Raw genomic sequence first — 110,666 nt, 5'->3', positions numbered from 1 at the left:
CGCTCTACTTCACGCCGCTCTTCGACTTCCTCATGGGGAGCAGGGCCGGGCACATCGGCATGATGGTGCACTTCCTGGCCGTCGGTCTGATCTTCTTCTGGCCGATCATGGGCGTGGACCCGGGCCCGCACCGCCCCGGATACGTGATGCGGATGCTGGAGCTCTTCGCCGGCATGCCGTTCCACGCCTTCTTCGGCATCGCCGTGATGATGGCGAGCGAGCCGATGATCAAGACGTACGCGAACCCGCCGGCCTCCCTCGGCATCGACCCGCTGCTCGACCAGCAGTGGGGCGGCGGCATCGCCTGGGCCTTCAGCGAGATCCCGTCGGTACTGGTGCTGATCGCGCTGGTCTACCAGTGGTACCACTCCGAGCAGCGGGCGGCGAAGCGCGCGGACCGGGCCGCGGACCGCGACGGCGACCAGGAGCTGGAGGCGTACAACTCCTATCTCGCCTCGCTCCAAGCGCGTGGCCAGTAGCGGAGGAGCACCTTCGCGCGCGACCATGGGGCATGACCGGATCCGTTAAGGCGATGGCCGTCATGACCTTCGCCGCTCTGGTGGCCGTCGCCACGTACTCCGTGGCCCTCGGCAGCAACGGCTGGCTGTGGTTCGCCTGGGTGGTCCTCGGCCTGCTGACCGCCGGCATGGCGGCGTCCAGCAAGACGTGAACCGACGCACCCGCACCACCTGCCCCTGGTCCTCAGCCTGGTCCTGAGCCTGTCGCAGGCCGGGCTGCCGGCCGCCGTGATCCTGTGCCGGCCGGTCGGATTCTGGTTCGCCATGCCCATCTGGCACCGTGTGCGGCACACTGACCTGACGCCCAGGTGAAGGGAAAATGCCCCGGTGTTCTACCACTTGCTCAAGCACGTGCTGCTCGGTCCGCTGCTGCGGCTGCTGTTCCGCCCGCGCATCGAGGGACTGGAGAACATCCCGCCGGAAGGGGCCGCGATCATCGCGGGCAACCATCTGTCCTTCTCCGACCACTTCCTGATGCCTGCCATCCTCAAACGCCGGATCACGTTCCTCGCGAAGGCGGAGTACTTCACCGGTCCCGGGGTGAAGGGGCGGCTGACCGCGTTCTTCTTCCGCAGTGCCGGGCAGATCCCGGTGGACCGGTCGGGCAAGGACGCCGGACAGGCCGCGCTGCGCGAGGGGCTCGGAGTACTGGCCAAGGGTGAGCTGCTGGGCATCTACCCCGAGGGCACGCGCTCCCACGACGGGCGGCTGTACAAGGGCAAGGTGGGCGTGGCCGCGATGGCGCTCGGGGCCGGGGTGCCCGTCGTACCGTGCGCGATGGTCGGCACCTTCGAGATCCAGCCGCCCGGGCAGAGGATCCCGAACATCCGGCGGGTGACGATCCGCTTCGGCAAGCCGCTGGACTTCTCGCGGTACGCCGGGCTGGAGGGCGAGCGGGCCGTGCTGCGGGCCGTCACCGACGAGATCATGTACGCCGTCCTCGAGCTGTCCGGCCAGGAGTACGTCGACCGGTACGCCGCCGAGGTCAAGGCGGAGGAGGAGGAAGCGCGGAAGAAGGCCCGGCGCAAGACGCGCTGAGCCTTCTCCCGTGCTGTGCTGTGCCGTGCTGTGCTGTGCCGTGCCGTGCCGTGTTCTGCCGGCCGTGCTCAGTACTGCTTCATGCCACCGCAGGCCTTAGCGGACGGCGGGCAGTTCCTCGAGCGCCGGCAGGGCGGACGCCGGGGCCGTGGCGAGCGACTTCGCAGTGGCCGGGGCCGGGGCGACCGGAGTGGCGTGCGGACCGCACTTCACGTCCGCGGCGTCGACCTTGCCCTCGAGCAGGTAGGCGTCCACCCGGGTGTTGATGCAGGGGTTCACCAGGCTGGTGACACCGTGCGAGCCGGCGTTCTGCTCGGTGATCAGGCGCGAGCCGGCGAGGCGGCGGTGCAGCTCGACGCCACCCTCGTACGGCGTGGCCGCGTCACGCTCGGACTGGACGATCAGGACCGGGGCCAGGCCGTGCTTGGCACCGACCTCGATCGGCTTGCTCTGCTTGGACTTCCAGGTCGCGCAGGGCAGGTTCATCCACGCGTTGGACCAGGTCAGGAACGGGTACTTCTCGTGCAGCTTGCTGTTGTCCTTGTCCCACTTGGCCCAGCTGGTCGGCCACTTGGCGTCGGCGCACTCGACCGCGGTGTACACCGCGTTGCCGTTCTCCGAGGCGATGTTGCCCTTGATGTCGGACATGTCCGGGGAGATCGCCTCGATCAGCGGCTTCTCGTCACCGGCCACGTACGCGCTGAACGCCTGGGCGACGGGCACCCAGGAGGAGTCGTAGTACGGGGCGCCCTGGAAGAAGCCGATGAGCTCGGCCGGGCCGACGACCCCGCCGAGCGGGTTGGCCTTGGCCTTGGCGCGCAGCTCCTGCCACTTGGCCTCGACCTTGGCGCGGGTGTCGCCGATGTGGAAGACGTTGTCGTTCTTGGCGACCCAGTCCTGCCAGTCGTTCCAGCGCATCTGGAAGGCGACGTCCTGCTCGAGGTTCGCCTCGTACCAGATGTTCTCCTGCGCCGGGTTGACGACGCTGTCGACGATCATGCGGCGCACGTGGGTCGGGAACAGGGTCGCGTAGACGCCGCCGATGTAGGTGCCGTAGGAGACGCCGATGAAGTTCAGCTTCTTCTCGCCGAGGGCGGCACGGATGACGTCCAGGTCACGCGCGATGTTCGGCGTGGTCATGTACGGCAGCATGTCGCCGCTGCGCTCCTTGCAGCCGTCCGCGTACTCCGCGGCGAGCTTGCGCTGGGCGTTCTTGTCGGCCTTGCTGTCCGGGACCGGGTCGGCCTTGGGAGCCTTCACGAACTCCTGCGGGTCGATGCAGGAGATGGGCGCCGAGTGGCCGACACCGCGGGGGTCGAAGCCCACGAAGTCGTAGGCCTTGGAGGTGTTCACCCAGAGGGGCGACTTGGTGGTGACCCGGCGCGGGAAGCGCATGCCGGAACCGCCGGGGCCGCCCGGGTTGTAGAGGAGCGCGCCCTGGCGCTCCTGCTTGGTGCCGGTGCTGACGGCGCGGTCGACCGCGAGGTCGATCGTCTTGCCGAACGGCTTCGAGTAGTCGAGCGGGACCTTGACCCAGCCACACTGGATCGGGGCCTCGAAGCCCCAGTCGGCGGGGCAGTCCTTCCACTCGACACCGGTGGCTGCGGCGCGGGCCGCGGCGAGCTGGACGCCCAGCCCTTCCGGAAGCGGGGTGTTCTGGGTGGACGAAGCCGCGGCGGCCGGCGGGGCCAGCAGCAGGCCCGCGGCCAGCGCTCCGGTGATCAAAGTGGCAGCGCTCCCCAGCGCTGCAGTGCGTATCACGTGGTTGTTCCCCCTGCGTCAGGCCCGGCCGGAGGAGGCCGGGTTGGTCGGGTGCAGTCGGTCTCTGCAGGTGGATCCTTTCGTCTGACCTACACCTGACAACAGACCAAGGTCGCGTTCTTTGCCAACCCGATAACCGGAAAGGCGTGTACCGCTGAGCGGTGTCGCATTCGTCCCAGGTTTGCTCGGCAGTTACCAGCCGTACGTGCGCCACGCCGCGTCGAGTACCTCGCGCAGCCGCAGCCCGTCCGGCGCCAGAGCCGTCACGAGGACGGCGGGACCGGCCAGCGGAGTGACGGCCGCGAACTCCCCGAGCACCGCGGCGGCCGGCGGCGACACGGCGAATGCCGGGTCCACGACCAGGAGCTGACCGAGCGCCCGATGCCCCGCCAGCCCCGCCGGCCCGTCCCAGCCCCCGGGCGCCCCCGGACCGCAGGCCAGCTCCTGGTCCAGCAACGGGGTCCCGCCCCGGGTCACGGCGAGCCTGCTGCGCAGCAGCCCCGGCTCCTCCCCCGTCCGGCCCAGCACCTGCTCCTCGCGCAGCAGCAGCCGGGCCGTGGGGGCGAGTTCGGCCCGGGTGTGCACCCGCAGGTCGCTGCCGCGTACGGAGACCAGCGGCTCCGGCAGCCACCGTACGGCCGCGTCCTCGGCCAGGGTCAGCCGTACGTCGTACCGCGCGGGCTCGCCACCGCGTCCGGGCAGTGCCAGGGTGGCCGCCGCCGAGGCCAGGGCGAGCCGGGCCCCGGGGCCGACGGCGGCCTCCACCGTGAGGTGGTCCCCGCCGAGCGGGGCGCTCATCGCGCCGACCAGCATCACGCCGGCCTCGGCGGCCGTGCCCCTGGTGCGGCGCAGCGCGAGCGGTCCCTCACCGGCCAGCAGCGGCAGGGCGGTACCGCCGCGGCCGTCGGCGACGGCGGAGATCCGGGCGGTGGCCCGTACACCGGCCGGAGCAAGGGCGGGCACAGGAGCAGTGGGCGCAGCGGAAGCAGGCGGGGCAGGGGCCGGGACCGGCGGGGCGGCGGGAGGCGCGGGGGCCGCCGTAGGGCTCACCGCGCGGCCCAGGCGGTGATCCGCTCGCGCACCCATGCGGCCACCGGCGCCACGCCGTCCTCCGCGCGCAGCGACTGGAAGGCGACGGGGAGTTCGCCGCGCTGCTCGGCGGCGTCGCGGGCCATCCGGTCCAGGTCGGAGCCCACGTAGGGGGCGAGGTCGGTCTTGTTGACGACGAGCAGGTCGGCGGTGGTGACGCCGGGGCCGCCCTTGCGCGGGATGTCGTCGCCGCCCGCCACGTCGATGACGAAGATCTGGGCGTCGACGAGGCCGCGGGAGAAGGTGGCGGTGAGGTTGTCGCCGCCGGACTCGACGAGGATCAGGTCGAGCGGGCCGACCGTCTCCTCGAGCTCCTCGACCGCCTCCAGATTGGCGGAGATGTCGTCGCGGATGGCGGTGTGCGGGCAGGCACCGGTCTCCACCGCGCTGATCCTCTCGGGCGGCAGGACGGCCTCGCGGAGCAGGAACTCGGCGTCCTCCCGGGTGTAGATGTCGTTGGTGACGACGGCCATGGAAAGCTCGGTGCGCAGGGCGCGGCAGAGGGCGGCGACGGTGGCCGTCTTGCCGGAGCCGACGGGTCCGCCGAGGCCGATCCGCAGGGCGCGGCGCGAGCCGTCCGCCCGTACCGGCTCGGCGCTGTGGGTGTGACGCTGGGGGTAGGTCACGCCGTGGTCGAGGTGCATGGGGGTCTCCGGAGTCAATCGTGGCGGCGGTCGGGAAGCGGTGAGGAGGCGGTCACGAGGCGAAGAGCCGTACCGGCCAGGCCGCATGGCTCTCCGCCGCGATGTCCAGCAGCGGCGAGGAGGCCGCGGGCAGCGCGTCCGGGCCCTCCGACCGGGACCGGTGCGCGGCCTGCGCGGCCCGGGCGGCGACGGCGTCGAGCTCGGGGGCGAGGCGGGCCAGGACCCCGCTCGCCTCGAACGGGTCCAGGCCGAGCAGCCGCACGGTCGCGGTCGCCGGTCCGCTCACGCTCTCGTACGCCGCCACGTGCGCGGCTTGCAGCGGCCCGAGCCCGGCCGCCCGGGCGGTGAGCCCGAGCACCACCGGCTGGTGCGCCCCGCGCGGGAAGGCCGCGGCGAGCGCGTCGAGTTCGGCCGCCGGCCAGGTGGCCCGGGCCGCCCGCAGCAGCTGCCGGCCCAGCCGCCGCGCCGCGGTGCGCAGCGCGGGCGACGGCGTGCGGGCGTCGGCGGCCGTGTCGAGGACCGCCGGGTCGAGCCCGAGGGCTGCGGCGGCCGCGAGTGCGGCGGCGACGAGTCCGGCCGTGTGCAGCCGGCCGCGGCAGAACTCCTCGAGGGTGGCGGCGTCGTGGATCCGGCCGGCCTTGCAGGCGGCTTCGGCCCCGCCCGAGTGGGCGTGCCCGCCGGCGGGGAAGCGGCCGTCGGCGAGCACGAGCAGTGCGGCGAGGCTCATCGGGCTGCGCCCGTCGCAAGAGGCCCCATGTCAGAACAGGAAGTAGCGCTGGGCCATGGGCAGTTCCGCCGCGGGCGCGGGCTCCACGGCCTCCCCGTCGATGGTGACCGTGAAGGTGTCGGCGTCGACCTCGACCCTCGGCATGGCGTCGTTGTTGCGCATGTCCGCCTTGCTCACCTTGCGGGTGCTCTCTATGGCCACGAACTGCTTGCCGAGTCCGAGCCGTTCGGGCAGCGCGTCGTCGAGCGCGGCCTGCGCGGTGAAGTTGACCGAGTTCAGCCCGGGGGCCCGGCCGTGGCCGCCGAACATCGGGCGGGGCAGCACCGGCTGCGGGGTGGGGATGGAGGCGTTCGCATCGCCCATCTGGGCGTACGCGATCTGGCCACCCTTGATGACCACTTCGGGCTTGACCCCGAAGAAGGCCGGAGTCCACAGCACCAGGTCGGCGAGCTTGCCGGTCTCCACCGAGCCGATCTCTCGCGCGAGGCCCTGGGCCACGGCGGGGTTGATCGTGTACTTCGCGACGTACCGGCGGGCGCGGTGGTTGTCGGCGGGTCCGTCGCCGGGCAGGAAGCCGCGCCGCTTCTTCATCACGTGGGCGGTCTGCCAGGTGCGCAGCACGACCTCGCCGACGCGGCCCATGGCCTGGGCGTCGGAGGAGATGATGGAGATGGCGCCGAGGTCGTGCAGGACGTCCTCGGCGGCGATGGTCGAGGGCCTGATCCGGGACTCGGCGAACGCGAGGTCCTCGGGGACGGCCGGGTTCAGGTGGTGGCAGACCATCAGCATGTCGAGGTGTTCGTCGATGGTGTTGACGGTGTGCGGCCGGGTCGGGTTGGTGGAGCTGGGCAGGATGTTCGGCTCGGAGACCACGGTGATGATGTCGGGTGCGTGCCCGCCGCCCGCGCCCTCGGTGTGGTACGAGTGGATGGTCCGCCCGGCGATGGCGGCGAGGGTGTCGCCGACGAATCCGGCTTCGTTGAGGGTGTCGGTGTGGATGGCGACCTGGGCGCCGGTCTCCTCGCAGACGCTCAGGCAGGCGTCGATGACGGCGGGGGTGGTTCCCCAGTCCTCGTGGAGCTTGAACCCGAGGGCTCCGCCGCGCAGCTGGGAGTGCATGGCCTCGCGGGACATCGTGTTGCCCTTGCCCAGCAGGCCGATGTTGACGGGGTAGGACTCCAGTGCCGCGAACATCCGGGCGAGGTGCCAGGGGCCGGGGGTGACGGTGGTGGCCTTGGTGCCCTCGGCGGGTCCGGTGCCGCCGCCGACGAGGGTGGTGATGCCGGAGGCCAGGGCCTCGTCGACGACGGTCGGGGAGATGAAGTGCACGTGCGCGTCGATGGCGCCCGCGGTGACGATCTTCCCGTTGCCCGCGATGATCTCGGTCTCGGGGCCGATCACGAGTGCGGGATCCACCCCGTCCATCGTGTCGGGGTTGCCGGCCTTGCCGATGCCGCAGATGCGGCCGTCGCGGATGCCGATGTCGGCCTTGACGATGCCCCAGTGGTCGAGGACGACGACTCCGGTGATCACGGTGTCGGGGGCGCCCTCGGCGCGGGTGGTCCGGGCCTGGCCCATGGACTCGCGGATCACCTTGCCGCCGCCGAACACGGCCTCGTCGCCGGAGCGTCCGGGGCCGCCGCTGAGATCCTGCTCGATCTCGACGAAGAGGTCGGTGTCCGCGAGCCGGATCCGGTCGCCGGCGGTCGGTCCGAAGAGGTCGGCGTACGCCCTGCGGTCGAGCTCAGCCATCGAGCGGCCCTCCGGTCTCGCCGCGCAGGCCCGGTACGGTCCGCAGCCCGCCCAGCGGTACGAGTTCCACGGCGACCGGGATGCCCGGCTCGAAGCGCACGGCGGTGCCGGCGGCGATGTTGAGCCGCAGGCCGCGGGCGGCCCGACGGTCGAAGTCGAGACCGGGGTTGGCCTCGGCGAAGTGGTAGTGGGAGCCGACCTGGACGGGCCGGTCGGCGGCGTTGAGCACGGTGAGGCGGGTGACGGGACGGCCCTCGTTGAGGCGCACCGGGCCGTCCCCGTGGACGATTTCGCCGGGGATCATGCGGGTACGCCCCTTCAGACGATCGGGTCGTGGACGGTGACGAGCTTGGTTCCGTCCGGGAAGGTCGCCTCGACCTGGACGTCGTGGATCATCTCGGGGATCCCCTCCATCACCTCGGCGCGGCCGAGCACGGTGCGGCCGGAGGCCATGAGCTCGGCCACGGTCCGCCCGTCGCGGGCCCCTTCGAGGATGTGCGACGTGATCAGGGCGACCGCTTCGGGGTGGTTGAGGAGGACCCCGCGCGCTCTGCGCCTCTCGGCCACGTCGGCGGCCACGTGGATGAGCAGTCGTTCCTGCTCGTGCGGTGTCAGTTGCACTCGTAACTCACCAAGCTTCCAGGACAAGATCGACATCGAGCCGGGCCGACCCTAGCGACCTTCAACACTTCGTTGACCTGCGCATATCCGAGCCAAGCATGTCTTGCCCAACGCAGAGAAAGGCTTTCCGTCCCGAGCACCGCCGTTTTACCCGCGGATGGGTGATCATTGACGGAACACCGTGGCCCGCCACGCTAGGCGCCGCGCTTTTCCGCCGCGTTAACCCACGTTTCGGGCAGGCACCCGGTTCAACTCCCGGGCCGCCCCCATCCGGTTCCGTATACGGACCGGACCGACGGTCCCACGGCCACCGCCGCAGGACCCGCCGCAGAGGAGATGCATGTTCGTCAACCCGGTCCGCCACATCACCTTCGACTCGCTCGAGCCCTACAAGACCGCCGAGTTCTGGTCCGCCGTGACCGGCTTCCCGATCCACCCGGACGACGTGGAGGGCGACGACGAGATCCTGCTGGACCCGGCGCAGCCCGGGGTCCCGGGTCTGCTCTTCATCCGTGTACCGGACGCCAAATCCGTCAAGAACCGGGTCCACCTGGACATCCAGCCGCCCACCGGCACCCGGGACGAGACCGTCGAGCGGCTCATCGGGCTCGGGGCGAAGCTGGTCGACGACCGGCGCCGGGAGGACGGCTCCGGCTGGGCCGTGCTCGCCGACCCGGAGGGCAACGAACTGTGCATCGAGCGCAGCGCCGCGGAGCGCGGGCAGGGCTGAGCTCGGCTCAACAGCCGGTGACGCTCTTCGCGGGAGCCCCGACGGGCCAGGGCAGGGCGATCCAGACGGTCTTGCCGCCGTCCTCGGTGGGGCTGACGGAGAGCCGGCCGCCGGCTTCGGCGGTGAGCCAGCGGATGATCACCATCCCCCGGCCGTTGTCCTGCTGGACGGCGGCCGGGAGGCGCTTGGGCCAGCGCGGGTGGCTGTCGGTCACCCCGACGCGGAGCCACTCCCCGCGCTCGAGGCGGATGTCGACGGTGAAGGTGGGTGACTGGCCGAAGGTGTGCTGCACGGCGTTGGTGGCGAGCTCCGAGACGATCAGCCGGACACTGTCTGCGGTGTCGGCCTCGTCGGGCAGTCCCCATTCGCCGAGCACCTCCGCGACGTAGCGGCGGGCGGTGGCGACCGAGGCGGGATCGCTCGGCAGAGTGACGGATGCTTCCTGGTGGTCTGCCATGGCGACGGTCCCTTTCCCACCGGGGCGAAACCCCGGATCTGTGCTGGACGCCAGAGTGCCACCCATCGTCCGGCCGGTGCTGCCGTTCCCCCAAGATCTGCATATATCTGTCGCTCAATGCAGTGAACTCTGCTACGGAAGAGCTTATTTGGACGGCAGACTGGTGCGAGCTGTGCCGGTGGAAGGAGGCGGGTATGCAGCACGGTCCCGCGGTGCGTCGGCGCAAGCTCGGCGAGGAACTGCGCGCGCTGCGCGACCGGACCGGACTCACCAGTGGTGAGGCGGCCCGGATCGCGGGGTGGCACCAGTCGAAAATCAGCCGCATCGAAACAGGGCGCAGTGGCGTGAAACCGGAGGACATCCGCCGCCTCCTCGATGTCTACGCAGAGGTCGTCAGCCCCGAGCAGCGGGCGCTGCTGGAGGCCCTGTCGGCCTCGGCGGCGGGCCCCGGGCCGGGCGGGGACACCGGGCGCGGCCGCCAGTGGTGGCACGACTACCGGGGGCTGCTGCCGCAGGAGTACCGGGATTTCATCAGCCTGGAGGCGAGCGCCCGCTCGGCCCGTACGGTCGAGCTCTCCGTGGTGCCCGGCCTGCTGCAGACCCCGGAGTACGCGCGGGCGGTGACCCGGGCCGCGCTCGGCGGGCTGCCGGAACCCAAGGTCGACGCGCTGGTCGACGTACGGCTGGCCCGGCAGTCGGTGCTGCGGGCCGATCCCCCGCTGGAGCTGAGCGCCGTACTGGACGAGGCGGTGCTGCGGCGGCAGATCGGCGGCCCCGGGGTGATGGCGGCGCAATTGCGGCATCTGGCGCAGGTGGCCCGACTGCCCCAAGTGCGGTTGCAGGTACTTCCGTTCAGTGTGGGGGGTCATCTCGGCCTGACCGGACCGTTCGTTATTTTCTCATTTCCGAACATCGCCGATCTGGATGTGGTGGTCCTCGACCATTTGACGAGTAGCCTCTATCTGGAGCGGAAGGAAGACCTCGAGGCGTACAGCGCCGCATTCCGCACCATCCAGGCGCACGCCCTCCCGCCCCAGGACTCGTCGGATCTCATCAGCTCACTCGCTGACGACGCGTAAGGAGGCACCCCCGTGTCCGCAACCCCCCTCTCCACCAGCGGACTTCTGATCAGCGCGCGGTGGCGGCGGAGCAGCCGCAGCACCGGAATGAACAACTGCGTGGAAACGGCCGTCCTCAGTGGCAGCGGCCTGCTGGCCGTCCGCGACTCCAAGCGGACGGACGGCCCGGCCGTGCTCTTCACCGGGCCGGCCTGGGACGGCTTCCTCGCATCCGTACGGGCGGACGTGCTCGCATGACGCCCTAGCGGTCCGTGGCTCCGGCCGGGGCGGTCCCCAGGATCGTCTCGACGGCACGGTCGATCTCGTCCCCCGTGAGATCGGCCCGTGCGGTCAGCCGCAGCCGGGAGATGCCGTCCGGCACCGACGGCGGACGGAAGCATCCCACGGACAGACCTGCCTCGCGGCAGTCGGCGGCCCAGCGCAGTGCCGCCGAAGCCGACGGGGCCCGTACCGACACCACGGCCGCGTCCGGCCGGGCCGCGGTCAGGCCGGACGCGGTGAGCCGCCCGTACAGCCGGTCGGCCACCTCGCGGGCCCGGCCGGCGCGCTCCGGTTCCCGCTGGAGCAGGCGCAGGCTCGCCAGCGCCGCACCCGCGGCGGCCGGTGCCAGCCCGGTGTCGAAGATGAAGGTCCGCGCCGTGTTGACGAGGTGCCGGATCACCTTGGCCGGGCCGAGCACCGCTCCGCCCTGGCTGCCCAGGGACTTCGAGAGCGTGAGGGTGGCGACCACTCCCGGCGCGCCCGCGAGTCCGGCCGCGTGCAGGGCTCCGCGGCCGCCCACCCCCAGTACGCCGAGCCCGTGGGCGTCGTCCACGACCAGGGCCGCGCCCTCCTCCCGGCAGGCGGCCGCGTACGCCGCGAGCGGGGCAGCGTCCCCGTCCACGGAGAACACCGAGTCGCTGACCAGCAGCGCCCTGCCCTCGTGCGTGGCGAGCGTCTTGCGCGCGGCCTCCGGGTCGGAGTGCGAGATGACCTCGGTCCCGGCGCGGGAGAGCCGGCAGCCGTCGACGATCGAGGCGTGGTTGCCGGCGTCGGACACGACCAGGGTGCCCCGGTCGCTGAGCGCGGTGACGGCCGCCAGATTGGCGGCGTACCCGGAGGACAGGACGAGCGCGGCCTCGAACCCGCAGAAGGCCGCGAGTTCCCGCTCGAGCTCCGCATGGAGCTCGGTCGTACCGGTCACCAGGCGTGATCCCGTGGCCCCGGCGCCCCACCGCTCGGCCGCCTCGCGCGCGCCGCGCACGGTCTCGGGGTGCCGGGACAGGCCGAGGTAGTCGTTGCTCGCGAGGTCCAGCAGCGGCGAGGAGGCCGGGCGGGGGCGCAGCGTCCGGACCAGCCCGGCCTTCTCACGCGCCCGCTCCGCGTCGTCGATCCAGGCGAACACGTCATCGGGCTCGGGGCTCTGCTGGGGCATCGGCGGGTCCTCGTGTTTTGTCGGCTGTCCACAGGCGTGCCTGACCCTAACGGCCGTCACCCGAGTGCCAGGTGTGGCGATACACACACTCCGTTCCGGCCATGTTGTGCGATCTCTCCTTGGCCGGGAGTGGTCGTGTGGTCCAGGATCGGCGTCATGGACCTGCTGAACACCCTGGTGGACAAGGGGCTGCGGCGCGAGCTGCCGACCCGCGAAGAGGCACTCGCCGTACTGGCGACCTCTGACGACGAACTGCTCGACGTGGTGGCCGCGGCCGGCAAGGTGCGCCGCCAGTGGTTCGGGCGTCGGGTCAAGCTGAACTACCTGGTCAACCTGAAGTCCGGGCTCTGCCCGGAGGACTGCTCCTACTGTTCCCAGCGGCTGGGATCGAAGGCGGAGATCCTCAAGTACACGTGGCTGAAGCCGGAGGAGGCCTCCCAGGCCGCCGCGGCCGGTGTGGCGGGCGGCGCGAAGCGCGTCTGCCTGGTGGCGAGCGGGCGCGGTCCGACGGACCGCGACGTGGAGCGGGTCGGCAAGACGATCGAGGCGATCAAGGAGCAGAACGAGGGCGTCGAGGTGTGCGCATGCCTCGGCCTGCTCTCGGACGGCCAGGCCGAGCGCCTGAAGGACGCGGGCGCCGACGCCTACAACCACAACCTCAACACCTCCGAGGCCACGTACGGTCAGATCACCAAGACCCACACCTACGCGGACCGGGTCGACACGGTACAGAAGGCGCACGCGGCGGGCCTGTCCGCCTGCTCCGGTCTCATCGCGGGCATGGGCGAGAGCGACGAGGACCTGGTCGACGTCGTCTTCTCGCTGCGCGGGCTGGACCCGGACTCGGTGCCGGTCAACTTCCTGATCCCGTTCGAGGGCACCCCGCTGGCCAAGGAGTGGAACCTCACCCCGCAGCGCTGCCTCCGGATCCTCGCGATGGTGCGGTTCGTCTGCCCCGACATCGAGGTCCGGCTCGCGGGCGGGCGCGAGGTGCACCTGCGCACCATGCAGCCGCTGGCGCTCCAGCTGGTGAACTCGATCTTCCTCGGCGACTACCTCACCAGTGAGGGCCAGGCCGGCCAGGCCGACCTCGACATGATCGCGGACGCCGGCTTCGAGGTGGAGGGCGCCGGTACGACGACCCTCCCGGCGCACCGTGCGGACGCGATGGCCGCGGCCGCCGCGTCCCACGGACCGTGCGGCTCCTCGGCGGCCGAGGCGGGCTGCGGCTCGGCGTGCGGCGGCTGCTCGGGCCACGAGCCCGAGGCCGTCCCGGCACAGGCGGCGGCCCAGGCGCCGGCTCAGGCGCCGGCTCAGGCTTCGGCGGGCGAGGTCCGCCCGGGCCTGGTGGCGGTCCGCCGCCGGGGCGCGGGAACGGACCTCGCGCCCAATGCCTGACCAGCACCACGCGATGCCGGCCGCGGAACTGCTCGCGCTGGACCGGCAGCACGTCTGGCACCCGTACGGCCCCATGCCCGGGCGGCAGGAGCCGCTGGTCGTCTCCTCCGCCTCGGGCGTCCGGCTGCGGCTGGCCGAGCCCTCCCAGGGACAGGACGAGCTGGTCGACGGCATGTCCTCCTGGTGGTCGGCGATCCACGGCTACAACCACCCGGTACTGAACGAGGCCGTGACCGACCAGCTCGGCCGCATGTCCCACGTGATGTTCGGCGGGCTCACCCACGAGCCCGCCGTCCGGCTGGCCGCCCGGCTGGTGGAGATCACCCCGCCCGGCCTGGAGCACGTCTTCCTCGCCGACTCGGGCTCGGTCTCGGTCGAGGTCGCGGTGAAGATGTGCCTCCAGTACTGGCGTTCCATCGGCCGGCCCGGCAAGACCAGGCTGCTGACCTGGCGCGGCGGGTACCACGGGGACACATGGACGCCGATGGCGGTCTGCGACCCCGAGGGCGGTATGCACGAGCTCTGGTCGGGGATCCTCCCGCGCCAGGTCTTCGCCGACGTGCCGCCGAGCGGCTTCGACGCGCCCGTGGACCCCGCGTACGTCGACCACCTGCGCTCCCTGCTGTCCGCGCACGCGGACGAGCTGGCCGCGGTGATCGTGGAACCGGTGGTCCAGGGCGCGGGCGGCATGCGCTTCCACAACCCGGGCTACCTGCGGGTGCTGCGCGAACTGTGCGACGAGTACGACGTCCTGCTCATCCTGGACGAGATCGCGACGGGCTTCGGCCGCACCGGCGCCCTGTTCGCGGCGGACCACGCGGGGATGACCCCGGACGTGATGTGCCTGGGCAAGTCCCTGACCGGCGGCTACCTCACGCTGGCGGCCACGCTGTGCACGGAGCGGGTGGCGGACGGGATCTCCCAGGGCGCCGTACCGGTCCTCGCGCACGGGCCGACGTTCATGGGCAACCCGCTCGCCACGGCCGTGGCGCTGGCTTCGATCGACCTGCTGCTCGGCCAGGACTGGCAGCGTGAGGTCAAGCGCATCGAGGCGGGTCTCGTGGCGGGCCTGGCCCCGGCGCAGGACCTGCCCGGCGTCCGGGACGTACGCGTCCTGGGCGCGATCGGCGTGGTCCAGCTGACCCACGAGGTCGACGTGGCCGCGGCGACCCGGGCGGCGGTCCGCGAAGGCGTGTGGGTGCGCCCGTTCAGGGACCTGATCTACGTGATGCCGCCGTTCGTCACGGGCGACGGCGACGTGGCCCGCATCTGCCGCGCGGTGTGCGCGGCGGCGGCGGAGGGCTGACATGACGGTACTCATGGTCTCGGGCACGGGCACGGAGATCGGCAAGACGGTGGTCACGTCGGCGATCGCGGCGGCCGCCGTGGCGGCGGGCCGCTCGGTGGCGGTCCTCAAGCCCGCGCAGACCGGCGTGGACGCGACCGAGCCGGGCGACGCGGCGGAAGCCGTCCGCCTGGCCGGCCCCACGGTCACGGCGGTGGAACTGGCCCGCTACCCGGAGCCGTTGGCCCCCGACACGGCGGCCCGCCGCGCGGGCCTGCCCACGGTCTCGCCGAGCGCCGTCGCGGAGGCGGCGAACCGGCTCGCCCGCTCCCACGACCTGGTCCTGGTGGAGGGTGCGGGCGGCCTCCTGGTCCGCTTCGACGAGGCGGGCCACACGCTGGCCGATGCGGCCCGCCTCCTCGGCGCCCCGGTGCTGGTGGTCGCCCCGGCGGCCCTCGGCACCCTCAACTCCACGACCCTGACGGCCGAGGCCCTCCGGGCACGGGAGCTGGAGGCCCTGGGCGTGGTCATCGGCAGCTGGCCGGCCGAGCCGGACCTGGCCTGCCGCTGCAACCTGGCGGACCTCCCGTCGTCCTCCGGGCTCCCGCTGCTGGGCGCCGTCCCGGAGGCTTCGGGGTCCCTGTCCCCGGAGTCCTTCCGTACGGCGGCCCCCACCTGGCTGTCCCCCGCCCTCGCGGGCACCTGGTCCCCGGAGTCGTTCCTGACGGCCTGGCAGCCCTGATCCCGGACCCGGACCTCATCGGCCCGGCGGCGCCACCCGGCCCGCCGGGCCGTTCCGGCAGCGGCGCGTTCAGTGGCCGCCGCGGGGCTCGTTGCAGCCGCCCTCCATGTAGACCCCGTGAGCCTTCACGCTCATCGGCGGGGTCAAATGGCCCGTCACACACGGCCCGCTCTCCGGAATCGACAGGACGAACGAGAGGTTGCCCGTGCTCGATGCGTACACGCTTCCGGTCTCCGGCTCGTAGCCCATCCCGGTCAGGAGCCCGCTGAGCTCCTCCTTCGACTTCGGTCCGCCCTTCCCGTCCTCGCCGCCCAGCGCCTTCTTGATCCGCGCGGCGTGCGCGTCGCCCCGGCACTTGGTCGCAGGCGTGAGCGTGGCCTCGTTCTTGTACGCGTGGTTCTCCGCGTACTTGCCCGCTGCGGGGTCCGTGGGGAGTTCACCGGGCGTGGCCGACCCGGTCGGGGCCGCACGCTCCTCGCCCTCGCACAACTGCGCCACCTCGGGGAAGAGCTTGTCGTGGCGGGCCACCGCGGCTGCCGCCTCGGCGGCGTAGTCCGGGGTCCGGCCGGGCGACAGCACCGGGGACGGGTCCGCTGCCGCGCCGCTCCCGGACACCGTGGTGCCGCAGGCGGTCAGCGCGAGCAGTCCTGCAGCGAGCAGCACGGCGCCGGCGGGGCTGGTACGGGATGTCACTGGGTCTCCACTTTTCCCTGGGCGGGCCCCGGCGGGCGGGGCGGATCCCCCGATTGTCCCCACCGCAGGTCCCGGGCTCCTGAGTACGCGTACTCAATCGACACGCGGACGGCCGTCCCCGACGAGCGCCCCGGCGGGGCCGCGGGAGGCGGTCCCGCCCGCCGGCGCCGGTTTTGCGGGCCGCCGGGACGGGGAACAGCCCGGAAGGGCAACCGCACCCGCCCCCTCCCCGCCCCGGAGACCCGCCATGGCCACACCGCACCAAGACCCGGACTCCGTCAGCCACCCCCTCTTCGCCCGGTTCTACGCCCGGTTCAGCACCACCGCCGATGCCCGCGGAGGCATCGCCGCCCTCCGCAGCGAACTCCTGCACGGGGTGTCCGGCCGGGTCATCGAGATCGGCGCCGGCAACGGCCTCAACTTCGCCCACTACCCGCGCGCCGTCTCCGAGGTCGTCGCCGTCGAACCGGAACGGAGACTGCGCCGGCTCGCGGCCGACGCCGCCCTGCGCGCCGAGGTACCCGTCGACGTCGTACCGGGTGTCGCCGAGGCCCTCCCGGTCAAGAGCGAGGCCTTCGACGCCGCCGTCGCCTCCCTCGTGCTGTGCACCGTGCGGGACCTGCCCCGCTCGCTCGCGGAGCTCCACCGGGTGCTGCGCCCCGACGCCGAGCTCCGCTTCTTCGAGCACGGCCGGGCGCCCACCCGCGGCATGGCCGCCGCCCAGCGCACGCTGGACCGGACCGTGTGGCCCCACCTCTTCGGCGGGTGCCACACCTCCCGGGACCCAGCCGCCGCGATCGAGGCGGCCGGCTTCCGGGTCGTCTCGTACCGCAGTTTCCGGCTGCCCGAGCGCGGACCGGCCCTCCCCACCTCGTACTGCGTGATCGGTTCCGCCCGCCGCGGTCCCGCATAGGGGGTGTCCGGCGCCCGGCGGGCCGGGCCCGGCCCGCCGGGCCTCAGCCGCCCAGCGGCTTGACCCAGCGTGTCCAGGTGTCCTGGCGGTGGTACCCGGCCGCGTCCCACGCCCCGTGCGCCTGCTCGTTGCGGTCCAGCACCATGGCGTCCGCACGCCGTCCGCCGAGCGCCTCGAAGCGCTCCTCCGCGGCGGCCAGCAGCGCCGATGCGATGCCCTGGCGGCGGTGTGCCGGGTGAACCGCGAGCCGGTAGAGGTGGCAGCGCCAGCCGTCGAAGCCGGCGATCACGGTGCCCACCAGTTCGCCTTCGCGCCGGGCGAGCAGCAGGGCGTGCGGATCGCGGGCGTGGAGCTGCTCGACCCCGGCGAGGTCGTCGCTGATACTCGTTCCCTCGGCAGCGGTCTTCCAGAAGTCGAGCGCGGCGGTGAGATCGGCGGCCGACGCGGGACCGATGTGAAGATCGCTCATGTCCGGATCCCATCATCCGGGTGCATTCCCCCAAACGAATGATCCGATCTCTTTGCCCGTCCTTTACCCTTGTGGAGCAAGCCGACCGACTCGATCGAAAGGTGTGAGCGTCCGCCCATGGGCGAGCCCCCCAGTACCCGACATCGCGCGATACCCCTCCTCCTGACTGATCATGGAACGGAGGTGACCGACCGATGACCGAAGTGCTCCTGCTCCTCGTGGCGCTGCTGCTCTGCCTTGCCTGCGGAGTCTTCGTCGCGGCCGAGTTCTCGCTGACCACCGTCGAGCGCAGCGAGCTCGACCAAGCCGTCGAGCGCGGTGAGCGCGGGGCCGAGAGCGCCCTGGCGGCCGTGCGCAGCCTGACGTTCCAGCTCTCCGGCGCCCAGCTCGGCATCACCGTGACCGGCCTGGTCATCGGCATGATCTCCAAGCCGTCGATCGCCGCCCTGCTCCAGGGCCCCTTCGAGGCCATGGGGCTGTCGGCCGGCGCCGCTTCCTCCACCGCCCTGATCCTGGGCACGGTGGTGTCGACCGTCGTCCTGATGGTCGTCGGCGAGCTGGTGCCCAAGAACTGGGCGATCTCGTCCCCGCTGGCCATCGCCAAACGGGTGGCCACCATGCAACGGGTCTTCAGCCGCGCCTTCCGGCCGTTCATCAGCCATCTGAACAGCACGGCGAACCACATGGTCCGCCGGTTCGGCATGGAGCCGGCCGAGGAGCTGGCCTCCGCGCGCACCCCGCAGGAGCTGGTGGCGCTGGCCCGGCACTCCGCCAAGGCGGGCGCGCTGGAGAAGGACACCGCCGAGCTGTTCGTACGGACCCTGAACCTGGCCGACCTGACCGCGGAGAACGTCATGACCCCGCGCGTCCAGGTCACCGCCCTCGACGTGCACACCACCGCCGAGGACGTGGCGAACGCGACGCTGGCGACCGGTCTGTCGCGCTTCCCGGTCTACCGGGGCAGCCTCGACACCGTCGTCGGCACCGTCCATATCAAGGACGTGCTCGCGCTGCACGCCGAGGAACGGCGCCGCCGGCCCGTCTCCCAGCTGCTGCGCCAACCGCTGCTGGTGCCGGAGTCGCTGACCGTGGACCGACTGCTGGACCTGCTGTCCGGCCGCCAGACGATGGCCGTGGTGATCGACGAGTACGGCGGCACCGCCGGCGTGGTCACCCTGGAGGACATCGTCGAGGAGGTCGTCGGCGAGGTGCGCGACGAGCACGACCCGCACGAGACCGCGGACTTGGCCCCGGCCGGTACGGACGCCTCCGGGCGCCGCCTCTACTCCGCCGACGGCGCCGCGCGCACCGACCAGCTGGAGCGGATCGGACTGCGCGTGCCGGACGGCCCGTACGAGACGCTGGCCGGGCTGATAGCGACCGAGCTGGGCCGGATCCCGGCCGTCGGCGACAGCATGGAGCTGGGCGGCTGGCGGATCGACGTGGTGGACGCCAGCGGGCGGCGGGCGGCGCGGGTGCTGCTGCACGCGCCCGTCGAGCCGTCGCAGGACATGGGTGGGGAGGAAGCCCGATGACGGTGCTCCAACTGCTGATCGGCCTGGCGACCCTGGTCGTCAACGCCTTCTTCGTCGGCGCCGAGTTCGCGCTGATCTCGGTGCGGCGCAGCCAGATCGAGCCGTACGCCGAGCAGGGCGACCGGCGGGCCCGCGCCGTGCTGTGGGGCCTGGAGCACCTGTCGGCGCTGATGGCGGCGGCGCAGCTCGGCATCACGCTGTGCACCCTGGTCCTCGGTGTGGTGGCCGAGCCTGCCATCGCCCACCTGCTGACCCCGCTGTTCGACCTGTTCGGGGTGCCGTCCGGGCTGACACACGCGATCTCGTTCGTGGTGGCCCTGGCGCTGGCGACGTACCTGCACATGCTCTTCGGCGAGATGCTGCCGAAGAACGTGGCCCTGTCCGAGCCGGTGCGCACCGCGCTGCTGCTCGGCCCGCCGCTGGTGACCCTGGCCCGGGCGCTGAAGCCGGTGATCTTCGCGATCAACGCCTTCGCCAACCTCCTGCTGCGGCTGCTGCGGGTGGAGGTGAAGGACGAGGTCGCGGCGACCTTCACGGACGACGAGCTGGCCCGGATCGTGAAGGACTCCAGCAACGCCGGGCTGATCGACGACCGGGCGAGCGAGCGGCTGCACGACGCCCTGGAGCTGGGCCGGCGGCCGGTCACCGATGTGGTGCTGCCGCTGGACGGGGTCGTGGTGGCCCGCGAGGGCATCACGCCGGCGGAACTGGAGCGGCTGTCGGCCGAGTCCGGGTACTCCCGCTTCCCGGTGATCGGCGCCCAGGCCAGGATCCTCGGATACCTGCACGTCAAGGACGCCCTGGACGCGGACGGACCGGAGCGGGACCAGCCGTTCCCGGTGTCCGTGCTGCGCCCGATCGCCCAGGTGCGGGCCGAGACGCCGCTGGACGACGTGCTGACCGCGATGCGGCGCAGCCGGACGCACCTGGCGGCGGTCATGGGTTCGGGCGGGGCGATGACGGGCCTGGTCACGATGGAGGACGTGCTGCGCGAGCTGTTCGGCAGGCCGGCCTCCGCCTGACGCGGCTGCTACCGCGCGGTACCCCGGCCCTGCGGGGCCGAACTACCGCGCGGTAGCATCGCTCCGCCATGGAGATGAATGCGCCTTACACCAGTTTCGTCGCGGTCGGCGACTCCTTCACCGAGGGCATGTCCGACCTGCTGCCCAACGGCTCCTACCGCGGCTGGGCCGATCTGCTGGCCGCCCGCCTCGCGGCGCGCGAGCCCGGCTTCCGGTACGCGAACCTCGCGGTCCGCGGGAAGCTGATCGGGCAGATCGCCGAGGATCAGGCCCCGGTCGCGGCGGCGATGCGCGCCGATGTGGTGACCCTGGTGGGAGGCCTGAACGACGCCCTGCGTCCGAAGGTCGACATGGGCCGGGTGCGCGGGCACCTGGAGGAGGCCGTGGGGTTGCTGGCCCCCACGTGCCGGACGCTGGTGCTGATGCGCTCCCCGGGGCGCAACGGGCCGGTGATGGACCGCTTCCGGCCGCGCATGGAGGAGCTCTTCGGCATCATCGAGGAGCTGGCCGCCCGGAACGGGGCCTTGGTGGTGGACCTGTACGGGGCCGGTGTGCTGGCCGACCCCCGCATGTGGGACGTGGACCGGCTGCACCTGACGGCCGAAGGCCACCGCCGGGTGGCGGAGGCGGTCTGGCAGACGCTGGGACTGCCGCCCGAGCAGGACTGGCGCGCCGAGCTCGCGCCCGCGGTGCCCCCGGGCTGGGCCGTACGCCGCTCCCAGGACCTGAGCTTCGCGCGGCAGCACCTGCTGCCCTGGGTCGGCCGCCGGCTGACGGGCCGCTCCTCGGGGGACGGCCGCCCGGCCAAGCGCCCGGAGCTGCTGCCGTACGAGGCCACCGCGGGCGAGCGGCTCTCGTAGCAAGGCACAATCCGGGGCGGGGTCGCCACCTGCGTAAACGCACAGCTGCGGCCCAAGTAGAATCCCTACACGTGACAGCCAAGCCCCGCATCCCCAATGTCCTGGCCGGCCGCTACGCCTCCGCGGAGCTCGCCGTCCTGTGGTCCCCCGAGTACAAGGTGACGCTGGAGCGGCGGCTGTGGCTCGCCGTGCTCCGTGCCCAGAAGGACCTCGGCATCGACGTCCCGGACGCCGCCCTCGCCGACTACGAGCGCGTCCTGGAGACGGTCGACCTCGCCTCCATCGCCGAGCGCGAGAAGGTCACCCGGCACGACGTGAAGGCCCGCATCGAGGAGTTCAACGCCCTCGCCGGCCACGAGCACGTCCACAAGGGCATGACCTCCCGCGACCTCACCGAGAACGTCGAGCAGCTGCAGATCCGGCTCTCGCTGGAGCTGGCCCGCGACCGCACGGTCGCCGTCCTCGCCCGCCTCGGCAAGCTGGCCGGCGAGCACGCCGAGCTGGTCATGGCCGGACGCTCCCACAACGTCGCCGCGCAGGCGACGACCCTGGGCAAGCGCTTCGCCACCGCGGCCGACGAGCTGCTGGTCGCCTACGACCGCCTGGAGGACCTGCTCGGCCGCTACCCGCTGCGCGGGATCAAGGGCCCGGTCGGCACCGCCCAGGACATGCTCGACCTGCTCGGCGGCGACGCCGCCAAGCTGGCCGACCTGGAGCAGCGGATCGCCACCCACCTCGGCTTCGCCCAGGCCTTCACCTCGGTCGGCCAGGTATACCCGCGCTCGCTCGACTACGACGTGGTCACCGCCCTGGTGCAGCTGGCCGCCGCCCCCTCGTCGATCGCGAAGACGATCCGCCTGATGGCCGGCCACGAGCTGGTCACCGAGGGCTTCAAGCCCGGCCAGGTCGGCTCCTCCGCGATGCCGCACAAGATGAACACCCGCTCCTGCGAGCGCGTCAACGGCCTGATGGTCATCCTGCGCGGCTACGCCTCGATGACCGGTGAGCTGGCCGGCGACCAGTGGAACGAGGGCGACGTCTCCTGCTCCGTGGTCCGCCGGGTGGCGCTGCCCGACGCGTTCTTCGCCTTCGACGGCCTGCTGGAGACCTTCCTGACGGTCCTCGACGAGTTCGGCGCCTTCCCGGCGGTCGTGGCCCGCGAGCTGGACCGCTACCTGCCGTTCCTCGCGACCACCAAGGTCCTGATGGGCGCGGTGAGGGCGGGTGTCGGCCGCGAGGCCGCCCACGAGGTCATCAAGGAGCACGCGGTGGCCTCCGCGCTCGCCATGCGCGAGCAGGGCGCCGAGCGCAACGAGCTGCTGGACAAGCTGGCCGCCGACGAGCGGATGCCGCTGGACCGGGCCCAGCTCGACGCCCTGATGGCCGACAAGCTGTCCTTCACGGGTGCCGCCGGTGACCAGGTCGCCGCGGTGGTCTCCCGTATCGAGGCGATCGCCAAGCAGCACCCGGAGGCCGCCGGGTACACGCCGGGGTCGATCCTCTGACCCCCGAAGAGCTGAGCGCCGCCCGTGACCGCGTCATCCCGGACGTGGTCGCGGGCGGTCTGCGCGTGCTGTTCTGCGGGATCAACCCGGGTCTCCTCTCCGCCGCGACGGGCCATCACTTCGCCCGCCCCGGCAACCGTTTCTGGCCCGTCCTGCACCTGTCCGGCTTCACCCCGCGCCGCTTCGCTCCAGCGGAGCAGGAGGAGCTGCTGACCCACCGGCTCGGCATCACCAACGTCGCCGCCCGCGCCACGGCCCGGGCCGACGAGCTGAGCGCCGAGGAGTTCCGCGAGGGCGGCCGCATCCTGACCGCCAAGGTGGAACAGCTGCGCCCGCAGTGGCTCGCGGTCGTCGGGGTCACGGCCTACCGCACGGCCTTCGGCGAGCGAAAAGCCCAGATCGGCCCCCAGGACCGGACCATCGGCTCCACCCGCATCTGGGCGCTCCCCAACCCCAGCGGCCTCAACGCCCACTGGACGGCAGAGTCCATGGCCCAGGAGTACGCCCGCCTCCGCGTGGCCGCCGAGGCAACCCCCTAGGGCGGGTCGATCACGGTCACCGCGGCCATGAGCTGCGGTGAGTGGTCGGCCCCCCAGCGGGCCTCGTAGACGGCGACCCAGCGGTCCCCTGCCCGCCACAGGTGCAGGTGCTCGCTCGTGTCGCCGATCTCCTGCCACGGCTGCTCCACCTCCCCGGACTCCGCCCGCAGCTTCAGGCTGTCGAGCGTGAACCGGTCGGGCTTCCCCCACCGCTCCTCCAGCCGCTGGGTCAGGGCCTCGTACTCGGCGGACACCTGGTCCTCGTGCGCCAGGCGGTCGGCCGCGTCCTCGTCCCCGTACCACCGGCTCCCGCCCAGCTCGGCGAGGTGATAGCCGGGCCCGCTGGTGCCCACTTCGGACCTGCCCCGGGCTTCGGGGAAGTCACGCGTCCGGAGCCGGTCGATCGTGTCGAGATGCTCTGCCGTGGTCATGCCGTCAGTATCCCGGGACCCACTGACAACTGGCTCGGCGTCACGCATCCCGCCGGTGGACCGCCGTCCAGCCGCCGGCCACCGCGGCCAGCGCCCACAGCGCCAGCACTCCGAGGCCGCTCCACGGACCCAGCCGACCGGCGGAGTCCAGGTGCATGACGAGCTGCCCCGCCTGGTCCGGCAGGAACTCGGCCGCACCACCGGCGGCCTGGCCGATGATGAACGGAGCCATGACGACGAAGGGTATGAGCACACTCAGCACGACCGCCGCACTGCGCAGCACCGCCGTCAGCCCGGCCGCGAACAGGGCCATGAGCATCAGGTACACACCGCTGCCGAACACGGCGCGGAGGGTGCCCGGATCCCCCAGCGAGAGCGCGTACCGACCCATCGGCACCCGGCCCAGGACGAAGGTGAGAAGGCCGGTGACCTGGCCGACCACGAAGGCGAGTACGCCCACCACGGCGATCTTCGACAGGTAGAAGCGGGTACGGTTCGGCACCGCGGTCAGCGAGGTGCGCAGGGCGCCGTTGTGGAACTCGGCGGACAGCGCGCTCGCCCCGAAGGCGAAGGCCGCTATCTGGCCGAAGTTGACGCCGTAGAAGGCCCCGATGAGCGGATCGTCCCCCATGCCGCCGGCTTCGGCCTGGCCTGTCGCCGCGGCCGCCAGCACCTGGATCCCCACGGTCGCGGCGAAGACGGCGATCAGCGCCCCGAAGGTGCCGCGGAGGGACCGTATCTTGATCCATTCCGAGCGCAGGACGGGGACGGTGGGCAGAGCGGTGCTCATGGCGAAGCCTCCTGAATCAGGTGAAGTCAGTGGGTGGCGGCGAACTGGGCGTGGTCGGCGGTGAGGTCGAGGTAGGCCTGCTCCAGCGAGGCACGTTCGTCGGAGAGTTCCAGCACGGGGATGCCCTCGCGCGCTGCCATGCCGCCGAGCTGCTCGGCGCGTATGCCATCCACGGTCCAGCGCCCGTCGTCGGCTCTCGCCATCTCGAAGCCGTCCCGGGCCAGGGCCGCCCGTAGCCGGTCCGGGTCGGAGGTACGCAGGCGCACCTTCGGGGTGCTGCGGGCTTCGATGAACTCCTCCATGGAGGAGTCGGCCAGCAGCCTGCCCTGACCGAGCACGACCAGGTGGTCGGCGAGCGCCGCGGTCTCGGACATCAGATGGCTGGAGACGAGCACCGTGCGGCCTTCGGCCGCGAGGCTCCGCATCAGCTCGCGGATCCAGATGATGCCTTCGGGGTCGAGGCCGTTGGTCGGCTCGTCCAGCAGCAGCACTGCGGGATCGCCCAGCAGCGCGGCGGCGATGCCGAGGCGTTGGCGCATGCCGAGCGAGAAGGTCTTGATCCGCCGCCCGGCCGCCGACGCGATGCCTGCCTGCTCCAGCACCTCTTCGACCCGGCCCACCGGGATGCGGTCGGCGGCGGCGAGGATGCGGAGGTGGTCCCTGGCGGTGCGCCCGCCGTGGGCCGCCTGTGCGTCCAGGAGCGCGCCGACCCGGTGGAGCGGGTCGGGGAAGTCGGTGAACCGCGCGCCGCCGATGGTGGCCGTCCCCGAGGTGATCCGGTCCAGGCCCAGCAGCAGGCGCATCGTGGTGGACTTCCCGGCTCCGTTGGGGCCGAGGAATCCGGTGACCCGCCCGGGCAGTACGTCGAAGGTGAGGTGGTCCACGGCCCGGGTGCGGCCGTATTCCTTGGTCAGTTCTCGGATCTCGATGCTGTTCATGGCTCAAGACTCGCCGTCCGACCCACCCCCTTCCCTCCCCCGTGCGAGGGTGCCGTCTCCCCCACGTGGGGGAGACGCGGCCGAGCCGCGCACTGCCACGATGGAGGCATGTACCGACTGCTCCGTGCACCGCTCCAACCGGTGACCTACTCACGCTGGTTGCATCTGTGCGTGCCCATGCTGCTGCTGGCCCTGTGGATGTTCATAAAGCCGGCGTGGCCGTGGATGCCGTTGGTCATCGTCATACCGTTCGGCCTGGTGCCGTGGGTGCGCCTCGCGGAGGGGCTGCAGGCCCAGTTTCTGCTCACGCCGCACGACCGCGGCACCCCCGACAGCGGCATCAGTGCCGCGCCGTCGGCGCGGTGGGGCGACCGGTGGCGGACGCTGCTGTGGCTCGAGGCACGCCTCGTCATCGCGCTCGCCGCCATGGCCGCGACCGTATTGCTCCCGGCGACGACGGTCGAACTGATCACGACGGCGCTCGGACACCCGCTCAACTCGGACCTCATGATCCCCTTCGCCCTGCCGCGTTGGGCCGCTGCGCTCCTCGTTCCGGTGCCGCTGGTCCTTCTCATCGTCATAGTGGTGCTGCTGGGCGAGCTGGTCACCTCCGTCGCGCACCGGCTGCTGGGGCCTTCCGCCGCCGAGCGGCTCACCGCCCTGGAGGCCCGCACCGAGCAGCTGTTGGAGCGGACCCGCATCGCGCGGGAGCTGCACGATTCGATCGGACACGCCCTGACGGTTGCCGTGTTGCAGGCGGGCGCGGCCCGGGCCGCCGGCGACCCGGAGTTCACCGACCGGGCTCTGGGCGCGATCGAGGAGACGGGCCGGGTCGCTCTGGAGGACCTGGAACGGGTCCTGCTGGTCCTGAGAGAGTCGCCGCAGCCCGCCTCGCAGCGGCCGACGCTGGCTGAGGCCGACCGGCTGCTGGAGTCGGCCCGTGCCTCGGGGGCGGAGGTGGACGCGCAACTGACGGGACGGCTCGAGCAGTTGCCGGGCCCGGTCACCCGGGAGGGTTACCGGATCCTGCAGGAGGCGCTCACGAACGTGCTGCGGCACTGCGGTCCGGTGCCTGTGCGGGTCCGGGTGGAAATGGCCGTCGGCAGGCTGGACATGGAGGTGACGAACCCGCTGCCGGAGGGACCCGCCTTCGTCCCGGGCAGGGGGAGCGGGCTGCGCGGGATGCGGGAGCGGGCCGCACTGCTCGGCGGAGAGGCCGAGACCGGGCCGTTCGAGGGCGGTTGGAGAGTGCGCGCTCGGCTTCCGCTGGAGCGAATACGCTGACCGGATGCCGGTTACCGTTCTGCTCGTCGATGACGAACCTCTGGTGCGTGCGGGTCTGCGTGCCGTCCTGGATGCCCAGCCCGACATCGAAGTGGTGGGTGAGGCGGCCGACGGGGCCTCCGTCGTCCCGCTCGTCCGGCAGTTGAGGCCGGACGTGGTGGCGATGGACGTGCGGATGCCGCTGCTCGACGGGATCGAGGCGACCCGGGCGGTGCTGCGGACCGTGGACTCCCCGCCGAAGATCCTCGTGGTGACCACCTTCGAGAACGACGAGTACGTGTACCAGGCCCTGCGGGCCGGAGCGGACGGGTTCCTGCTGAAGCGGGCCCGCCCCTCCGAGATCGTGCACGCGGTACGGCTCGTGGCGGAGGGCGAGACGCTGCTCTTCCCCGCGGCCGTACGGGCCCTCGCCGCGGAGTACGGGAACCGGCAGGCGCGGGCGGTGCTGGAGCGGGCCGCGCTGACCGAGCGGGAGGAGGCGGTGCTGCGGCTGATGGCACGAGGGCTGACGAACGTCGAGATCGCCCGCGAGCTGATCGTCGGCACGGAGACGGTGAAGTCCCATGTGAGCGCAATTCTGGGCAAGCTGGGGGCACGAGACCGGACCCAGGCCGTGATCGCGGCGTACGAGTCGGGATTCGTCGCCCCGGCGTGAGTCGCCCCGGCCGGAAGGGAACAGCCGGTTCCGGCCGATGGGGGGGCTGGATCTCGCCCCAGCCCCGGGGGCGCAGTACCATCCGGCAGACAAGCTCGCTAGCTGGGAGGACACACGTTGGGGCAGCTGACCGGCGGGGATCCCTCTCTGCTCCGGCGGATCAATTCGGCCGTGGTGCTGCGTGCGCTGCGGGCGGCGGAATCCCCGACACTCACCGACCTCACCCGGGTGACCGGTCTGTCCCGGCCGACCGTCGAAGGCGTGGTCGAGGGGCTGATCGGGACCGGGCTCGTCGTCGAGGCGGGCGCGGAGGAGGGTGCGCGGCGCCAGGGGCGGCCGGCCAGGCGCTACCGGTTCCGGGCCGAGGCGGGGCACCTCCTCGGCATCGAGATCGGCTCGCACCGGATCGCGGTGCTGCTGTCCGGGCTGGACGGGCGGGTGATCGGCGCCGGCACCAAGGAGGTCGCCGAGACGGCGTCAGCCGACGAGCGGCTCGAGCGGGTGCGGGCGGCGGTCGCCGATCTGCTGCGGCGGGCCGGCGTGCCGCGCGACTCCCTGCGGGCGGTCGGCGTCGGCAGCCCCGGCATCGTGGAGGCGGACGGCACCGTGCGCCTCGGCACGGCCCTGCCCGGCTGGACCGGTCTGCCGCTCGGCGAGCGGCTGCGGCGCTCGTTCCGCTGCCCGGTACAGGTGGAGAACGATGCCAATGCGGCCGCGGTCGCCGAGCACTGGAAGGGCGCCGCGCAGGACACCGACGACATGGTGTTCGTGATGGCGGGGCTCAGCCCCGGGGCGGGTTCCCTGATCGGGGGCCGGCTGCACCGCGGGTTCGGCGGGGCGGCCGGCGAGATCGGTGCCCTGCACCTGCTGGGTCGCGACGTCACGCCTGAGAAGCTGCTGTCCATGACCGGCGAACCACTGCATCCGCTGGACGAGCAGGCGGTGGCCGAGGTGTTCGCCATGGCCAAGCGGGGCGACGAGCAGGCCGTGGCTGCGGTGGAGCGCTTCATCCAGCGGCTGGTGCACGATGTGGCGGCGCTGGTGCTGGCCATGGATCCGGAGTTGGTCGTGGTCGGCGGCTGGGCGGCCGGCCTGAACGGGGTGCTGGATCCCCTGCGCCGGGAACTGGAGCGCTACTGCCTGCGCCCGCCGCGCGTGGCGCAGTCCCTGCTCGGCGAGGCCGCGGTGGCGACCGGAGCCCTGCGCCTGGCGCTGGACCATGTGGAGGAAGAGCTCTTCGCGGTGGAGAAAACGGTCACAACCCGCCGCCGCTGACCGCGCCCCGGCCGGCTCCCGGGGTCACCGCCGGGGAGATGCCCGGGCTCTGGGCCTCCGGTCCGGCGCCGACTACCGCCCGGCGGCGCCCGAGCGAGCAGCCGCAGCCACCGCCGAGCGGCCCTGGGCGCCGGTCCACCGCCGGCTCCCCGGCCCGCCGCTGACTCCGTCCCTGTCAGGTCCCGCAGTCACGGCCGGAAGAGCCCGGCCCCTCGCCACCCGGGCCCTCGGGTGTCGGCCCGCCGGGGGCCGGTAGCCCCGAAGCCCGGTAGCCCCGGTAGCCCGGGTAGCCGGAAACGCTGAACGGCCCTGTTCCCGTTGGTGCGGGGGCAGGGCCGTTCCGGGGCGCGGGAGTCAGGAGGCGACGCGGGCTTCGTGGGTGATCTCCACGTCTCCCGTGTCGCCGAAGGTCAGGCGGCAGGTGTCCGCGCGGTACGTGGCGACCGAGACGGCGGCCGTTCCCGCGGCGGTGAAGTAGCGGGTGGTGACGACCAGCACCGGGGCGCCCGGCAGCCGGTCCAGTTCCTTGGCGTCGTCGGCACGCGCCGAGCCGAGTTCCACCGAGCGGTCCTGGCCGTCCAGGGCGAGCCGCTGGAGCTCGCGAAGCACGGCGCGGGCCCGGGCGGGTCCGGCCGGGCCGTCGATGGCGGAGAGGCCGGGCACGGAGGCGGCCGGCACGTACAGCAGCTCGGCGGCGACGGCCTGGCCGTGGGAGACCCGGCTCCGGCGCACGGTGTGCACGGGCTGGTCGGCGGCGCCGCCGAGAAGCTTCAGGACGGCGGCGGACGGCAGGACGGCCCCGGCCACGTCCACGATCTCCCAGCCGTCGGCGCTTTCGCCGGGCCAGCTGTGCCCCGTGCTGCCGACGGCCACGCCGACCCGCGGCGGGGCGACGGTGGTGCCGACGCCGCGGCGGCGCTGCAGGCGGCCTTCGAGTTCGAGCTGTTCCAGGGCCTGCCGCAGGGTCGCGCGGGCGACTCCGAAGCGGGCTGCGAGCTCACGCTCGTTCGGCAGGACCTCGCCCACGGAGAAGTCGCGGTCGAGCGCCTCGCTGAGGACGGTCTTGAGGTGCCAGTACTTCGGCTCCGGCACCGTTTCGAGCTGCGTGGTCCCCACCCTGACTCCTCCTGCCATCGCTGCAATCGCCGTGTTCCAGCGGCAGTTCCGCGCCTTTGTTTATTAAAGGTTCCTGCACTATCCCTGCGACGATAGGACGGCACACCCCCTTGGTCAAGACCAATCCTCACCCCTTTACCGGGCAGATCGGGCATACGTATCAAGCCGTTCATGCGATGTTCTCGCTCACTCCGACGGGCACTCCGTCAGGCACGCCGACACGCACTCCGACACGCACTCCGACATCCGCCGGAGGCTTGTCGTAGCGGGCTACCGGGCGGTAATCATGACCTCAGGCATTACTGACAGCCTGTCTCACACGCGTCCACCCGACGAGGAGCAGCATGACCGCCACGGTCTCCTTCCCGATCGAATCGCCGCTGGGCCCCCGCACCGCCACCGTCGCCTACGAGCGCAAGGGCGCCGGCGCACCGCTTCTCCTGCTGCACGGCATCGGCCACCACCTCCAGGCCTGGCACCCGGTGATCGACATCCTGGCCGCCGAGCACGACGTGATCGCCGTCGACCTCCCCGGCTTCGGCGTCTCGGAGCCCCTGCCCAAGGGGGTGCCGTACGACCTCGGAACCTTCGTCCCCGCACTCGGTGCGCTCTGCTCGGCCCTCGGCGTCGAGCGCCCGCACGTCGTCGGCAACTCCCTCGGCGGCCTCCTCGCGCTCGAGATGGGCCGCAACAACCTGGTCCGCTCGGTCACCGCGCTCTCCCCCGCCGGCTTCTGGACCGAGGCCGAGCGCAAATACGCCTTCGCCACCCTCCGCGCGATGCGCGTCGGCGCGCTCACGCTGCCCCACTCCACCCTGGAGCGGCTCTCGCGCAGCGCCGCCGGCCGGGCCGCGCTGACCGGCACCATCTACGCCCACCCGGCCCGCCGTTCACCGGAGGCGGTGGTCGCCGAGACGCTCGCCCTGCGCGAGGCGACCGGCTTCGACGAGACCCTGGCCGCGGGCCGCTCCGTACGGTTCACCTCGGACGTGCCCGGCCTGCCGGTCACCATCGCCTGGGGCTCCCGCGACCGGCTGCTCCTGCCGCGCCAGGGCGTACGCGCCAAGCGCGCGGTGCCCGACGCCCGGCTGATCCGGCTCCGCGGATGCGGTCACGTCCCGATGAACGACGACCCGGCGCTGGTCTCCCGTGTGGTTCTGGACACGGTGCGCGCCACAACCAGCCAGGTGGGCTGAGCGGCTGACGGCTGTTCATCCACGGTTCGGTTGCGCGACGCGGGCGGGCCGGTGTGCGGCGGCACACTGGTCCGACCCGTCCCCGCCGGCCCCTGGAGACGCTCCGATGGCACCGATTCCGCACTCCCGACGGTCCCTGCTCGGCGGTTCACTCGCCGTGCCGATGGGCCTCGCCCTGTCCGGCGCGCTGGCCGCGCCCGCGCTCGCCGCGCCCGTCAGCGCCCCGGCGTTCACCCGCTCCGGGCGCCCGAGCGCACCGTGGGGCACCCAGTCCGGTGAGATCACCGCGCACTCGGCCACCGTCTGGACGCGCTCCGACCGGCCGGCGCGGATGTACGTCGAGACCTCCCCGAGCGAGTCGTTCCGCTACGGCGTCCGGCGCCACGGCGGTCCGTTCCTCGGCCCCGCCACCGACTTCACCGGCACCACCACCCTGCGCGACCTCCCGCCCGGGCAGCAGATCCACTACCGGGTGATCCTGGCCGACCCCGACGACCCGCGCCGTTCGGGCGAGCCGGTGCGCGGCACCTTCCGGACCACCCCCGTCTCCCGCCGCCACGACGTGCGCTTCCTGTGGTCGGGGGACCTCGCGGGCCAGGGCTGGGGCATCAACCCGGACCTCGGCGGGTACCGCGTCTTCGACGAGATGCGGCAGCGCGACCCCGACTTCTTCCTCTTCAGCGGGGACACGATCTACGCCGACGGGCCGATCCAGGCCTCCGTCCCCCTGCGCGACGGCAGCATCTGGCGCAACATCACCACCGAGGAGAAGGCGAAGGTCGCCGAGACCCTCGACGAGTTCCGCGGGAACTTCCGCTACAACCTGCTCGATCGCAACCTGCGCGACTTCAACGCCCAGGTGCCGGTCCTCGCCCAGTGGGACGACCACGAGGTGCGCAACAACTGGTACCCCGGTCAGGTGATCGACGACCCCCGCTACACCGTGCGTGACATCGATACGCTCGCCGGCCGCGCCCGCCAGGCCTTCGGTGAGTACTTCCCCGTCACCGACCTCCGCGGCGGCCGCGCCGAGGGCCGGATGTACCGGGTGATGCGGTACGGGCCGCTGCTCGACGTCTTCGTCCTCGACATGCGCACCTACCGCGACGCCAACTCCCCCGGCCGCCAGACCGTGGACCCGATCGGCATCCTCGGCCAGGAGCAGCTGGCCTGGATCAAGCGCGAGCTGTCGCGCTCCCGCGCCACATGGAAGGTCATCGCGGCGGACATGCCGCTGGGCATCGTCGTAGCCGACGGGACCGCGAACTTCGAGGCCGTCGCCCAGGGCGACCCTGGCGCCCCGCTCGGCCGCGAGCTGCAGATCGCCGAACTCCTGCGCCACATCAAGCACCAGCGCATCACGGGCACCCTCTGGCTCACCGCCGATGTCCACTACACGGCCGCGAACCACTACGCCCCCGAGCGGGCCGCCTTCACCGACTTCGCGCCGTTCTGGGAGTTCGTATCCGGTCCCGTCGGCGCGGGCGGGTTCCCCGCCGGGAAGCTGGACGCCACGTTCGGGCCCGAGACCGCGTACGTCCAGTCGGCCCCGCTCGCCAACATGTCACCGTCCGAGAACCCCCCGTACTACGGGGAGGTCGACATCGACGGCGAGTGCGGGGAGCTCACCGTCCGGTTGCGCCGCCAGGGCGGCGGCGTTCTCTTCACCACGACGCTCCGGCCCGGGCGCGTGGGCCAGTAGGACTGCACGTCCGGCGGCCGGCGGGATTCCGGATCCCGGAATCCCGCCGGAAAACAGGGCGAAATCGGCCAGACGGATACTTAACCAGTCGGTCACAGATCGTTCGTGATCACGCAACACCCCTGCGCCACAGTGGCATGCATGACTGAACGCATCCACACCCCCGCACACCGCCACCACCGCCACCACTGGCGCCGCGACATCGTCGAACTGGCCGCGCTGTTCTGCGCAGTCGCGGTCGCCGACGGCATCGCCAATCTCGTCGCACACGGCCCGCGGGGCCCGATCCTGCTCGTCGCCTCGGCCGTCGCACTCCTGGTCACGGCGGCGTTCCACACCTGGTGGGCACGCCGCCACAGCCATGCGCCGCCGCCGCTCAGTACAGCGCCCTCCGATACCGCCCCCGGCGCGGTCCGGGCCGGGGCGCAGTCCGGCTCCACGTCGGAGTCCGCATCGGAGACCGCGACCGGTGCCACCACCACCCTGTGGCGGATGCGGACGACCGTACGGGACGAGCCCGGCAGCCTCGCCGCCGTGTGCACCGCGCTCGCCCACCGCGGCGTCGACATCCTGACCCTGCAGACCCACCCGCTCCCCGAGGGCGGCACCGTCGACGAGTTCCTGCTGCGCTCCCCGCAGCAGCTGGCCTCCGCCGACCTCACCCGTGCCATCGCCGGCGCCGGCGGCCACAGCACCTGGATCGAGCGCGCCGACGCGCACGACCTGGTCGACACCCCGACCCGCGTCCTGGGCCTGGCCACCCGCACCGCCCTGGACGCCGCCGAGCTGCCCCTCGCGCTGCGCCAGCTGCTCGGCCGCTGCACCATCCACTCGATCCCGGCCACCACCCTCTCCGGCCGCCCCAACGCGGCCGCCGACGCCCCGGTCGAGGGCGTCCTGGAGGCGACGGTGATGCGGCTGCGCGACCCCTCGGGCGGTGCCATCACCGTGGAGCGCCCCCACCTGCCCTTCACCCCGACCGAGTTCGCCCGCGCCCGCGCCCTCGTCGAGCTCGACACCCGGCTCGGCCCGCGCGTCCCGCGCCGCCAGGACGTGCTGACCCTGCCCGAGGGCAACGAGATCACCGTGCGCCGCGCCGACGGCTCCGACCTCGCCGCCGCCCGCGCGATGCACGACCGCTGCTCCGAGCGCACCCTGGGCCTGCGCTACCACGGGCCCGTCGCCGACGCCGACCGCTACCTCGGCCACCTGCTGAGCCCCCGCTTCGGCCGTACCCTCGCCGCCACCACGGCCTCCGGCAAGCTCGTCGCCCTCGGCCACCTGCTGTGGGACGGGGACGAGACCGAGGTCGCGCTCCTGATCGAGGACGACTGGCAGCGCCGCGGCATCGGCTCCGAGCTGCTGCGGCGCCTGATCGCGATGGCCGTCGAGACCGGCTGCGACAGCGTGTACGCCGTCACCCGGGCCGCCAACACCGGCATGGTCGCGGCCATGCGCGGCCTCGGCCTCCCGCTCGACTACCAGATCGAGGAGGGCACCCTGGTGATCACGGCCCGGCTGGACGCCACGCCGATCGTCTCCCGCGTCCCGTATGAACTGCCCCGCGCGCAGCACCCGTACGGGCAGCAGAACCACCCGCGCTGACCCCGCCCCAGCGGGATCCGGCCGGGTGGCGTGAAGTCGCCCCCGGACGGACCCGCTCGACGGTGCGGGAGCAGGGGCCGGGTCCGCCGCCCCCGCGCACGTCAGGAGGCTGACAGCGAACGGTGATGACGCGGGGCGGTCCGCCGTACGAAGATGGCCGCATGTCAGAGACCCTTCGCAGCGACAGCGCCTCCCGGCTGCCCCGCCAGGTCGCCGACGCCTATGTCGACGACCTCATCGCCATCGATCCGATCACGGGCACCTATCTCGGTGTCGCCGCGAGCTCCAGCCGGCTCCCGGACTTCTCCCCGGCCGGCCGTGCGGCCGCCGCCGACCTGTCCCGCTCCACCCTCGCCCGCCTCGACGCCGCCGAGCGGCTCCCCGGCGCGGACAGCGACGCCGAGCGCCGCTGCGCCCGCCTGCTGCGCGAGCGCCTCACCGCCGAACTCGCCGTGTACGAGGCGGACGAGGACCTGCGGGCCGTCAGCAACATCCACTCGCCCGCGCACTCCGTCCGCGACGTCTTCGCCCTCACCCCGGCCGACACGGACGAGGACTGGGCGGCGATCACCGAGCGGCTGCGGGCGGTCCCTGCCGCCCTCGCCGGCTACCGCGAGAGCCTCGGACTCGGCCTGGACCGCGGGCTGTACGGAGGCCCGCGCGCCACCGAGACCTTCATCGGCCAGCTCACCACCTGGGTGGGCGAGGGCGGCGACGGCGAGAGCTTCTTCGGCGAATTCGCGTCCCGCGGCCCGGAGTCGCTGCGCTCCGGGCTGGAGGAGGCGGCCGCCGGGGCGACCGCGGCCCTCGCCGGGCTCCGCGACTGGGTGCGCGACGTGTACGCACCCGCCGTCGCCGGCGCCCCGGACCCGGTGGGCCGCGAGCGCTACGCCCGCTGGTCGCGGTACTTCAACGGCACGGACCTGGACCTGGACGAGGCGTACGCCTACGGCTGGTCGGAATACCACCGCCTCCTCGCCGAGATGAAGGCCGAGGCGGCCAAGATCCTGCCGGGCGCCGGTCCTTGGGAGGCGCTGAAGCACCTCGACGAGCACGGCACCCACATCGAGGGCGTCGAGGAGGTCCAGGCCTGGCTGCAGGGCATCATGGACGAGGCCATCGAGAACCTCGACGGCACGCACTTCGAGCTCGCCGAGCGCGTGAAGCGCGTGGAGTCCATGATCGCCCCGCCGGGCGGCGCGGCGGCCCCGTACTACACCAACCCGTCGGAGGACTTCTCCCGTCCGGGGCGCACCTGGCTGCCGACGATGGGCCAGACCCGCTTCCCGGTGTACGACCTGGTCTCCACCTGGTACCACGAGGGCGTTCCGGGCCACCACCTCCAGCTCGCGCAGTGGACGCACGTCGCGGACCAGCTCTCCCGCTACCAGGCCAGCGTCGGCCTCGTCAGCGCCAACGTCGAGGGCTGGGCGCTGTACGCGGAGCGCCTGATGGACGAGCTGGGGTACCTCAAGGACGCCGAGCAGCGCCTGGGCTACCTGGACTGCCAGATGATGCGCGCCGCGCGGGTCATCGTGGACATCGGCATGCACCTGGGCCTGGAGATCCCGGCGGATTCGCCGTTCCACCCGGGCGAGCGCTGGACGGTGGACCTTGCGCAGGAGTTCTTCGGCCTGCACAACGGCCGGCCGGCGGACTTCATCGAGAGCGAGCTGACCCGCTACCTGTCGATGCCGGGACAGGCGATCGGCTACAAGCTGGGCGAGCGTGCCTGGCTGCTCGGGCGGGACAACGCCCGCGCCGCGCACGGCGACTCCTTCGACCTGAAGGCGTGGCACATGGCGGCGCTGTCGCAGGGCTCGCTGGGCCTGGACGACCTGGTGGACGAGCTGTCGAAGCTCTGACCGACGGCAGACGGCAGACGGCAGACGGCAGACGGCAGTCATGCGTACGGGCCGCCCGCTCCCCGAAGGAGCAGGCGGCCCGTACGGCGTTCCGGCGCGGGCGGAATCGGAGCGTCAGCAGCCGCAGTCGTCGGAATCGGTCGGCGCGGTCAGCGGGTCCGCCTCGGCGCGCTGCTCGCTGCCCTGCCAGGTCTCGACCTCGAAGCCCTCCCGGATCCAGTACTCGATGCCGCCGAGCATCTCCTTCACCTGGAAGCCGAGCCGGGCCAGGGCGAGGGCGGATCGGGCGCCTCCGTTGCAGCCGGGGCCCCAGCAGTACGTGACCACGGGAAGGCTCTTGTCGAGGAGCTGCCCGGCCTGCTCGGGGATGAGGGCGGTCGGCAGGTGGATCGCGCCGGGCACGTGGGCCTGGTCCCAGGCCGGGGTGGAGCGGGAGTCGATCAGCTGGAAGCCGAGCTCGGCGCCCTGCTCGCGGTGGGCCTTGAAGGCGGCGGCGACATCGGACACGTCCGCGTGGAAGGCGAGGCTCGCGGCGAAGTAGGCGGCGGCCGCGGCCGGGGTGGCCGGGGGCACCCGGAGCACGGGGTTGGCGGCGGGAGCGGGGGCGGCGGCCGGGGCGTCGGTGTTCTGCGTCGTCGTCATGGCTCAGAATCTACGAGCCGCTGATCACCTCGGGAAGTGTCTTTCCCCGGCCTTCCCCTTGTTCAGCCGGGGATTCCCCTGCTACATCTGCTCCATGACCGACTATTCCCCTGACGCCACCGACTGGCGCATCCTGACGGCCCTCCAGGAGGACGGCCGGGCCAGCTTCGCCGAGCTCGCGCGCGCCGTCTCCATGTCCGCGAGTGCGGTCACCGAGCGGGTGCGCCGCCTGGAGGAGTCGGGCGTGATCACCGGGTACACCGCCGTGGTGGACCCGGAGAAGCTGGGCAAGTCCATCCTGGCGCTGGTCCGGCTGCGCTATCCGCACGGCAACTACAAGCCGTTCCACGACCTGTTGGAGGCCACTGGGGAGATCCTGGAGGCCCATCACGTCACGGGCGACGACTGCTTCGTACTCAAGGTCGCCGCCCGCTCGATGGGGCACCTGGAGGAGGTCGCGGGCCGGATCGCGGGCCTCGGCGCCGTCACCACCAGCATCGTGTACTCCTCGCCGCTGTCCCGCCGCCCGCTCAGTCCGTGAGGGCCGCGGTGCGGTGGCGCACCACGGAGCCGCCGCGCTGTTTGACGATCTCCAGCTGCGCCTGCACCCGGGTCCGCAGGTCGGCGACGTGGCTCACGATGCCGACGCTGCGGTCCCGTTCGCGCAGCGAGTCCAGGACGTCGAGCACCTCGTCCAGCGCCTGGTCGTCGAGGCTGCCGAAACCCTCGTCGATGAAGAGGGTGTCCAGGCGCATGCCGCCCGCCTCGTCGGTGACCACGTCGGCCAGGCCGAGGGCCAGGGCGAGCGAGGCGAAGAAGGTCTCGCCCCCCGACAGCGTGGCGGTGTCCCGCTCGCTGCCGGTCCAGGCGTCCACCACGTGCAGCCCGAGGCCGGAACGCCCCCGTCCGCTCGCCTTGGCGTCGGAGTGGACGAGCGTGTAGCGGCCGCCGGACATCCGCAGCAGCCTTACCGTCGCGGCGGCCGCGACCTGCTCCAGCCGGGCGGCCAGGACGTACGCCTCCAGCCGCATCTTGCGCTCGTTGTCGGCGGATGTGCCGGCGGTGAGCCCGGCCAGCCGGGCCACCCGGTCGTACGCCTCGCGCAGCGGGCCGAGCGCCCGCAGCTCCTGCTCCGCCTGCCGGGAGAGCCGGTCCAGCTCCGTGCAGCGAACCCGGGCCGCGTCCACGGCGGACCCTGCCGTACGAAGCTTCGCCGCGGCCCGGGCTTCGTACGCCTCGGCGGCATCCGGCGCGGCCGGGGGCAGCGTCGCGGCGGCGACGGTGTCGGTCTCGCCGAGGCGGTCCGCCAGCATGGCCTCCTCCGCCTGCCAGGTGTCCAGCCTCCGCTGGAGCGCGGTGCGTTCGTAGTCCGGGAGAACCGCGTCGGCAGCGGCCTCGATGGTGTCGAACCCGGCCTTGAAGGCGGCGCCGGCGAGCTGGGCGTCGGCCTCCTTCAGCCGGGCCGCGGTGTCCTCGGCCCGGCGCAGTGTGGCGGCCGCCCTGGTGACCATCCGTACCCGCTCCTCCAGGAGCCTGGCGCGCGCGGCGACCGTGGGCGCGTCCCCCCGGACGAGGGCCAGTTCGGCCTCCAGCTTGGCCTGTTCCTGGTCCAGGGAGTCGCGCAGGGTGGCCCGGGCTGCGGAGCGGCGCTCGGCGTCGAGCCGGTCGGAGCTGCGCACGGCGTGCTCGCGCTCGGCGCGGGCCAGCCGCTCCCGGGCGGCGTGCAGTCCGGCGGCCGCGGCATGGGCGGCGGCGTGCCGGGAGCTCAGGTCCGAGGTCAGCGCGAGGAGCTCCCCGGTGGTGGCCTCCCCGGCGGCCGCAGCGGCCTCGGCCCGGGCCTCGCGGACGGCGGCGAGTTTCCGCTCGACGGCGGCCCTGCGCTCCTCGGCCTGCTCGTAGCGGGCATGGGCGGTGTCCTCGGCGGCCCGGTCCACGTGCCCGGGGGCCGGGCGCGCCGGAGCGGGATGCTCCGCCGATCCGCACACCGTGCACGCCTCCCCCGCCACCAGCGCCTCGGCGAGCTCGGCGGCGATCCCGCGCAGCCGGGTCTCCTTGAGCTCCAGCCAGCGCTCCCGGGCGGCGGTCGACTCCTCGCGTACGGAGAGCAGTTCGCCCTCGGTGCGCTGCGCATCGCCGTCCAGCGCATCCCGGCGCTGCGATGCGGTCAGGTGCATCCGGGCCGGCTCCAGCCGCCCCGCGAGCTGCTCGGCCAGCGTCGCGGCCTGCTGCGCGGCGTCCGCCCGCTCCGCCAGCGCGGTCCGGGTGGCCTCCCAGCGGGCGAGCCAGTCGGCGGACTCCCTCAGCTGCTCCTCGGCGTCGCGGGCCTCCCGTTCCAGGGTGGCCCGCTCTCGGCCGATCTCGGCGCTGCGCTGCTCGGACCGCTGGGCGGCGCCGAGCGCGCCGAGGTCCTCGCGCAGCCGCTGCTCCACGGTGGACAGCTGCTCTGTGCCCGCCTCGGCGAGGGCCGGCGGGAGTTGCGCGCGGGCGGCCGCCTCCGCGTGGGCGGCGGACAGGTGGGCCGCCGACGCGGCTCCGCGCAGTTCCAGGGCGGGGGCCACCAGGGCGCCCCGGCGGGCCCGGTCCAGCAGGGCGCGGACCCGGTCCCGCTCGGGCTCCGCCTCGGCGAGCACGGCGGCCCGGCGGGCCGTCTCGGCGTGCCGGCGCTGGAGGCGGTCAAGCTCTCGTGCCTCCTCGGCGGCCCGCCGGGCGGCGGCGTGCCGGCCCTCGACGGCGGCCAGTGCGTACTCGGCGACGGTCAGCCGCTCCCGGGCCGCACAGCGTGCGACGGCCGCCCAGGCCCGGATCGCACCGGCCAGCCCGGGATCGCCCGGCTGGTGCCCGGGCAGCGGCCAGGCCCGCAGGTCGGCGTTGTCCCCGGCGGCCTGGGCGAGCCGCTGCGCGGTGCCGAGCACCTTCTCGTCGCCGGCGCGCACCTTGGCCTCGGCGGCGCGGCGGCGCTCGGCGAGCAGGGTCTCGACGGCGGCGAAGCGGCGGGTGTCGAAGAGCCGGCCCAGCAGCCGGCCCCGCGCCACCTCGTCGGCCCGCAGGAACTTGGCGAACTCGCCCTGCGGCAACAGCACGACCTGGCAGAACTGCTCGCGGCTCATGCCGAGCAGCTGCTCGGTCTCCTCGCCGATCTCCTGGTGGGAACGGCTGAGCGCCTGCCACCGTTCCCCGTCGTACTCGCGCAGCCAGCTCTGCGCCTTGTCCTTGGTGGTGCCGGTGCCGCGCTTCTTCGGCCGGTCCTGCTCGGGACGCCGGGTGATCTCCAGGCGCCGCCCGCCCGCGGTGAGTTCGAGGGTGACCTCGGTGGGCGTACCGGCGTCGGCGTGGTCGCTGCGCAGGCTGGTGCCGGGGGCCTGGCGGGGGCCGGGCACCGAGCCGTACAAGGCGTAGCAGACGGCGTCGAGGACGGAGGTCTTGCCCGCGCCGGTCGGACCGTGGAGCAGGAAGATCCCGGCTCCGGAGAGCGCGTCGAAGTCGATCTCCTGGGGTTCGGCGAAGGGCCCGAAGGCGGTGATCCTGAGCCGGTGCAGCCTCATCGGTGGGTCTCCTGCCGGCCGTCGCCTGCCCGTACGTCCTCGAAGGCGGCCTGCAGCACGGCCCGTTCGGCCTCGTCGGCGACGCCGCCGCCGCGCACGTGGGCGACGAAGTCCTCGGCGATCTCCTGGTCGCTGCGCCCCTTGAGGCGCTGGGCGTACGAGGCCCCGCCGTCGTCCTCGCGGCCCTCGGGGTCGAAGGCGAGGCTGAGGGTGTGCGGGAAGCGGGCGGCGAGCTTGGCCATGGGGTCCTCGGGCCGGACCGGGTCGGTGAGGGTGGCCTCGATCCAGGAGTCCTCGTACGCGGCGTACGAAGCCTCCTCCAGCAGCTCCTCGAGCCGGCCCCGGATCCGGGCGAGCGGCCGCGGCACGGGGGTGTCGATGCGCTCGGCGGTGATCTCCCCGGCCGCGCCGAGTTCGACCAGCCACATGGTCTTGCGGTGGTCGGCCTCGGAGAAGGAGTAGGCGAGCGGGGAACCGGAGTAGCGGACCCGTTCGTTGATCGTCTGGCAGCCGTGGAGGTGGCCGAGGGCGGCGTAGTCCACCCCGTCGAAGACGCCGGCGGGCACGGCCTCGACCCCGCCGACGGCGATGTCGCGCTCGCTGTCACTGGCCTGCCCGCCGGTGACGAAGGCGTGGGCGAGGACGACGGAGCGGGTGCCCGGGGCGCGGGCGGCGAGATCGGCCCGGACCAGGTCCATGGCCGCGCCCAGCACGGCCTCGTGGCTCACCTTCTCCGCGCCGAACCGGTCCTTCACCAGGGCGGGCTCCAGGTACGGCAGCCCGTACAGCGCCACCTCCCCGTGTACGTCGGCCAGCACCACCGGGTCGGCGCAGCCCTCGGGGTCGGTCCGCAGGTGGATCCCGGCCCGGCCGATGAGCCCGGCGCCGACACCGAGCCGGCGTGCGGAGTCGTGGTTCCCGGAGATCATCACGGTGGGCACGCCGAGGTCGGCGAGCCGGTGCAGGGCCCGGTCGTACAGCTCGACGGCGGGCAGCGGCGGCACGGCCCGGTCGTAGACGTCGCCGGCGACGAGGACGGCGTCGACCTCGTGCTCGCGGACGGTCTCGACCAGGTGGTCGATGAAGTCGGCCTGGGCCCCGAGCAGGTTCACGCGGTGGAAGGACCGGCCGAGATGCCAGTCGGAGGTGTGCAGGAGCCTCACTCGCCGGCCCCGCCGGACGTCTCGCCGCACATGTTTCTTCCGTCCCCCTGGTCGTCCCGGTCGTCTCCCGCTCGCTGAGCCCCTCTACGCTAACGCGTCACCCGGGCCCCCAGAACTCGACAGCGAAGGCTCGTCCTCAGGACGCGTACGTCTCCCCACCGAGGGTGAGGGTGGCGCTGCCCGCCGTACTGTCGGCGAGCCAGGCCTCGAAGGCGGGCAGGTCGGCCTCCGGCAGCGCGACCTCGATCTCGACCGCGGCCCCGTAGCGCAGGTCCACCACGGTGCGGCCGGTGGAGCGCAGGTCGTTCTGGGTCTTGCCGGCCCGCTGGTGGTCCACGGTCACGGTGGCCAGCCGGTAGCGGCGGCGGGTGAGGGTGCCGAGCTCGTCGAGGGCCTCGCCGACGACTCCGCCGTAGGCCCGGATCAGGCCGCCGGCGCCGAGCTTGACGCCGCCGTAGTAGCGCGTGACCACGGCCACCGCGTACCGGATGTCGCGCCGCATCAGCATCTGCAGCATGGGCACCCCGGCGGTGCCGCCGGGCTCGCCGTCGTCGCTGGCCTTCTGGACGGAGGCGTCGGCCCCGATGACGTACGCGAAGCAGTTGTGCGTGGCGGTCGGGTGCTCCTTGCGGATGCGCGCGATGAACTCCTGCGCCTCCTGCTCGGTCGCGGCGGGCGCGAGCGAGCACAGGAAGCGCGAGCGGTTGATCTCGGACTCGTGCACGCCCTCCCGGGCCACCGTCTCGTACTGGTCTGACTTCACCGCTCCACCCTACGGGGAATCGGACATGCGTCTTTTCGGTTGATCACGGGTGCGGACCGGAGCACCGGACCGCGCCCGGAAGGCAACAGGAGGCGGCACCCGTGTACGGCGACCCGGCAACCATCCGCAAGATCCTCACCGAGCTCGGCGACACCTGGGCCGTGGTGGGCCTGTCCAACAATCAGGACCGGGCGGCCTACGGAGTGGCCCGCACGCTCCAGCGGTTCGGCAAGCGGGTGGTCCCCGTGCACCCGAAGGCGGAGACGGTCCACGGCGAGCAGGGCTACGCCTCGCTCAAGGAGATCCCGTTCAAGGTGGACGTGGTGGACGTCTTCGTGAACGGCTCGCTCGCCGGGGCGGTCGCCGACGAGGCCGTGGCCGTCGGCGCGCAGGCCGTCTGGTTCCAGCTGGGCGTGATCGACGAGGAGGCCTTCGCCCGCACCCGCGAGGCCGGCCTGGACATGGTGATGGACCGCTGCCCCGCTATCGAGATCCCGGCGCTGTAGCCGGCCGCTGCACGCCGTCGACGGGCGGGATCGAGACGGCCAGGGTCATCTCCATCGGGACGGGGCCGTCGTTGCGGTAGGCGTGCGGGAGGTTCGCCTCGAAGGAGACGGCCCCACCCGCCGGCACCGTGTACCGCTCGTCGGCGACGACGAGCGTCAGCTCCCCGGCTGTGACGTGCAGCATCTCGAAGGTGCCGGCCAGGTGCGGGTCGGCAGCGTGGTGATGCTCACGCCCAGGGCGTCGGCCAGTTTGACCGTGGTGCCGACGCTGGGGTTCGTCCGGGCCTGCTCGATCTGAACTACCGTGCGCGGTGCTCCACGCTGCGCTCAACCGTTCACTGCACTGTACTGCGAGGCCCTGCCATGACCGCCCTCTTCGCCCTCGCCAGCGCCGTGCTCTGGGGCCTCGCCGACTTCGGCGGCGGGCTGCTGACCCGCCGGCTGCCGGCGCTCACAGTGGTCGTGGTCTCGCAGATCCTCGCCGCCGTCACGCTCGGCGCGGTCGTCCTGGGCACCGGGGCCTGGCGGGAGGCCGGGCCGCAGCTGTGGTTCGCGGTCGCCGCGGGCCTGGTCGGCCCGGTCGCCATGCTCAGCTTCTACAAGGCCCTGGCCCTCGGGCCGATGGGCGTGGTCTCGCCGCTCGGCTCGCTCGGGGTGGTCGTGCCCGTCGCCGCGGGGCTGGCCCTGGGCGAACGGCCCGGGCCCGGCCAGTTCGCCGGGATCGCGGTGGCCGTCGTGGGCATCGTCCTCGCGGGTGGCCCGGAGCTGCGCGGTGCGCCCGTACAGCGGCAGGCGGTGGTGCTCACCCTGGTCGCCGCCTTCGGGTTCGGCTCGGTGATGGCGCTGATCGCGCATGCCTCCAGCAGCATCGCCGGGCTGCTCCTCGCCCTGTTCGTCCAGCGGGTCACCAACGTGGCCGTGGGCGGCACCGCCCTGTGGGTCCGGACCCGGCGCGGCGAGCCGGCCCTCCCGGCCGGCGCGAGCCCGCGGATCCTGTGGGGGATGCTCCCGGCGCTGGCCTTCGTCGGCCTCGCGGACGTCGCGGCGAACGGCACGTACTCCATCGCCGCCCGGCACGGCCCGGTCACCGTGGCCGCCGTGCTCTCCGCGCTCTACCCGGTGATCACCGCGCTCGCCGCCTTCGTCGTGCTGAAGGAACGGCTGCGGACCGTCCAGGCGGCCGGCGCCGGCCTGGCCCTCGCCGGTACGGTCCTGCTGGCGGCCGGCTAGGCCGCGCCTTCCGGACCAGGACCAGGAACAGGAACAGGAACAGGATCAGGCGGGTTCCGCAGCCGCGTCGGCCGAGCGCTGATCGGCCTCCGCCAGCTGCGCCACCGCACGCAGCTGCTCCGGCGTCACCCCGTCCGGGATCGGTACGGGCGCCGGGGTCCGCAGCGGCGGCTGCCAGCCCGTGTCCGGCTGCCACCGGCGGACGATCCGCGCGGGCGCCCCGGCCACCACGGCGTGGTCCGGCACCTCGCCGCGTACGACGGCCCCCGCGGCCACCACCACGTTGCGGCCCAGCCGTGCCCCCGGCAGGATCACCGCGCCCGTGCCGAGCCAGCAGCCGGGGCCTATCTCCACCGGTGCGCTGCGCGGCCACTGCTTGCCGACGGGCTCGTGCGGATCGTCGTAGCTGTGGTTGGTGGAGGTGATGTAGACCCCGGGCCCGCAGAACGTGTCGTCCCCGATGGTGATCCGGGTGTCGGCGATGACGTGGGTGTCCCGGCCGAGCACCACGCCGTTGCCGAGGACCAGCACCGGCTCGGCGCCGAGGTCGAGGCCGGGCATCATCCCGGCGGTCAGCGTGACCTGCTCGGCGATGATGCAGTGCTCGCCGAGACGGATCCACGGCTCGCCGAAGACCGTGCCCTGGGGGAAGGCGAGGCGGGTGCCGTGCCCGATCGCGCCGAACCGCAGCCGCCCGGGGGTCTGCGCGGTGACCGCACCGGCCTGCTGCATCCAGCGCCAGCCGGCGTGGACCGCGCGGTTGGCGAGTCTGCGGCGCAGGGCCGTCAGGGATGAGAACGTGTTCTGGTTCTTCGGCACCGGGCCACCGTAACGCGCAGAGCGCCCCGAGCGCGCCGTGATCTTCACCCCATCGCCGGTCGCGGGGGCGCGTGCCCTACCGTGCCGGTAGGGCGACACGGCAGGGCACGGCAGACACGGCCCGACAGGGCCGGCACAGGACTGAGGAAGAGAACATGACGTATCAGGCGGACCAGGGCCGGGCACTCGTCGCGGGCCTGGGCGGCAAGAACCCGCAGATCGACCCCACGGCCTTCACCGCGCCCACTTCGGTCGTGATCGGCGAGGTCACGATGGCCCCGGGCGCGAGCATCTGGTACTCGGCGGTGCTGCGCGCCGACTGCGGCCCGATCTCGCTCGGCGCGGACAGCAATGTGCAGGACAACTGCACGCTCCACGTCGACCCCGGGTTCCCGGTCTCGATCGGCGAGCGCGTGTCCATCGGCCACAACGCCGTGGTGCACGGCTGCACCGTCGAGCACGACTGCCTCATCGGCATGGGCGCCACGGTCCTGAACGGTGCCGTGATCGGTGCCGGTTCGCTGGTGGCCGCGCAGGCGCTGGTCCCGCAGGGCATGGTGGTCCCGCCCGGTTCGCTGGTCGCGGGCGTGCCGGCCAAGGTGCGGCGCGAGCTGACGGACGAGGAGCGCGAGGGCATCAAGGTCAACGCCCTGATGTACGCGGACCTGGCCAAGCAGCACCGGGCCGCCGTCCAGCCCGCGCAGTAGTCGTACGTACGCCCGCGGCCGGAGGGCATCCGGCCGCGCGGCGGTCCGCTACTCGGCTGCGGCCGTCTCCGCCGCGGCCGGCCCCGCCGCGGCAGCCGCCTTCTTCATGCGGCTGCGGAGCACCAGCGTCACGGTGAGGCCGATCAGCAGCGCCAACACCAGCGCCACCCAGGAGAAGCCCTTCAGCCACGGCTCCGCGACGATGCCGATCGAGTAGATGACGGCGGTGGTGCCGCCTGCCCAGAGGATGCCGCCGAGGATGTTCGCGACCAGGAACCGCCAGTACGGCATGTGCAGCACGCCGGCCAGCGGACCGGCGAAGATCCGCAGCAGCGCCACGAACCGCCCGAAGAAGACGGCCCACATGCCCCACCTGTCGAAGGCGCGCTCCGCCTGGGCCACGTGCTCCGGCCCGAAGTGCTTGGGGAAGCGCCGGCCGAGCCGGTCCAGCAGCGGCTTGCCGCCCCTGCGTCCGATCGCGTAGCCGATCGAGTCGCCGACGATCGCCCCGGTGGACGCGCAGATCCCCAGGACCACGGGGTCGATGTCGCCGTGCTGCGAGGCCAGCAGCGCCGAGCTGACCAGGATGATCTCCCCGGGCAGCGGGATGCCGAGGCTCTCCAGCCCGATGACCAGACCCACCAGGAGATAGATGCTGACCGCCGGAATCGTCTCCAGCCATTCCTGGATGTGCACCGGTACGTCCTCCCGTATCGCGGCGGCGCGTCCCCTGTGACACGCCGAACGGGCAGCCTATCTGCTGTTGACCACAGCCTTTGCCGTCAGGTGGAGTTCGCGGGAGGAACGGCCCGCGAACACTTCACGACGGCCTGAACCCAGCACCCAGGCGTGCCGTTCGGGGTCCCAGGAGGACAGCGCGCGGGCGTCGACGTCGAGGACCACCTGCTGCGCCTCGCCCGGCTCCAGGGTGAGCCGCCGGTATCCGGCCAGCGCGCGCACGGGCTGGTCGAGCTTCAGCTCCGCGGAGGGGCCGACGTACACCTGGGCCACCTCGGTGCCCTTGCGGCGCCCGGTGTTGCGGACCGTGAATTCCACGCGCAGCCCGCCGCGCTCCGGCCGGACCCTCAGCTTCTCGTACTCCCACGTCGTGTACGAGAGCCCGTGCCCGAACGGGAACAGCGGGGCCACCTGCTGCGCGTCGTACCAGCGGTGCCCGACGTGGATGCCCTCGGTGTACTCCTGCCGGCCGCCCACCCCCGGGTAGCGCAGCGGGTCGCCGGCGACCGGGGTCGCGTGTTCCTCGGCCGGGAAGGTCTGGGTGAGCCGGCCGCCCGGGTCCACGTCGCCGAAGAGGATGTCGGCGGTGGCTGCGGCCCCCTCCTGGCCCGGGTAGTACATCTGGAGGACCGCTCCGGTACGGGAGAGCCACGGCATGGTCGTACCGGAGGAGGTGTTGAGCACGACCGTGGTGCGGGGGTTCGCGGCGGCGACCGCCTCGATCAGCCGTGCCTGCCCGCCCGGCAGGCCCAGCGAGGTCCGGTCGCTGCCCTCGGTGGCGTCCTCGTAGGCGAACAGCACGACGCTGCGCGCCTCCGCGGCGGTCTTCACGGCCTCGGCGAGATCGGCGGCCCGGGTCGCCTTCGTGGTGTGCCGCAGCCGGAACCGCTGGCCCTTGTCCCCGCCCTCGGCGAAGACGGCGAGCCGGTGGGTGCCCGCCGTCAGGGCGAGGGTGCGGCGGCGGACGGCGAGCCCGTCGGGCGCCGTGCCGAGGAGTCCGCCGGCGAAGTGCTCGGCCGCGCCCTGCCGGACGGGGAACATTTCCTCGCCGTCGAGGCGCACGCTCGGCCGCTTCCCGCTGTAGTGGACGAGCAGCGTCCACTCGTCGTCGGCGGCGAGCGTGAACTCGCCCTCGTGGCTCCAGCTCCGCCCGGCCTCCACCCCCCGGTCGGCGAGGCCGGCGGCCGGGGTGAGCAGTTTCGCCGGGAGCGGGCGGCCGTACAGGTCCTCGCCGAGGGCGTGGCGCACCGTACTGCCGTTCCCGGCGCGCTGCCGGATCGCGTCGAGCGGGGAGAGCGCCTTGTCGGGGACCACGTGCGCGCTGCCCCCGCCGCCGACGAAGGGCACCTGGCCGGTGGGTCCGATCACGGCGATCGAGCGGGCGGCGGCGCCGGTCAGCGGCAGGGTGGCGTGCTCGTTGTGCAGCAGCACCGCACCCGCGGTGGCGACCCGGCGGGCGACCCGGGCCCCGGCGGCGGCGTCACGGGCGGGCCGGGCCGGCGGGTGCGCCGCCAGCAGGCCGAACCGGTCCATGGTGGCCAGGATCCGGCGTACCGCGAGGTCCACGGCGTCCTCACGGACGGAGCCGCCGCGCACGGCCTGCTGGAGCGGGCCGCCGAAGTGGGTGCCGCCGGGCATCTCCATGTCGAGGCCGGCGCCGATGGCGGCGACGGTGCTGTGGGCCGCGTCCCAGTCGGACATCACCCAGCCGCCGAACCCCCAGCGCCCGCGCAGCAGTTCGTCGAGCAGCGGCTTGTTCTCGCAGGCGTACGTGCCGTTGACCTTGTTGTACGCGCCCATCACCGCGCCCGCGCCGGCGGCGACGGCGGCCTCGAAGCCGCGCAGCTCCGTCTCGTACAGGGTCTGTTCGGCGGCCACCACGTCGACGGTGTCGCGGCCCTGTTCCTGGTTGCCCAGGGCGAAGTGCTTGACGGTGGCGATGAGCCCTTCGTCCTGGATGCCGCGGACCATCTCCGCGACGAGGTCCGCCGTGAGCCGCGGGTCCTCGGCGAACGTCTCGAAGTTCCGCCCGGCGTAGGGGGTGCGGATCAGGTTGGCCATCGGGGACAGCAGCACGTCCTGGCCGAGCGCCCGGCCCTCGCGGCCGACGACCCGGCCGTACTCGCGGGCCAGCGCCGGGTCGAAGGCGGAGGCCAGCATCACGGGCGCCGGCAGCGCGGTGGCCGGTTTGGCGACCCGCACCCCGGCGGGCCCGTCGGCGAGCCGCAGCGCCGGGATGCCGAGGCGCGGTACGCCGGGCAGGTACCCGGCCTGGCCGAGCGGGGCGGGGTCCCGGCCGCCGTGCAGCAGGCCGGTCTTCTCCTCGAGGGTGAGCCGCTCGAGGAGGGCGTCGATCCGGGCGGTGCTGCCGGGCCGGGCCTCGGCCGGGGTGGCGGCTGCGGCCGCCGGGGCCGTACGGGGGACGGCGCCGGGCGGCACCGCGGCCGCGCAGCCGCCCGTTCCCAGGGCGACCCCCACCGCCCCGAGCAGCCGCATCGCGCAGCGTCTGGACACGGCCTCGCTCATGGCGCTCCCTGCGGCTCCGGTCGGCGGGAGCGGCCCGCGCCGGACCGCTCCCGCGCCCACTGTGCGCCGCCGGACCGTCCGGGTCCGCTCAGACGCGCCACCGCTGCGCCGAGGTTCAGCCCTGCGGCGGCGGCTCCAGCGCGTCGGCATCGCGGCGCGGCCCGTCCTGTGCCTGGACTCGTGCCTCGGTGCGGTGCCCGCGCGCGATGTAGTCCCGTACGACGGCCTCCACGGCGTCCTGGGGCGAGCCGATCCCGGCGAGGACCATCACCTCCACCACGAGCTCGGCGTCGAGTCTGATGTCGACCTTGGCCACGGCCACCTCCTGATCGTCGCCCGGGGGACTCCGGCCCTCCCCGCAAGCCCTCCCCGCGCGCTTGTGCCCGAAAACACGGAACCCGCCCGGGACGCGGGGTTTCGCGTCCTCGGGCGGGTCCTCGACCGGCGGCGGCGTCGGCTACGCGTTCGGGCGCAGCGTCCAGACGACCGTCATCTCGCCCGTCACGGCCTCGTCCTCGCGCTGGATGGCGATGGTGACGGGGAACTCCGGGCGGCCGCCCGCGTCGAGTTCGGCGACGACCTCGGCGGCCGGGCGGCCGAGGGTGGCGGTGGCCGTCACGACGCCCTTGGCGAGCTTCTTGTAGCCGATCTCGGCCTTGACGGCGAGGGGCACGGCGCGCGAGAGCTGGTCGCCGAAGGCGGCCAGGACGATCGCGCCGCTCGCGGACTCGGCGAGGGTGAACATGGCTCCGGCGTGCGGGCCGCCCACGTGGTTGTGGTAGTCGGGCTGGTCCGGCAGCCGGACGACCGCGCGCTCGGGGGTGGTCTCCAGGAACTGGAGGTTCAGGGTCCGGGCCATCGGCACCGTCGCGGCGAGCAGTTCGCCCACGTTCATCTGATCTGCGCTCATGAAACGCGATGTTACCCGTGAGTAGATGCGCTTGGCCAGACCTCTCCGGGGGGCGGCCGTGGCTCCTTGCAGCCACTCCCACTATCGTTACCGGCCATGTGGCCAGGACAGCAGCAGCCGCCCGGGGGAGAACAGAACCCCCAGGACGCGCATCAGAACCCGTATCAGCAGCAGCCGGGGCAGCAGCCGAACCCGTACCAGCAGCAGCCCGGCTACGGATACCCGCAGGCGGGCTACCAGACGCCCCCGCCGGTGCAGCCGTGGGGCCAGCCCCAGCAGGCCGCGGCGCCGCAGGGCGGCGGCGGGAGCCCGTACGCGACCAAGACCGTGGCCATCGTCGCGGCGGCCGCCGTCGTCGTGGCGGCGGCGGCCACCGGCGCGTTCGTCCTGACCCGGGACGACAAGAAGAACGACGAGGCCGACAACAAGCCCGCCGCCGCCTCCTCGGCGCCGGCCACCTCCGAGGCCCCGGCCTCGCCCGGCGCCAACCCGCGCACCGGCGGCGACGTCAAGCCGGTGATCGCGGGCTGGAAGGTCGTCGTCAACCCGAAGTACGGCACCGCCTTCGACGTCCCGCCGGAGTGGAACGTCTCGAGCGCGGGCGTCATCGCCGGCTTCGAGGACGCGACCAAGAACGACGGCAAGCCGGTCGTCAGCTTCTCCGCGCCGGCCTTCCTCAAGGAGGACTGGTGCAAGGTCGACTCCAACAAGGACGGCCGTGAGGAGTCGACGGAGCTCGCCGGCACCGGCACCAAGGGCGGCCAGGGCGCCAAGGACACCGCCGAGGCCGTGAAGAACGAGGCCGGCAACTGGGCGTTCGCGGCGTTCGCACAGAAGGCGCCGAAGGGCACCGTCAAGGTCTCGGAGCCCAAGGAGTACACCACCTCCTCCGGCCTCAAGGGCCATATGGCGACCGCCACGGCCACCGGCGTGCCCAAGGAGAACAAGTGCTCCTCGGACGGCAAGTCGATCGCGTTCAGCTTCAAGACCGCGAACGGTGACTTCTCCAGCTGGGTCCTCTTTGCCGCCTCGGGCGTCCAGGGCGAGGTCCCCCAGGAGACGATGGACAAGATCCTCAGCTCGGTGCGCCTGAACGGCACCGTCAGCAACAGCTGACGCACAGGTCGCGTCACACGTCCGCCTTTTCGCACCATCCGTTCGACCCCGCGCCCCGGGCCGTAATCCGTTTGGATTCTCGGCCCGGGGCGTGGATAGTCCGGGGGTGAGCTCTCCCCCCACCGCCCCTCCCCGTACGACCGCACAGCGCCGCCGGCCCGCCTGGGCCGGCCGCAACTACACCCTGCTGACGGGTGCCGCGGTCGTGACGAACCTCGGCAGCCACGGAGCGCTCATCGCGTCGGCCTTCGCCGTCCTGGAAGCGGGCGGGTCCGGCGGGGACGTCGGCCTCGTGGCGGCGGCCCGTACGCTCCCCCTCGTCCTCTTCCTGCTCATCGGCGGCGCCCTCGCCGACCGGCTGCCGCGCCACCGGGTGATGGTCGCGGCCAACGCCCTCAACTGCGTCTCGCAGGCGGCCTTCGCCGTGCTCGTCCTGACCGGGCATCCGCAGCTGTGGCAGATGATGCTGCTCACCGCGCTCTGCGGTACCGGTACCGCCTTCTTCAACCCGGCCGCCGAGGGCATGCTCCTCTCCAGCGTCTCCGGCGAGCACGCCAACCGCGCCTTCGCACTCTTCCGGATGGCCATGAACGGCGCCGGCATCGGCGGGGCGGCCCTCGGCGGGGCCATGATCGCCGCGATCGGTCCCGGCTGGGTCCTGGCCGTGGACGCCGCCGCGTTCGCCCTGGCCGGAGCCCTCCGCGCCTTCCTGGACGTCGGCAACGTCCCCGACCGGGGTGCCGGGGGCGGCCTGCTGGCGGACCTGCGCGAGGGCTGGGTGGAGTTCCGGACCCGGCCCTGGCTGTGGAGCATCGTGCTCCAGTTCTCCGTGGTCGTCGCCGTCGTCGGCGCGGCCGAGGCGGTCTACGGTCCGCTCGTCGCCCGCGACCAGCTGGGCGGGGCCGCCCCCTGGGGCCTGGCACTGGGCTTCTTCGGCATCGGCACCATCGCCGGGGCCGTCCTGATGATGGTGTGGAAACCGCGCCGGCTGCTGCTGGTCGGCACCGTGTGCGTGTTCCCGCTGGCGCTGCCGTCGGCGGGTCTGGCGGTCCCGCTGCCGGTGTGGGGCCTGTGTGCGGTGATGTTCGTCAGCGGCACGGCCATCGAGGTGTTCGGCGTGAACTGGATGACGACCATGCACCAGGAGATCCCGGAGGAGAAGTTCTCCCGGGTCTCCGCGTACGACTGGTTCGGCTCGGTGTCGATGCTCCCACTGGCCACCGCCGTGGCCGGCCCGGTCGAGTCGGCCTTCGGCCGCACCTCCGCCCTGTGGGGCTGCGCCACGCTGGTCGTGCTGGGCACCGCGGCGGTCCTCTTCGTCCCGGACGTGCGCCGGCTGACCCGCAAGGCCTCGCCCCCGAAGGCCTCCTCGATCCCGGCCGCCGCCGCTCCCGACGCGGCGCCCGCGTCCACCGGGGTCAGCCCAGGCTGAACGCGCCCTCCGGCGGCTCCGGCGAGGCAACGGCATCCGCATCCCCGACCGGCACCGCCCCCTTCATGAACCGGGCGAGGGCCTCCCCCTCCTCGACCCGTGCGGGAAACGCGTCCGCCGCGCACAGCCGTGACAGCGCTGCCACCGGCAGCTCCGCGTCCGAGGCGAGCAGCACCGCGTTCCCGAACCGCCGCCCGCGCAGCACACCCGGCTCCGCGACGAGCGCGAGCTCCCCGAACACGGCCCCGAAATTGGCGAGCTGGGCCCGCAGGAAGCCGAACGGCGCCCCGTCGGCCAGATTCGCCGCGTAGACCCCGCCCGGCCTCAGCACCCGGGCCGCCTCCCGCGCGTACTCCACGGAGGTCAGCTGCGCCGGCACCCGCGAGCCGCCGAACACGTCGGCGACGAGTACGTCCGCGCTGTCGGCGGCCGCGCCCTCCAGCCAGGCCCGCGCATCGGCGGCGTGCACCGTGACTCCCGACCCGGCCGGCAGCGGCAGGTGCTCCGCGACCAGCTCCACCAGAGCGGCGTCGAACTCCACCACCGCCTGCCGGGAGCCCGGCCGGGTCGCCGCCGCGTACCGGGGCAGCGTCAGCGCGCCGCCGCCGAGGTGCAGCACGTCCAGCGCGGTCCCCGGCTGCGCCACGCAGTCCAGGACGTGCCCGAGCCGGCGTACGTACTCGAACTCCAGGTACTCCGGATCGTCGAGGTCCACGTACGACTGCGGTGCGCCGTCGACGGTCAGCAGCCAGGCCCGCTCCCGGTCCACGTCCGGCATCAGCTTGGCGGTGCCCTGGCCCACGTCCCGGACGACCGGGATCTGTTCGTCGCTCACCGCACCATTGTCCGGTGTCCGGCAAGCAGTACGTCAGGCCGCCCAGACGGCGGTCGCCTCGGCCGCGTGCTCCGCCGCCTGCGCGAGCCCGGCGCGCGCCGCCGGGTCCCGCCGCGCCGGGTCCAGGACATTGCGCCCGAAGGCCTTGCGGGCCTGCGCGGACGGGGTGATCAGCAGCACCTGCGCCCCCGCCGCCCGCAGCCGCGCCGCCTGGGCGGCCGGTGAGGGGACGAGCCCGGATCCGAGCGCCAGCGGCGCGAGGATCACCACCCGCGCACAGCCGGAGGCGAGGTCGGCGTTGGTGGCCGACCGGATCCCGCCGTCGATGAACCGGCGTCCGCCGACGGTGACCGGCGGCCACACCCCGGGCACCGCGCAGCTCGCCGAGACCGCGTCGACCAGCCCGGCCCCGCTCTCCCGGTCGAAGGCCGCGAGCTCGCCGGTGAGCGCGTCGACGGCGGTGACGACGAGCCTGCGCTCGGGCCACTCGTGCGAGACGAGCCGGGCCTCCAGCACCTTGCGCCGCTCCGCCTCCCCGCCGGTGTCGGCGGCCAGCGCGAGGGCGCCGACCCGCCTGCGGTAGCTCTCCGGGTCCCGCGAGCGCACCATCGCGACGGTGTAGCGGGCGACGAGCCCCGCCCCGAGCCGGGCGACGGCCTCGCCGGCGGGGTCGCCGAGCTGGCGTTCGTACAGCTCCTGCGGGGTGAGCAGCCCGGAGGTGAGCTGGGCGCCCACCACCGAGCCCGCCGAGGTGCCGACGACGAGGTCGGCGGCGGTCAGGTCCACGCCCGCCTGCGCGAGCCCGTACAGGATCCCGGACTCCCAGCCGATGCCGGTGAGTCCTCCGCCGCCCAGCACCAGTGCCGTACCGCCGCCGCCCATCCCGGCCCACCCCTTCTTCGAACGCCCGTGGTGACGGCAGTCTGGCGCACCCGGACCGCCGCCACCACGGCAGGGCGTCAGAACATCGACGCGGATACGGGCGGCGATTCAGTCGAGCACGGCCGTGACCGTCCCCGCGCCGACGGTCCGCCCGCCCTCACGGATCGCGAAGCCGAGCCCCGCCTCCAGCGGCACGTCCCGTCCCAGCTCGACGGTCATCGCGACCGTCTCGCCCGGCCGGGCCACCCCCGCCTCGCCCAGGTCCACGTCCCCCACCACGTCGGCGGTGCGGATGTAGAACTGCGGCCGGTACCCGGACGCCACCGCTGTCGTACGCCCGCCCTCCCTCGCGGACAGCACGTACACCTGCGCGGTGAAGCGGCGCCTGGGCACGACGCTCCCGGGCGCGGCGACCACCTGACCGCGGCGCACTCCGTCCCGCGGCACCCCGCGCAGCAGCAGCGCGACGTTGTCCCCGGCCTCGGCGGACTCCATCGGCTTGCCGAAGGTCTCCAGGCCGGTCACCACGGTCAGGGCGGGCTCGCCGTCGCCGCCGAGGACGCTCACGTGGTCGCCCATGCGGACGCTGCCGCGCTCGACGGCGCCGGTCACGACCGTCCCGCGTCCGGTGATGGTCAGGACGTTCTCCACCGGCAGCAGGAACGGCGCGTCCGTGTAGCGCACCGGCATCGGCACGTACGTGTCCACGGCGTCGAGCAGCGCCTCGATCGCCCCGGTCCAGCGCGGGTCGCCCTCCAGCGCGCCGAGTCCGGAGACCCGTACGACCGGCGCGCCGTCCCCGCCGTATCCGTTGGCGGTGAGCAGCTCGCGGACCTCGAGCTCTACCAGGTCGGTGAGCTCGGGGTCCCCGGCGTCGGCCTTGTTGAGCGCGACGACGATGTGGTCGACGCCGACCTGCCGGGCGAGGAGCACGTGCTCGGCGGTCTGTGGCATGACCCCGTCGAGCGCGGAGACGACGAGGATCGCCCCGTCGAGCTGCGCGGCGCCGGTGACCATGTTCTTGACGTAGTCGGCGTGCCCGGGCATGTCCACGTGGGCGTAGTGCCGGGTGTCGGTCTCGTACTCGACGTGCGTGAGGTTGATGGTGATGCCGCGCCGCGCCTCCTCCGGGGCCCGGTCGATCCGGTCGAACGGCACGAAGGAGGCGCCGCCGCGCTCGGCCAGGACCTTGGTGATGGCGGCGGTGAGGGTGGTCTTGCCGTGGTCGACGTGACCCATGGTGCCGATGTTGAGGTGCGGCTTGGTGCGCACGAAGGCCGTCTTGGCCATGATGACTTTTCCCGTTGATTCGATGATCCGAAACTGCGACGGGACCCCGGAAGCCGAGCCGACCCTCCCCCTGCGGGGTCCGCCGGACTGTCCGGGAAGGGTCAGCTTCGTGCGCCGTCGAATGCGTCGAAGGCAGTTGCCTCGAAAGTTTCGAATGCCTCGAAGAGGAAAGCGGCAGCCTTCGGCGCGTCCGCGACTGCGGACGGCGCTGCGGGGAAGGCGTACCGGGACATGCCGCCGATACTGCCGGACCGGCCCCGCCGCGTCGAATGAATTACCGCGCGGCTAGATCTTCTTGAGCGCTTCGCGCACGGACAGCGGGGAGAGCGAGTCCCGTTCCGTCTCGACGAAGGCGCGGACGGCCTCCGGGTCGGTCTTCGCGTACTCGCGCAGCGCCCAGCCGATCGCCTTGCGGATGAAGAAGTCCGGGTGGCCGCACTGGCGGCGGCAGTAGCCGAAGAGGCGCTCGGTGTCCGTCGCGGACTGGTAGCGCAGCTGGTGGAGGAGGGAGGTGCGGGCGAGCCAGAGGTCCTCGTCCCCGATCCACTCGTCCGTCACGGCCGTGAGCGCCCGGTCGGCGGCCACGAGCGGGCCGACCGCATGGGCCGCGAGGTGGTCGACGGTGTCCCACCACGGGACGGTGACGATCAGCTGCCGGACCACCGGCAGGAAGCCGGAGGAGCACACCCCGACGTGCCGGCGCAGATAGTCCACCGCGAAGTAGTGGTACTCGCGCTCCGGGAGCTCCCAGCACCGCAGCACGAGCGCCGCCACGTCCGCCTCCACCGGCTTCGGGGTCTGCGCGGTCACGGCTTTCGACAGCTCGCGCCGCAGTGGGGTGCGGATGCCGAGGAAGGGCGCGACGTCCTTCATGTACGCGGCCATGGACCGGGCCTGCGCCGGGTCGGCGGCCGCCCCGTACGTCGTGGCGAGGCGGTCGAGGAGGGTGTCCGCGAGGGCGCTGCGCGGGACCTTCAGGGGTCGCTGGTCGTTCGGCCGCATGAGGCCCAGATTACGGCGCGACGCCGCATTGGTCGGCTAGTCTCCCGGGATGTCCCTCCTCCTCGCGCCGTGGACCCGGCTGTCGCTGCTCGTCGTGCTGCTGCTGGCGGCCGGCGTGTGCGTCGTGCTGTACGAGCCCCAGCGCATCCTGTCGGAGGGCTGGCCCCCGGGTCTGCCGGTGGGGGCGGCGGTCCTGCTGTTCGCGGCCGCGTACGGGGTGGCCACGGCGGCCCTGGTGCCGCGCCCGCTGCTCAACCTGGCGGCGGGGGCCGTCTTCGGCATCCCGTTCGGCCTGGTCGCGGCGGTCGGCGGCTCCGTCATCGGCGCCGGGATCTCCTTCGGGCTGGGCCGGATGATGGGCCGGGACGCCGTACGGCCGCTGCTGCGCGGCCGTTGGCTCCAGGCGGCCGACGACCAGCTGGCCCGGCACGGCTTCCGCTCGATGCTGGCGGTCCGCATCTTCCCGGGCCTGCCGTTCGCGGTCGCCAACTACTGCGCCGCCGTGTCCCGCTGCGGCTGGCTGCCCTTCCTCTTCGCGACGGCGATCGGCGTTGTCCCGAACACCGCCGCGTACGTGGTCGCGGGCGCGAGCGCCTCCTCGCCGGACTCCCCCGCCTTCCTCGCCGCCTTCGGCTTCATCGCCGTCTCCGCGGTGGCGGCGGCGGTCGTCGGGTGGCGCAAGCGGCACCGGCTGGCGCCCGTACCGGTGTGTGAAACGTACGATCATGCCCCCCAGCACCCCCCTGTGGTCGGCGCCGCTCCGCACGGGCCCTAGCATCGGACCCGAACTGCCCGACGATCACAAGGACGAGCGCACCCCGACATGAGCTGGTTCGAATCCCTAATCCTCGGTCTCGTCCAGGGGCTTACGGAGTTCCTCCCGATCTCCTCCAGCGCCCACCTCCGGCTGACCGCGGCATTCGCCGGCTGGCAGGACCCGGGCGCGGCCTTCACCGCGATCACGCAGATCGGCACCGAGGCCGCCGTACTGATCTACTTCCGCAAGGACATCGCGCGGATCATCTCCACCTGGTTCCGCTCGCTGTTCACGAAGGCGCTGCGCAGGGAGCAGGACGCCAAGATGGGGTGGCTGGTGATCGTCGGGTCGATCCCGATCGGTGTCCTCGGCGTCGCGTTCAAGGACCAGATCACGGGCCCGGCCCGTGATCTTCGGCTGACCGCCACCACCCTGATCGTGATGGGCGTCGTACTCGGCATCGCGGACCGGCTGGCCGCCCGCGACGAGGAAGGGGGCCGGCACCGCGCCATCCGCGAGCGCAAGACGCTCAGGGAACTGGGCGTCAAGGACGGCCTGATCTTCGGTCTCTGCCAGGCGATGGCCCTGATCCCGGGCGTCTCCCGCTCCGGTGCGACGATCTCCGGCGGTCTGCTGCTGGGCTTCACGCGTGAGGCGGCCGCCCGCTACTCGTTCCTGCTCGCCATTCCGGCCGTACTGGCCTCGGGCGCGTTCGAGATCAAGGATGTGGTCGAGAGCCCGGGTCACATCACCTGGGGACCGACGATCTTCGCCACGGTCATCGCGTTCTTCGTGGGATACGTCGTCATCGCATGGTTCATGAAGTTCATCTCCAGCAAGAGCTTCATGCCCTTCGTGGTCTACCGGATCGCCCTGGGCATCGCACTGTTCGTCCTGATCGGCATGGGCGTGCTCAGCCCCTTCGCCGCCGAGTCGGCCGGCTGACACCGCTGCCGCTCACCGCTTCGCGTGAACCGGAGGCCGCTCGGGAACGTTCCCGGGCGGCCTCCGCGTCGTTGTGCCTGAAGAGACCTGAACAGACCGGAAGGCAAGCAGCAGGGGGTGTCCCATGGGTCGAGTGGTGCTGGAGCGGTTTCCGGCCGGAAGTCCGAGGGGAAGCTGGCCCGCCGAGGAGTACGCCGCCGAGCGCATGCGCGAGGGCGTGCCGGCCGAAGTGGTGATGGACCTGGCCACCGACGCGTTCCTCGTCGTGGTCCGGCAGCGGGAGGCGCATTCCGGTCACTGATCGCCCGCGCGGAGATCCGGTGCGCGCACGCCCCTTGGCCTCGCCGCCCCGCGCCCCCACACTGACCCGATGACGCAGCGTGTGGACCTCGCCACGGTCATGGACCGGCTGGCGATCGACGAGGTGGTCACGGGGTACGCGGTGGCCGTGGACGACGGCGACTGGGCGGCGTACCGCGCGCTGTTCGCTCCCGCCGGACGGGCCGACTACAGCTCGGCGGGCGGGATCGAGGGCCCGGCCGCCGAGGTCTCGGACTGGCTCGCGGAGACCATGAAGCTGTTCCCGGTGCGCCAGCACCTCATCGTCAACCGGCTGATCCGGCTGGAGGACCTCGGCGGCTCCCCCGGCGACCGTGCCGAGGTGCGCGCCGACTTCCTGAACCCGATGCGACTGGCCGGCGAGGAGTTCGACGGGTCGGTGACCGCGCCGAACTTCGTCGCCGCCGGCCGCTACGCCTTCGATCTCACCCGCACCGCCCGCGACGGCTGGCGCCTCACCCGCGTCACCGTGCACGAGAAATGGCGGCACATGTCCGCATAGACCGTCTCCGGACCCTGCTCGAACGGCCGCCCGGGCGGCCCTGTTCCACACTGGAAGCGGAGGCGCGTCATGCTCTCGAAGCGGACCCGGTGCTGGCGTGCGGCGGCCGCGGCCGCCGCCGGGGCGCTGGCCTGCCTCGCGTTCCCCGCTCCCGCGCTCTGGTGGTTCGCGTACGTCGCCCTCGTGCCCTGGATGCTGCTGCTGAGGTCGGCGCCGACCGGGCGGCGCGCCGCCCTGGAGGGGTGGCTCGGCGGCGCCGGGTTCATCGTGGCCGTCCACCACTGGCTGCTGCCCAGCCTGCACGTGTTCCTGCTGCCGCTGGCGGCCCTGCTGGGGCTGCTCTGGATCCCCTGGGCCCTGCTGGTGCGGGAATTCCTCGGCGGGGTCCCGGATCCGGGCCGGGCGACGGCCGCGCTGTTCCTCGTACCGGCGGGCTGGCTGCTGTCGGAGCTGGCCCGGTCCTGGCAGGGGCTGGGCGGGCCGTGGGGGCTGCTGGGGGCGAGCCAGTGGCAGGTGGCGCCCGCACTGCGGCTCGCCTCGGTGGGCGGGGTGTGGCTGGTGAGCCTGCTGGTGGTGGCGGTGAACTGCGGGCTGGTGCTGCTGATCGCGGTGCCGGGCGCCCGGGTCCCGGCGGTGGCCGGGATGACGGGGTGCGCGGTGCTGACCGGGGTGGTGTGGCTGTGGGTGCCGCGGCCCGAGGTGTCGGGCACGCTCCGCGTGGCCGTCGTACAGCCGGGCCTGGTGGCGGACGGCCCGGACAGCACCGGCCTCCGGTTCGCCGCCGGGGAGCGGCTCACGCGGACGCTGGCCGGGCAGCCGGTGGACCTGGTGGTGTGGGGCGAGAGCAGCGTCGGGGCGGACCTGGCGGCGCGCCCGGACCTGGCCCGGCGCCTCGCTTCGCTCTCCGCCGAGGTCGGCGCCCCGCTGCTGGTCAACGTCGACGCCCGGCGCCCGCCGGGCCCGGCTTCGGCGCCGGTCGCCACGGCGGCTGCGCTGCCCGACGGCGGCATCTACAAGAGCTCCGTCCTCGTCGGCCCCCGCGGGCCGACCGGCGACCGGTACGACAAGATGCGCCTGGTCCCCTTCGGCGAGTACATACCGGCCCGGTCCCTGCTCGGCTGGGCCACCTCGGTCGGCAAGGCCGCAGGCGAGGACCGCCGGCGGGGCGAGACCCCGGTGCTGATGAGCCTGCCGGAGCGGCCCGGTGTGCGGTTCGGCCCGCTGGTCTGCTTCGAGTCGGCCTTCCCCGACATGAGCCGCCGCCTGACCCGCGACGGGGCCGCCCTGCTGATCGCCCAGTCGGCCACCTCGAGCTTCCAGCACAGCTGGGCGCCGGCGCAGCACGCCTCGCTCGCCGCCGTGCGCGCCGCCGAGAACGGCCGCCCCGTGGTGCACGCCACCCTCACCGGGATCAGCGAGGTGCACGGCCCCTCGGGCGAGCGGATCGGCCCGGCGCTGGCGACCTCCGCGCGTGCAGCGCAGGTGTACGAGGTCCCGCTCGCCGGCGGCACGACGTTCTACGTCCGCTTCGGGGACTGGCCCGTGGGGGCCGCCCTCGCGCTGCTGGCGGCGTACTGCACGCTCGAGGGCGCCCGGTCGCTCGGGCTCAGGAAGCCTGCTCCAGAGCCGACGACACCACCTGCTCGCACAGCTCGTGGGTGAGCAGCGCGTCGCGGGCGCCGACCGTCCTGCCCGCCGCGACGGACTCCAGGAACGCGTCCACGGTCTGCTCGATGCCGCGCTGGCGGGCGACCGGCACCCAGTCCCCGCGGCGCCGCACGGTCGGCTGGCCCCGGTGGTCGATGATCTCGGCGAGGTTGACGACCTGCCGCTTGGTCTCCTGCCCGGACACCTCGAGGATCTCCTCGGTGGAGCCGGACAGCCGGTTCATGATGCCGAGCGCGGTGAAGCCGGCGCCCGACAGCTGGAGGACGACCTGGTGCATCAGCCCGTCGCGCACCTGGGCCCGGACGTCGATGTGGTCGGTCTCGCCGGGCAGCAGGAAGCGCAGGGTGTCGACGACGTGGATGAAGTCGTCGAGCACGAAGGTCCGGGGGTCCTCGGGCAGCCCGATCCGGTTCTTCTGCATGACGATGAGGTCGCGCGGGTGGTCGGCGCACTGCACGTAGCCGGGCGCGTGGCGGCGGTTGAAGCCGACGGCGAGCGACACCCCGCGCTCCTCGGCCAGTTCCACCAGCCGCCGCGATTCCGCGAGCTCGTAGGCGAGCGGCTTGTCCACGTACGTCGGCACGTCCGCTTCGAGCAGCCGTGTCACGATCTCGGGGTGAACGGCCGTCGGGGCGTGCACGAATGCCGCGTCGAGGCCTTCGGCCAGCAGTCCGTCGAGGTCGGTGTGCCGGCGTCCGGCAGGGATGTGGTGCATCTCCCCGATCCGCTCCAGCGTGGCCGGAGTACGGGTCTGCAGGTGCAGCTCGACACCCGGGCGGGCGGTGAGGACGGGCAGGTACGCCTTCTGCGCGATGTCGCCGAGTCCGATGACGCCGACCTTCACCGGGAACCTCCAGGTTGATCCATGCTGGACTTCCGCAGCTTAATCCCTGGTGGCGGGGCCCGCGTTCACCGAGGATGTCGACCATGACCACCACCACCGGATCCCACCGAACCGAGCCCTCCACCACCGCGAACGAGCGGGAGATGCTGGACGGCTGGCTCGACTACCACCGCTCCACCCTCGCCTGGAAGTGCGAGGGGCTCGGGGACGAGCAGCTGCGCCGTGCCGCGCTCGCTCCCTCCGAACTGAGCCTGCTGGGCCTCGTACGGCACATGGCGGAGGTGGAGCGGTACTGGTTCCGGGAGATCATGCTGGGCGAGGACCTCCCGGAGCTGTACTGCACGCGCGAGGACCCGGACGGGGACTTCCACTTCGGCCCGAACGACACCTGGTCCGAGGCCGAGCAGACCTGGCAGACCGAGGTCGAGCTGGCGCGGCAGGCCGCGGCGGGCCGTTCGCTGGACCTGCTGTCGGATCCCGCGAGCCACCACCGCGGCGAGGCGTTCAGCCTGCGCTGGGTCTACACCCACATGATCGAGGAGTACGCGCGCCACAACGGGCACGCGGACCTGCTGCGCGAGCAGATCGACGGCGCCACGGGCGACTGAGGCCCCCGGGTCCGAGCGGCTGCCGGCCGGTGTCCGGCGGAAGTCCGTCACCCGTGCGGGGTCAATATCGGCTCCGGGTTTTCGCAACGGGGTCCTCGCACAGCAGAGTTGCGCGAGTGCATCCAACGCGAACCACGACAAAGCTGCTGCTCGGAGTCGCCTGTGCCGTCTCGGCCGTCTCCGGCTGCGTGACTGTGACCCCCGCCCCGATGCAGCCGGCGGGCGCCCCCGGCACCACGGGGGCGCCGCCGCAGTACGAGCCGCGCGGCGGACCGGGGGCTGCGCCGGTGGCGGTCCAGGCACCCGCCCTGGAGGCGCTGAAGACCGTACCGGGGCAGTCCGCGCAGCCGGCGGCCTCCGCCGCGAGTCGGCAGGCCGCGCCCCGCAGCGCGGCGGTTCCGGCAGGCACGGCGGGCGCGGGGCACGAGGGGCCCGAGGCGCCCTCACAGGCCGTCCCGCCGGTGCCGGACATCCCGGAGCCGCACCGGCCCGCCGCACGCCGCTCAGCGGGCAAAGAGGGCCGTACGGAGCCGTCGGGGCCGGACGCGCACGTGCCGCGCGAGCTGGTGAAGGAGCTGCCGGTCCAGCCCGCCGACGTGTGCGCGCTGGGCCGCCGGCACGGCCGCTGGCACCCGGACAGCCCGGAGGCCCGCATCTGCGCGGGCGTCCACGGCGGCTGAGCGGCCGGCCCTACGGCTCGCTACGGGTGCTGCTCCGGGAACGGCCGGGGGCCCCTGCCCGGTTCCGCGGCCAGGCGCCGTTCCAGCCGGGCGATGGCGGCCCGTACGCCGTTCCCGTACGCGTCGTCGGCCAGGGCCCCGGTGGCGGCCCGGGCCCGGGCCAGGTGCACCCGCGCCGCCTCCGGCCGCCGGAGCTTGACGTAGTCGGCGGCCAGGCTGAGGTGCAGCGACGGGTAGAACACGCGCACGGCGGGATGCGGCTCGTGGTGCGCGGACAGCCCGTCCCGCAGCCCCCGCCCCAGCCCGTCAGCGGCGGTCAGGGCCCGCAGGTCCCAGGCCAGTTCGTCGGCGGGGTCGTCCTGGGCGTCGGCCATGTAGTGCGCGAGCGTGCACCGGTGGAGGCAGTCGCCGTCCTCGCCGATCTCGTTCCAGATCTCGCCGAGCCGGTTACGGGCCTCCTCGCGGTCACCGGCGTGCAGCAGGATCACGGCCTGGCCGATCCTGGTCATGACGGCGTCCTCCGACGCCTCCTGCTGCTCCGTCACGGCGGCCTCCGTCTTGCTCTGCCAGACCTGCTCCGGCCTGGTTCGTCACGACGCTAACGGCAGGCACCGGCAATGGCGCCGAGGCGCGGTGGGGCGTCAGCCCAGGTCCGGGATCCGCCAGTCGATCGGCTCATGGCCCTGCGCGGCGACGGCCTCGTTGATCTGCGTGAAGGGCCGGGAGCCGAAGAACTTCTTGGCCGACAGCGGGGAGGGGTGGGCGCCCTTGACGACCGCGTGCCGCTCCTCGTCGATGAGCGGGAGCTTCTTCTGGGCGTAGGCGCCCCACAGCACGAAGACGGCCGGGTCGGGGCGGTCGGCCACCGCGCGGATCACCGCGTCGGTGAACTTCTCCCAGCCCTTGCCCTTGTGGGAGTTGGGCTCGGCCTCGCGGACGGTGAGCACCGCGTTGAGCAGCAGGACGCCCTGCTCGGCCCACGGCATCAGGTACCCGTTGTCCGGGACGGGCGTGCCCAGCTCCGCGTGCATCTCCTTGTAGATGTTGCGCAGCGAGGGCGGGGTCTTGACCCCGGGCTGCACGGAGAAGCACAGGCCGTGGCCCTGGCCGGCGCCGTGGTAGGGGTCCTGGCCGAGGACGAGGACCTTCACCTTGTCGAAGGGAGTGGCCTCCAGGGCCGCGAAGACCTGCTCCCGGGGCGGGTAGACCGGCCCGTTCGCCCGCTCCTTCTCGACGAACTCGGTGAGCTCTTTGAAGTAGGGCTGGTCCAGCTCGTCGCCGAGGACGGGGAGCCAGGACTCGGGCAGCATCTGGGTCACGTCTACAACCTCCGGTACAAGTTCGAGCAACTGCGTGGTGCAACAGCTCAGAACCTACCGGGGGCCACTGACAACGCCTCATCCGCGGGCGCCCGAGGGCGCCCGCGGCAGGGGCTACCAGCTGGTCTTGCGGTACAGCTCCCACATCTGGAAGACGGTCTGCGGGTCGAGCGCCCGCTCGGCGCCGGCGATGTCCTCACGGGCGGCGACGTACAGCTTGCCCTGCCACAGCGGCAGCAGCCGGACGTCCTCGGCGAAGATCTGCTGGGCCTGCTCGAACTCGCGGACGCCGGCCGCGCGGTCGCTCTCGCGGCGGGACTTGGGCAGCAGGTCGGTGAGGATCTCGGCGGGCTCGTACGGGGTGCCGACCGCGTTCTCCTTGCCGACGAACGGCGCGATGAAGTTGTCCGGGTCCGGGAAGTCGGGGAACCAGCCGCGGCCGAAGACCGGGTACTCGCCGTTCTTGTAGCCGACCTGGAACACCTTCCAGGGCTGGCCCCGCAGTGTGACCTTGAAGAGGTTGCTCTCGTCCAGCTGGCGCTTGAGCTCGGTGAACTCGTCGGCCGTGGAGGCACCGTAGCGGTCGGTGGTGTACCAGAAGGTCAGCTCCACCGGCTGGGTGATCCCGGCGTCCTTGAGGATCTTCTGGGCCTTCTTGACGTCCCCTTGGCCGTACTTGTCGTAGAAGGGCGTCTTGTGGCCCACGACCCCCTTGGGGACCATCGAGTACAGCGGCTCGGCGGTGCCCTGGTAGACCTTGGAGACGATCGCGCCGCGGTCGATGACCTGGGCGATGGCCTGGCGCACCGCCGGCTTGGCGACCTGCGGGTCCTTGGGGTTGAAGACCAGGTAGCGGATCTCGGCGCCGACGTTCTCGACGACCTGGACGCCCAGCCCGTGTGATGCGGGGGTCTGCAGGTCCTTGATCTCCGGGGCCGACAGACCGCGGTAGGTGGCGTCGATCTCCTTGCCCTTGAGCGCGGCGACCATCTTGGTGGAGTCCGCGAAGTAGCGGATGGTCACGCCGTCGTTACGCCGGTTCGCGAAGCCGTTGTAGGTCCCGTTCTTGTTGAGGACCGCCTCGCTGCCTTCCTTGTACGAGTCGAGCACGAACGGGCCGGAGCCGGTGACCTTGCCGTCGTCCCGCACCTTGTCGGCCGGGTAGTCCTTGGGGGCGACCAGCGAGGCGGCAGGCGAGCCGAGGACGAAGGGGAAGGTGGCGTCCGGGGTCTTCAGGTGGAAGACGACCGTCAGCGCGTCCGGGGTCTCGATCTTGTCCAGGCTGCCGAACAGGCCCTGCGGACCGGTCTGGGAGTTGATCGTCCGGATCCGGTCGAGCGAGTGCTTGACGGCCTTGGCGTCGAGCGCCTCGCCGTCGGAGAACTTCAGGCCCTTCTTCAGGGTGCACCGGTACGACTCGTTCGCCGCGTCGGTGAACTCGCAGTTCTGGGCGGCGTCGGGCTGGGGCTTGGTGGAGCCCGTGGGGAACGCCAGCAGGGTCTGGTAGACGTTCCGGTACAGCTCCCAGGAGCCGTCCCAGGCGGCGGCGGGATCGAGGGTGCTCGGGGAGCTCGTCGTGCCGACGACGATTCTCTTCGCGGCGTCACTGCTGTCGTCCGAAAGCAGACCGCATCCGGCGAGCAGGGATATGGACGCAAGGGCCGCAGTGATCTGCAGGCATCTGGTCCGGATGAACACGTGCACGCTCCTCGATCAGCCAGGGGTGCGGCAGACCCTACCGCAGTGCCTCACAAATCCAATGGGCAGGTTTCATGTGACACTTGACCGATTTCGTGCATATTAGGTACGCATTTGCCTCCCCCGGGGAGGCAAATGCGTCCGATTATCGATCAGTGGACTCCGGCATTGAGGAACATTCCTCCGTCGACGACCAGAGTTTGGCCCGTGATCCATTCCGCTTGTGCAGATGTAAGAAAAGCCGCAGCCCCGCCGATGTCCTCGGGGAGCCCGAGCCGGCCGAGCGGGTACGCCGCCGCGGCCTCCTGCTCCCGGCCCTCGTACAGCGCCTGGGCGAACTTCGTCTTGACCACCGCGGGGGCGATCGCGTTCACGCGGACCCCGGGCGCCATCTCGTGGGCGAGCTGGAGGGTGAGGTTGACCATGGCGGCCTTGCTCATCCCGTACGCGCCGATGAAGGGCGAGGCGGAGACGCCGGCGATGGAGGCGATGTTCACGATCGCACCGCCGTTGTCCTTCTGCCAGGCGTGCCAGGTCCGCTGGGCGAAGCCGAGCGCCGAGATCACATTGGTCTCGAAGACCTTGCGCGCGACGCCGAGGTCCAGGTCCGCGATCGGACCGAAGACCGGGTTGGTGCCCGCGTTGTTGATCAGGAAGTCGACCCGCCCGAAGGCCTCCATCGTCCGCTCGACCGCGACGGCCTGGTGGGCCTCGTCGTGCGCCTTGCCGGCGACCCCGATCACCCGGTCCGCACCGAGCGCCTCGACGGCCTCCTTGAGGGCGTCCTCGTTGCGCCCGGTGATGCACACCCGGTCGCCTCGGGCGACGAGTGCCTCGGCGATGCCGTAGCCGATGCCCCGGCTCGCACCGGTGATCAGTGCGACCTTGCCGCTGTCCGCTGCGTTCGTGCTGCTGTTCGTCATGAGCCTGCGCCCTGCCTCTCGTCAGTTGAGCGGGCCGCCGGCCACGTACATGACCTGGCCGGAGACGAAGCCGGCGGCCTCGCTCGTGAAGAAGGCGATCGCGTTGGCGATGTCGTCCGGGCGGCCGACGCGCTGGACCGGGATCTGCGAGGCCGCGCCGGCCTGGAAGTCCTCGAAGCCCACGCCCATGCGCGCGGCCGTCTGGGCGGTCATCTCCGTGACGATGAAACCGGGGGCGACGGCGTTGGCGGTGACGCCGAACTTGCCGAGCTCGATGGCCAGGGTCTTGGTGAAGCCCTGCAGGCCGGCCTTGGCCGCCGAGTAGTTGACCTGACCCCGGTTGCCCAGCGCGGAGCTGCTGGAGAGGTTGACGATGCGGCCGAACTTGGCCTCCACCATGTGCTTCTGACAGGCCTTCGACATCAGGAACGCACCGCGCAGGTGGACGTTCATGACGGTGTCCCAGTCGTTCTCGCTCATCTTGAAGAGCAGGTTGTCGCGCAGCACACCCGCGTTGTTGACCAGGATGGTCGGGGCGCCCAGGGCGCTCGCGACGCGCGCGACGGCCGCCTCCACCTGGGCCGCGTCGGAGACGTCGCAGCCGACCGCCAGGGCCTTGCCGCCGGCCGCGGTGATCGCCTCGACGGTGTCCTTGCAGGCCGCCTCGTCGAGATCGAGCACGGCGACCGCCCGGCCTTCGGCGGCCAGACGCACGGCGGTGGCCGCGCCGATGCCCCGGGCCGCCCCGGTCACGATCGCGACGCGCTGCTCGGTGGTGGACATGGTGGATCTCCTCGCGCTCGGAATCCTCAGCGGCGGCTCATCGTTGGTGAGCAACCGCTTAGTAGCTTCAGTTGAGGAGACGCTAGGAGCCCTGGCACCCGGTGTCAACGGCACCCGGCCCCAGGGCTCCTCACGTCACGAAGACCGCCGTACGGATCGCCGTACGGCCGCCTTGCGGATCAGCGCACCAACAGATCCAGAAGCCGTTCCACCTCGGCCTCCGGGTCGGCCGTCAGACCGGTGTGCACCGGCCCGGGCTGCACCACCGTGCTGCGCGGGGCGATCAGCCAGCGGAACCGGCGGCCCGCGTCGTCGCCCGCCGCCTGGCCGGCCCACTCGCCGCCGGTGCACACGCCCTCGACCCCGTGCAGCGCGGCGCGTACGCCGGCCACGTCGGCCTCCGGGTCCAGGACGAGGAGCTTGGCCTCGTCCAGGTGGGTGCGCGCGGCCACGTACGAGCGCGCCCGGCAGTAGACGATCACGCCGGCGTTGAAGCACTCGCCGCGCTCCATCCGGGGCACCACGCGCACCAGCGCGTACTCGAACACGTCCCGCTTGGTCACTCGCTGTCGCTCTTCTTCTTGGTCTTGTGGGGCCATTCGGTCAGATGGTCGGTCAGCCACCCGGGCGGCTTGGAGGGGGCCTTCACCTCGGCCTCCATCGAGATCCTCTCGTGGATCGTGGCCGCGCGCGGCAGCAGCACCTCCACGTAGGCGCGGCGCACCGCGTCGGTGGAGTCGAAGCCCGGCTCGTCGACCAGCCACTCGTCGGGCACGTCGGCGACGACCTCCTCGAGCAGGTCCCGGGTCACCAGGGGCACGAGCGCGGCGGCGGCTGCCGCGATGTCCGGGCCGACGGGGGCCAGGACGTGGTCGGAGGCGTTGTACGGCTTGGCCGCGGCGCTCTCGGCGGTGGGCCAGTTGTGGTGCCAGATCATGGTGGCGCCGTGGTCGATGAGCCACAGGTCCCCGTGCCAGACCAGCATGTTCGGGTTGCGCCAGGACCGGTCGACGTTGTTGATCAGCGCGTCGAACCAGACCACGCGCCCCGCCTCGGCGGGGTCCACCTGGTACGCGAGCGGGTCGAAGCCGATCGACCCGGGCAGGTAGTCCATCCCGAGGTTGAGTCCGCCGCTGGCCTTCAGCAGCTCCTGGACCTCCTGGTCGGGTTCGCCGAGCCCGATCACGGGGTCGAGCTGCATCTGCACCAGCCGCGGGACGCGCAGGCCCAGCCGCTGCGCCAGGCGCCCGCAGACGACTTCGGCGACCAGGGTCTTGCGGCCCTGGCCGGCTCCGGTGAATTTCATGACGTAGGTACCGAGGTCGTCGGCCTCGACGATCCCCGGGAGCGAGCCGCCCTCACGCAGAGGCGTGACGTAACGGGTCGCGATCACTTCGGACAGCATCCGCCCAGGTTACGGGGGTCAGTGCGCGGGAGCCCACTGCGCCAGAAGGGCTTCGGCCGTGGTGACGGTCGCGACGAGCGCCAGGCAGTTGCGGATCACCTCGGCGGTGTACGCGGCGGGCACCCCCGCGATGGCGTCGGACGGCACCACCACCCGGTAGCCGAGGTTGACGGCGTCGAAGACGGTGTTCGGGATCGCAATGTTCGAGGAGACCCCCGCGACGACGAGGGTGCGGATGCCGAGGTTGCGCAGGAGGGCGTCCACGTCGGTGCCGGCGATCGGCGAGAGCCCGTGCAGCCGGCGGACCACCAGGTCGTTCTCGGCCACCTCGATGGGGGCCGCCACCTCCACCGCCCGGCTCCCCGACAGCTGCCGGACGGGCAGCTTCCCGGCGGCCCGGAACAGCCGCGCATTGGCGTTGGCCGCCAGCCCGTCCGGCCGCCGCTCGGCGATCGCGTGCAGCACCTGTACGCCGGCCCCGTGCGCGGCGTCGACCAGCGCGGCCACCCGCCCCAGCATCCCGGAGTCCCGGGCCTCCTTCGCCAGCTCGGGCAGGGCGCTCTCTTCGCCGACGACGCCGTTCTGGCACTCGACGGTGAGCAGCGCGGTGGTGGCGGGATCGAGTTCCGGCATGGCTCCCCCTGGCGTGACGACCATCGATCCCGCATGATTCCTGACACTCAGTCAGATGTGAAGGGGTGTGGGACGGATGGACGGATCACAGCGGCGGGGCCGCCGCATCATGATGACCGACGCGGAAGTGGACGCCTTCCTGCGCGAGCAGCGCACCTGCCGGGTGGCGACCGTCTCCCCGGACGGCCGCCCGCACGTGGGCGCCCTGTGGTTCGCGTGGGACGGCAGCTCCCTGTGGCTGTACTCGATCACGCGCAGCCGCCGCTGGTCCGACCTGCGCAAGGACCCGCGGATCTCCGTGGTCGTGGACGCGGGCGAGACGTACGACGAACTGCACGGGGTCGAACTCTCCGGCAGCGCCGTCTTCGTGGGCGAGGCCCCGCGTACGGGCGAGCCCTGCCCGGAGCTGGCCGAGGCGGAACGGCTGTTTCCGGCCAAGAACTTCGGCATCGAGGAGATGCCGCACGACGGCCGCCACGCGTGGATCCGCCTCACCCCGGAGTCGATCGTCTCCTGGGACTTCCGCAAGCTCTGATGCCCCTTGGCGCCCTGATGCCCTAGAGCACAGTGGCGCCGCCCTGATGCCCTAGATCACCGCGGCGCCGGCCTGCCGCAGGGCCTCGACGGCGGCCCGGATCGAGGGCCGCCGGTCGGCGTCCGCCCGCCAGACGACGTACACGTGGCGGCGGACGGCGTCGCTCACGGGCAGCAGCCGGACCCCGGGCGGCACCGGGCCGCGCCCGAGCCGGGGCGCCACGCACACCCCGAGGCCGGCCTCCACGAACGCCAGCTGGGTGTGGTGCTCCTCGGCGATGTGCGCGATGCGCGGCTCGATGCCGGTGCCCCGCAGGGTGTACACGAGCCACTCGTGGCAGAACTGGCCCTCGTTCCAGGAGATCCAGTCGTCGTCGGCGAACTCGGAGAGGGAGATCCGGTCGCGGTCGGCCAGCCGGTGCCCGGCCGGCACGGCGATGTCGCAGGAGTCGTCGAGCAGGTGCGCCCGGGTGAGCTCGGCGGGCACCGGCATCCGCTTGTTGTGCCAGTCGATGGCCAGCGCCAGGTCGAGGTCGCCGCGTACGACGGCCGCCATGCTGTCCTCGGGCTCCTGCTCCCGCACCAGGGGCCGCAGTTCGGGGTGCCCGGCACGCAGAGCGGTCAGCGCCTGGGGCAGCAGCCCGCGCATGGCGGTCGGGAAGGCGCCGATCCGCAGCTCGCCGACGGCGCAGCCCCGCTGGGCCTCCACATCGGCCTGGGCGAGCTCCACCTGGGAGATGATCCGGGCCGCGTGATCGGCGAGCAGCCGGCCCGCGTCCGTGAGCCGCACCCCGCGGCCGTTCTTGGCCAACAGCGGCTGGCCGACCTCCCGCTCCAGCTTGGCCATCTGCTGAGAGACGGCGGAGGTGGTGACGTGGAGCCCGTCGGCCGCGCCGCTGACCGAGCCGTGGCGGGCGAGGGCGTCGAGGGTACGCAGGCGCTCCAGGTTCAACATGTAAGCGATGCTACGCCGTCACCGCGAAGAAGTCTCGCTTGTCCTACGCAGTTGAGCGGAGCAGAGTACTCCGCATGAGCGCACCCGCCACCCCTCGCCCCACTCTCTCCCCGCCGGTCGCCCCCACCCGGGCCAGGCGGGTGGACTGGCGGCTCCGCTTCGCGGTCCTCTCGGTGGTCTGGGGCTTCAGCTTCCTGCTGATCAAGGTGGGCACGGAGGCGTACGCGCCGTTCCAGGTCGCGCTCGGCCGGGTGCTGTTCGGGGCACTCGCGCTGCTGGCCGTGCTCGTGGTCCGCCGCGAGCCGCTCCCCCGTGGCCGCCGCACCTGGGCGCACCTGGCCGTGGCGGCGCTCCTGCTGAACACCGCACCGTTCTCGCTCTTCTCGTACTCCGAGCTGAGCATCCCGTCGAGCCTGGCCGGGATCTGCAACGCCACCTCGCCGCTGTGGGGCATGGCGCTGTCGATGGTGGCCCTGTCGGAGGACCGCCCGACGCGCCGCCGCTTCGCCGGCCTGGGCCTGGGCTTCCTCGGCGTCCTGACGGTCCTCGGCGCCTGGCAGGGCTTCTCGGGCATCGACGCCAAGGGCACCGCGCTCGCCCTGCTCGCCTCGCTCTGCTACCCGATCGGCTGGATCTACGTCCGGCGCACGCTGGCCTCGGTCCCGGGCTCGCCGGTGGCGCTGACCGGCGCCCAGCTGATGCTCTCCACGATCCAACTGCTGGTGGTCAGCGCCGCGTTCACCTCGGCCCCCGCCTCGTTCCCGCTCTGGCCGACCCTGTCGGTGATCGCGCTGGGCGCCCTGGGCACGGGGATGGCCCTGCAGATGCAGTACGGCCTGGTGGCGGAGGTCGGCCCGACCACGGCCCAGATGGTCACGTACTTCATCCCGGTCATCGCCACCACAGCGGGCGTCCTGCTCCTCGGCGAACAGCTCCACTGGAACACCCCGGTGGGCGCGGCGATCGTCCTGGCCGGAGCAGCGCTGACCCAGACGCGGCGCCGCTAGGTGTGTTGCCCCGTTCCTCGGCGCCTACCCGCAGTCGCCGAGGATCGACCCCGAACCGTCGGGCGTGTCGGTGGTCCACAGCATGAACAGCTCCAGCAGGATCGCCACAACGTTGAGCAGGGCGACGACGAAGGCCAGGAGCCCCGGCCAGGTGTCCCAGATCCGGACTCCACTGCGCCGCCGGATCCACCGGGCGAGCAGCAGGCAGACGGCCATGGCCGACAGGCCGAGGATCGGTCCCGCCCACGCGAAGACGTACTCCACCTTCGGGAAGGGCATGTGCCGGCAGGCCGCCTGCTGCCGGTGCACCCAGGCCATGTCGATGTCATCGACGTGCAACGAGGAGAGCACGCCGAGCACGGCCACGACGGGAACGAGCAGTGCCGTGATCAGCGTGCCGGGCGTGACCGTGCGGCCTTGCGAGGCGGCGGAAGAAATGTCCATCAGTACCAATTCGGGTGCGGTCGGACGATGTGGTGCGTTTTCGCAGGCAACACGGCGAGCCTTCGGGTTCTGCGTGCAAGACGGCGGCCCGGAACGGCCCTTGCCGGCCGGCCGGCCGGGGGCCGTCAGTCGAAGCGGCCGCCCGTCGCAGGCCGGACCGATGCGGCCACCGCGGCCGCGAGCCCGGGCACTTCGCCGATCTGCACGCCCGACACCGTGATCCGTACGCCCGGCCCCGACTCCACCCGGAACCGGCTGCCCGGGGCCACCGCCCAGCCCGCGGCCAGCAGCCGCGTCACCGCCCCCGTCTCGTCGGCGACGGGCACCCACACGTTCATCCCGCTGCGCCCGTGGGCCCGTACGCCCCGCTCCCGCAGGGCCGCGACCAGCCCGTCCCGCCGCTCCCCGTAGGAGCGCGCGACCGCCGCCCGGTCCACCGCGCCCGAGGTCCACAGCTCGACCACCGCGTACTGGAGCAGCCGGCTCACCCACCCCGGGCCGAGCCGCTGCCGCCCGCGTACCCGGTCCAGGGTCACGGCGTCGCCGGTCAGCACCGCCAGCCGCAGGTCGGGCCCGTACGCCTTCGCCGTGGACCGCACCAGCGCCCAGTGCCGGGTCACCCCGCCCAGCGAGTGCAGCGGCAGGTCCACGATGGCGTGCCCGTGGTCGTCGTCGACCACCAGCACCTCCGGGTACCGCGCCAGCACGCCGCGCAGCTCCGCCGCCCGGTCCGCGCCGACCGCCGCCCCGGTCGGGTTCTGCGCCCGCGCCGTCACCAGCAGCGCCCGCGCGCCCTCCGCGAGCACCCGTTCCACTGCCGGGACGACCGGCCCGTCGTCGTCCACCGCCACCGGCACCACGCGCAGACCCAGCGCCGCCGCCAGGTCCAGCACGCTCCCCCACCCCGGGTCCTCGACGGCCACCGCGTCCCCCGGCCGCAGGTGCGCGGCCAGGACCCGCTCGATCCCGTCCAGCGCGCCCGAGGTCACCCCCACCGGCCCGGCGGGCACCCCGTCCGCGTCGAGGTCGGCCCGAGCCAGCCGCTGCAGCTCGGGTACCACCGGGTCGTCCCCGTACAGCGTCGGCGCCTGTGCGTACCGGCGCGCGGCCTCGGCCAGGGCCCCGTCCAACGAGGGCAGCAGCCGTACGTCCGGATTCCCCGAGGCCACGTCCCGCGCCCCGGGCGGCACCGCCATCCGCAGTTCGTCGCGCGGCGCACTCGCCGGCCGCCCCCGTACCCGGCTGCCGCGCCGCCCGTCGGTCTCGATGACCCCGCGCTCGCGCAGCGTCCGGTACGCGGCGGCCACGGTGTTCGGGTTGACCCCGAGCACCCCCGCGAGCTCCCGCATCGGCGGCAGCAGCGTCCCCGGCGCGAGCGCGCCCGATCCGACGCCCGCTTCGACACTGGCCGCGATATCCGATGCGCGCCGCCCTGCAATGCGATAATCTCCTAGCACAAAGTCCAGTATGCACTAGTACAACGGAGCGCGTATCATGACCGCCACGACCGACACGCAAGAGATGCCCGAGACGAACGGGACGACCGGCGGCTACGAGCCCACCGACCGCACCGTCCCGAGCCGCTCCCGCGAGCGGGCGCGCTACGACCGCGAGACGGTCCACTCGATACTCGACCAGGCCTACGTCTGCCACCTCGGCTTCGTCCGCGACGGCGCGCCGGTGGTCCTGCCGACGCTCTACGGCCGGGTCGGCGAGACCCTGTACGTCCACGGCTCGACCGGTTCGCGCCCGCTGCTCGCCGCCGGCCAGGCCGACCCGGGCCTGCCCGTCTGCCTGACCGTGACGCACGTGGACGGCCTGGTGCTGGCCCGGTCGGCCTTCCACCACTCGATCAACTACCGCTCTGTGATCGTGCACGGCACCGCGTACCAGGTGACCGACGAGGACGAGCGCCGGATGGCCCTGGACGCCCTCGTCGACCACGTGGTGCCGGGCCGCTCGGCCGACTCCCGGCCCGCCAACGCAAAGGAGCTCGCCGCCACCGCGGTGATCCGCCTGGACCTGAACGAGGTGTCGGCGAAGCTCCGCACCGGCGGCCCCAACGACGAGCCCGAGGACATGGACCTGCCCTACTGGTCGGGCGTGGTCCCGGTCGCGCCGGTGCACGGGACCCCGATCCCGGCCGACGACCTGGCCCCCGGGATCGCCACCCCGGACTACCTCGCCGCGCTCTGAGCCTCGCGGGGCTCCTCTGGCTCGCGGGTCCCACGGGTCCCACGGGCGGGCCGGACCGCCGGCCCGCCCGCCGGCCTGCGCGCCTCGGCCGCGATCAGCGCACCCACCGCGGTCAGCAGCAGTACGGTGCCCAGCACCACGGCGCCGGTCAGCCGCTCACCGAGCACCAGCACGGCGATCACCGCTGCGCTGACCGGCTCGATCAGCATGATCACGGACACCGTCGCGGCCCGCACCGCAGCGGCCCCGGTGAAGTACAGCGCGTACGCCAGGGCCGTCGGCACGGTGGCCACGTACACCAGCAGCCAGAGCACCCGCCCGAGTTCGGCGGTGTGCGGCACCAGCCCCTCCGCCGCGGCGAGCGGCAGCAGGCACGCCGTGCCCACCGCGACCGACCAGGCGGTGGTGACCAGCGGGTCGCCGCCCGCCCCGCGCCGCCCCAGCGAGCGGGCCCGCAGGGTCATCGCGGCATACCCGGCGGCCGACAGCAGGGCCCAGCCCACGCCGGCCGGCCGCACCTCGCCGCCCCCGCCGCCCAGGACCAGCACGGCGAGCCCGGCGAGCGCCCCGACGACGGCGGCCACCCCGCCCCGGCCGAGCCGCTCGCCCATCCAGTGCCGCGCCCCGAGCGCGATCAGCACCGGTCCGGCGCCCAGGGTCACCACCGTCCCGACCGCGAGGCCGGTCTCGCGTACGGCGGCGAAGTACGCGGCCTGGAACAGGGTGAACATCAGCCCCGTCCCGATCAGCGAGGCCACCGAGGGCCGCGCTGCCCGCCGCGGGCCCCGGGGCCGGCGTACGGCGAGCACCCCCAGCAGCACCACCAGCCCGCCGGCGCACCGCCAGAACGACAGGGCGAGCGGGCCGAGGTCACTGGCCAGGAAGAGGAGGGAGGCGGCCGCCCCGGCGGTGCCCCAGGCAGCTCCGGCGACGACGAGGTACAGCAGACTGCGCCCGGGGGTGCCCCCAGCGGTAGCCGGGGGAGAAGCGGGCGAAGGATTCGACACGAGTGTGCTCCGCGCATGCGTGAAGGATGAAAGAGGAAGGTCATCGCTTCGCGGGCAGCGCGGACCCGCCCGGGAACTCCCCGGGCCGGGTCTTCGTCACAAGGGGCAGCTGCCCGCGGCTACGCGGCGGGAGGCGGAAGCACGGTCGAATGCATGATCGCCACCTTAGGCCGTCGTCGTCTCGCGGTCCAGAACAGGCGATTCCGGATCCGCCGCTCCCGGCGGAGTGGGCCTCGAGGACTGTGCGATGAAGGCCCCGCCGAGCACCAGCGCACCGCCGACGATCTGCGGGGTCGAGAGGTGCTCGCCCAGCAGGATCCAGGCGAGGACGGTGGCCACGACCGCCTCCAGGCAGGCCACGACGCCGGCCACCTGCGGCGAGAGCTTGCGCACCGAGACCACGCCGGTCAGGTACGCGAAGACCGTCGCGATCAGCACCACCCAGCCGAGCAGCATCCACGCGGGCACCGTCTGGTCCCCCATCGGGGCCTGCCCGCCCAGCAGCTGCCAGTCGATCTCCCACGGCCGGGCGATCACCGTCATCACCAGCGCGCCGACGAGCATGCCGTACGCGATCACCCCGAGGGGGTCGGGCACGTCGTCCCCGGCGCCGTCGGCACCGTGGTCCGCGAACACGAAGTAGAAGGCCTGGCAGCAGGCGGCGGCGAGGCCGAGCAGCACCCCGAGCAGGTCCAGGTTCAGCCCGGACCAGATCTCGACGACACAGGCCAGCCCCACGACGGCCACGGCGGCGCCGGCCGCGGCGGCCCGGGTCACCGGCTTGCGCTGCACGAAGCGGATCCACCCGAGCAGCAGCGCCGGGCCGAGGTACTCCAGGAGCAGGGCTACGCCGACCGGGATCCGGGACAGGGAGGCGAAGTAGAAGGCCTGCACGCCCGCGACGCCGACGAGGCCGAAGCCCGCGAGCAGCAGGGGTTTGCGCAGCAGGAGGCCGCGGTGCCGCCAGGCCAGCGGGGACAGCACCAGCGCCGCACCGGCCACCCTGAGCCAGACCATGTGCAGCGGGTCCAGACCCGCCTCGATCAGCGGCTTCGCCGCCACACCCGAACCACCGAACGCGAACGCCGAGACGAGCGCGAGGCCCAGTCCGGCGTTTCTCCCTGACGCTTGCATCCGGCCATCATGGCAGGGCCGGTCAGCACCGTCACAGGTGTGACACCTGTTGAGACGCATCCGAGACCCACCGTGACCGGGCCGGTCATTTCTGACAGGTCGTCAGTATTGAATGTTCCGCCCGCCGGGGCTACGTTCCGCCGCACGTACCCGACGAGAAGGGGTGGTCGCATGGCCGAAGTCACCGCGGAATCACGCATCGAGGCGCCCGCCGCGAAGCTCTGGGCCCAGCTGACGGACTGGGCGGCGTACGGCCAGTGGAGCATGACCCACACGAATTTCCCGAAGGGCGGCCCCGAGACCCTCGCGGTCGGCGCCACCTTCGAGGAGAACATGAAGATGATGGGCTTCCCGGCCGAGGTCGCATGGACGGTCTCGGAGCTGGAGACCGAGCGCGTCTTCGCCATCACGGGCAAGGGCCCGATGGGCGTGGCCATCCTCACCCGGTACACCCTGATCCCGGACGGCGGGGCCACCACGGTCCGCATCGACGGGGAGTTCAACGGGGCCGCCGTCTCCCTGATGGCGGGCAAGCTCAAGGACTCGGCCACCGCCGCCCTGAACGAGTCGCTCCGCAAGCTCGCCGGCCTGGTCGCCTGACCCCGTCTCCCCCGGCCGGTACACAGGTACGACGGCGCGCCCCGCGAGAGGACTCGCGGGGCGCGCCGTTTTGCCGGCCGGCCGGCTCAGTGCTCGTCGGCCAGGATCAGGTAGAGCTTCTTGCGGGCGTCGTTGATGACCGCGAGGGCCTTCTCGCGCTGCTCGGCCGAGCCGGTCTTGAAGACCTGACCGAAGGCCTCGAACAGGCCGATTCCGGCCGTCCGGACCTCGTGCATCGCCTCGAAGTCGAACCCGCGCCCGGCCTCGGCCCAGGGGGCCTCCGGGGCCGACTCGGCCTCGGTGCGGCCGGCGTCGGTGAGCGTGAACAGCTTCTTGCCGCCCTCGCTCTCGCTGGCGATGAGCCCCTCGTCCTCGAGCAGCTGGAGGGTCGGGTAGACCGAGCCCGGGCTGGGCTTCCAGGCCCCGCCGCTGCGCTCGCCGATCTCCTGGATCATCTCGTAGCCGTGCATCGGCCGGTCCTTGAGCAGCGCCAGGATCGAGACGCGCACATCTCCCCGCCGGGCCCGGCCGCGCGGTCCGCCACGTCCGCCGCGCCCGCCGAAGGGGCCGCCGCCGAAGGGCGGTCCGAACGGGCCGAAGGCTCCGCGCCGTCCCTGGAACTCCTCCCGACGATCGGGCCCGCAGTGGCCGTGGCCCCGTCCGTGCTCGTGTTCGTGCTGTCCGTGTGAACGCATGACTGCGCTCCTTTCGTCTTCCGGTTTCTCGCTATCGCTCTTGCGATACGTCAACTATCGCCGACCCATCGCGATGCGTCAACGATATATCGGAAACTCATAACGAACACGCCTCCGACCAGGCCGGTGTCCTGTCTCACTCAATCGAGGCGTTTTCCCAACGAACCGAGTCGTTTGGACTTCCGTCTCAGCGAACCTAGGCGCGCGACATGAGTGCGCTGGGGGTGCTGAGTGGCTGTACCGGTTGGGGTGGATCAGGCGGGGCCGTGTTTCGAGTTGTCGTACATGGACGCAGCGCGTGGACGCTGTCGGCGTCCGCTGCGGGACTGCGTGACGGGCCGGTTCGAGGATGTCGCTCCGGTGCGTACGTTTGGCTGGTCGCGCGGTGGACGTCACTTCCCAGGCTGGTACTGGGCGGCGACGACCGGACGACACGTCGGCTTCGAGTCGTGGCTGGAGCGGGACCGGCTGCTGCTGATGGACTTCGACCCAAGCGTGGTGGGCATCGGCTCGCAGCCGTTCTGGCTGCACTGGCATGACGGCAAGCGGGAGCGTCGGCACGCCCCGGACTATTTCGTCCGCCGCGCGGACGGCTCGGCAGTGGTCGTCGACGTTCGTGCGGAGGAGCGGATCGCGCCGAAGGACGCCGAAGCATTCGAGGTGACGCGCCTCGTCTGTGCCCAGGCCGGGTGGGGGTTCGAGAGACTCGGAGCTCCGGATCCGGCCCTGCTCGCAAATGTCCGGTGGTTGTCCCGCTACCGGCACCCGCGCTGTCTGCGCAGTGCGGCCGCGGCCCAACTCCGGGAGGTCTTCACCACCCCGGGACCGCTCATGTCCGGGGCGGATGCGGCGGGAGACCGGCTGTCGACGCTGCCTGTGCTGTTCCACCTCCTCTGGCTCCAGGAGCTGACTGCCGAGGGCATCAGGGTCGAGTTGCTGGGGCCGCGCACAATCGTGCAGTTGGCCAGCGGAGATGACCGGTGACCGGGAAGAGGCGGGTGCCGCCGACCTCCCGGATCGCGGAGTTCCCCGAGGCCGCCGCTGAGCAGGCCCGCTGGTGGGAGAGGCACATCCTGGAGGTTCTGCACGGCCTACCGCCGGATACTCCGGAAGGGATCAAGCCTCGGCCGGAGTTCGATCCGAAACGGTGCTCGTTGGCCCAGCGTGAGCGGGCCAAGGCGACCGAACTCACGGCAGCTGGCCGCCAGGTATCAGCCAGCGGCATCAAGCAGCGGCGCCAGCGCTACCAGCGGGATGGGCTGGTCGGGCTGGCGGACGGCCGGTCGGCCAAGCAGATGCATGCCTTCGGTCAGGTCGAGCCGGCCGTGGTGGAAGCGATGCGACAGGCGATCGCCGAGACCGCCAATGCGTCGTCGAGGACCATCGGCTTCACCATCTGGCGGACCAAGCAGATCCTCTCAGATCAGGCGGAGACCGCCGAGGTTGAGCTGCCGTCTCGGGCCTCGCTCTACCGGCTGTTCGACAGACTCGCCACCGGCACCCACGCCACCGGGTCGGCTCGCACCCGCCGCTCCATCGGTGCACGGCCGTCCGGGCCATTCGGCGAAGTGCCGGCCAGCGCGCCCGGCGAGCTGATGCAGATCGACTCCACGCCGATGGACGTGCTGGTGCGGCTGGATGACGGCGTCGCCGAGAAGGTCGAGCTGACGGCCATGGTCGACATTGCCACCAGGTCGATCACCGCAGCGGTGCTGCGGCCCTCCACGAAGGCCGCGGATGCCTCGGCGCTGCTGGCTCGCAGTATTACCCCTGAGGTGATGCGTCCAGGCTGGGTGGAGGCCCTGCGGATGTCCCGGTCGGTGTTGCCGCACCGGCGGCTGCTGAGTATCGACGAGCGCCTTGAGCATGCGGCAGCCCGCCCGGTGATCGTTCCGGAGACGATCGTCTGCGACCACGGCAGTGTCTTCATTTCGCACGCCTTCCGAGCGTCGTGCCGTTACCTGGGCATCAACCTGCAGCCGGCACACAAGGCGACGCCGACCGACAAGGGCACGATCGAGAAGACCCTTGGCTCGGTGGCCACGCTCTTCGCCCAGTTCGTCGCGGGATACACCGGCTCGACGACGGACCGCCGCGGCCGCGGCCTGGAAGACGGGCCACTGTGGTCGCTGCCCGAACTCCAGAACCTTCTCGACGAGTGGATCATCGCCGTCTGGCAGACCAGGCCCCACGACTCTCTGCGCGACCCTGACGCTCCGACGCGGGCGTTCACACCGAACGAGAAGTACGCGACGTTGCTTGAATCCTGCGGATACGTCCCAGTGCCGCTCGGCGGCGAGGACTACGTCGAACTGTTGCCCGAGCGCTGGCAGGCGATCAATGCCTACGGCATCCGCATCAAACACCGCACCTACGACAGCCCGGAGTTGAACCCGCTGCGTCGCAAGCGCTCGGGAGTAACGACGAAGAAGGGCCTGTGGGAGGTCCACCACGACCCCTACGACGTGTCCCGGATCTGGGTACGCGACACGCGCGCCGATCGCTGGATCACCGTGTTCTGGAAGCATCTCCACCGCGTCGGCGTCCCCTTCGGTGAGCTGGCCTGGGACCACGCTCGCGCCCAGGTCCCCGGCGGCACCGAGGAGCAGATCGCGGATGCGGCTGCGGCTCTGCTGCGGCGGGCCCATGACGGTCCTGCTGCGGAGAAGGGCAGGCCGGCCAAGCGTTCACGCCGCGACCGCCGCGTCGCCGCTCGGACTCGGGCCACCTCGACAGACCGTCCAGTCCCCGATCCGCCGACCATCGAGTCCGAATGCAACGGCGACTCGGACACCGAGCTCGCCGAGATCATCCCGCTGGGTCTGTTTGACCCGCTCGCCAACCCCTGGAGGCGCATGTGACCCCCTCCTGCCCAGCGGCCGGGCCCACGACGGTGCAGGAGGCCGACGCCGAGGCGAACCGACAGCTGACCACTCTGGCTGGCTGGCGGAAGTTCACGGACGGGCCGCCCCCGCCCCCGATTCGGCTGTCTCCGGGACAGTTGGAGCAACTGTCACCGATCGAGCGGGACCTTTGCGACGAGGACCGCCTCGACCACCACGCCCGGATGCTCACTGTGTCAACGTCGTTCGTCGAGAAGACGCGGATCTGCGGCCGTCGCCTGGTCCTGCTGAATCGGCACGCGATCAGTGCCCGCCGCGGGCTGATGGTCTCGGGGCTTCCCGGCACCGGCAAGACCAGCGCCATCGCCCAGCTCGGCCGCGCGCACGAACTTCTTGACCGGGCCCGTCACCCGAAGATCGCCGACCGCATCCCCGTTCTCTACATCACCGTTCTGCCAGCTGCGACCGCTCGCATGATCGCGGCGGAGTTCGCCCGATTCCTGGGGCTTCCGGTCCGTCCCCGGTCGAACATGACCGACATCATCGAGTGGGTGTGTGCACCGACACCCGCACGAGTCTCGTGCTCGTCGACGAGATTCACAACATCTCTCAGAGGACCCAGGCAGGCGCCGAGGTCTCTGACACCTTGAAGTACTTCTCCGAGCGCATCCCCGCCACCTTTGTATATGCAGGGATCGGCTTGGAGACCAGCGACCTGCTGGTCGGCACGCGAGGCGCTCAGATTGCGGGTCGCTTCACTCTCGTCCCCACCAGCCCGTTCCCCTACGGAGAGGAGTGGATGGGCCTCATCGCGACGATGGAGGAGACCCTGATCCTGCACGACCATCCACCGCACAGCTTGATCTTCGCCACCGCCTCTGGATCGGCGACGGCATCACCAACACCGACGAGCAGGTCGACGTCAGCAGAATGCCCGACACGCTCCGGGCCCAAAGGCACCACCGGAACCTCATAGTCCGACATGGCCGCCGCTGGGTCCGCAGCGCCTATCCCGAAGCCCGCAAGATCTACTTCACCTGGCTGGAGAGCATCGCCGACCCGTTCGGCGTGTTCGACACCGCGCGCCGCCTCCTCGCCGACGGGACTGGGAAGGCCCCTTCCCACGACCTGACACGGACGATGGTCGTTCACCCCCAGGTCGTGGCCCTCACTGGACTCCTCGCTGGCCAGGAGTGGGAACACCGCACCGTCGTCACCGGCGACATCACCTGGCTCGTCCAGCAGATCACCGACCGCGGAATCCTCCTCGGCTACATCCCCAAGGACCGCGAAGACCCGCTGATCCAGTGGGTTGAGCAACGCTTCTCACTCCACAAGTTCGCTGCCTTCCATCGCAGCCGGAGGATTTACGACGCCTTCTTCCCACTCGAAACCATCCGTCCACCGCGACAGCCTGGCGATTCCGACGCCGAGACACGGTGGAGCCCTCTCCCTCCCTACTACCGCTGTTGAGCCTGCTATCTGTTCGCAGTGAACTCGGACGGAGCCCATAAGGTCACTCGGAGTTGTCCCGGCCAGCAGGCGGCAGTGGTTCCGGATGACGTTGGTTCGCAGGGCCTGACGGGTGGCCCCGAGGAAGTCTCCTGGTGTGCGCCGTGGTGTGCCGGCAACAGAGCCCCCAGCAGTCCGTGCTCTCATCTGCCAGGGCTGTATCCCACTCGCGCTTCTGGCTAGTCTGCGGACATGACGGAGCACCCTGGGTTCGGCACGATGCTGGCGTGGTTGCTGGACCACAGAGAGCTCGGCGCGCAGGAATTGGCCGACCACGCTGAGCTGAACACAGACGAGGTCCGCGCAGTACTCGCAGGAGATAGCCGCGGCGAGGAACTGCTCCGGCGGCTCGCTCCCGCACTGGGATTTCACGCCGTCGATCTGTTCATCCTCGCAGGGCTGGCGGTCCCGGATGACATGGCGCCGTTGGACGCAGCGGCTGCGATGTGGGTGAAGAACGCAGCGACGGCTGCTGTGAGGCTCCCCGCAGCGGGACGCCGTGCGCTCCTGCAGGTGATCCGCTCAATGCCGCAGGAGGAACGGCGTTCCAGCTTCGACCCGAAACCGATCGTGCCCCTCGCTGGCGGCCCGGGCGCTCGGGTGATCCGGATGCTCCAGTACCGCAACCTGAACTGGTCGGGAATGGCGCAGACGCTTGCGTCCGTGACGCCCACATACCTGTCGGCAGCCACTTACGGTGTGATCAGCTCTGATCGCAAGGAGCTGACCCCACGCTTGGTGGTGGACATCTCTGTCCTGTTGGGCATCGATGCGCGCGACCTGGCCGCGCTGACGGGGGTCATTCTGCGTGAGGTACCACCGCCCCCGACTCCGGAGGCCATGGACATAGCAGACCTGCTGTGGGAGGCGCGACGTCTGTCCGCCGAGCAGGCACGACACGTCTCCGAGCTTGCACGCTCCACGCGTGGAGACTCCCGCGACGCGCAACACATGGAACTACCCGGATTCTGAAACCTTCTGGTAGTCCTGACGGACCAGACCATTTGAGACAGGGCTGTCCTGTGTCATCCAATCGAGTCGATTGACATCGAACCCAGCCGTTTCAACTTCTCTGACAGTGAATCTAGTCGTGAGGGGTGAGCAGGCTGGGGGTGCCGTATGTCGGTATCGGCTGAGGCCAACGGAGTCGTGCCGTACGTCGAGGTGTCGTGTGTGGAGGGCAGGCGCGAAGGTCGCGTAAGCCCACGATCTGCCGACTCTGGCGTGGTTGGGCGATTGCTGCTGAAGGAGCAGCGTTCCGAGTCTGCGCTATCGGGGGATGGTGACCAGGATGCGGCCATGGCCACCGCCGGCGTCGACGTGATCGTGGGCCTTGGCGATGTCGTCCAGCGGGTAGCGGTCGCCGACGGCGACGGTGAGGGCGCCGACGGCGGCTGCGGAGGTGAGGTCGCGGGCGGCCTGGCGCTTGGCCTCGGCGGGGAAGTCGTCGCTGCCGAGCAGTCGCAGGGTGACGTTGTTGAACAGCAGGGGCCAGAAGGGGATTTCGGTGCGGTCCGTTCGGGTGGCGTAGGCGGCGATGACGGCGTTGTTGGCGGCGACGGCGTTGTCGAGGTCGGCGTTGTCGGACAGTGCGACCTCGATGATCCGGTCGACGCCCCGCGGCGCGTACGCGCGGATGGCAGCGGCGGGATCATCGGTGTCCAGGGCGATGGCGTGGGCGACGGCCGGGTCGACGTGGTCGAGGTCCTTGGTGCGGCGGACAGTGGCGATCACGGTGGCGCCGGCCCAGTGGGCGAGCTGGGCGGCCAGGGAGCCGACGCCGCCGAGGACTCCGTGGACCAAGACCAGTTGGCCGTCGACGGGGCCGTCGGCGAAGACGGTGCGGTGGGCGGTGATGCCGGGGATGCCGAGGCTCGCGCCCAGCTCGTCGCTGAGGTGGTCGGGCAGGGGTACGGCTTGGTGGTCAGGTACGACGGTGTACTGGGCGGCCGTGCCGAAGGGGCGGTAGGACTGGGCCCCGTGAACCCAGACTCGTTGCCCGATGCGGCGGGCGTCGACTCCGGCGCCCACGGCGTCGATGGCTCCGGCGGCGTCGCTGTGCGGGATCACTCGCGGGTAGGGCATGGACGAGCCGAGCCAGCCGCGCCGCTTCTTGGTGTCGCCGGGGTTGACGCCCGAGACGGTGACGCGGACGCGGACTTCGCCCGGGGCGGGGATGGGATCAGGGAGTTCGCCGACGTGCAGGACATCGGCGGCGGGTCCCTGGTCGTCGTACCAGGAAGCAAGCATGGAGATACCTCCGTGGGCGGTCAGCTGGCGGGAGCGGCGGGTGCATGCGGATCGTTGTCAGTGACCGTGGTGTCGAAGTCGAAGGCGGGCGGCTTCTCGCCGAGGGTCTCTCGCAGCCAGGTCCGTTCGGCGCGGCTGGTGGCGCGGGCGGTGAGCAGCATGCCGCGCCGGTAGGGGTCGGCGATTTCTTCGGCACGCAGGGGCCGGTCGTTGTCGTAGAAGAAGCTCGCCGGTTCTTCCAGGAACTCCAGCCGCCTGCGCAGCACTGCGTGCTGTTCGGCTGCGTCTGGCAGGTGGGAGAGGAATGCCAGGACGATGTAGAACCGTGTGAAGTCGGTGATCTCGTGGTCGGCGGGCTGGCGCAGGCGCTGCAGCATGTCGGCCCGCCCAGCCGGGGTCAGGCTGAGCACGTACCGGGCCGCCCCCGCGGCCGGGTCGGCGCGCCGCTCGATCAAGCCCGCCTTGGTCAGGCGATTGATCGCCGGATACAGGCTGCCGTCGCTGACCGGCCGCGTGTAGCCCGTCAGCTGCGAGACGCGGCGGCGCAGCTCGTGTCCGGGCAAGGGTCCCTCGGCCAGGAAACCGAGTATCGCAAGTTCGAGCATGGGTCCATCCTCGCACACCGACATCGAATCGATGTAAACATCGATTCGATGTTAAGCTCTCAGGTATCCACCCATCGTCTTTGGAAAGGCACAGCAAGATGCCGGCGCAGTCCAGCGAGTCAGTAATGAACCGCTTCGTCGAGTTCATCAACACGGGCGACGAGGGTCTCGCTCGCGAGGTCATTTCTCCGGACGCGGTGTTCCACGCACCCAGCCACCCGGAACCACTGCGGGGGCCCGATGGGTACATGGAAGTCCTCGGGATGATGCGCAGCGCCTTCCCGGACGTCCAGTGGACACTGGAGGAGACGGTCACCGAAGGCGACACGGTCGCCGCGCGGTTCACCATGCGGGGAACCCACGACGGTGAATTCTTCGGGATCCCGGCGAGCGGCAACAAGATCTCGGTGCAGGCCATGAACTTCTACTATCTGGCCGACGGCCGGATCGTCGGCGAACGGGGGCAGCCCGACCTCCTCGGGGTGATGCAGCAGATCGGTGCCGTACCGGCGCCGTGAGCCCAGTCGTGCTGGGTACCTTTTTTCGCGCGGAGTACAGCTCCCAGGAGGCCCATACGTCGCCGTGGCGGAGGGCGAAGGCACACACGGGCGCGGGCGGCCGGCGGGGTCAACCGCAAGAGGTCGGCCTTCGAGCGGCTAGCGGCGGTACCCATAGAGACAGCGTTGGCGGTGACAATCACTGTGATGGCCAGCCACGATGCCGCACCAAGGTGCTGGTCCAGGACGAGCGTGCCGATCAGAGCGGCGAACACCGGGTTGACGCTCATGAAGATCCCGAAGAAACGCGCGGGGCCCCGGCGCAGCGCAAGCAGGTCGGCGAGAAACGGCACCGCCGAGGACATCACACCGGCGGCCAGCGCGCACAGCAGGGCGCCGACGGTGGGCTGGTGGAGCCACAGGGCACCGTCACCCAGTACCGCCGCGACGGCATCACCTATCGCCCCCTGCGCGACACCGCCCCCGTCCCCGTCCACCCCATCTGGCGCCGCCAGGACCCCCACCCAGCCACCCAGCCACCCACGCCGCCGTCGCCCTGCTCACCGACCTCTACCGCGAAGACGCCTGAGCCCGAGCCCCTGGACCGCGAGCACCAGCCAGCTCAAAGAGGCCCGGGCTGACACGAACCCAGCCCATGACGTTCCTTGCAATCCAACCCAGTTGCCGCAAGCCAGACGGTTCGGGCCGAAGGCAGCGTCACGCGACCGCGTTGACAGCGAAGTTAGTCCGCGCAGGTCAGCGGCTTCGGCCGGACTAACTTCGCTGTCAAAGGACAAGGGCCTACGCGATCCGGCAGACACGAGACTTGCAGTCCGTCTCAACGAACAAAGTCCACGCGTCTCACCCAATCCAGTCCACGCAGGTCAGTGGCATGCAGACGACTAACTTCGTTGAGACAGGACAGGTCGCCGTCCTGTCTCAGCGAGGATTCACCGGTCTCACGGAAGGTTGACGACGGGCCCGTTCGTCTCAATGAAGTTGACCGGCGCCGGTTGGCGGTCGCGTCGGATGCAGCCGATCGGTACCGCGCTCGAGTTCGACAGGCAGTGGACGCGCTCGGGTCTGCTGACGCACTTGGAGTCGCTCACGTGGCTCCGCCCCGAGCGGGTACAGGTGCTGATCCATGACGAGGAGGACGACTGCTTCGGCCTGTGGATGATGTACGACGGCGCTCTGGTCGAGGTGCCGCTCCCCCGTGCCCAGCGGTTCCAAGCCCCGGCACCGCTGACAGATGAGTTCTCGCCGAGCCCGGGATGTCTCTGGCGGACGGACGGACCAGCCGAGGCACCCGCAGACTTCTCGACCGAACGTCAAGATCCGCGACCGGCTTGGTAGCGACGGGACCGAACTTTGACCGGCACCGGAATGCACCGCAGGTGAAGGCCCGACCCGCAGCGGAAGCCGGTCAAAGTTCGGTGGGATTGGCCAAGGTTCAGTGGGACAGGACAGTTCCTTGCGAGCGGCGGGCACCTCTGCACGTCGTGCATCCGCAGTTGCGCCGCCCGACGGGGCGCCGGCCGGACGGTCGGGTCAGCGCAGGCCGGTGAAGAGATCGTTCTCGGGCAGGGCCGCGCCGGTGGCGTCCTGGACACGTACGAAGGTCTCCACGCCCATCAACGCGCCAAACCTCTCCTTGCCCATCCTGAGGAAGAAGATGTTCTCGCCCTGACTGGCGTGTGCGGCCAGCGCGTCGAACTTCTGACCGCTGAATGCGGTGGTGTCCACCCACGTGGTGATCTCATCGTCGGGGAGGCCGATCTCGGCCAGCGCGGCGGCCTCGGCAGGATCCGGCTCCGGCATGTCCTCATGGAACTCGCGCATGATCTTGCCGAACCGCTCCATCGCCGAGCGCGGCATCGTCGTCCAGTACACCTTCGGTGTCAGCGCGGTCATCTCGAGCGCCGCCATCGTGATGCGGTGGGCCTGGATGTGGTCGGGGTGGCCGTAGAAGCCGTTCTCGTCATAGGTGACGACCACATCGGGCCGGTAGTGCCGCATGAGGGCCGCGAGTCGGGCAGCGCCTTCCTCCACGGGGGCCTTCCAGAAAGATCCGGGGGCGTCGTTGCTCGGCCAGCCCATCATCCCGGAGTCGGCATAGTCCAGCATCTCCAGATCACTGATCTTCAGGACGTCACAGCTCGCCTCAAGTTCTTGCCGGCGCATCAAGGCGACGGCCGCCGGATCGTGCCCGGGATCACCCGGCTTGACACCCCCCGGCCCGTCACCGCAACCGCCGTCGGTACACGTCACGAGAACCGTGCGGATGCCCTCTGCCGCGTACCGCGCGAGGACTCCTCCGGTTCCGGTGGCCTCGTCGTCGGGGTGGGCATGCACTGCCATGAGCGTCAAGGGCCGGTCAGTCATGAAGGAGTCCTCCTGCAGAGACATGTGTTGGTCCGAGTGCGCGGCGGGCGTTCCGCGCTCCCGGGAGGCCGGATCCTGCCGGGGCGGATGACATCGTTCCCACCCCTGCAGCGCCAGACCCCCGGTCGGTGCAACGATGCCGGCCGGACCGGCTGTTCCCGGCGCGCTGCTTGGGCTTTCCTGGGCATCGGCATGCCCCGCCCACTACGGCGTCGGCGTCGAAGCACGCGGGCCCGACAGATCAGGCTTCACGTTCCTCCGCTGTGGCCCGTGCACCCATGCCTGGCTCGCCTCCCGCGACGGTCAGCCTTCAGTGAGGCGGGACAGCCGCGGATAGCGTGCGGGCATGGCAATGACAAGGAAGCGGCGGGTCCTGTACCGGCAGGGCACCGGGTTCTGGCGGATGACGGCGAAGTGGGTTCTGGTCTTCGGGGCCCTGTACCTGCTGGATGGCGGGCTGCTCCGAACGTGGGGCGACGCTCTGGTCTGGCCGATGATCGGGATCCTGCTGTGGGTGCCGTTCGGGATCGGCGTCGTCTGGTACCCGAAGAAGGACCAGCGGGTCGCGCTCACGACGCGTGAACTGCGTGTGCGGCGCAAGCGGCTGCCTATGGAGAAGGTGAACCTGCTGCACGTGGCACGGCTGTGGCTGGAGGGCCGGTCGACCGCGGACGACCAGCCGGTGCTGGAGTGGCCACGGTTCGACCGGATGGTGTGGGTGCCGCTTCGGGACGGCCGGGCGTTCGGCGTGGAGTTCCGCGACCCGGCCGCGTTCGGCAAGGTTTTCGGCGCCTTCGCGGTAGCGGCGTGCGGCGGGCCGGAAATCGTCCGCGCGAGGGCCTCAGCGGAGACCTACCCAGATCCGCGCCCGATGCGAGCCCGCCCCGCCAACGACGACGGATCCTGGCTGGACCTCCTGGACATCTTCAACTGAGAGCCGGAAACGTCCGTCGGAGGCCATTCAGTTCCCCGGTGCCTAGGCGTGGGTGGGCCGGCCGATGGCGTCGAGAGCGCCTCGAACTCCGGCCGGCCGGTCACGAGTGCACCGCCGGGAGGGCCCAGGCACGTGCGTTCCGGCGGGCGAAGTCCGCAAAACCGGCCGGCGGAGCCCCGGTGACCTCGAGGACGTCGTCGTTGGGCTGCGAGCCGCGCCCGGAGGCGATCGTCCCGGTCAGCCACTCGAGCATGACGCCGTAGTCGGCGGGCACGAGGCCGGCCGCGACGGCGCCCTCGATCCAGGCGCCCCTGTCGATGTCCTGGCGCCTGACCGGCCGGCCGGCGACGCCCGCGATGATGTCGGCGACCTCGGCCACCGTGAGGGCTTCCGGACCGGTGGGCGCGTAGGTCGCGCCCGCATGGGCATCGGGGTCGGCCAGCGTCTCGGCGGCGACCGCCGCGATGTCGGCGGCGTCGACGAACGCCTCCGCGCCGCCTGCCGTCGGCACCGTGATCACGCCGTCGACGACGGGCAGGTGGTCGTCGCAGAAGTTCTGCATGACCCACGCCGGGCGGATGACCGAGGACGTGAAGGCGTCCCGGCCCATGACGTCGAGTTCGACGGCCCGGAGGTCGACCTGCGGCGGGGCCTGGTCGCTGCCGTAGGCGCTGAGGTAGGTGACGTGCCGTACCCCGGAGGCTTCGGCGAGATCCAGGAAGTCGGACACCTGGCGGGCGTACGCGACGCGCATGACGGGGGTGACGAGGTAGATGCGGTCGACGTCGGCGAGGGCGGGGCCGTGCGTGGCCGCCTCGTCCCAGTCGAACAGCACATCGCCGCCGCGCCGCGCGGCCGTCCGCGCGGTCAGGCCCCGTTCGGCCAGTTTCCTCGCGACGAGTGACCCCGTCCTTCCCGTGCCGCCGAGTACGAGCGCGGTCTGCTGTGCTTTGTCCATGGCTCCATGGTCCGAGCATGCGTGGAGCGATGGCTGCGGCTGGCGGGCAGCATCCAGCTCTCACTGCACGCCGTCGTTCAGGGGCGCGCTTGGCTCTGGCTCGACGATCCGCAGGCGGCCCTCGAACTGGCGCCCGGCGAGCTGGCCCTCGTACGGGGCGGACTCGATCACCACATCGCCCACGAGTCCGGGGCCCCCTGTCTGGACCCGGCAGAGTTCAAGGCACGGCACGCTCACGACGACCGCGCGGACGACCGGCGGGCCACGGTGTTCCTGTGCGGCGCCTACCGGTTCTCCGGTGATGTCGGAGAAGGACTGCTGGGCGCGCTGCCCCAGGTCCTGCCGCTCTCCGCGGCCGTCGGCGACCCCCTGCACGACGTCGTCGCCGTGCTGTCGCGGGAACTGGCCGCCTCGGAACCCGGCCAGCAGACCGTCCTCGACCGTCTCCTCGACGTTCTCCTCGTACTCGCGATCCGTACGAGCTTCAAGCGGAGCGACAGTGCGCCCCGCTGGTTCCGGGCAGCGGCCGACCCCCGGCTGAGCGCGGCCCTGCAAGCCATGCACGACGATGCCGCCCGCGCATGGACGGTGCCCGAACTGGCATCCCTCAGCGGGCTGTCCCGGGCGGCCTTCGCCCGGAGCTTCCGGCGAGCACTCGGCCAGGCCCCGATGCAGTACCTGACCGACTGGCGCATGACGCTGGCGCGGGACTACCTGCGCACCGGTGAGCCGACGCTCGCGCAGGTCGCCGCACGCACGGGCTACGCATCGCCCTACGCGTTCGCCGCGGCTTTCCGCCGCCACCACGGCCGGCCGCCCGGCCTGTGGCGCGAACAGCAGGCAGAGCGAGCTGCGCTGTCGGGGGACGGCACGGGAACCTCCGGCGACGGCGTCCACTTCGGCTGAGAGGGGGCCAGTCATCCCGGATTGGCCTTTGCCGACGATCAAGAACCGGCCCTACGGTCGCTGCATGCGCCTGCGAATCGTCGATGCCTTCACCGACCGCCCCTTCCGCGGCAACCCCGCCGGGATCCTGCTCCTCGACGGGGAGTTCCCCCCTGACGCCTGGCTCCAGCAGGTCGCCACCGAGGTCAACCTCTCCGAGACGGCGTTCGCCCGCCCGCTGCCGCCCGGCGGGGACGCCGACTGGGCCCTGCGCTGGTTCACCCCGTCCGCGGAAGTCGACATGTGCGGCCACGCCACGCTGGCCACGGCGCACGTGATCGCGACGAGCGGCCTGGCCACGGGGCTGATCCGGTTCACCGCCCGGTGCGGCATCCTCACGGCCGAGACCGCCGAGGACGGCACGATCACGATGGACTTCCCGACGTCCTCGCTGACACCGGCGGACGCGGACCCCGCCGTACGCAGCGCCCTGGGCGCCGAGATCATGTCCGTCCACGACACGTCCGAGCACATCGGCGACCTGGTCGTCGAGCTGGCGGACGAGCGGGCCGTACGCGAGCTCACCCCCGACATCGCCGCCCTGCGCGGCTACTCCCGCCGCGGCGTGATCGTCACCGCGGCCGCCGAGGACCCGTCCCACGGGTACGACTTCGTCTCCCGCGGCTTCTTCCCGGCGTTCGGGATCGACGAGGACCCGGTCACCGGCAGCGCCCACACCGCGCTCGCCCCGTTCTGGGCCGCCCGCCTGGGCCGCACCTCGCTCGTCGGGCTCCAGGGCGGCGCGCGCACCGGCCTCGTCCGGGTCCGCTTGGCGGGCGACCGTACGCTCCTCACCGGCAACGCGGTCACGGTCGTCGACGGCGAACTGCTCGCCCGGCCCTGACGCGCGCCGTCGTGGCCTACGGCGTCGGCAGCCAGCCCACCTTGCCCGCGAGCAGTGCGTACCCGCCGAAGGCCACGATGTCGAGCAGTGCGTGGGCGACGACGAGCGGACCCACCCGGCCCCATCGCCGGTAGGCCAGGACGAAGACAACGCCCATGACCATGTTGCCGAGGAAGCCGCCGATGCCCTGGTAGAGGTGGTACGAGCCGCGCAGCACCGCGCTGGCCAGCAGCGCGGCCGTCGGCGACCAGCCCAGCTGATCGAGCCGGCGCAGCAGGTAGGCCAGCACGATGACCTCCTCCACCACGGAGTTCTGCACCGCGGAGAGGATCAGCACAGGGAACTTCCACCACACGTCCGGCAGCGCCTCCGGCACCACCGTGAGGTTGAATCCGCTCGCCCGCGCCGCCAGGTAGAAGGCCAGCCCTGCGCTCCCGATCCCGGCTGCGACCAGGGCTCCGCGCCCCAGGTCCCAGCCGGGCCGGGTGCGGTCGAAGCCCAGCACGCGCAGCCCCGGTGCGCCCTCCCGGGTCAGCAGGTGGGCGACCAGCAGCACCGGCACCAGCGCGGTGCCGATGCCGAACAGCTGCCAGGCCAGGTCCAGCCAGGGCCGGCCGGGGGCGTACGAGCCGTTGAGCGTGGCGGCCTGGTCCTTGAGGCCGCCCGGCTTGGTCAGCGAGCCGATGAAGCTGATCAGCGAGGAGAAGGCGCTCGCCCCCAGCGACAGCGCCAGCACGAGCAGCGTCTCGGTGCGCAGGACCCCCCGCCGCCCGTCCTCGTGCAACGCCTTGACCACCGGCTCCGGCTCCGCCCGCACGTCCGACTCCGTCCCGCCGTTCCGCTTCCGTCCACCCCATACTGCCTCGTCGGCAGGGCAACGGGATCACCGGACCCGGAACGTGCGCCAGGGCGGCCGGTTCAGCGCCGGACCGGCACCGGGGCGCTCACCTCCTCGTCCGCCAGGCCGACGGGCCAGGTGTGCACGGGATCGCCCTTGTGCATCAGCTCGCTGTAGCGCCGGGTGATCGCGGCCAGCGCCGCGTCCCTTTCCATCCCTGATGCGAGCGCCCGGTGGTAGGTGTCCACCTGCCAGGTCGCCCCGTTGGCCCGCCGCTGGCAGCGCTCCTCGATGATGCCGAGGTAGTGGTCGCGGTCGGCGGGCTCGATGCCCCAGGCGTCCAGCCCGGCCGCCGCCATCGGCAGCAGCTCGTCCAGGACCAGCCGTACGGCGGACACACTGGCCAGCCCGCCGCCCCGGCCCCGGCGCGGCCAGCGCAGCCGCGCGTCGATCCCGTACCGGCAGGCCGCGTCGAAGTTGGCCTCCGCCTCGGCGAACGGCAGCCGGGTCCACACCGGCCGCTGCTCGTCGGCGAGCGTGCGGACGAGCCCGTAGTAGAAGGCGGCGTTCGCCACGACGTCGGCGACCGTCGGCCCGGCCGGCAGCACCCGGTTCTCCACCCGCAGGTGCGGCATCCCGTCGGCGACCCCGTACACCGGCCGGTTCCACCGGTAGACCGTGCCGTTGTGCAGGACCAGTTCCTGCAGGCCCGGCACCCCGCCCTCGGCGAGCACGCGCAGCGGCTCCTCCTCGTCGCAGATGGGCAGCAGGGCCGGGAAGTAGCGGACGTTCTCCGCGAAGAGCTCGTACGCCGACTCCACCCAGCGCTCCCCGAACCAGGTCCGCGGCCGCACCCCCTGGGCCTGGAGCTCGGGCGGCCGGGTGTCGGTGGCCTGGGTGAACAGCGGCGGCCGCGACTCCCGCCACAGCTCACGCCCGAACAGGAACGGGGAGTTGGCGCCGACGGCTATCTGCACGGCGGTCACCGCCTGCGCCGCGTTCCACACGTCGGCGAACCGGGCCGGCGTCACCTGCAGGTGCAGCTGTACGGAAGTGCAGGCGGCCTCCGGGACGATCGACCCGGTGCTCCACGTGAGCCGCTCGACCCCGTCGATGTCGAGCATGAAGTCCTCGCCGCGCATCATCAGGATCTGCTCGTTCAGCAGCGAGTAGCGGTCCACCGCCGAGAGGTTCGCGGTGACCAGGTCGGAGCGGGTGATCGTCGGCAGGATGCCGATCATCACCACCCCGGCGTCGATCTCCGCGGCCTGCCGGTGGGCATAGCCGAGCCCCGCACTCAGTTCCTCGGCGAGCTGGTCGAATACCCGGCCGCCGAGCCGGTGCGGAAGGACGTTCACCTCCAGGTTGAACATTCCGAGTTCGGTCTGGAAATCAGGGCTCGCAATCCGCTCCAGAACCTGGGCATTCACCATTCTCGGCAACCCGTCGGAACCCGCGAGATTCAGCTCGATCTCCAGCCCCATCATGTTCTTGGGCCGATCGAACCTCTTCTCCGCCAGAAGCCGCTCCAGCCCCTCCAGACACTCGTGAAGCTTCCTCCGATACTTCTGCCGATCGGACAGGTCGAATCCGCCCGCCACGACCTTCTCCCCCATCGAAGCGTCCCTCCTCGAGTGGGCCTGGCATGTGCCACCCAGGCGCGCGTGTACGGTCGATGATGCCCCGGCGGCGTGATCGATAACGCCGAGGGGGCGTGCGTGGCGAGGAGCGTGCGCCGGTTTGGCCGAAGGGCGCTATGGCACATTCACTTGGCAAGACACCGTATGCAAATTCCGCATGCGTTTTGCCGGTTCCGCATAATGGGCGCTTTCCAGCCGAGCCCCCGTCCGGTAACCTCCGAGGTCAGCGCGACATGTTCGCGCGCAACCGGCATGAATGCCATGTCAGCGGGACCGGTAAGCGCCTTGTCGGCAATAGGCGGGACAGCTAGCCGAAACACTGCGTGAACACATGTCGTATAAACTCCGCAAACGAGGCAGAGAGTTGGCGCGCGGCCATTGCCCCTCAGCCCCCCTCTGGCCCCAGAATGCGACAGCGCCGTCCGCACCTGCCCCGATCCACAGGTCTCCCAAGTGAGAGGCGACCCACCATGCCGCTGCATGTCCCTCCGGCTCCCGCGCCCGCCCTGCGCAGCGTCCTCGCGGCACTCGGTTCCCCCACCGCCGTCCACGAGGCGCACACTCCGGCCCTGCGCGCGCTGCAGGGTCCGATGACCGCCGAACTGCCGCTTCCGGTCCACGTCCTCGACCGGTTGAACATCTCGGAGCTGGCTGCGGGAGGCCGTCCGCCGCGTACCCGGCTGACCGCCTGGCGGTTCCTGATCCGCAGCGGCGACCGCTACGTCGCCGCCGCGGACACCCGGCTGACGCCGGACGGCTGGGCCTTCTCCCATTTCTTCGAGGGCCCCTATGTCGCGGCCACCGAACGCGCCCTGCGCCAGGCGGAATCCCTCGGCAAGAACTACCAGCCGCGGCTGCTCTCCGTACCGGAGCTGTACATGCTGACGCTGTGGCTCCACGGGGCGGTCGGCGCCGACGCCTCCGCCGGGCTGCCGGCCGCGGCGGATCTGCTGGTGCCGCTGGCGCCGGCCCCGCCCGGCATCGCCGCGTACCGGCCGCATCCGGTGTCCGAGCTGCTGCCCGTGATGACCCACCGGCTCGCTCCGCCGAGTCCGCCGCTCCCGCCGTCGCTGGCCGCGCCGGCCGCCTGACCCGGGGCCCGAGCAGGCCCCGACCAGAGCCCGAGCGGAGCCCGAGCCGGTTCCGGGCATGGTCCGAGCGGCGTCCGGGCATGGTCTGAGCTGGCCCGATGCAGGGCCGGTGACCCGTACGACCCATTCGGTCTAGCCCACTCGGGTCACCTGCGAACCACCCGAAATGACAGGGGAGTTGAGCTGAACCGCCCGCACGAGTGATGCGTCATCAATCTATGAGGACAGCTGCCGGGAAATCCCTGCGGACTCAAGTCCGGGGGGCAACACTGGGACTCTGACCAAACCAAGACGTTGATACGGGGGGCGGCCATGAACAACGCATCGAGCCGCAGCACACAGACCACATCGCAGCGAAAGAACGCATCCATGTGCCAGCACCAGCCAGCGTGCCCGTCAGCCGACTCCGCCGACCGGGAGGCCGCCAAGCCCGTGGCCAACCACCCGGAACAGGGCTGGAGCCTGCTGTGCAACGGCGTCCTGCTCTTCGAGGACACCGGTGAGCTGCTGCCGGACGGTCAGATCATCGCCCCGCACCGCCCGCTCGCGGCGGCGCAGGTGATGAAAGCTGCCTAGTCCGACGACAGCACGGAGTGAACGCAACGGAACAGAACGCAGAGGGGCCGGCCCGGGAATCATTCTCCCGGACCGGCCCCTTCGTCATGCCGTCATGTCATACGACTATGTCATGTCACCGAACGGACACGGTGTCGTAGTGCCGTACGGCTCAGTTGTCGTACTCGTCCAGCGGCGGGCAGGAGCACACCAGGTTGCGGTCGCCGAAGGCACCGTCGATACGGCGTACCGGCGGCCAGTACTTCTCGGCCGCCGTGACCCCGCCGGGGAAGACGGCCTCGTCGCGGCTGTACGGGTGGTTCCATTCGCCGCCCAGCGCCGCCGCCGTGTGCGGGGAGTTGGCCAGCGGGTTGTCCTCCACCGGCCACTCGCCGCCCGCGACCCGCTCGATCTCGGCGCGGATGGCGATCATCGCGTCGCAGAAGCGGTCGATCTCGGCGAGGTCCTCGGACTCCGTCGGCTCGATCATCAGCGTGCCGGCGACAGGGAAGGACATGGTCGGCGCGTGGAAGCCGTAGTCGATGAGGCGCTTGGCGATGTCGTCCACGCTGACGCCCGTCGCCTTCGACAGCGGGCGCAGGTCGATGATGCACTCGTGCGCGACCAGGTTGCCCGGGCCGGTGTAGAGCACCGGGTAGTGCGGCTCCAGGCGCTTGGCGATGTAGTTCGCGCCGAGCACCGCCACCTGGGTGGCGCGCTTGAGGCCCTCGCCGCCCATGAGGCGCACGTACGACCACGAGATCGGCAGGATGCCGGCCGAGCCCCAGGGCGCCGCCGAGATCGGACCGACGCCGGTCTCCGGGCCCGCGGTCGGCTGGAGCGGGTGGTTCGGCAGGTACGGGGCCAGGTGCGCCCGGACACCGACCGGGCCGACGCCCGGACCGCCGCCGCCGTGCGGGATGCAGAAGGTCTTGTGCAGGTTCAGGTGCGAGACGTCGCCGCCGAAGTGACCCGGCTTGGCAAGGCCCACCAGGGCGTTCAGGTTGGCGCCGTCCACGTAGACCTGGCCGCCGGCCTCGTGCACCTGGGCGCAGATGTCGGCGACGTGCTCCTCGAACACACCGTGCGTGGAGGGGTACGTGATCATCAGCACGGCGAGCTCGTCGCGGTACTGCTCGATCTTGGCGCGCAGGTCGGCCGCGTCCACCTCGCCGTCGTCGGCGGTCTTGACGACGACGACCTTCATGCCGGCCATCACGGCGCTGGCGGCGTTGGTGCCGTGCGCGGAGGACGGGATGAGACAGACGGTGCGCTGCTCGTCGCCGTTCGCCCGGTGGTAGGCCCGGACGGCCAGCAGGCCGGCGAGCTCACCCTGGGAGCCGGCGTTCGGCTGGATGGAGACCTTGTCGTAGCCGGTGACCTCGCAGAGACGTTCCTCCAGCTCGGAGATGAGCGTGAGGTACCCCTCGGCCTGCTCGACCGGGGCGAACGGGTGCAGCTGGCCGAATTCCGGCCAGGTGACCGACTCCATCTCGGTGGTCGCATTGAGCTTCATGGTGCAGGAGCCCAGCGGGATCATGCCGCGGTCCAGCGCGTAGTCCTTGTCCGCCAGCTTGCGCAGGTAGCGCAGCATCGCGGTCTCACTGCGGTGCTGGTGGAAGACCGGGTGCGCCAGGTAGTCGTCGGAGCGCAGCAGGCCCTCGGGCAGGGCGTCGGCGGTGGTCTCGTCGAGGGCCTCGATGTCGGCGCTCACGCCGAAGGCGGCCCAGACGGCCTCGACGCCGGCGCGCAGGGTGGTCTCGTCGCAGGAGACGGAGACGTGGTCGGCGTCGACCTGGAACAGGTTGACCCCGCCCGCACGGGCGGCGGCGGCGACCTCGGCGGCCTTGCCGGGCACCCGGGCGGTGAGCGTGTCGAAGTACGAGCCGTGCACGAGCTCGACCCCGCCGGCCGTCAGACCGGCCGCGAGCAGGGCCGCGTAGCGGTGCGTACGGCGGGCGATGGTCCGCAGCCCGTCCGGACCGTGGTAGACGGCGTACATGCCGGCCATGACGGCGAGCAGCACCTGCGCGGTGCAGATGTTGCTGGTGGCCTTCTCGCGGCGGATGTGCTGCTCACGGGTCTGCAGTGCCAGGCGGTACGCCTTGTTGCCGTCCGCGTCCACGGAGACGCCGACGAGGCGGCCCGGCAGCGAGCGGGCGTGCTTGTCCTGGACGGCCATGTAGCCGGCGTGCGGGCCGCCGAAGCCCATCGGGACGCCGAAGCGCTGGGTGGTGCCGACGGCGATGTCCGCGCCGAGCGCGCCCGGGGAGGTCAGCAGGGTCAGGGCGAGCAGGTCGGCGGCGACGGCGACGATCGCGCCGAGGCCGTGCGCCTGGTCGATGACCGGCTTGATGTCCCGCACGGCACCGGAGGCGCCCGGGTACTGGAGGAGCACACCGTAGACACCGCGCTCCGCGACCTCGGCCGGGATCCCCTCGGACAGGTCGGCGACGACGATCTCGATGCCGATCGGCTCGGCGCGGGTCTCGATCACGGCGATGGTCTGCGGCAGCGCGTCGGCGTCGACGAGGAAGATGTTCCCCTTGGACTTGCCCACGCGGCGGGCCAGGGTCATGGCCTCGGCGGCCGCGGTGCCCTCGTCGAGCAGGGAGGCGCCGGAGGTCGGCAGGCCGGTGAGGTCCGCGACGACGGTCTGGAAGTTGAGGAGCGCCTCGAGGCGGCCCTGCGAGATCTCGGGCTGATAGGGCGTGTACGCCGTGTACCAGGCCGGGTTCTCCATGACGTTGCGCAGGATCACCGGCGGCGTGAAGGTCCCGTAGTAGCCGAGGCCGATCATCGGCGTCAGGACCTGGTTGCGGTCGGCGAGCGAACGCAGCTCGGCCAGCACCTCGGCCTCGGTCAGCGCCTCGGGCAGGTTCAGCGCCTCGGCGCTCTTGATCACATCCGGTACCGCGGCGGCGGTCAGTTCGTCCAGCGAGCCGTAGCCCACGTGGGCGAGCATCTTCGCCTGCGCCTCGGCATCCGGGCCGATGTGGCGCTGCTCGAAGGGGATCCCTCGCTCCAGCTGGGAGAGCGGAATGCGGTTGGCGGTCATGTACGGAGGCCTCCTGGGTCGTACGACCTGCGAGGGGTACCACGGCGCGGGCACCCGGACGGCCTCCCCCTCTGTCATCTCAACCTGAGAGCTTCACCGGAGTCGCGAGGATGGCCCGCGGATTCCGGCTTTCACCGTCGGTGAGGAGAGGAACCGGCACTGCTCACCCGGTACCTGCCCCTGCTTTCCAGAGTGGCCTCGTCACGTGCGGTACGTATGCCTGAGAGATTCCGGGGAGGATTTGCTCCTTCGGCGCCTCCGTCATGCTCACTCGGAGGACTCTCCCGCACAGGGTCAACAGCCGTCACCCAGCCTACCAGCGAGGTTCTCGGCTCTCCCTCGAGTGGCCCCCACTCCGGAAATGCACTTTTGTAGTCGTTACGGAGGAGTTGCGACCATATGGAGGGACCGTGCAGACCGACATCGATCCGCGCAGCCTGATCGGCCGCAAGGCGTTCGACCGCAACGGAACCAAGATCGGCACCGTCGACGAGGTCTACCTCGACGATGCCACAGGCGTGCCCGAGTGGGCCGCCGTCCGGACGGGCCTGTTCAGCCGGGACGCGTTCGTCCCGCTGGAACCGAGCGAGGTGATCGACGACACCCTGCGGGTCCCCTTCGAACGCTCCCTCATCAAGGACGCCCCGGACTTCGGCGTCGGCCGCCACCTCTCCCCCGAACAGGAGCTGCAGCTCTACCACCACTACGGACTGGACGTCTCCCTCCCGTCGGACATCCAGCGCGACTTCGGCCGCTTGGCGAACGGCGACGACACCCCCTAGCCCTCTTCCGGTACGGGTTCCCCTACCGCGGGTTCCCCTACCGCGGGTTCCCCTACGAGGGGCAGCGGATCGGACGGCTCCAGCTCGGGGTCGTCCACCCGGAAGGTACGCACCCGGCCCGGTGGCGATCCGGGCCGCTCGAACCGCACGGTCACCCTCCCGACCCCGCTGCCCTGCACCCACCCGGGCCCGTACACGGCATGCCGTACGTCGCTCCCGGCCGCCCAGCGGCGCTCCCGGGCGGGCTCCGGCTCCCCGGCCGGCTCCACGCCCTCGGGGGCCTCTGCGGGCCCACCGGACCCTGCCGGCCCAGCGGGGGCACCGGAATCGCCCGGCCCTCCCGTCCCGGCGGCCTCCGCAGCCCCGTCCGGCTCGGCGGCCCCTGCGTCGCCCGCCGAGGCCGCCTCCGCAGCCATGGACTGCGCGAACAGGTCCTCCTGCGTGTAGTCCGCCAGCCCGGTCACGCCCACCCCCAGCAGCCGCACCCCGCCCGTGGTGTCCACTGCCTCCAGCAGCCGCGCCGCGGCCTCCCGCACCACCGCAGGGTCGTCGGTGGGCCCCCGAAGCGTCTCCGAGCGCGTCAGGGTCGAGAAGTCGTACCGCCGCACCTTCAGCACGATCGTGCGCCCGGAGTGCCCCGAGTCCCGCAGCCGGTGCACACACCGGTCGGCGAGCCGCTGCACCTCGTTCCGGATCCGCACCCGGTCGTGCAGGTCCACGTCGAAGGTGTCCTCGACCGACACGGACTTCGCGTCGCGCTCGGCGACCACCGGCCGGTCGTCCAGCCCCAGCGCCATCCGGTACAGCCCGACCCCGTGCGAGCGCCCGACCATCCGGACCAGCTCGTCCTCGCCGGCCTCGGCCAGCTCCCCCACGATGGTGATCCCGGCCCGCCGCAGGTGCTCCCCGGTGGCCGGCCCCACCCCCGGCAGGGTCCGCACGGACATCGGCGCGAGCAGGGCCCGCTCCGTCCCCGGCTCGATCAGCAGCAGCCCGTCCGGCTTGGCCTCCTCCGAGGCCACCTTCGCCAGCATCTTCGACCCCGCCAGCCCCACCGACGCACTGAGCCCGGTCGCCGCCACGATGTCCGCCCGCAGCCGCTGTCCCGTCTCCAGGGCGGATTCCGCGTCGAAGGCGGTTCCGCCCGCCTCCAGGTCCACGAACGCCTCGTCCAGGCTGAGCGGCTCCACGAGCGGCGACAGCTCCCGCAACAGCGCCATGACCACGTCGCTGACCGCCCGGTACAGGCTGAAGCGCGGGATCAGGCAGGCGCCGTTCGGGCAGAGCCGCCGCGCCTGGGCCATCGGCATCGCCGAGTGCACCCCGAAGCGGCGGGCCTCGTAGGAGGCGGTGGCGACCACCCCGCGCGGGCCCAGCCCGCCGACGATCACGGCCTTGCCACGCAGGCTCGGCTTCGATGCCTGCTCCACGGATGCGTAGAAGGCGTCCATGTCCAGATGCAGGATGGTCGGCGCGGCTCTCACAGCCCCGATGCTGCCCTACGCCACTGACAATCGGCCGGGGCCGGGCCCGGCCGATGCGCGGCCGGGCCGGGGACCGGTCTCAACCGGCCCGGTTGCGCCGTGCGGCCAGCTCGTCCGTCGGGTTGTGGCCGACCACCGTCTCGCCGGTGTCGACCCGCTCGCCGTGCAGCTGCGACAACGCGTTCTCCACATCCCGCCAGACCACGCCCACGGCGATACCGAAGATGCCCTGCCCGCCCTGGAGCAGGCTCACGACCTGGTCCGGCGAGGTGCACTCGTACACGGTGGCGCCGTCGCTCATCAGCGTCATGCGCTCGAGGTCCGCGAAACCGCGGTCCCGCAGGTGCTGGACCGCGGTCCGGATGTTCTGCAGCGCCACACCGGTGTCCAGGAAGCGCTTGACGATCTTGAGGACGACGACGTCCCGGAAGCTGTACAGGCGTTGCGTGCCCGAGCCGTACGCGGGGCGCACCGTGGGCTCCACCAGCCCGGTACGCGCCCAGTAGTCGAGCTGCCGGTACGTGATGCCCGCCGCGGCGCACGCCGTCGGACCCCGGTAGCCGACTTGTTCGGGTGCCGGGTCCGCGCCGGCCGCTGCGATCGTCGCCGCCTCCGGCTGACGGCGCGCGGAACCTGCCGCGCTGCCGTGGAGCGGGTACGGCCCACCGTCACTCCGCACGGGGATGCCCCCGGTCGTACCGTCGCCCGTGACTCTCACGCCGACCCTCCGTCCTTGACCTGCCCCCTCGAAGGTAGGCAGTCACCAGGGGTGCGTCAACGATCGCCACACTCGGCACGCCGAGTGATAATCACCCTGAGAGTGGTTTCCCGTGCCCCATATCGGGGAAAGGCTAACCGAATGGGCTGACACTCCCTGTGGACGGCGCGGCCGGCGGCTCACTGCGGGCCGGTGCCGAAGTCCTCCGGAGAGATCTGGTCGAGGAACTCGCGGAACTTCTCCACCTCGTCCTCCTGCTCGTCCGGAATGGCGATTCCGGCGTCGTCCAGCACGCCGTCGCTGCCGTAGATCGGCGTTCCCGTCCGCAGGGCCAGCGCTATGGCGTCGGAGGGCCTCGCGCTCACCTCGACCCCGCTGGCGAAGACAAGCTCCGCGTAGAAGACGCCCTCCCGCAGATCCGTGATCCGGACCTCGGTGAGCTCCTCGCCGATCGCCTCCAGCACGTCCTTGAACAGGTCGTGCGTCAGCGGCCGCGCAGGGGCCATGCCCTGCTGCGCGAAGGCAATGGCGGTCGCCTCCCCTGGTCCGATCCAGATGGGGAGGTACCGGTCGCCTCCCACTTCACGCAGGAGCACGATCGGTTGGTTGGAGGGCATTTCCACCCGGACACCCACAACGTCGAGCTCGTTCACACAGCAACCCTAGGACCTGCCCGGCAGGTTTGGGTAGTCGGGCCCCCCTCGAAGATCCCCGGGGTCAGTGCAGACGGACCCCGAGAGCCGTCTGCACCAAGGCCTCATGGAGCCGTACGGAGAGCCCCGCGAGTTCTTTCATGGTGGCCTCGGCATGCGCCCTGGTCTGCGGGTTGCGGTGCCGCCGCTGCGGTGCCACGACCTGCTCGATCAGGCCCGCCTCCCGGTCGGCGGCTGCCTTCATGGCCCGCAGGTGCCGGGGCTCCAGCCCGAACCGGCCCAGATCCGCCACCAGGCGGGCCACCGTGACCGCCTCGGCGTCGAATCCGCCGCCGGGAGTCTCGCCGACCAGCCCGTACGACTCCCATTCGGCGAGCTGCGCCTCGTCCACCTCGGCGGCGGCCATCAGCTCGGCACGGCCCACGCGGGCCGCCGTCGGCCGTTCCCGGCCCACCTCGCCGTAGACGGCGCAAGGGCTGGTCGGATCGACGGAATCCCCGTGCGCCGTGGGCGAGGGGATACGGATCTGCTCGCCGCGGGCGAGCGCGTCCAGCTGATCGCGGATGACCTTCAACGGCAGGTAGTGGTCCCGCTGCAGACGCAGGATGCGGGCCAGTCGCTCGACGTCCTCCGTGCTGAACTTGCGGTATCCGGAAGGTGTGCGCCGGGGCTCGACGAGCCCCTCCGCCTCCAGGAAGCGAATCTTCGAGATCGTGACTTCGGGGAACTCGTCGCGCAGCATGGTGAGCACCGTGCCGATGCTCACCAGCCGCCCGGACGAGCCGGCGGTGCCGCTCTTCGGGACACCGCCGGTCGGGGTACGCAGCATGGGACCTTCCCTCTGGGGATCCCCCCGGACGGAATCCGGGGTGGGGGTCCCCCCGGGCGGAGCCCAGGGGGCCGTCAGACGCCCCGCAGGCTCGCGTAGAAGACCATCCGGTACTTGCCGATCTGCACCTCGTCGCCGTTGTGCAGGGCGACCGAGTCGATCGGCTCACGGTTGACGTACGTGCCGTTGAGGCTGCCCACGTCGGCGACGGTGAAGCCGCCGTCCTGGCTCCTGCGGAACTCGACATGCAGACGGGAGACCGTGACGTCGTCCAGGAAGATGTCGCTCTGCGGGTGCCGGCCCGCCGTGGTCAGCTCACCGTCCAGCAGGAAGCGGCTGCCGGAGTTGGGGCCGCGCCGCACGATCAGCAGGGCGGAACCCGGAGGCAGAGCTTCCACCGCGGCCTGGGCCTCGGGGGACAGCGAGGACGACACGTGCTGTTGTCCGGACACCTCGGCCTCGTAGGCCTCGAGGCCCGAGATCGAGATGGTGGACGTGGTCTCCGAGGCACGCTCCGGCGTCAGGCCCGCCCGCAGCGGCGCGCCACAGTTGGAGCAGAACCGGCTGGCCGCATCGCTGCGGTGTCCGCACCTGCTGCAAACCTGCTCGGCCGACATGGACGGCTCCTCGCGCCGCGGCTGCCCCGCGGAGGCATTGGTGGCATACGGGTCGGGGGCAAACCCTCCACCCGAACTTGAGGTTGATGGTTCACCGAAACCTATGCGTCCGGAACCGGCAGGGTCAACAGACGACGCGCCCGGCGCGCCCGAAACATCACCCGCGCCGGCGACCTCGTCACGGAAGAGCGGCCGGTTGCCCTGCCCTTCCACCTCTCCCTGCCCCGCGCGGTGCTTCGCTGCACCCTCCTCGCGGTTCTTCTTTCCGAACAGCTTCTCAAACAACTTCACGGGCGATTCCCCTTGAACGAAACAGACCCGCCCGTGGGGCAGGACGAACTCCGAATGCACACACCTGCCGACCCGGACATTCTCACAACGTCCGTAACCACCAGACAGTTTCCACCACGCACCACGACTTCACCGCGCCGACCCCCCGCAGGCATCAGCCCGCGTGAGCCCGTCCGCTCCCCGTCCCGCATCACGACGATGACGACCGAGCGTAGTCAGGCTGCTTCGCAGCCCGCAAGGCATCCACAACGATCTTCGCCGACCGTGTGACGGCGACGTTGGCCTGTTCCTTCTCCAGCGTCTGCACGACACCGCCGGGAATGTTCAGAGCAGGCTCCAGATCCTGTGCCTTGCCGATCACCTTGAACTCATAAGGCTGTGTGATCTTCTTACCGTCGATCCCGATCCCGCCGCCCTCGTCCGAGAAGAACGAGCCCGCCACGATGCGCACACCGTTGATCTGGATCGCCTCGGCCCCGGCCGCCCGCAGCTCCTGGAGGGTGTCCAGCAGCTGGTCCGACTGCACCTGGCCCTTGGGATCGGTGATCTTCAGCGTGATGCCCGGCCCCTGCGCTGCCACCGTACCGGCCAGGATCCCGAGTTGGCGTTCCTTCTCGATCGTCTGCCGACGAGCCTCTTCGGCCTGGTTGGAGCTGCTCTCCAACTCCTTGCGCTGGTCTTCCAGCTGCTGCTTCTCGTCCTCCAGGCGCTTGGTCCGCCCGTCGAGCTCGTCGAGGATCCGTACGAGGTCCTCCTGGCGGGCCCCGCGCAGCGCGCTGGAGTCGCTGTTCGACCGCACCTGGATGGCCAGGCCCAGCCCGAGGACGAACAGGAGCAGCGCCACGATCAGTTGGGCCCGGCTCACCCGCGGCGGCCACAGCCCCTCCGCCAGCCGCTGCCGGCCGGTCTGCGTCGGCTCGGCGTCCTTGGCGGCTGCGGCCACCTCGGCTGGGGCCGCCTCGGCTGGGGCGGTTTCGGTGGGTTCGGCGGGCCGAGCCGGCTGGGCCGGCGGGGCGGGCTGTGCCTCCGGCTGCGCGCCCTGCTCGGGCTGGTCCTGCGGCGGCAGCTCCGAGCCCATCGGCTCCTCGGGCGGGTTGTCGTTCGTACTCATCGGCCTCACGCCCGGAACACGTGCCGGCGGATGGCCGCGGCGTTGGAGAAGATGCGGATGCCGAGGACCACGACCACACCCGTCGACAGCTGTGAGCCGACGCCCAGCTTGTCACCGAGGAAGACGATCAGAGCCGCCACGACCACGTTCGACAGGAACGACACCACGAAGACCTTGTCCACGAAGATGCCGTCCAGCATCGCGCGCAAGCCCCCGAACACCGCGTCCAGCGCCGCCACCACGGCGATCGGCAGATATGGCTCCACGACGGCCGGCACTTCGGGCCGGACCAGAAGTCCGAGCACCACTCCGGCCACCAGGCCCAGTACCGCGATCACGATGCACCCTTCTTCGGCTCTTCTGCTGTAGCTGTACGTACGGTCAGGCTCGACGCGGCCGGCAGCCGCAGCTCGTCCGCGGGGGACAGGGTGTAGCGGATCCCGTAGTTCTCCTGCAGCGCGTGCAGGTACTGGCCGTCCGCGGAGTCCTGGAACGCGGTCCCGAGCCGCTTCTTGTCCCCCACCGCCAGCACCTCGTACGGCGGTACCAGCGGCCTGTTGTCGACCAGTATCGCGTCACCCGCGGCCCTGATCGCCGACAGCGCCGTCAGCCGCTGCCCGTTGATCGAGACGGCCTCCGCGCCGGACTGCCAGAGCCCGTTGACGATCTTCTGCATGTCCCGGTCCCGGAGCCGGCCGGTGTCCGAGAACCCGGCGTTCTCGCGCGGCTTGCCGCCACCGCCCGACGAGGAGCCCTTCGCGTCGTCCACGACCAGCTTGACCCCCGGACCGCGGACCTCCGAGGCACCGGCCAGCAGTGCCACGAGCTGCCCCTGGTCGCCGCCGTGCTGCTTGAGCGCCTCACGCTGGCGGCCCGCGACGTTCGTCCGCAACCGCTCGATGTCCCGCTCCAGGCCGTCCGCGCGCTCGTCGGCCCGCTGCACCCGGTCGATCAGCTCCTGCCGCTCCTTGGCCAGCACCGGCGCGGCTATCCGCGCCTGGGCAGCACCCAGCGTGACGACCATGGCGGCGAGCACGAGCCCGGCGGCGAGCGCCAGCTTGGCCTTGAGAGTGCGCGGCAGGCCCGCCGTACCCTCCGCCTCGCGCCGGGCCGACGCTTCCGCATAGCCCTCGTCGAGACTGTGGTCCATCACGTGCGTCAGCAGCGACATGGATGCGTCCGGGCGCGCGGGAGGCGCCGGCGCCGAACTCCGGTTGTGGGGCGGCTGCGACATGCCGCTCATCGTCGCATGTCGGCGCCGCCCGCACCGAATGCGCCCGTCCGGTGGACAGGGAGCAAGGGGCTCCTCACCCGGTCCACCGGACTGCGCTGGTCCGCAACGTCTCCTGTGCTCAGTGCCCGGCGCCGTCCACCACGCCGGCCCACTCGTCCAGCAGGGCCTGCGCGGACGCGTCGTCGGGACCTTCGGCCCACAGGTGCGTGACCGCCTCCGCCGGATCCGGCAGGACCAGCGCCCACCGCCCGTCGGCCTCGACCACCCGCACACCGTCGGTGGTGTCCACCTGCCGGTCCCCGGCCGCCTCCACGACCCGCCGCATCACGAGCCCCTTCACCGCCCACGGGGTCGGTACGTCCCGCTTGAGTACATGGGCTCGCGGTATCCGCGCATCGATCTGACTCAGGGTGAGCTGCGTCCGTGCCACCAGACCGAGCAGCTGGACGAAGGCCGCCGACCCGTCGAAGACGCTGCTGAACTCCGGGACGATGTATCCGCCCCGGCCGTCCCCGCCGAAGATCGTGTTCTCCGCCCGGCCCACCCGCGTCAGGTCGTCGGGCGAGGTCGTCGTCCACTCGACCTGCGTCCCGTGGTACGCCGCCACCTGCTCGGCGATACGGGTCGTGGTCACCGGCAGCGCCACCTTGCCGCTGCGCTTCTCCGCGGCCACGAGGTCCAGCAGCACCAGCAGCGCCCGGTCGTCCTCGATGATCCGCCCGCGCTCGTCCACCAGGGAGATCCGCTCCCCCACCGGGTCGAACCGCACCCCGAACGCGGCCCGCGCCGAGGCCACGATCTCCCCGAGCCGCACCAGCCCGGCCCGCCGGGACTCCGCGGTCTCCGTCGGCCTGGTCTCGTCGAGCCCCGGATTGATCGTCAGCGCGTCCACGCCGAGCCGGCCCAGCAGGCTGGGCAGAACCAGCCCGGCACTGCCGTTGGAGGCGTCCACGACCACCTTCAGCCCGGAATCGGCGATCCCGGTCGTGTCCACCCGCCGCAGCAGCGAACCCGTGTAGGCGTCGAAGACGCTGCCCGGGAACTGGAGGTCACCGATCTCGCCCGGGAACGCCCGCCGGTACTCCTGCCGCGCGTACACCCGGTCCAGCTTGCGCTGCTGCTGGAGCGAGAGGTCCGCTCCCCGCTCGTCCAGGAACACGATGTCGACCGAGTCCGGCACTCCCGGCGAGGTCCGCAGCACGATCCCGCCCGCGCTGCCGCGCGCGGTCTGCTGCCGCGCGACGGGCAGCGGTACGTTCTCCAGGTCGCGCACGTTGATCGCGCTGGCCTGCAGCGCCGAGATCACGGCCCGCTTGAGCGCTCTCGCGCCACGGGAGTGGTCTCGGGCCGTGGTGACCGTCGACCCCTTCTTCAGGGTCGTCGCATACGCGCCGGCGAGCCGGACCACCAGCTCGGGGGTGATCTCCACGTTGAGGATCCCGGAGACTCCGCGGGTGCCGAAGAGGTGCGCCTGCCCGCGGGACTCCCAGATCACCGACGTGTTGACGAAGGCGCCGGCCTCGATCGTCTTGAAGGGGTAGACCCGCACGTTCCCCTGAATGATCGATTCCTCACCGACCAGACACTCGTCACCGATGACGGCGCCGTCCTCGATCCGGGCGGCCCGCATGATGTCGGTGTTCTTGCCGATGACGCAGCCGCGCAGATTGCTGTGCTGCCCGATGTAGACGTTGTCGTGGATGACGGCCCGGTGCAGGAAGGCCCCGCTCTTCACCACGACGTTGGACCCGACGACCGTGTGCTCGCGGATCTCCGCGCCCGCCTCGACCTTGGCGTAGTCACCGATGTACAGCGGCCCGCGGAGCACGGCGTCGGGACTCACCTCGGCGCCTTCGGCGATCCACACGCCGGGCGAGATCTCGAAGCCGTCCATCTCGACCTGGACCTTGCCCTCGAGTACGTCGGCCTGCGCCTTGACGTAGCTCTCGTGCGTGCCGACGTCCTCCCAGTAGCCCTCGGCCACATAGCCGTAGATCGGCCGGCCTTCCTTCATCAGCTGCGGGAAGACATCGCCGGACCAGTCGACCGGAACATCCGGGTCCACGTAATTGAAGACCTCGGGCTCCATGACGTAGATACCGGTGTTGACGGTGTCCGAGAACACCTGGCCCCACGTCGGCTTTTCGAGGAAGCGCTCGACCTTTCCTTCCTCGTCCACGATGGTGATGCCGAATTCCAGCGGGTTCGGCACCCGGGTCAGGCACACCGTGACGAGTGCGCCCTTCTCTTTGTGGAAGCGGATGAGGTCGGTGAGGTCGAAGTCGGTGAGTGCATCGCCGGAAATGACGAGGAAAGCGTCGTCCTTCAAGGCCTCCTCGGCATTCTTCACACTGCCGGCAGTGCCGAGTGGCTTCTCCTCGTTGGCATAGGTGAGCTCCATTCCGAGCTCCTCGCCGTCACCGAAGTAGTTCTTGACGAGTGACGCCAAGAACTGGACGGTAACAACGGTCTCACTGAGCCCATGCCGCTTGAGCAGCCTGAGCACGTGCTCCATGATCGGCCGGTTGGCCACCGGCAGGAGCGGCTTGGGCATGCTCGAGGTCATGGGGCGAAGGCGAGTGCCTTCGCCACCGGCCATCACGACGGCCTTCATGTCGGAAGAGTCCTCCTTGAGAGACGACGTTCTCGCCGACCTCACCCGTCCCGGACGGTGACTCCGCAACTTTTCCGCGTCAGCCGGGCGCCGAGCGAGCTCAATCGGCCGCGGCGTCCGCCTTCACGAGCCGGCGGACTTGCACCACGTAAAGGATTCCTGCCCACCAGTAGAGGGTTGTACCCCATCCGGCGAACGCCCATCCGAAAACTGCCCCCATCCAGGCCAACCAACCCGTACCGTCACTGAGCAACAGCAGCGGGAAGGCGTACATCAGGTTGAAGGTCGCGGCCTTGCCGAGGAAGTTGACCTGCGGCGGCGGATAGCCGTGGCGGCGCAGGATCCAGACCATGACCAGCAGCATCAGCTCACGGGCGATCAGCGCCCCGGTGAGCCACAGCGGGAGAATGTCTCGATAGGTCAGGCCGAAGAGCGTGGAGAGGATGTACAGCCGGTCCGCGGCCGGATCCAGCAGCCGGCCGAGGCTGCTGATCTGATTCCAGCGCCGGGCAAGCTTCCCGTCGAGGTAGTCGCTGACCCCGCTGAGCATGAGGACCGCCAAGGCCCAACCGTCGTGCTCCTCCAGAATCAGCCAGAGGAACACGGGCACGCCGACGAGGCGAGCCATGCTCAGGATGTTCGGAATGGTGAAAATTCGGTCCGTCTGAACCCGAGTCTCCTGGACCTCCACCCGGGGGCCTCCACTGTTGAACGTACGAACGATGCCTCATGACCCTACAGGAAGCTGCACCGGCCCTGAACGCAGAAAAGCCCCGCACCATAAGGTGCGGGGCTTTCTACAATGATTGTTCGGCGGCGTCCTACTCTCCCACAGGGTCCCCCCTGCAGTACCATCGGCGCTGAAAGGCTTAGCTTCCGGGTTCGGAATGTAACCGGGCGTTTCCCTAACGCTATGACCACCGAAACACTATGAAAATTTGAACGCTGGCATGAACACAGCTGTTCGTTATTTCAGAACTAACACAGTGGACGCGAGCAACTGAGGACAAGCCCTCGGCCTATTAGTACCAGTCAGCTCCACCCGTTACCGGGCTTCCACATCTGGCCTATCAACCCAGTCGTCTACTGGGAGCCTTACCCTCTCAAGGAGGTGGGAATACTCATCTTGAAGCAGGCTTCCCGCTTAGATGCTTTCAGCGGTTATCCCTCCCGAACGTAGCCAACCAGCCATGCCCTTGGCAGGACAACTGGCACACCAGAGGTTCGTCCGTCCCGGTCCTCTCGTACTAGGGACAGCCCTTCTCAATATTCCTACGCGCACAGCGGATAGGGACCGAACTGTCTCACGACGTTCTAAACCCAGCTCGCGTACCGCTTTAATGGGCGAACAGCCCAACCCTTGGGACCGACTCCAGCCCCAGGATGCGACGAGCCGACATCGAGGTGCCAAACCATCCCGTCGATATGGACTCTTGGGGAAGATCAGCCTGTTATCCCCGGGGTACCTTTTATCCGTTGAGCGACGGCGCTTCCACAAGCCACCGCCGGATCACTAGTCCCGACTTTCGTCCCTGCTCGACCCGTCGGTCTCACAGTCAAGCTCCCTTGTGCACTTACACTCAACACCTGATTGCCAACCAGGCTGAGGGAACCTTTGGGCGCCTCCGTTACTCTTTGGGAGGCAACCGCCCCAGTTAAACTACCCATCAGACACTGTCCCTGATCCGGATCACGGACCGAGGTTAGACATCCAGCACGACCAGAGTGGTATTTCAACGGCGACTCCACCCCAACTGGCGTTGGGGTTTCAAAGTCTCCCACCTATCCTACACAAGCCGAACCGAACACCAATATCAAACTATAGTAAAGGTCCCGGGGTCTTTCCGTCCTGCTGCGCGAAACGAGCATCTTTACTCGTAGTGCAATTTCACCGGGCCTATGGTTGAGACAGTCGAGAAGTCGTTACGCCATTCGTGCAGGTCGGAACTTA

At 71.7% G+C, this 110,666-nt stretch carries 111 protein-coding genes, 2 rRNA genes, 3 pseudogenes and 2 riboswitches (2 of these 118 cut by a window edge); of the genes and pseudogenes, 52 read left to right on the top strand and 64 right to left on the bottom strand.

The window, feature by feature from the left end; translation table 11 throughout:
- From OHT74_RS32135 to OHT74_RS32125, 3 genes are all read left to right on the top strand, one after another.
- A protein-coding gene (locus tag OHT74_RS32135) for a cytochrome c oxidase assembly protein (RefSeq protein ID WP_328622087.1) crosses the window boundary here: on the top strand, window positions 1-479 show its final stretch. 484 nt of this gene lie to the left of the window's left edge; 479 of the gene's 963 nt are visible here — the last part of the coding sequence; its start codon lies beyond the left edge, outside the window; it ends in the stop codon at window positions 477-479.
- A 32-nt stretch (window positions 480-511) separates the two neighbouring features.
- The gene (locus OHT74_RS32130) at window positions 512-670 is read left to right on the top strand and encodes a hypothetical protein (RefSeq protein ID WP_266669261.1); all 159 of its coding nucleotides are present in this window, start codon (window positions 512-514) and stop codon (window positions 668-670) included.
- A gap of 175 nt (window positions 671-845) precedes the next feature.
- Entirely contained in the window at window positions 846-1,556 is a 711-nt protein-coding gene (locus tag OHT74_RS32125; RefSeq protein WP_266669259.1) for a lysophospholipid acyltransferase family protein, read from the top strand.
- 96 nt (window positions 1,557-1,652) lie between these two features.
- Here OHT74_RS32125 and OHT74_RS32120 read toward each other — a convergent pair whose 3' ends face one another.
- From OHT74_RS32120 to OHT74_RS32090, 7 genes are all read right to left on the bottom strand, one after another.
- On the bottom strand, window positions 1,653-3,317 hold the full coding sequence (locus OHT74_RS32120) for an alpha/beta hydrolase (RefSeq protein WP_328622086.1): 1,665 nt from the start codon (window positions 3,315-3,317) through the stop codon (window positions 1,653-1,655).
- 192 nt (window positions 3,318-3,509) lie between these two features.
- Window positions 3,510-4,280: an urease accessory protein UreD gene (locus OHT74_RS32115; RefSeq protein WP_328622085.1), complete on the bottom strand. Its 771-nt coding sequence runs from the start codon at window positions 4,278-4,280 to the stop codon at window positions 3,510-3,512.
- 83 nt (window positions 4,281-4,363) lie between these two features.
- Window positions 4,364-5,050, bottom strand: coding sequence for an urease accessory protein UreG (gene ureG / locus OHT74_RS32110; protein WP_266669255.1), 687 nt, complete (start codon window positions 5,048-5,050; stop codon window positions 4,364-4,366).
- Window positions 5,051-5,102: 52 nt separating this feature from the next.
- Window positions 5,103-5,777, bottom strand: coding sequence for an urease accessory protein UreF (locus OHT74_RS32105; protein WP_328622084.1), 675 nt, complete (start codon window positions 5,775-5,777; stop codon window positions 5,103-5,105).
- A 30-nt stretch (window positions 5,778-5,807) separates the two neighbouring features.
- Entirely contained in the window at window positions 5,808-7,529 is a 1,722-nt protein-coding gene (locus OHT74_RS32100) for an urease subunit alpha (RefSeq protein WP_266669253.1), read from the bottom strand.
- Window positions 7,522-7,833: an urease subunit beta gene (locus tag OHT74_RS32095; protein ID WP_267000816.1), complete on the bottom strand. Its 312-nt coding sequence runs from the start codon at window positions 7,831-7,833 to the stop codon at window positions 7,522-7,524. Before OHT74_RS32095 ends, OHT74_RS32100 begins: the two co-directional genes overlap by 8 nt.
- A 14-nt stretch (window positions 7,834-7,847) precedes the next feature.
- Entirely contained in the window at window positions 7,848-8,150 is a 303-nt protein-coding gene (locus tag OHT74_RS32090) for an urease subunit gamma (RefSeq protein ID WP_266669251.1), read from the bottom strand.
- Between the two features lie 340 nt (window positions 8,151-8,490).
- Here OHT74_RS32090 and OHT74_RS32085 point away from each other — a divergent pair, with 340 nt between their 5' ends.
- Window positions 8,491-8,880, top strand: coding sequence for a VOC family protein (locus OHT74_RS32085; RefSeq protein WP_328622083.1), 390 nt, complete (start codon window positions 8,491-8,493; stop codon window positions 8,878-8,880).
- Between the two features lie 7 nt (window positions 8,881-8,887).
- Here the strand turns inward: OHT74_RS32085 and OHT74_RS32080 are convergent, their stop codons facing one another.
- Window positions 8,888-9,337, bottom strand: a complete 450-nt coding sequence (locus OHT74_RS32080) for an ATP-binding protein (RefSeq protein ID WP_266669249.1) — start codon at window positions 9,335-9,337, stop codon at window positions 8,888-8,890.
- A 194-nt stretch (window positions 9,338-9,531) separates the two neighbouring features.
- Between OHT74_RS32080 and OHT74_RS32075 the strand changes: the two genes are divergently transcribed.
- On the top strand, window positions 9,532-10,416 hold the full coding sequence (locus OHT74_RS32075; protein ID WP_266669248.1) for a helix-turn-helix domain-containing protein: 885 nt from the start codon (window positions 9,532-9,534) through the stop codon (window positions 10,414-10,416).
- Between the two features lie 12 nt (window positions 10,417-10,428).
- Window positions 10,429-10,653, top strand: coding sequence for a DUF397 domain-containing protein (locus tag OHT74_RS32070; protein ID WP_266631458.1), 225 nt, complete (start codon window positions 10,429-10,431; stop codon window positions 10,651-10,653).
- A 4-nt stretch (window positions 10,654-10,657) separates the two neighbouring features.
- Here the strand turns inward: OHT74_RS32070 and OHT74_RS32065 are convergent, their stop codons facing one another.
- Window positions 10,658-11,830: an 8-amino-7-oxononanoate synthase gene (locus OHT74_RS32065; RefSeq protein WP_328622082.1), complete on the bottom strand. Its 1,173-nt coding sequence runs from the start codon at window positions 11,828-11,830 to the stop codon at window positions 10,658-10,660.
- A 156-nt stretch (window positions 11,831-11,986) separates the two neighbouring features.
- Between OHT74_RS32065 and bioB the strand changes: the two genes are divergently transcribed.
- Genes bioB through bioD form a run of 3 tightly spaced genes read left to right on the top strand, consistent with a single transcriptional unit; the run spans window position 11,987 to window position 15,255 of the window.
- A complete protein-coding gene (bioB, locus tag OHT74_RS32060) occupies window positions 11,987-13,228 on the top strand; it encodes a biotin synthase BioB (protein ID WP_328622081.1) in 1,242 nt (413 codons plus the stop codon).
- On the top strand, window positions 13,221-14,534 hold the full coding sequence (locus tag OHT74_RS32055; RefSeq protein WP_266669245.1) for an adenosylmethionine--8-amino-7-oxononanoate transaminase: 1,314 nt from the start codon (window positions 13,221-13,223) through the stop codon (window positions 14,532-14,534). The genes bioB and OHT74_RS32055 overlap by 8 nt, the downstream gene beginning before the upstream one ends.
- Before the next feature lies 1 nt (window position 14,535).
- Window positions 14,536-15,255 carry a dethiobiotin synthase gene (gene bioD, locus OHT74_RS32050; RefSeq protein ID WP_266669244.1) on the top strand — a complete coding sequence of 240 codons (720 nt, stop codon included), beginning with the start codon at window positions 14,536-14,538 and terminating at the stop codon, window positions 15,253-15,255.
- 69 nt (window positions 15,256-15,324) lie between these two features.
- On the opposite strand, the gene OHT74_RS32045 is transcribed toward bioD, so the two are convergent.
- On the bottom strand, window positions 15,325-15,948 hold the full coding sequence (locus tag OHT74_RS32045; RefSeq protein WP_328622080.1) for a hypothetical protein: 624 nt from the start codon (window positions 15,946-15,948) through the stop codon (window positions 15,325-15,327).
- 247 nt (window positions 15,949-16,195) lie between these two features.
- Here OHT74_RS32045 and OHT74_RS32040 point away from each other — a divergent pair, with 247 nt between their 5' ends.
- Window positions 16,196-16,861: a class I SAM-dependent methyltransferase gene (locus OHT74_RS32040; RefSeq protein WP_328622079.1), complete on the top strand. Its 666-nt coding sequence runs from the start codon at window positions 16,196-16,198 to the stop codon at window positions 16,859-16,861.
- A 43-nt stretch (window positions 16,862-16,904) separates the two neighbouring features.
- On the opposite strand, the gene OHT74_RS32035 is transcribed toward OHT74_RS32040, so the two are convergent.
- Window positions 16,905-17,330 carry a GNAT family N-acetyltransferase gene (locus tag OHT74_RS32035; RefSeq protein ID WP_266669241.1) on the bottom strand — a complete coding sequence of 142 codons (426 nt, stop codon included), beginning with the start codon at window positions 17,328-17,330 and terminating at the stop codon, window positions 16,905-16,907.
- Between the two features lie 194 nt (window positions 17,331-17,524).
- Between OHT74_RS32035 and OHT74_RS32030 the strand changes: the two genes are divergently transcribed.
- From OHT74_RS32030 to mug, 5 genes are all read left to right on the top strand, one after another.
- Window positions 17,525-18,865, top strand: coding sequence for a hemolysin family protein (locus OHT74_RS32030; RefSeq protein ID WP_328622078.1), 1,341 nt, complete (start codon window positions 17,525-17,527; stop codon window positions 18,863-18,865).
- Entirely contained in the window at window positions 18,862-19,887 is a 1,026-nt protein-coding gene (locus tag OHT74_RS32025; RefSeq protein WP_266669239.1) for a hemolysin family protein, read from the top strand. The genes OHT74_RS32030 and OHT74_RS32025 overlap by 4 nt, the downstream gene beginning before the upstream one ends.
- Window positions 19,888-19,955: 68 nt before the next feature.
- Complete coding sequence (locus tag OHT74_RS32020; RefSeq protein ID WP_328622077.1) at window positions 19,956-20,747, top strand: SGNH/GDSL hydrolase family protein; 792 nt, start codon at window positions 19,956-19,958, stop codon at window positions 20,745-20,747.
- 71 nt (window positions 20,748-20,818) lie between these two features.
- Window positions 20,819-22,252 (top strand): adenylosuccinate lyase, encoded by a 1,434-nt coding sequence (purB, locus tag OHT74_RS32015; protein ID WP_266669237.1) that lies wholly within the window; start codon window positions 20,819-20,821, stop codon window positions 22,250-22,252.
- The gene (gene mug, locus OHT74_RS32010; protein ID WP_328623435.1) at window positions 22,249-22,791 is read left to right on the top strand and encodes a G/U mismatch-specific DNA glycosylase; all 543 of its coding nucleotides are present in this window, start codon (window positions 22,249-22,251) and stop codon (window positions 22,789-22,791) included. Before purB ends, mug begins: the two co-directional genes overlap by 4 nt.
- Here the strand turns inward: mug and OHT74_RS32005 are convergent.
- From OHT74_RS32005 to OHT74_RS31995, 3 genes are read right to left on the bottom strand one after another with little or no spacing between them, the layout of a single operon-like run.
- On the bottom strand, window positions 22,788-23,222 hold the full coding sequence (locus OHT74_RS32005; protein ID WP_266669236.1) for a hypothetical protein: 435 nt from the start codon (window positions 23,220-23,222) through the stop codon (window positions 22,788-22,790). The two genes, mug and OHT74_RS32005, sit on opposite strands and share 4 nt — an antisense overlap.
- Before the next feature lie 40 nt (window positions 23,223-23,262).
- A complete protein-coding gene (locus OHT74_RS32000; protein ID WP_328622076.1) occupies window positions 23,263-24,012 on the bottom strand; it encodes an ABC transporter permease in 750 nt (249 codons plus the stop codon).
- 26 nt (window positions 24,013-24,038) lie between these two features.
- The gene (locus OHT74_RS31995) at window positions 24,039-24,950 is read right to left on the bottom strand and encodes an ABC transporter ATP-binding protein (protein ID WP_328622075.1); all 912 of its coding nucleotides are present in this window, start codon (window positions 24,948-24,950) and stop codon (window positions 24,039-24,041) included.
- Between the two features lie 108 nt (window positions 24,951-25,058).
- Between OHT74_RS31995 and OHT74_RS31990 the strand changes: the two genes are divergently transcribed.
- From OHT74_RS31990 to OHT74_RS31980, 3 genes are all read left to right on the top strand, one after another.
- Window positions 25,059-26,234, top strand: coding sequence for a sensor histidine kinase (locus OHT74_RS31990; protein WP_328622074.1), 1,176 nt, complete (start codon window positions 25,059-25,061; stop codon window positions 26,232-26,234).
- 4 nt (window positions 26,235-26,238) lie between these two features.
- Window positions 26,239-26,889: a response regulator gene (locus OHT74_RS31985; RefSeq protein WP_266669230.1), complete on the top strand. Its 651-nt coding sequence runs from the start codon at window positions 26,239-26,241 to the stop codon at window positions 26,887-26,889.
- Between the two features lie 117 nt (window positions 26,890-27,006).
- On the top strand, window positions 27,007-28,164 hold the full coding sequence (locus OHT74_RS31980; RefSeq protein WP_267000784.1) for an ROK family transcriptional regulator: 1,158 nt from the start codon (window positions 27,007-27,009) through the stop codon (window positions 28,162-28,164).
- Between the two features lie 354 nt (window positions 28,165-28,518).
- Here the strand turns inward: OHT74_RS31980 and OHT74_RS31975 are convergent, their stop codons facing one another.
- Complete coding sequence (locus tag OHT74_RS31975; RefSeq protein WP_266669226.1) at window positions 28,519-29,280, bottom strand: GntR family transcriptional regulator; 762 nt, start codon at window positions 29,278-29,280, stop codon at window positions 28,519-28,521.
- A 344-nt stretch (window positions 29,281-29,624) separates the two neighbouring features.
- Here OHT74_RS31975 and OHT74_RS31970 point away from each other — a divergent pair, with 344 nt between their 5' ends.
- The 4 genes from OHT74_RS31970 to OHT74_RS31955 all read left to right on the top strand — a co-directional run bounded on the left by OHT74_RS31970 (window position 29,625) and on the right by OHT74_RS31955 (window position 35,648).
- Window positions 29,625-30,476, top strand: a complete 852-nt coding sequence (locus OHT74_RS31970; protein ID WP_266669224.1) for an alpha/beta fold hydrolase — start codon at window positions 29,625-29,627, stop codon at window positions 30,474-30,476.
- Between the two features lie 106 nt (window positions 30,477-30,582).
- The gene (locus OHT74_RS31965; protein ID WP_328622073.1) at window positions 30,583-32,178 is read left to right on the top strand and encodes an alkaline phosphatase D family protein; all 1,596 of its coding nucleotides are present in this window, start codon (window positions 30,583-30,585) and stop codon (window positions 32,176-32,178) included.
- Window positions 32,179-32,319: 141 nt separating this feature from the next.
- Window positions 32,320-33,783 carry a GNAT family N-acetyltransferase gene (locus OHT74_RS31960; RefSeq protein ID WP_328622072.1) on the top strand — a complete coding sequence of 488 codons (1,464 nt, stop codon included), beginning with the start codon at window positions 32,320-32,322 and terminating at the stop codon, window positions 33,781-33,783.
- A gap of 161 nt (window positions 33,784-33,944) precedes the next feature.
- Complete coding sequence (locus OHT74_RS31955; protein WP_328622071.1) at window positions 33,945-35,648, top strand: DUF885 domain-containing protein; 1,704 nt, start codon at window positions 33,945-33,947, stop codon at window positions 35,646-35,648.
- Between the two features lie 114 nt (window positions 35,649-35,762).
- Here the strand turns inward: OHT74_RS31955 and OHT74_RS31950 are convergent, their stop codons facing one another.
- Window positions 35,763-36,290: a rhodanese-like domain-containing protein gene (locus tag OHT74_RS31950; RefSeq protein ID WP_328622070.1), complete on the bottom strand. Its 528-nt coding sequence runs from the start codon at window positions 36,288-36,290 to the stop codon at window positions 35,763-35,765.
- Window positions 36,291-36,384: 94 nt separating this feature from the next.
- On the opposite strand from OHT74_RS31950, the gene OHT74_RS31945 reads away from it, so the two are divergent.
- Window positions 36,385-36,831 (top strand): Lrp/AsnC family transcriptional regulator, encoded by a 447-nt coding sequence (locus tag OHT74_RS31945; protein WP_267000770.1) that lies wholly within the window; start codon window positions 36,385-36,387, stop codon window positions 36,829-36,831.
- Here OHT74_RS31945 and OHT74_RS31940 read toward each other — a convergent pair.
- From OHT74_RS31940 to OHT74_RS31930, 3 genes are all read right to left on the bottom strand, one after another.
- Window positions 36,821-39,832, bottom strand: coding sequence for an SMC family ATPase (locus tag OHT74_RS31940; RefSeq protein WP_328622069.1), 3,012 nt, complete (start codon window positions 39,830-39,832; stop codon window positions 36,821-36,823). The genes OHT74_RS31945 and OHT74_RS31940 overlap by 11 nt on opposite strands.
- Window positions 39,829-40,995 (bottom strand): exonuclease SbcCD subunit D, encoded by a 1,167-nt coding sequence (locus tag OHT74_RS31935; RefSeq protein ID WP_328622068.1) that lies wholly within the window; start codon window positions 40,993-40,995, stop codon window positions 39,829-39,831. The genes OHT74_RS31940 and OHT74_RS31935 overlap by 4 nt, the downstream gene beginning before the upstream one ends.
- A gap of 136 nt (window positions 40,996-41,131) precedes the next feature.
- Window positions 41,132-41,758, bottom strand: a complete 627-nt coding sequence (locus tag OHT74_RS31930; RefSeq protein WP_266669208.1) for a YigZ family protein — start codon at window positions 41,756-41,758, stop codon at window positions 41,132-41,134.
- A 101-nt stretch (window positions 41,759-41,859) separates the two neighbouring features.
- On the opposite strand from OHT74_RS31930, the gene OHT74_RS31925 reads away from it, so the two are divergent.
- Window positions 41,860-42,264 carry a CoA-binding protein gene (locus OHT74_RS31925; RefSeq protein ID WP_266669206.1) on the top strand — a complete coding sequence of 135 codons (405 nt, stop codon included), beginning with the start codon at window positions 41,860-41,862 and terminating at the stop codon, window positions 42,262-42,264.
- Here OHT74_RS31925 and OHT74_RS31920 read toward each other — a convergent pair.
- Window positions 42,242-42,658, bottom strand: a pseudogene (locus tag OHT74_RS31920) (cupin domain-containing protein); the annotation flags it as partial. The gene OHT74_RS31925 and the pseudogene OHT74_RS31920 sit on opposite strands and share 23 nt — an antisense overlap.
- On the opposite strand from OHT74_RS31920, the gene OHT74_RS31915 reads away from it, so the two are divergent.
- Window positions 42,628-43,494, top strand: coding sequence for an EamA family transporter (locus OHT74_RS31915; protein WP_328622067.1), 867 nt, complete (start codon window positions 42,628-42,630; stop codon window positions 43,492-43,494). The pseudogene OHT74_RS31920 and the gene OHT74_RS31915 overlap by 31 nt on opposite strands.
- A gap of 45 nt (window positions 43,495-43,539) precedes the next feature.
- Here OHT74_RS31915 and OHT74_RS31910 read toward each other — a convergent pair whose 3' ends face one another.
- Window positions 43,540-44,313: an acyltransferase gene (locus tag OHT74_RS31910; protein WP_328622066.1), complete on the bottom strand. Its 774-nt coding sequence runs from the start codon at window positions 44,311-44,313 to the stop codon at window positions 43,540-43,542.
- Between the two features lie 155 nt (window positions 44,314-44,468).
- Here OHT74_RS31910 and OHT74_RS31905 point away from each other — a divergent pair, with 155 nt between their 5' ends.
- On the top strand, window positions 44,469-45,020 hold the full coding sequence (locus OHT74_RS31905) for a gamma carbonic anhydrase family protein (RefSeq protein WP_328622065.1): 552 nt from the start codon (window positions 44,469-44,471) through the stop codon (window positions 45,018-45,020).
- Between the two features lie 48 nt (window positions 45,021-45,068).
- Here the strand turns inward: OHT74_RS31905 and OHT74_RS31900 are convergent, their stop codons facing one another.
- From OHT74_RS31900 to OHT74_RS31885, 4 genes are all read right to left on the bottom strand, one after another.
- On the bottom strand, window positions 45,069-45,716 hold the full coding sequence (locus tag OHT74_RS31900; protein ID WP_266669198.1) for a DedA family protein: 648 nt from the start codon (window positions 45,714-45,716) through the stop codon (window positions 45,069-45,071).
- Between the two features lie 57 nt (window positions 45,717-45,773).
- Window positions 45,774-48,284: a beta-glucosidase family protein gene (locus OHT74_RS31895; protein WP_328622064.1), complete on the bottom strand. Its 2,511-nt coding sequence runs from the start codon at window positions 48,282-48,284 to the stop codon at window positions 45,774-45,776.
- A 115-nt stretch (window positions 48,285-48,399) separates the two neighbouring features.
- On the bottom strand, window positions 48,400-48,600 hold the full coding sequence (locus tag OHT74_RS31890; RefSeq protein WP_267000754.1) for a DUF2191 domain-containing protein: 201 nt from the start codon (window positions 48,598-48,600) through the stop codon (window positions 48,400-48,402).
- Window positions 48,601-48,741: 141 nt separating this feature from the next.
- A complete protein-coding gene (locus OHT74_RS31885; RefSeq protein ID WP_189973593.1) occupies window positions 48,742-49,194 on the bottom strand; it encodes a DUF4442 domain-containing protein in 453 nt (150 codons plus the stop codon).
- A gap of 96 nt (window positions 49,195-49,290) precedes the next feature.
- Here OHT74_RS31885 and OHT74_RS31880 point away from each other — a divergent pair, with 96 nt between their 5' ends.
- Both OHT74_RS31880 and OHT74_RS31875 read left to right on the top strand, forming a co-directional pair.
- The gene (locus tag OHT74_RS31880; RefSeq protein ID WP_266669192.1) at window positions 49,291-50,310 is read left to right on the top strand and encodes a hypothetical protein; all 1,020 of its coding nucleotides are present in this window, start codon (window positions 49,291-49,293) and stop codon (window positions 50,308-50,310) included.
- 106 nt (window positions 50,311-50,416) lie between these two features.
- On the top strand, window positions 50,417-51,742 hold the full coding sequence (locus OHT74_RS31875) for an MFS transporter (protein WP_328622063.1): 1,326 nt from the start codon (window positions 50,417-50,419) through the stop codon (window positions 51,740-51,742).
- On the opposite strand, the gene OHT74_RS31870 is transcribed toward OHT74_RS31875, so the two are convergent.
- The 4 genes from OHT74_RS31870 to OHT74_RS31855 all read right to left on the bottom strand — a co-directional run bounded on the left by OHT74_RS31870 (window position 51,729) and on the right by OHT74_RS31855 (window position 55,751).
- Window positions 51,729-52,520 (bottom strand): spermidine synthase, encoded by a 792-nt coding sequence (locus OHT74_RS31870; protein ID WP_328623434.1) that lies wholly within the window; start codon window positions 52,518-52,520, stop codon window positions 51,729-51,731. The genes OHT74_RS31875 and OHT74_RS31870 overlap by 14 nt on opposite strands.
- A gap of 90 nt (window positions 52,521-52,610) precedes the next feature.
- On the bottom strand, window positions 52,611-53,459 hold the full coding sequence (locus OHT74_RS31865) for a patatin-like phospholipase family protein (RefSeq protein ID WP_328622062.1): 849 nt from the start codon (window positions 53,457-53,459) through the stop codon (window positions 52,611-52,613).
- A gap of 108 nt (window positions 53,460-53,567) precedes the next feature.
- Window positions 53,568-54,749, bottom strand: coding sequence for an elongation factor Tu (gene tuf, locus OHT74_RS31860; RefSeq protein ID WP_328622061.1), 1,182 nt, complete (start codon window positions 54,747-54,749; stop codon window positions 53,568-53,570).
- Window positions 54,750-55,034: 285 nt separating this feature from the next.
- Window positions 55,035-55,751, bottom strand: coding sequence for a DNA alkylation repair protein (locus tag OHT74_RS31855; RefSeq protein WP_328622060.1), 717 nt, complete (start codon window positions 55,749-55,751; stop codon window positions 55,035-55,037).
- A gap of 49 nt (window positions 55,752-55,800) precedes the next feature.
- Between OHT74_RS31855 and OHT74_RS31850 the strand changes: the two genes are divergently transcribed.
- The 5 genes from OHT74_RS31850 (at window position 55,801) to lnt (ending at window position 59,956) form a co-directional block, all read left to right on the top strand.
- Window positions 55,801-56,526: a TVP38/TMEM64 family protein gene (locus OHT74_RS31850; protein WP_266669182.1), complete on the top strand. Its 726-nt coding sequence runs from the start codon at window positions 55,801-55,803 to the stop codon at window positions 56,524-56,526.
- Between the two features lie 48 nt (window positions 56,527-56,574).
- On the top strand, window positions 56,575-57,453 hold the full coding sequence (locus OHT74_RS31845; protein WP_328622059.1) for an undecaprenyl-diphosphate phosphatase: 879 nt from the start codon (window positions 56,575-56,577) through the stop codon (window positions 57,451-57,453).
- A 124-nt stretch (window positions 57,454-57,577) separates the two neighbouring features.
- Window positions 57,578-57,754 (top strand): hypothetical protein, encoded by a 177-nt coding sequence (locus OHT74_RS31840; protein ID WP_099893904.1) that lies wholly within the window; start codon window positions 57,578-57,580, stop codon window positions 57,752-57,754.
- 69 nt (window positions 57,755-57,823) lie between these two features.
- The gene (locus OHT74_RS31835) at window positions 57,824-58,294 is read left to right on the top strand and encodes a nuclear transport factor 2 family protein (protein ID WP_266669178.1); all 471 of its coding nucleotides are present in this window, start codon (window positions 57,824-57,826) and stop codon (window positions 58,292-58,294) included.
- Window positions 58,295-58,363: 69 nt separating this feature from the next.
- A complete protein-coding gene (gene lnt, locus OHT74_RS31830) occupies window positions 58,364-59,956 on the top strand; it encodes an apolipoprotein N-acyltransferase (RefSeq protein WP_328622058.1) in 1,593 nt (530 codons plus the stop codon).
- Here lnt and OHT74_RS31825 read toward each other — a convergent pair.
- Window positions 59,901-60,806, bottom strand: a complete 906-nt coding sequence (locus OHT74_RS31825) for a Gfo/Idh/MocA family protein (RefSeq protein WP_328622057.1) — start codon at window positions 60,804-60,806, stop codon at window positions 59,901-59,903. The two genes, lnt and OHT74_RS31825, sit on opposite strands and share 56 nt — an antisense overlap.
- Before the next feature lie 83 nt (window positions 60,807-60,889).
- Here OHT74_RS31825 and OHT74_RS31820 point away from each other — a divergent pair, with 83 nt between their 5' ends.
- Window positions 60,890-61,414: a DinB family protein gene (locus tag OHT74_RS31820; protein WP_328622056.1), complete on the top strand. Its 525-nt coding sequence runs from the start codon at window positions 60,890-60,892 to the stop codon at window positions 61,412-61,414.
- 188 nt (window positions 61,415-61,602) lie between these two features.
- The gene (locus OHT74_RS31815) at window positions 61,603-62,094 is read left to right on the top strand and encodes a hypothetical protein (RefSeq protein ID WP_328622055.1); all 492 of its coding nucleotides are present in this window, start codon (window positions 61,603-61,605) and stop codon (window positions 62,092-62,094) included.
- Window positions 62,095-62,114: 20 nt separating this feature from the next.
- On the opposite strand, the gene OHT74_RS31810 is transcribed toward OHT74_RS31815, so the two are convergent.
- From OHT74_RS31810 to OHT74_RS31775, 8 genes are all read right to left on the bottom strand, one after another.
- Window positions 62,115-62,639, bottom strand: coding sequence for a hypothetical protein (locus OHT74_RS31810; RefSeq protein ID WP_328622054.1), 525 nt, complete (start codon window positions 62,637-62,639; stop codon window positions 62,115-62,117).
- Between the two features lie 96 nt (window positions 62,640-62,735).
- Entirely contained in the window at window positions 62,736-63,404 is a 669-nt protein-coding gene (locus OHT74_RS31805; protein WP_266673223.1) for a uracil-DNA glycosylase, read from the bottom strand.
- 123 nt (window positions 63,405-63,527) lie between these two features.
- Window positions 63,528-65,111 carry an ABC transporter substrate-binding protein gene (locus OHT74_RS31800; protein WP_266669166.1) on the bottom strand — a complete coding sequence of 528 codons (1,584 nt, stop codon included), beginning with the start codon at window positions 65,109-65,111 and terminating at the stop codon, window positions 63,528-63,530.
- Between the two features lie 152 nt (window positions 65,112-65,263).
- Window positions 65,264-66,034, bottom strand: coding sequence for an SDR family oxidoreductase (locus OHT74_RS31795; RefSeq protein ID WP_267000725.1), 771 nt, complete (start codon window positions 66,032-66,034; stop codon window positions 65,264-65,266).
- A gap of 21 nt (window positions 66,035-66,055) precedes the next feature.
- Complete coding sequence (gene fabG / locus OHT74_RS31790) at window positions 66,056-66,817, bottom strand: 3-oxoacyl-ACP reductase FabG (RefSeq protein ID WP_328622053.1); 762 nt, start codon at window positions 66,815-66,817, stop codon at window positions 66,056-66,058.
- 179 nt (window positions 66,818-66,996) lie between these two features.
- Window positions 66,997-67,380 carry a DUF3037 domain-containing protein gene (locus OHT74_RS31785; RefSeq protein ID WP_266669160.1) on the bottom strand — a complete coding sequence of 128 codons (384 nt, stop codon included), beginning with the start codon at window positions 67,378-67,380 and terminating at the stop codon, window positions 66,997-66,999.
- A complete protein-coding gene (locus tag OHT74_RS31780; protein ID WP_328622052.1) occupies window positions 67,377-68,222 on the bottom strand; it encodes a HipA family kinase in 846 nt (281 codons plus the stop codon). The genes OHT74_RS31785 and OHT74_RS31780 overlap by 4 nt, the downstream gene beginning before the upstream one ends.
- 18 nt (window positions 68,223-68,240) lie before the next feature.
- A complete protein-coding gene (locus OHT74_RS31775) occupies window positions 68,241-68,855 on the bottom strand; it encodes a cysteine hydrolase (protein WP_328622051.1) in 615 nt (204 codons plus the stop codon).
- A gap of 76 nt (window positions 68,856-68,931) precedes the next feature.
- Between OHT74_RS31775 and OHT74_RS31770 the strand changes: the two genes are divergently transcribed.
- Window positions 68,932-69,390, top strand: a complete 459-nt coding sequence (locus OHT74_RS31770; RefSeq protein WP_328622050.1) for a pyridoxamine 5'-phosphate oxidase family protein — start codon at window positions 68,932-68,934, stop codon at window positions 69,388-69,390.
- A gap of 51 nt (window positions 69,391-69,441) precedes the next feature.
- Here OHT74_RS31770 and OHT74_RS31765 read toward each other — a convergent pair whose 3' ends face one another.
- The gene (locus tag OHT74_RS31765; protein ID WP_267000716.1) at window positions 69,442-70,344 is read right to left on the bottom strand and encodes a LysR family transcriptional regulator; all 903 of its coding nucleotides are present in this window, start codon (window positions 70,342-70,344) and stop codon (window positions 69,442-69,444) included.
- 74 nt (window positions 70,345-70,418) lie between these two features.
- Between OHT74_RS31765 and OHT74_RS31760 the strand changes: the two genes are divergently transcribed.
- Entirely contained in the window at window positions 70,419-71,351 is a 933-nt protein-coding gene (locus tag OHT74_RS31760) for a DMT family transporter (protein ID WP_328622049.1), read from the top strand.
- 24 nt (window positions 71,352-71,375) lie between these two features.
- On the opposite strand, the gene OHT74_RS31755 is transcribed toward OHT74_RS31760, so the two are convergent.
- Both OHT74_RS31755 and OHT74_RS31750 read right to left on the bottom strand, forming a co-directional pair.
- Window positions 71,376-71,795: a hypothetical protein gene (locus OHT74_RS31755; RefSeq protein WP_328622048.1), complete on the bottom strand. Its 420-nt coding sequence runs from the start codon at window positions 71,793-71,795 to the stop codon at window positions 71,376-71,378.
- Between the two features lie 125 nt (window positions 71,796-71,920).
- The gene (locus OHT74_RS31750; RefSeq protein WP_266669147.1) at window positions 71,921-73,252 is read right to left on the bottom strand and encodes an aminotransferase class I/II-fold pyridoxal phosphate-dependent enzyme; all 1,332 of its coding nucleotides are present in this window, start codon (window positions 73,250-73,252) and stop codon (window positions 71,921-71,923) included.
- 37 nt (window positions 73,253-73,289) lie between these two features.
- Between OHT74_RS31750 and OHT74_RS31745 the strand changes: the two genes are divergently transcribed.
- The gene (locus OHT74_RS31745) at window positions 73,290-73,991 is read left to right on the top strand and encodes a pyridoxamine 5'-phosphate oxidase family protein (protein WP_443047603.1); all 702 of its coding nucleotides are present in this window, start codon (window positions 73,290-73,292) and stop codon (window positions 73,989-73,991) included.
- On the opposite strand, the gene OHT74_RS31740 is transcribed toward OHT74_RS31745, so the two are convergent.
- Together OHT74_RS31740 and OHT74_RS31735 are read right to left on the bottom strand one after the other, a co-directional pair.
- Window positions 73,973-74,998, bottom strand: coding sequence for a DMT family transporter (locus tag OHT74_RS31740; RefSeq protein ID WP_328622047.1), 1,026 nt, complete (start codon window positions 74,996-74,998; stop codon window positions 73,973-73,975). The genes OHT74_RS31745 and OHT74_RS31740 overlap by 19 nt on opposite strands.
- A 165-nt stretch (window positions 74,999-75,163) precedes the next feature.
- Window positions 75,164-76,132 carry an EamA family transporter gene (locus OHT74_RS31735; protein WP_328622046.1) on the bottom strand — a complete coding sequence of 323 codons (969 nt, stop codon included), beginning with the start codon at window positions 76,130-76,132 and terminating at the stop codon, window positions 75,164-75,166.
- Window positions 76,133-76,303: 171 nt separating this feature from the next.
- Here OHT74_RS31735 and OHT74_RS31730 point away from each other — a divergent pair, with 171 nt between their 5' ends.
- Window positions 76,304-76,732, top strand: coding sequence for a type II toxin-antitoxin system Rv0910 family toxin (locus tag OHT74_RS31730; RefSeq protein WP_266669141.1), 429 nt, complete (start codon window positions 76,304-76,306; stop codon window positions 76,730-76,732).
- Between the two features lie 86 nt (window positions 76,733-76,818).
- On the opposite strand, the gene OHT74_RS31725 is transcribed toward OHT74_RS31730, so the two are convergent.
- The gene (locus OHT74_RS31725; RefSeq protein ID WP_266669139.1) at window positions 76,819-77,427 is read right to left on the bottom strand and encodes a PadR family transcriptional regulator; all 609 of its coding nucleotides are present in this window, start codon (window positions 77,425-77,427) and stop codon (window positions 76,819-76,821) included.
- A gap of 231 nt (window positions 77,428-77,658) precedes the next feature.
- Here OHT74_RS31725 and OHT74_RS31720 point away from each other — a divergent pair, with 231 nt between their 5' ends.
- The 5 genes and pseudogenes from OHT74_RS31720 (at window position 77,659) to OHT74_RS31700 (ending at window position 82,754) form a co-directional block, all read left to right on the top strand.
- Entirely contained in the window at window positions 77,659-78,411 is a 753-nt protein-coding gene (locus OHT74_RS31720; RefSeq protein WP_328622045.1) for a TnsA-like heteromeric transposase endonuclease subunit, read from the top strand.
- A 353-nt stretch (window positions 78,412-78,764) separates the two neighbouring features.
- Window positions 78,765-80,288, top strand: a complete 1,524-nt coding sequence (locus tag OHT74_RS31715) for a Mu transposase C-terminal domain-containing protein (RefSeq protein ID WP_443047741.1) — start codon at window positions 78,765-78,767, stop codon at window positions 80,286-80,288.
- 32 nt (window positions 80,289-80,320) lie between these two features.
- Window positions 80,321-81,132 (top strand): annotated as a pseudogene (locus OHT74_RS31710) (ATP-binding protein); the annotation flags it as partial.
- A complete protein-coding gene (locus tag OHT74_RS31705; protein WP_328623502.1) occupies window positions 81,066-81,743 on the top strand; it encodes a hypothetical protein in 678 nt (225 codons plus the stop codon). The pseudogene OHT74_RS31710 and the gene OHT74_RS31705, both read left to right, overlap by 67 nt.
- A gap of 231 nt (window positions 81,744-81,974) precedes the next feature.
- Window positions 81,975-82,754 carry a hypothetical protein gene (locus tag OHT74_RS31700; RefSeq protein ID WP_328622043.1) on the top strand — a complete coding sequence of 260 codons (780 nt, stop codon included), beginning with the start codon at window positions 81,975-81,977 and terminating at the stop codon, window positions 82,752-82,754.
- Window positions 82,755-83,051: 297 nt separating this feature from the next.
- Here OHT74_RS31700 and OHT74_RS31695 read toward each other — a convergent pair whose 3' ends face one another.
- The gene (locus tag OHT74_RS31695) at window positions 83,052-84,032 is read right to left on the bottom strand and encodes an NADPH:quinone reductase (RefSeq protein ID WP_328622042.1); all 981 of its coding nucleotides are present in this window, start codon (window positions 84,030-84,032) and stop codon (window positions 83,052-83,054) included.
- A 20-nt stretch (window positions 84,033-84,052) separates the two neighbouring features.
- Window positions 84,053-84,637: a PadR family transcriptional regulator gene (locus OHT74_RS31690; RefSeq protein ID WP_328622041.1), complete on the bottom strand. Its 585-nt coding sequence runs from the start codon at window positions 84,635-84,637 to the stop codon at window positions 84,053-84,055.
- Between the two features lie 125 nt (window positions 84,638-84,762).
- Here OHT74_RS31690 and OHT74_RS31685 point away from each other — a divergent pair, with 125 nt between their 5' ends.
- Window positions 84,763-85,155 (top strand): ester cyclase, encoded by a 393-nt coding sequence (locus OHT74_RS31685; protein ID WP_256333550.1) that lies wholly within the window; start codon window positions 84,763-84,765, stop codon window positions 85,153-85,155.
- Here the strand turns inward: OHT74_RS31685 and OHT74_RS42180 are convergent.
- Complete coding sequence (locus OHT74_RS42180; protein WP_443047602.1) at window positions 85,065-85,631, bottom strand: EamA family transporter; 567 nt, start codon at window positions 85,629-85,631, stop codon at window positions 85,065-85,067. The genes OHT74_RS31685 and OHT74_RS42180 overlap by 91 nt on opposite strands.
- Here OHT74_RS42180 and OHT74_RS31675 point away from each other — a divergent pair.
- Window positions 85,545-85,723, top strand: a pseudogene (locus tag OHT74_RS31675) (LysR family transcriptional regulator); the annotation flags it as partial. The gene OHT74_RS42180 and the pseudogene OHT74_RS31675 sit on opposite strands and share 87 nt — an antisense overlap.
- Window positions 85,724-86,685: 962 nt before the next feature.
- Here OHT74_RS31675 and OHT74_RS31670 read toward each other — a convergent pair.
- The gene (locus tag OHT74_RS31670) at window positions 86,686-87,519 is read right to left on the bottom strand and encodes a PIG-L family deacetylase (RefSeq protein WP_328622040.1); all 834 of its coding nucleotides are present in this window, start codon (window positions 87,517-87,519) and stop codon (window positions 86,686-86,688) included.
- A gap of 346 nt (window positions 87,520-87,865) precedes the next feature.
- Here OHT74_RS31670 and OHT74_RS31665 point away from each other — a divergent pair, with 346 nt between their 5' ends.
- On the top strand, window positions 87,866-88,453 hold the full coding sequence (locus OHT74_RS31665; protein WP_328622039.1) for a hypothetical protein: 588 nt from the start codon (window positions 87,866-87,868) through the stop codon (window positions 88,451-88,453).
- Between the two features lie 100 nt (window positions 88,454-88,553).
- Here OHT74_RS31665 and OHT74_RS31660 read toward each other — a convergent pair whose 3' ends face one another.
- Window positions 88,554-89,411 (bottom strand): NmrA family NAD(P)-binding protein, encoded by an 858-nt coding sequence (locus tag OHT74_RS31660; protein WP_328622038.1) that lies wholly within the window; start codon window positions 89,409-89,411, stop codon window positions 88,554-88,556.
- A gap of 21 nt (window positions 89,412-89,432) precedes the next feature.
- Here OHT74_RS31660 and OHT74_RS31655 point away from each other — a divergent pair, with 21 nt between their 5' ends.
- Both OHT74_RS31655 and OHT74_RS31650 read left to right on the top strand, forming a co-directional pair.
- Window positions 89,433-90,317, top strand: a complete 885-nt coding sequence (locus OHT74_RS31655; RefSeq protein WP_328622037.1) for a helix-turn-helix transcriptional regulator — start codon at window positions 89,433-89,435, stop codon at window positions 90,315-90,317.
- Between the two features lie 64 nt (window positions 90,318-90,381).
- Window positions 90,382-91,200: a PhzF family phenazine biosynthesis protein gene (locus tag OHT74_RS31650; RefSeq protein WP_328622036.1), complete on the top strand. Its 819-nt coding sequence runs from the start codon at window positions 90,382-90,384 to the stop codon at window positions 91,198-91,200.
- Between the two features lie 16 nt (window positions 91,201-91,216).
- Here the strand turns inward: OHT74_RS31650 and OHT74_RS31645 are convergent, their stop codons facing one another.
- A complete protein-coding gene (locus OHT74_RS31645; protein ID WP_267000690.1) occupies window positions 91,217-92,017 on the bottom strand; it encodes a CPBP family intramembrane glutamic endopeptidase in 801 nt (266 codons plus the stop codon).
- A gap of 101 nt (window positions 92,018-92,118) precedes the next feature.
- Window positions 92,119-93,654, bottom strand: a complete 1,536-nt coding sequence (locus OHT74_RS31640; RefSeq protein WP_328622035.1) for a glutamate-cysteine ligase family protein — start codon at window positions 93,652-93,654, stop codon at window positions 92,119-92,121.
- 494 nt (window positions 93,655-94,148) lie between these two features.
- Between OHT74_RS31640 and OHT74_RS31635 the strand changes: the two genes are divergently transcribed.
- Window positions 94,149-94,769, top strand: a complete 621-nt coding sequence (locus tag OHT74_RS31635) for a hypothetical protein (RefSeq protein ID WP_266669126.1) — start codon at window positions 94,149-94,151, stop codon at window positions 94,767-94,769.
- Window positions 94,770-95,138: 369 nt separating this feature from the next.
- Entirely contained in the window at window positions 95,139-95,345 is a 207-nt protein-coding gene (locus OHT74_RS31630) for a DUF5999 family protein (RefSeq protein WP_030303831.1), read from the top strand.
- A 151-nt stretch (window positions 95,346-95,496) separates the two neighbouring features.
- Here OHT74_RS31630 and gcvP read toward each other — a convergent pair whose 3' ends face one another.
- Window positions 95,497-98,382 carry an aminomethyl-transferring glycine dehydrogenase gene (gene gcvP / locus OHT74_RS31625; RefSeq protein WP_266669124.1) on the bottom strand — a complete coding sequence of 962 codons (2,886 nt, stop codon included), beginning with the start codon at window positions 98,380-98,382 and terminating at the stop codon, window positions 95,497-95,499.
- A gap of 64 nt (window positions 98,383-98,446) precedes the next feature.
- A riboswitch (glycine riboswitch) is annotated at window positions 98,447-98,578 on the bottom strand.
- A 2-nt stretch (window positions 98,579-98,580) separates the two neighbouring features.
- Window positions 98,581-98,679: riboswitch (glycine riboswitch) on the bottom strand.
- 113 nt (window positions 98,680-98,792) lie between these two features.
- On the opposite strand from gcvP, the gene OHT74_RS31620 reads away from it, so the two are divergent.
- A complete protein-coding gene (locus OHT74_RS31620) occupies window positions 98,793-99,164 on the top strand; it encodes a PRC-barrel domain-containing protein (protein WP_266669122.1) in 372 nt (123 codons plus the stop codon).
- Here OHT74_RS31620 and OHT74_RS31615 read toward each other — a convergent pair.
- The 12 genes from OHT74_RS31615 to OHT74_RS31560 all read right to left on the bottom strand — a co-directional run.
- A complete protein-coding gene (locus OHT74_RS31615; protein WP_328622034.1) occupies window positions 99,161-100,648 on the bottom strand; it encodes a DNA polymerase IV in 1,488 nt (495 codons plus the stop codon). The genes OHT74_RS31620 and OHT74_RS31615 overlap by 4 nt on opposite strands.
- Window positions 100,649-100,727: 79 nt before the next feature.
- Window positions 100,728-101,366: a MerR family transcriptional regulator gene (locus OHT74_RS31610; RefSeq protein ID WP_365953908.1), complete on the bottom strand. Its 639-nt coding sequence runs from the start codon at window positions 101,364-101,366 to the stop codon at window positions 100,728-100,730.
- 179 nt (window positions 101,367-101,545) lie between these two features.
- Entirely contained in the window at window positions 101,546-102,019 is a 474-nt protein-coding gene (locus tag OHT74_RS31605) for a bifunctional nuclease family protein (RefSeq protein ID WP_030009777.1), read from the bottom strand.
- A 64-nt stretch (window positions 102,020-102,083) separates the two neighbouring features.
- Window positions 102,084-102,848, bottom strand: a complete 765-nt coding sequence (gene ftsR, locus OHT74_RS31600) for a transcriptional regulator FtsR (protein ID WP_266669116.1) — start codon at window positions 102,846-102,848, stop codon at window positions 102,084-102,086.
- Between the two features lie 74 nt (window positions 102,849-102,922).
- Window positions 102,923-103,864: an FHA domain-containing protein gene (locus OHT74_RS31595; RefSeq protein WP_266673219.1), complete on the bottom strand. Its 942-nt coding sequence runs from the start codon at window positions 103,862-103,864 to the stop codon at window positions 102,923-102,925.
- Between the two features lie 82 nt (window positions 103,865-103,946).
- Entirely contained in the window at window positions 103,947-104,867 is a 921-nt protein-coding gene (locus OHT74_RS31590; RefSeq protein WP_443047601.1) for a DUF881 domain-containing protein, read from the bottom strand.
- 5 nt (window positions 104,868-104,872) lie between these two features.
- Window positions 104,873-105,205, bottom strand: a complete 333-nt coding sequence (locus OHT74_RS31585) for a small basic family protein (RefSeq protein ID WP_266669112.1) — start codon at window positions 105,203-105,205, stop codon at window positions 104,873-104,875.
- Entirely contained in the window at window positions 105,202-106,110 is a 909-nt protein-coding gene (locus tag OHT74_RS31580; protein WP_266669110.1) for a DUF881 domain-containing protein, read from the bottom strand. The genes OHT74_RS31585 and OHT74_RS31580 overlap by 4 nt, the downstream gene beginning before the upstream one ends.
- Window positions 106,111-106,219: 109 nt before the next feature.
- The gene (locus OHT74_RS31575; RefSeq protein ID WP_328622033.1) at window positions 106,220-108,715 is read right to left on the bottom strand and encodes a mannose-1-phosphate guanyltransferase; all 2,496 of its coding nucleotides are present in this window, start codon (window positions 108,713-108,715) and stop codon (window positions 106,220-106,222) included.
- Between the two features lie 100 nt (window positions 108,716-108,815).
- The gene (locus tag OHT74_RS31570; RefSeq protein WP_267000678.1) at window positions 108,816-109,406 is read right to left on the bottom strand and encodes a CDP-alcohol phosphatidyltransferase family protein; all 591 of its coding nucleotides are present in this window, start codon (window positions 109,404-109,406) and stop codon (window positions 108,816-108,818) included.
- Between the two features lie 117 nt (window positions 109,407-109,523).
- Window positions 109,524-109,640: ribosomal RNA gene (gene rrf / locus OHT74_RS31565) — 5S ribosomal RNA — on the bottom strand.
- 77 nt (window positions 109,641-109,717) lie between these two features.
- Window positions 109,718-110,666: ribosomal RNA gene (locus OHT74_RS31560) — 23S ribosomal RNA — on the bottom strand; it runs 2,175 nt beyond the window's last position.

This window comes from Streptomyces sp. NBC_00354 (genome assembly GCF_036106915.1).
In the GTDB taxonomy this organism is placed as follows: Bacteria; Actinomycetota; Actinomycetes; order Streptomycetales; family Streptomycetaceae; genus Streptomyces.
This window is presented reverse-complemented; position numbering and strand designations above follow the sequence as displayed.

Excerpts from the sequence above, each read along its gene's own strand:
- OHT74_RS31995 (WP_328622075.1), bottom strand. The coding sequence starts at position 24,950 with ATGAACAGCATCGAGATCCGAGAACTGACCAAGGAATACGGCCGCACC.
- OHT74_RS31895 (WP_328622064.1), bottom strand. The coding sequence starts at position 48,284 with ATGAGCGAGGCCGTGTCCAGACGCTGCGCGATGCGGCTGCTCGGGGCG.
- OHT74_RS32020 (WP_328622077.1), top strand. The coding sequence starts at position 19,956 with ATGGAGATGAATGCGCCTTACACCAGTTTCGTCGCGGTCGGCGACTCC.
- OHT74_RS31760 (WP_328622049.1), top strand. The coding sequence starts at position 70,419 with ATGAGCGCACCCGCCACCCCTCGCCCCACTCTCTCCCCGCCGGTCGCC.
- OHT74_RS31775 (WP_328622051.1), bottom strand. The coding sequence starts at position 68,855 with ATGCCGGAACTCGATCCCGCCACCACCGCGCTGCTCACCGTCGAGTGC.
- OHT74_RS31840 (WP_099893904.1), top strand. The coding sequence starts at position 57,578 with ATGGGTCGAGTGGTGCTGGAGCGGTTTCCGGCCGGAAGTCCGAGGGGA.
- OHT74_RS31580 (WP_266669110.1), bottom strand. The coding sequence starts at position 106,110 with ATGAGCGGCATGTCGCAGCCGCCCCACAACCGGAGTTCGGCGCCGGCG.
- OHT74_RS31715 (WP_443047741.1), top strand. The coding sequence starts at position 78,765 with ATGCGACAGGCGATCGCCGAGACCGCCAATGCGTCGTCGAGGACCATC.
- ureG (WP_266669255.1), bottom strand. The coding sequence starts at position 5,050 with ATGCACCTCGACCACGGCGTGACCTACCCCCAGCGTCACACCCACAGC.
- OHT74_RS31590 (WP_443047601.1), bottom strand. The coding sequence starts at position 104,867 with ATGAGTACGAACGACAACCCGCCCGAGGAGCCGATGGGCTCGGAGCTG.
- OHT74_RS31765 (WP_267000716.1), bottom strand. The coding sequence starts at position 70,344 with ATGTTGAACCTGGAGCGCCTGCGTACCCTCGACGCCCTCGCCCGCCAC.
- OHT74_RS32055 (WP_266669245.1), top strand. The coding sequence starts at position 13,221 with ATGCCTGACCAGCACCACGCGATGCCGGCCGCGGAACTGCTCGCGCTG.
- OHT74_RS32085 (WP_328622083.1), top strand. The coding sequence starts at position 8,491 with ATGTTCGTCAACCCGGTCCGCCACATCACCTTCGACTCGCTCGAGCCC.
- OHT74_RS31660 (WP_328622038.1), bottom strand. The coding sequence starts at position 89,411 with ATGGACAAAGCACAGCAGACCGCGCTCGTACTCGGCGGCACGGGAAGG.
- OHT74_RS31950 (WP_328622070.1), bottom strand. The coding sequence starts at position 36,290 with ATGACGACGACGCAGAACACCGACGCCCCGGCCGCCGCCCCCGCTCCC.
- OHT74_RS32030 (WP_328622078.1), top strand. The coding sequence starts at position 17,525 with ATGACCGAAGTGCTCCTGCTCCTCGTGGCGCTGCTGCTCTGCCTTGCC.
- OHT74_RS31945 (WP_267000770.1), top strand. The coding sequence starts at position 36,385 with ATGACCGACTATTCCCCTGACGCCACCGACTGGCGCATCCTGACGGCC.
- OHT74_RS31735 (WP_328622046.1), bottom strand. The coding sequence starts at position 76,132 with ATGCAAGCGTCAGGGAGAAACGCCGGACTGGGCCTCGCGCTCGTCTCG.
- OHT74_RS31905 (WP_328622065.1), top strand. The coding sequence starts at position 44,469 with ATGACGTATCAGGCGGACCAGGGCCGGGCACTCGTCGCGGGCCTGGGC.
- OHT74_RS31670 (WP_328622040.1), bottom strand. The coding sequence starts at position 87,519 with ATGACTGACCGGCCCTTGACGCTCATGGCAGTGCATGCCCACCCCGAC.
- OHT74_RS31990 (WP_328622074.1), top strand. The coding sequence starts at position 25,059 with ATGTACCGACTGCTCCGTGCACCGCTCCAACCGGTGACCTACTCACGC.
- OHT74_RS31970 (WP_266669224.1), top strand. The coding sequence starts at position 29,625 with ATGACCGCCACGGTCTCCTTCCCGATCGAATCGCCGCTGGGCCCCCGC.
- OHT74_RS31780 (WP_328622052.1), bottom strand. The coding sequence starts at position 68,222 with ATGCTGTCCGAAGTGATCGCGACCCGTTACGTCACGCCTCTGCGTGAG.
- bioD (WP_266669244.1), top strand. The coding sequence starts at position 14,536 with ATGACGGTACTCATGGTCTCGGGCACGGGCACGGAGATCGGCAAGACG.
- tuf (WP_328622061.1), bottom strand. The coding sequence starts at position 54,749 with ATGGCCAAGACGGCCTTCGTGCGCACCAAGCCGCACCTCAACATCGGC.
- OHT74_RS32005 (WP_266669236.1), bottom strand. The coding sequence starts at position 23,222 with ATGACCACGGCAGAGCATCTCGACACGATCGACCGGCTCCGGACGCGT.
- OHT74_RS31700 (WP_328622043.1), top strand. The coding sequence starts at position 81,975 with ATGACGGAGCACCCTGGGTTCGGCACGATGCTGGCGTGGTTGCTGGAC.
- OHT74_RS31630 (WP_030303831.1), top strand. The coding sequence starts at position 95,139 with ATGTGCCAGCACCAGCCAGCGTGCCCGTCAGCCGACTCCGCCGACCGG.
- OHT74_RS31865 (WP_328622062.1), bottom strand. The coding sequence starts at position 53,459 with ATGGGCGGCGGCGGTACGGCACTGGTGCTGGGCGGCGGAGGACTCACC.
- OHT74_RS31960 (WP_328622072.1), top strand. The coding sequence starts at position 32,320 with ATGACTGAACGCATCCACACCCCCGCACACCGCCACCACCGCCACCAC.
- OHT74_RS31755 (WP_328622048.1), bottom strand. The coding sequence starts at position 71,795 with ATGGACATTTCTTCCGCCGCCTCGCAAGGCCGCACGGTCACGCCCGGC.
- OHT74_RS31870 (WP_328623434.1), bottom strand. The coding sequence starts at position 52,520 with ATGCCGGACGTGGACCGGGAGCGGGCCTGGCTGCTGACCGTCGACGGC.
- OHT74_RS31730 (WP_266669141.1), top strand. The coding sequence starts at position 76,304 with ATGGCCGAAGTCACCGCGGAATCACGCATCGAGGCGCCCGCCGCGAAG.
- lnt (WP_328622058.1), top strand. The coding sequence starts at position 58,364 with ATGCTCTCGAAGCGGACCCGGTGCTGGCGTGCGGCGGCCGCGGCCGCC.
- OHT74_RS31685 (WP_256333550.1), top strand. The coding sequence starts at position 84,763 with ATGAACCGCTTCGTCGAGTTCATCAACACGGGCGACGAGGGTCTCGCT.
- OHT74_RS31650 (WP_328622036.1), top strand. The coding sequence starts at position 90,382 with ATGCGCCTGCGAATCGTCGATGCCTTCACCGACCGCCCCTTCCGCGGC.
- OHT74_RS31835 (WP_266669178.1), top strand. The coding sequence starts at position 57,824 with ATGACGCAGCGTGTGGACCTCGCCACGGTCATGGACCGGCTGGCGATC.
- OHT74_RS31795 (WP_267000725.1), bottom strand. The coding sequence starts at position 66,034 with ATGACGAACAGCAGCACGAACGCAGCGGACAGCGGCAAGGTCGCACTG.
- OHT74_RS31770 (WP_328622050.1), top strand. The coding sequence starts at position 68,932 with ATGGACGGATCACAGCGGCGGGGCCGCCGCATCATGATGACCGACGCG.
- OHT74_RS31635 (WP_266669126.1), top strand. The coding sequence starts at position 94,149 with ATGCCGCTGCATGTCCCTCCGGCTCCCGCGCCCGCCCTGCGCAGCGTC.
- OHT74_RS31820 (WP_328622056.1), top strand. The coding sequence starts at position 60,890 with ATGACCACCACCACCGGATCCCACCGAACCGAGCCCTCCACCACCGCG.
- OHT74_RS31695 (WP_328622042.1), bottom strand. The coding sequence starts at position 84,032 with ATGCTTGCTTCCTGGTACGACGACCAGGGACCCGCCGCCGATGTCCTG.
- OHT74_RS32000 (WP_328622076.1), bottom strand. The coding sequence starts at position 24,012 with ATGAGCACCGCTCTGCCCACCGTCCCCGTCCTGCGCTCGGAATGGATC.
- OHT74_RS32130 (WP_266669261.1), top strand. The coding sequence starts at position 512 with ATGACCGGATCCGTTAAGGCGATGGCCGTCATGACCTTCGCCGCTCTG.
- OHT74_RS32080 (WP_266669249.1), bottom strand. The coding sequence starts at position 9,337 with ATGGCAGACCACCAGGAAGCATCCGTCACTCTGCCGAGCGATCCCGCC.
- bioB (WP_328622081.1), top strand. The coding sequence starts at position 11,987 with ATGGACCTGCTGAACACCCTGGTGGACAAGGGGCTGCGGCGCGAGCTG.
- OHT74_RS32040 (WP_328622079.1), top strand. The coding sequence starts at position 16,196 with ATGGCCACACCGCACCAAGACCCGGACTCCGTCAGCCACCCCCTCTTC.
- OHT74_RS31885 (WP_189973593.1), bottom strand. The coding sequence starts at position 49,194 with ATGAGCGCAGATCAGATGAACGTGGGCGAACTGCTCGCCGCGACGGTG.
- OHT74_RS31575 (WP_328622033.1), bottom strand. The coding sequence starts at position 108,715 with ATGAAGGCCGTCGTGATGGCCGGTGGCGAAGGCACTCGCCTTCGCCCC.
- OHT74_RS31805 (WP_266673223.1), bottom strand. The coding sequence starts at position 63,404 with ATGCTGCCCGAGTCCTGGCTCCCCGTCCTCGGCGACGAGCTGGACCAG.
- OHT74_RS31955 (WP_328622071.1), top strand. The coding sequence starts at position 33,945 with ATGTCAGAGACCCTTCGCAGCGACAGCGCCTCCCGGCTGCCCCGCCAG.
- gcvP (WP_266669124.1), bottom strand. The coding sequence starts at position 98,382 with ATGACCGCCAACCGCATTCCGCTCTCCCAGCTGGAGCGAGGGATCCCC.
- OHT74_RS31725 (WP_266669139.1), bottom strand. The coding sequence starts at position 77,427 with ATGCGTTCACACGGACAGCACGAACACGAGCACGGACGGGGCCACGGC.
- OHT74_RS31940 (WP_328622069.1), bottom strand. The coding sequence starts at position 39,832 with ATGAGGCTGCACCGGCTCAGGATCACCGCCTTCGGGCCCTTCGCCGAA.
- OHT74_RS31745 (WP_443047603.1), top strand. The coding sequence starts at position 73,290 with ATGACCGCCACGACCGACACGCAAGAGATGCCCGAGACGAACGGGACG.
- OHT74_RS31850 (WP_266669182.1), top strand. The coding sequence starts at position 55,801 with ATGTCCCTCCTCCTCGCGCCGTGGACCCGGCTGTCGCTGCTCGTCGTG.
- OHT74_RS32075 (WP_266669248.1), top strand. The coding sequence starts at position 9,532 with ATGCAGCACGGTCCCGCGGTGCGTCGGCGCAAGCTCGGCGAGGAACTG.
- OHT74_RS31915 (WP_328622067.1), top strand. The coding sequence starts at position 42,628 with ATGACCGCCCTCTTCGCCCTCGCCAGCGCCGTGCTCTGGGGCCTCGCC.
- OHT74_RS31640 (WP_328622035.1), bottom strand. The coding sequence starts at position 93,654 with ATGGGGGAGAAGGTCGTGGCGGGCGGATTCGACCTGTCCGATCGGCAG.
- ftsR (WP_266669116.1), bottom strand. The coding sequence starts at position 102,848 with ATGCTGCGTACCCCGACCGGCGGTGTCCCGAAGAGCGGCACCGCCGGC.
- OHT74_RS31985 (WP_266669230.1), top strand. The coding sequence starts at position 26,239 with ATGCCGGTTACCGTTCTGCTCGTCGATGACGAACCTCTGGTGCGTGCG.
- OHT74_RS31690 (WP_328622041.1), bottom strand. The coding sequence starts at position 84,637 with ATGCTCGAACTTGCGATACTCGGTTTCCTGGCCGAGGGACCCTTGCCC.
- OHT74_RS32095 (WP_267000816.1), bottom strand. The coding sequence starts at position 7,833 with ATGATCCCCGGCGAAATCGTCCACGGGGACGGCCCGGTGCGCCTCAAC.
- OHT74_RS32105 (WP_328622084.1), bottom strand. The coding sequence starts at position 5,777 with ATGAGCCTCGCCGCACTGCTCGTGCTCGCCGACGGCCGCTTCCCCGCC.
- OHT74_RS31880 (WP_266669192.1), top strand. The coding sequence starts at position 49,291 with ATGTGGCCAGGACAGCAGCAGCCGCCCGGGGGAGAACAGAACCCCCAG.
- OHT74_RS31845 (WP_328622059.1), top strand. The coding sequence starts at position 56,575 with ATGAGCTGGTTCGAATCCCTAATCCTCGGTCTCGTCCAGGGGCTTACG.
- OHT74_RS32065 (WP_328622082.1), bottom strand. The coding sequence starts at position 11,830 with ATGCCCCAGCAGAGCCCCGAGCCCGATGACGTGTTCGCCTGGATCGAC.
- OHT74_RS32025 (WP_266669239.1), top strand. The coding sequence starts at position 18,862 with ATGACGGTGCTCCAACTGCTGATCGGCCTGGCGACCCTGGTCGTCAAC.
- fabG (WP_328622053.1), bottom strand. The coding sequence starts at position 66,817 with ATGTCCACCACCGAGCAGCGCGTCGCGATCGTGACCGGGGCGGCCCGG.
- OHT74_RS31965 (WP_328622073.1), top strand. The coding sequence starts at position 30,583 with ATGGCACCGATTCCGCACTCCCGACGGTCCCTGCTCGGCGGTTCACTC.
- OHT74_RS31855 (WP_328622060.1), bottom strand. The coding sequence starts at position 55,751 with ATGCGGCCGAACGACCAGCGACCCCTGAAGGTCCCGCGCAGCGCCCTC.
- OHT74_RS32100 (WP_266669253.1), bottom strand. The coding sequence starts at position 7,529 with ATGGCTGAGCTCGACCGCAGGGCGTACGCCGACCTCTTCGGACCGACC.
- OHT74_RS31665 (WP_328622039.1), top strand. The coding sequence starts at position 87,866 with ATGGCAATGACAAGGAAGCGGCGGGTCCTGTACCGGCAGGGCACCGGG.
- OHT74_RS32035 (WP_266669241.1), bottom strand. The coding sequence starts at position 17,330 with ATGAGCGATCTTCACATCGGTCCCGCGTCGGCCGCCGATCTCACCGCC.